The following is a 115343-nucleotide window of genomic DNA, read 5'->3' as shown; positions in this document are numbered from 1 at the left end:
CTATGCGGGTACGATTAACATAGAGCAACCGCTTAAGATAAAAGTTACCGCGCTTGGGCAAGATCAATTGGTTGCTGAAATCATTCGCCTGCAGGAACTAGCATCAAACACTAAGCCGGCAGTAGCCCTGCTAGCGGATAAACTTTCCCGTTATTTCTCCGGTACTATCCTTACCATCGCGCTGATAACGTATCTTGTTTGGCATCAAATCTCACCTGACGATGCCTTTTGGGTCACCCTCTCAGTCCTGGTAGCTACCTGCCCCTGCGCTTTGGCGTTAGCAACGCCAACCGCAGTAACCTGTGCAACCGCCATTTTTACTCGCTTAGGTATTATCACGCGTAAAGCGGGCGTGTTCGAAAAGCTACCGAAAATAAAGCATGTGGTGTTTGATAAGACAGGCACCCTCACCTGCGGTACGTTATCGGTTGGTGACATCACCTTATTGAGTGAATTGCCTAAAGAGCAGGTTCTGGCCATTGCTGCAGCACTTGAATCTAGCTCGCGTCACCCCATTGCTGCCGCCTTCGCGCCCTATGTTGATCATCAATTTAAAGTAGAAGATATCCACCATGAGGTAGGGTTTGGTATTCAAGCTGTCATCAACGGCTGTCAGTATCGTATTGGCAATGCCATTTTCACGGGAGCCGAGGAAAATAGTGCGAAACAGCAAATTTGGCTTTCGCGAGTCATTAAAGATCAAAACCAGCCAATTGCGGCGATTGAAATCAATGACAATGTCCGATGCGACAGTCTACTCACCGTATCTGAGCTTAAACAACGGGGCCTAAAGGTCAGTATCGCCAGCGGCGACAGTTCTGGGCATGTGAAGCAGTTAGCACAAACACTCGCAATTGAAGATGTGCATACAGGGTTAACACCCGAAGGCAAACTCAAACTTGTGAAACAATTGCAGCAAACACACCCTGTCGCCATGTTCGGCGATGGCATTAATGATGCGCCAGTCTTGGCGGGAGCCGATTTATCCGTCGCCATGGGGAGTGGCAGTGCGATTGCTAAAAACAGCGCCGATTTAATCCTCCTCGGTGACCATTTATCACGCTTCACTCAGGCAGTTTCGGTTGCTACACTGACCAATAATATTATTCGGCAAAATTTGCTGTGGGCCATTGGTTATAATGCCCTTATTTTACCGCTAGCGGTCACTGGCCATGTGGCGCCCTATATTGCCGCACTTGGCATGTCGGCAAGTTCCCTCATTGTCGTGGCGAACAGTTTGCGACTGCTGCGGTTTAAACAATAGGTATTTTAATTTAACTTATTGGATATTTGAGCTTTAAACATTAGCACTTTAAACCATAACAATAACAAATAGGATCGTGCCATGAGCATTATTTATGTCTTAATCCCTATCGCGATGATCTTCGTTATGATTGCCGTCGCCGTCTTCTTTTGGGCGGTTAAATCGGAGCAATTTGATGATTTAGACAGACAAAGCGTGTCGATACTATTTGATGAAGAACCCAAAAAACCTACGTCGAGTGACCACCCTTCAGCAAGTTCAACTGCACAGGATAAAGGCCTGCCACTGTGATTGAATATAATATCACTGGCGCCTTTCTTGTCGGTTTGATGGGGGCGGCCCACTGCTTTGGCATGTGCTCAGGTTTGGTTGGGGCCTTTTCAGCTCAATTACCTAATCCTAAACTCGGATCACATCATCAAAATCAACTCGCCCATCAACTTTCGTTCCTGCTAAGTTATAACCTAGGTCGGATTTTAAGTTACACCCTTGCAGGCACCTTGGTTGGCGGTTCTTCCGCAATGCTTGGCCATCTGTTTGAATTGGATTCTTACCTATTGGTGCTGCGGATTATCGCGGGGTTGATGATGATAGCCACCGGACTTTATATTGCCAAAATTTGGGCAGGCATCACCTACATAGAGCGCTTAGGTCAAGTATTATGGCAAAGCTTGAAACCCTTAGCTCAACACATTTTACCTATCAAAACGCCTTCACAGGCTATCATCGCTGGAATGATCTGGGGTTGGCTCCCCTGTGGACTGGTGTACAGCACGCTAACCTGGTCTGTGGCCTCAGGGGATGCGATTGAAGGGGGATTGATTATGCTGGCCTTTGGGCTTGGCACATTACCTGCGCTACTAAGTGCGGGGGTTGCCGCAAAGCAGCTGTCGCTTTGGGTACAGCATAAAACCTTTAGATTATTGAGCGGATTAGTATTAATTGGTTTTGGCGGGCAAACTTTATATATCGCGGTGTCCCAGCTTAACTAGCCCTACATTCTTAATTGGTTTACCATGACATTAGTGGATTAACTCGAGAACCGACATGACAATAGAACAGAATAAAAACCGTCGCCCCGCATCTGGTGGATGCACAATTCATTGTCACGATTGCAGCATGGGTACCCTCTGTATCCCATTTACGCTCAATACCAACGAACTCGATCAACTCGACGAAATCATCGAACGTAAAAAGCCGATTCAAAAAGGTGAGCAGATTTTCAAATCAGGTGACCCGCTAAAATCACTGTTTGCCATTCGTTCGGGTACCATCAAAAGTTACACTATTACAGAGCAAGGTGATGAACAAATCACCGGATTTCATCTCGCAGGCGATGTGATTGGTTTCGATGGCATTCACGCTCAGCAGCATCAAAGTTTTGCCCAAGCATTAGAAACATCTATGGTCTGTGAAATCCCCTTTAATGTCCTCGATGAACTGTCAGGCACTATGCCGAAATTACGCCAGCAAATCATGCGCCTCATGAGCAATGAAATCATGAGCGATCAGGAAATGATTTTACTACTTAGTAAAAAGAATGCTGAAGAACGTCTCGCAGCCTTTATCAGTAACTTGGCTAATCGCTTTGGCAATCGTGGCTTTTCCCACAAAGAATTTCGCCTGACCATGACCCGCGGCGATATTGGTAATTATCTAGGTTTAACCGTTGAAACTATCAGTCGTTTATTAGGCCGTTTTCAAAAATCGGGGCTTATCGAAGTTAAAGGTAAGTACATTACCATCGTCGAGCCCAACGAACTCAATTTATTAGCGGGTAACGCCCGCATCGCAAGGTAGTACTTCCAATATAAGAATGTCTTTTAAATGGATTTTTTGCGTTAGGTACTGGTTTTGATTAGAGATTTGATCTAGAACAATACAAAACACAACAAAAGGCTCATGATGAAGATGAGCCTATGAAAAAAGGAACATCCTATGAAGGACTATCATAAAATACTGGTGGTGGTTGATCCCACAACAGAACATCAAGTTGCCCTCGCCCGTGCAGTGGCATTAGCCAGTAAAAGTAATGCCCATGTGACGGTGTTTCTTTCTATCTTCGATTTTTCCTACGAAATGACCTCCATTTTGTCTAGCCAAGAGCGTGAGGCCATGCGTCAAGGTGTAATTGACCAGCGCCTAGCTTGGATAGCCGATCTCCTCACCGCCTATCAACACTTGAATTTACAGATTGATACCCAAGTGATTTGGCATAATCGCCCCTTTGAGAGCATCATTAATCATGCCATCAATGGCAAGTACGACTTAATCGTTAAAGGCACCCATGCCCACGACAAGTTAAAAGCGGTGATTTTTACCCCAACCGATTGGCATTTAATGCGCAAAGCACCGGTACCGGTATTGATGGTCAAAGACCATGATTGGCCGGAAGCCGGTAAAATTCTCTGCGCGGTAAACGTAGCTAGTGAAGATACCGATCATCAAATGCTCAATGGCAAGATTATCGAGCATGCCAAGGATTTAGCGACTAAGTTTGCGGCCGAAGTCCACTTGGTGAACGGTTATCCTGGTACCCCAGTGAACCTAGCAATTGAATTACCCGATTTTGACGCTCAAACCTATAACGATACCATTCGTATGCAGCACGAACAGCGTGTTCATTACCTTGCCAACGCCTACGGCATTGACCCTAATCGCTGCCATGTCAAAGAAGGTTTACCTGAGGATGTTATCCCAGAACTTGCAGAGCAACTTGATGCCGAGCTCGTTATCTTAGGAACGGTTGGCCGCACTGGATTTTCAGCCGCACTCATTGGTAACACAGCTGAACATGTCATCGATAGCATTAACTGCGATCTGCTAGCCATCAAACCCGATGGTTATAAATCGCCGCTCGAACAGGCATAAGCAGCACAGTGCTCTTTACCGCGACTTCGATAGCTGGAATAATACGCGCCCTGAAACTGAGTTACTGGGCGCGTTTTTTATGTTGGAAGCTATGTCTGAAGTTACATCTGAAGAATTATCAAAAAAGCAAACTACCCGTTTGAATAAATTGCAGAAACGTCTGCGCAGAGAAGTGGGTAGCGCCATTGCCGACTACAACATGATTGAAGATGGCGACCGCGTAATGTGCTGCTTAAGTGGTGGTAAAGACAGTTACGCTATGCTGGATATTTTGATTAATCTGCAGCAACGTGCACCGGTTCAGTTTGAAATTATTGCGGTTAACCTCGATCAAAAACAACCCGGTTTCCCTGAAGAGGTGTTGCCTGCGTACCTCGATACCTTAAATATTCCGTACCACATCCTCGAGAAAGACACTTACTCGATTGTGAAGGAAAAAATTCCAGAAGGTAAAACGACCTGCTCACTGTGCTCACGTTTACGTCGTGGCACCCTATATGGTTTTGCCCAGCGCATTGGTGCAACTAAGATTGCCCTAGGTCACCACAGGGACGATATCATCGAAACCTTGTTCCTCAATATGTTCTTCGGCGGCAAGATGAAAGCAATGCCACCTAAGCTATTGTCTGATGACGGTGCCAATGTGGTTATTCGCCCTCTGGCCTATTGCCGTGAAAAGGACTTAGAAGAATACGCCGAGCTTAAAAAATTCCCCATTATCCCTTGCAACCTCTGCGGTTCACAGGAAAACCTAAAGCGTCAAGCCGTTAAAGACATGCTAAAACAATGGGATAGACAATATCCAGGCCGTATTGAGACCATTTTCACGGCAATGCAAAACACCGCGCCGTCTCAAGGCGTTGACCGTGAGCAATTTGATTTTGTGTCATTAAAGCGTGACCCAAATGCGCCGATGAAGGGCGATGTAGCAGAAGCTGACCTACCCGCTTTTGACTTTTTGGATATATCAAATAGCGGCCATATTGATCTAGATGCCGCTAAACGTATTGATATCGTAAATGTCTACGAAGTGAACTAGTTATCAGCAAAGTGCCAATGCACTTAAGCTCGACCTATTGCAGGTCAAGATGCTAAAAAGTAGCCCACTGATGTGGGCTTTTTAACTTAATATTCCCTCAGTTGTAGTGAGTGAATATGAAGTGATTATTCTTTAGAAACACCTTATAAGATATATATTCCGCTCAAAACCTAGGTTGATACAATGGCGAAGGTGACATTTCGCTGTTAACACCCTCTCGCCAGCGTCTAAAATATTAAAGCCTTACCCGCCGTGGTGACCACCATTTCCCATTCCACATTGCATAACGGTTTGGCTTCCACCATGAGTCCCTGTTTTGATTGTCACAGTGCCCGCATCTGCAAACAAAGAAAATGAACCATTTTGCATGTCATCGGTATGCGGATTATCAAAATCTCCTAGGCAGCTATAGCCAACTCGATATGTGCCTGCAGGAAGATACCCCATCGCAAAATACCAGTTGCCTGCACTATCTTGTTTCAAAGGTGCGACGGTGATGGGAATCGCATGATCGCTATTCATCGAATCATGCATATCCCCCATTTGTGCAAGGCTTGTGACCCTATTGGAATACAGATAAACCAGATGAGTAAACACGCCTCCTGAGGGAAGCATTGCGGCATGATTCGCTTCACACTCGGCAATCCATTGGGGATCCATTTCTCCCAACAAATGCCCCATCACAGCATTATTAATTGACCAACTGCCATGATGACTTAAGGTATAGTTGTAGTTCTGATCGTGATTGAGCCCCATATACAGCCCAACTTCCATCGTAAAACGGGAGTGTTGATTGTCTGCAACGGAGAAGTTCATCAGCGGTAGCTGATCATCTTCAACCTGCATGGGATGAATGCCTTGGCCATCTTCTACATAGCAGCCGTTATTACCATCACCAGCGATCACCGACATGTACACATTGTGATAATCACCCACAGGAATAGACAAACCATCAACAATCGTCGCGCTTTGACTTCCTGGGTAATTAAGCAAATTTAAGCGCTTATGTTGTAATGAATAATGGTGCTCAATATTCGCAGCATCTGTCATCACTAATTCATCCAGTTGCAGCATCACTGCGACAACCCCCTTCATTGGGGAGTCTGATATTGCAATGCTCACTGTTCCTGTTGGCACTGCAGTTGCGGGAATAGTAGGAGAAACACTGCTCTTGTCGTCACTGCCTCCACAAGCAACCAAAAATAGACAGAAAAACACAGACATAGATTTATAAAACGACATTTTAACCTCCTCATGATTCTAACGATTCAGTAACATCGAAAATCATCATGGGAAAGGAGGTTAAAAAGTGTGATCTTAATCAAGTCAACCTGCAGTAAATTTACAAATTAATAGATTAATGCTCGATTTGTGAGCAGCCATTCAGAACCGACAATTCGCTATTCTCTTTGAGGTAGAAGTAAGGCAGTAAAAGGTCTTTCAATCTTCTCATGCTCCCTCATTCCAATGGCCTTACGTCTTTAGTGGTGGTTGGTGTGAAAACCACAATGCCATGAAACCCATACACAAAAGGATTGCTTGGATTATCCTAAACCTCTTCTGGAGTCCGCGAATCCTACAATGAAAAATCAATACTATGGCTATCACCACCACCCTATCAAGAACAAAAGTCACCTCAGGCATGACCTTAATGACTGTCGGCGCATTATGGATAATAGCCGGCGAAACATTAAGACAACTAGCGTTACACTGAACAGGTATTGTGTGTCTTCTGACTTTATGACAAAACAAGATGTGATTTAGGCTAGATTAATAGCGTTATTTAAGGGGAAAGAACATTAAAAATTGAGCAGCCCATCGACATTGTGTTTTACCGCAACAAAGAGTGATCAAAACGACTCAGCTCATTTGTTCAATTTTTAAAGTAGGAATTAAGACGGGACTAAACAGTTCGCTCAATACACACACTCGTAAAGTTAGGACGAACATTGCAATACTGACACTCGCTTAAGGATGGACAACGGTAACAACTGAGCGAGTGCATGTGTTAGTGGATAAGACTTGGTATAACAATTGGAACCTAGCTTTTTGATATCGCCAGCAAACGATAAAAATATGGAGTGAAAATAAATAAGAAGAAAAGTGTTATTTTTTAATAACACTCTTTACTTATCTTCAGCTAAGTTACTTGACCCATGGGCTGACTATTTGAGGTGGCTCACTAAATTCAAGAGTGCTCAACGTATGCAACGCCTCCAATGAAAGGTTGAAATTGTCGTTAATCACCTGCGATTTACCGTCAATAGTGACAGTCGCTTGCGGTTGCTGAGGCGGTACCCCATTGTTGACAGCGGTATTTTGTGTAGCAAGGACTGTGGTTTGACCGAACTTAAAATGCAGCCCTGCAATAGGGGCACTAAAATAGCGCATGGGAAATCCCTGAAGCTTAGCGAGCATGCTGTCCATCTCAGTGACTAATTGAGTTAAACGGGCCTTATCGTATCGCTGTGAGGGTTGTTTTGCGCGTACCTGCATTGCAATGCCGCACCCCTGAGCGCTGCCGGCAAAGTCTAAGTTGATTGAGGTGCGCTGCTCTTTTAAGCCATCATCTAAGGGAATAAAGAGCCGCTGATTATCGCCTATGGTTAATGGCAATGAAGATAATTCATTACTAATTGAGCCCTTTTCTATTTTACAATTAGCGAGCATTGGAACACTAAATGCCAATTCAACCAACTGAAAACTTCCCTTGTTAACTTGCTTTAAGCGTTCATAAAAGCCTTTATATTCAAGGGATATTGTTTCAGCATAGGCAGTGGTTGCACACAATAACATCCCTGCTAACAACCCAATTCTACGCATCAACTTTCTCCAAATATTTTGAATTATGACGTAACATATCGAGCAACTCATCGATATAGGCTTCTTGTCTTTCAGAATAATTCACAAGACCGTAGATGAGCTGATCCGCACTTGGTTCAAGTTCTTGGGCTCGTAAATCTGCTCGAATCGAACGGAAAAGATTATAGGCTGCATGCGAATTAAGATTGCGCATATAAGATGAAACCGAGGCATCAACCGATTCAAAAACTTTTACCTCATGGTTTTTTCCTGCGCCACGGGAGGATGGCACGAGACCACAACCGTCACTGAAGCACCATTCACCGAAGAAATTAAATCCCTCTTTGGCAAAACGTGAATTGCCCCAGCCAGATTCATTGGCTGCTTGGATCATCACCATCGATTCGGGAACAATATCAACTCGTTTAAGTAAACTACGCAGCGTTTTGGTGTCTACTGTACGCGCTGCATACTGGTATTTTGCAAATAGCTGTTCGAGTTGCAGCAACTGAGACTGGGGTATAGCTTCGTCATTTTCAACTAAGGCTAATATTTCAATGATAAAATCACGTTCAGTTGAAATAATGGCATTTTGTTGCGCGATGATTGGACGTAGGAAATCAAAAAAAGCGCGTTTCTTTTCAACAACGTCATTAATTGCCGAAAAGTCCGGAATGTGAGTCACTGGCTCAAAGGAGTTTTCCAGTTGACTTACAAAGGTTGTAGGCGTTTCTTTCGTGGGAAGGAGCCACACTCGTAATGAAAAAATCGCCATAATGACCGATGCCAAAGCCACAGTAAACGTACCAATTCTACCTGTTTTCAATAAATCACCTTCGAAAAAAATCATTTAGGGCAAAATAAGCGCCAGATTATACGGCAAAACTTAAAATTCACGAAATTTGTGTTAAAAACAGCCTGTCGTTAAGGTAATGTTTAGGGTATTACCACGCAATAATCGTCTACATTTTAGTCAGTTGCAGCAGGTGATAGATGAAGTAAAAGCACAGGCCTTATATACTAATCGTGCTTTTTTGCACATTGCTGTTAAATGACAATGAATGCCGATGATTGTTTTGGCATATTGCTCAAACGGGTCTTTTACACGGGACAAACGGAAACGTCTGGCACAACGGGTATTCAGGAAGGAAACCTTCACATGCAACATCAACATTTAAACCAGTTTTCAAATGTCGTGGCGATTGGCGGAGGCCATGGTTTAGGGCGCGTGCTTTCTGCACTTGATTTTCTAGGTAACCGTTTAACTGGCATTGTTGCAACAACAGACAACGGGGGTTCTACTGGGCGATTACGTGCTCAACAAGACTGTATTGCTTGGGGCGATTTACGTAACTGCCTTTCACAATTAGCTTTTAGACCCTCTGTAGGCTCTCAGCTTTTTGAATATCGTTTTAAAGGTCAGACAGAACTTAGCGGCCATACTTTAGGTAATTTAATGTTACTGGCCCTTGATGAACTTTGTGTGCGCCCGCTTGACGCTATCAATCTTATCCGCGGCATGTTAAAAATTGAGCCTCAAATTATCCCCATGTCGGAACAACCCACCCATTTAGTCGCTTTAGGGCATGACGGTGAAGTCGTCATTGGCGAAGTAAGCGTAGATGAAATGACAATCCCACCCGTTGGACTGGAGCTTGAACCTTTAGTCAGAGCGACAACGGAAGCCAGTAACGCGATTAAATGTGCAGATCTCATCTTACTAGGGCCTGGAAGTTTTCTTACGAGCATCATGCCACCGCTGTTGGTTCCTGAAATCGCTAATGCGTTAGCAGAGACAAAGGCACAAGTGATTTTTATCGATAACCTCATTCCAGAATCCTCCCCTGCGGGCAAGTGGCCGATTGAAGATCGCATGAATTGGTGCCACCGCGCCATTGGAAGAAATGTGATCAATAAGGTGATTTGTCACCATGAACAAGTGCGATTAAGCTCAATCATTAACTATTTCCCTCTAAAACATCAGCAGTTTCCAAGGCTTCATGATCCCGTACTATTAGTCGATGCCATCTCTGCAGTACTTCGAATTAACACCGATATTACCTCCATTGCCTCCTGACCACTTATCCAGTTTGTTGATGTGATGAATAAACAGCGAGAATGAAAAAGGACAGCCGAGGCTGTCCTTTTTCATTATACACCTGCTCTATTTACACAACTTGAGCAATGGCTTTACAAATAGCAGGCATGTTCGCTTTTGTCATACCAGCAACACTGATCCGGCCTGAACCTACGATATAAATACCAAATTCTTCTTTAAGACGAGTCACTTGGGCTTTATCCAGACCAGAGAAGCTAAACATCCCATTCTGGCGAGATATAAAACTAAAGTCTTGAGTTACACCTTCATCTTTCAAACTTTGCACAAAAAGGGTCCGCATTTCGGCAATACGCTCACGCATTTCAGTGAGTTCTTGTACCCACTGCGCCTTTAAGCCAGCATCACTTAAAATGGTGCTGACGATTAATGCGCCGTGCGCAGGCGGGTTTGAGTAGTTAGCACGAATAGTACGTTTGATTTGGCTAAATGCACGCACTGCTTGGTCAGCATCTTGGGCTACGACTGTCACTGCGCCAATACGCTCATTGTAGAGACCAAAGTTCTTGGAGAAGGAGTTTGCCACTAACAGTTCAGGTACCTTAGAAGCAACTAAACGTAAACCCGCCGCATCTTCTTCAATGCCAGCGCCAAAACCTTGGTAGGCAAAGTCAAATAGAGGTACCAGTTGTTTTGATGAGCAAAGTTCAGCAATAAGAGCCCACTGTTCTATCGTTAAATCAATACCCGTTGGGTTATGGCAGCAACCATGTAATAGGATAATATCGCCAGCTTGGGCATTAGCGAGGTCTGTCATCATGGCATCAAAATCAATATCATGGGCGCTTGCATTGTAATAACCGTATTCTTTAACGGTTAAGCCCGCAGTTTCAAAGATGTTTTGATGGTTAGCCCAGGTTGGGTTACTTACCCACACAGTTCGCGACGGGGTATTGCGCACAAGAAACTCGGCAGCTATGCGCAGCGCACCTGTACCGCCTGGCGCTTGAGCCGTAGCCGCACGGCCTGATACGACTAAGTCACTGCCTTCACCGAATAACAGCTCTTGTACCACACGGTTATAGGTTTGAACCCCCTCAATGCCGAGGTAGTTTTTGGTTTTCTCCTGATCAAGTAATAGCGCTTCAGCTTTTTTGACGGATAGCAAAACGGGAGTCAGCCCTGCCTCATCCTTATAGATCCCTACACCGAGGTTGACCTTATCATGACGAGGATCGGCTTTAAATGCATCGGTTAAACCAAGGATTGGATCGGCTGGAGCGAGTTCTACCTGTGAGAAAATCATGACTACTTATCCTAAATGTTCGCGTGTAGGGAAAAAACCGCATAGTTATACCACTCTCTTAGGGTGTGGAATAGCGCCTATAGCCACATCTTAAGGAAATAGTTTAAATATTATGGATTAGCTAATTTAATAGACAAGCTATTGCGGGATCAATGACTGCCAACGTGAAATTTTTGATAAATGTGATTCGTTTCTGATTTGAGAGCTCAACGAAGCATCAACCGCTCTTAGCTTAAATCCGCGCAATAAAAAAGCCTAACTTTCGTTAGGCTTTTTTTATGTTTGGTACCCGAGGCCAGACTTGAACTGGCACGCTGTTACCAGCGAGGGATTTTAAATCCCTTGTGTCTACCGATTCCACCACTCGGGCAAACTCTTTATATTAGTGACGGGAATCATGTCATTAATATTCGATACTATCGTATCTAAATCTATGGAGGCGCGACCCGGAGTCGAACCGAGATCGACGGATTTGCAATCCGCAGCATAGCCATTCTGCCATCGCGCCATAATTTCCAACGTTAAAAGTTGGAGCGACATATCGGGTTCGAACCGATGACCTATACCTTGGCAAGGTATCGCTCTACCAACTGAGCTAATGTCGCCTCGATGCCATACCTAATTTAATTAGGTTGTAGAGTTACGCTTCGCGCTTCCCTTGACTGCGGATTGGCATTCTACCGATTTGCTCCTCGGAGTCAATCCACAATTTTGAAATAATCCATTACTGTGTCGCGTTTGCCGATTATTCAGACAAACACCATTGAAAGTGCTGAAGTTGTAAGCAAACAGCAGCCCTGCCCTCTTAGCGAGGCTAAATATCATCAGAGGCTTAATAGCAGCTTGGTAAGAAATCTTCTTGGAAATAAAAAGAAAACGCCCATTTAGTGTTAACCAAATGGGCGTTTAGAGTCGAATTAACGAATTAAGCTGGCAGAGACAGTGTTGTCAGACCTAGCATGGTTTGCATTACGCCGACCACTTGGCAGCTGTAACCAAATTCGTTGTCGTACCATACGTAAAGAATCGCACGCTTACCTTCAGCGATGGTCGCCTGTGAATCAACCACACCTGCGTAACGTGAACCCACTAAATCGCTTGAAACGATTTCGGTTGAATCTGTGTAGTCGATTTGGTTTTGCAGCGGTGATTGCAGCGCGGTATCTTTCAGGTATTCGTTTAATTCGTCTTTATTGGTCTCAGCATTGAGGTTCATGCTGATAATCGCCATAGAAACGTTAGGCGTTGGCACACGAATCGCATTACCTGTCAATTTACCCGCTAATACTGGCAGCGCTTTTGCTACCGCTTTCGCGGCGCCAGTCTCAGTGATCACCATGTTTAACGGCGCACTGCGACCGCGGCGGTCAGCACTGTGGTAGTTATCAATCAGATTTTGATCATTCGTGTACGAGTGAATAGTCTCAACGTGACCATTTTCAATACCGTACTTATCGTTTACCGCTTTAAGAACTGGGGTAATCGCGTTAGTGGTACAGCTCGCCGCAGATACGATGATATCCTCAGCAGTAATATCACCTTCGTTCACACCGTAAACGATGTTTTTGATGGCGCCTTTAGCTGGAGCAGTTAACAACACTTTGCTCGCGCCAGGACACTTAAGATGTAAACCAAGACCCGCTTCATCTTTCCAAATACCTGTGTTATCAACAACTAATGCATCATTGATACCATATTTAGTGTAATCCACTTCATCTGGTGAGTTAGCATAAATAACTTGGATATAAGTGCCGTTTGCGATGATGGCATTGTTTTCTTCATCAACTTCAACAGAACCGTTGAAAGGACCGTGTACAGAGTCGCGGCGCAATAAGCTAGCACGCTTCTCTAAATCGCCCTTCTTACCGCCACGCAGAACAATAGCGCGAAGTCTTAATTTATTGCTGCGACCAGTACGTTCGATCAGCAGACGCGCTAATAAACGACCAATACGACCAAAACCGTAAAGCACAACATCACGTGGTGCAACATCGTCAGCATGGTCAATCGCTTCAGCTAACTCGCGCGTCATGTAGTTTTCGATTTCGCTCACATCAGTATGTTCAGCCCAGTATTTAACTGCCAGTTTACCGATATCCACTTTACATTGTTTAACCGCGAGTTTGCTTAAGGCTTGTACGAAGGGGAAACTCTCGCGTAAACGTAATTTTTCGCCGACATGACGACGAACTAAACGGTGCGCTTTAATAATCTCAATAGTAGAAGCATTAAGTAATGGCTTGCCGTATACCAACACTTCAACGCCTTGGTTACGGTACAACTTACCTAGCAAAGGCTGCATAGCCTCTGCCATTTCAAAACGTTCTTGCCAGCTTTGTAGGTGTTTATCAGCGCTCATTTGCAGATCCTTTATCTCACTTTTCAATAAAATACATTGAAAGGTTTGAGTAACATGACGAAAAGACCAATAATCTTTAGGCAGGTTTTAGGGAAAACCCTGTTTTGGTCGGGCGCCATTGTAATGAAAACTATCGCCTGTTACCAGCATGACCGTTTTTGTAAAACTGTAATTTTATTAGAAAAATTGACGATATGGAGCGTACTTTGAGATATAATCTAGTAATAATTACATCATTTTCCGTTGGGTTGTGTTTTTTCGCTCTTTTTGGTTGCGATAGGGCCCCAAATGCTGAAGTCATTTGTAAAAATAATCCTGAAATTTGTTCTGATTTAAATAAGGATGGATGGTGCCAAGGTGAAAAAAACAACTTAATTTTACATCGATTCGAGATTAAAGACCTAAAACACCCCACTGGTAAGCAGGTATATCAACAACTCACTTATCTTGAAGACTACAGTAAATGCATTGAGGTTGCCTCTGGCGTCCAGCAAATCGTGCATACCCATCGAACCGCTGATAGGGCTCGTGCTTATACCCTGAGCACAGAAAATTTGAATCAGCTACAGGCTGAGAGTAAGGAATATCAAGATCCCTTCATGTCCTACTACCAATGGACACGCTTCAATGACACCAGTGCGCTAAATCGTCTCCTTAAGCAGGAAGAAGCGGGTGAAGTCACTGATCCATTCCTCTTAGGACAAATTGCCACCTATTACAGCAGTCGTAATAGCCTTAAATCTCAACATTTGTATCTAAGAGTGTTGTCAGAAATCCAATATGATGATTTCGACCCTAGCTGGTTACTCGGTCTGGCGGCTTCCTTTAAACAAAATCAAGTATTCGACAAAACCTATATGCTCACAAAAGCCAATATTCTGCTCACACAGCAGAAGTATTCCCAAGATAAGATGCTAGCCTTGATCAGTGGTAATAAAACAATGGCGAAATCACTTGATGCTTATGCACAGGACTTAGTTGATACGCTTAGAAAAGGAAGCTATGCCAATAGTGAAGTTAGAGCTTGGTTGGAGCGTTCAGTCTCTGATTTGGTTGTATCCCCGATTAAGGAAGAAAACAGCACAAATACCCCAGATTGAGCGCAGGGCAAGATGTTTACCATCTTGTAATTTTTCATCCAAATTTCTTGCAATAATGGCAATTTTGCGGCCTATGTAAAAGAATTAAGGGTTTTGTTAACTAATACTGGGCAAAATCGCCGATTTAACTTGACGATATCTGTCAGTTTGGTAATTTTACTACCAATTGAATTCTATAATCACCCGAGGGATATGAGATGACTATCCGTGTAGCAATTAACGGCTATGGCCGTATCGGTAGAAACGTACTGCGTGCTCTGTATGAAAGTGAAAAAGCATACCCAATCAAAATTGTTGCAATCAACGATTTAGGCGATGCTTCCATCAACGCACACTTAACCAAGTACGATTCAGTGCATGGTCGCTTCAATGCGAAAGTAGACCATGACGGTGAAGCGATTTATGTTAATGGCGACAAGATTCTGACTTTCCAAGAACGTGATCCGGGTAAATTACCTTGGTCTGAACTGCAAGTGGATGTGGTTTTTGAATGTACCGGTATCTTCACATCAAAAGAATCCGTACAACCCCATATCAATGCAGGAGCAAAAAAAGTCATCATCTCTGCTCCAGGTAAAAACGTCGATGCAACTGTGGTTTACGGTGTGAACAACGATGTGTTAACTGCTGATATGACTGTGATTTCAAATGCTTCTTGTACCACTAACTGTTTAGCACCTTTCGCTAAACCGTTAAACGACGAGATTGGTATTGAATCGGGTCTGATGACCACTATCCACGCTTACACAAACGATCAACGTTTATCAGACGTTTACCACACTGATTTACGACGTGCCCGTGCCGCGGCGCTGTCGATGATCCCAACAAAGACAGGTGCTGCTGCAGCAGTAGGTCTTGTCGTCCCAGAACTACAAGGTAAATTTGACGGTTTAGCGGTACGTGTACCGACAGTAAACGTCTCTCTAGTTGACTTATCATTCATCGCTGCGCGCGACACCACAGTTGAAGAAATCAATGAAATCATCGAGCGCGCTGCGAGCCAATCACCGCTGAGTGAAGTGCTAGCCGTAAATAAAGAGCCATTAGTCTCTATCGATTTTAACCACAACGCCTACTCTTCTAACTTCGATGCGACGCAAACCCGTGTTAACGGTCGCTTAGTGAAAGTGATGGCATGGTACGATAACGAGTGGGGATTCAGTAACCGTATGTTAGATAACGCGGTTGCCCTGATGAATGCCAAGTAATCATTCCAATTAATTTAAAAGCCCCGCAATTGCGGGGCTTTTTTTACTGAGCCAATCATTAATTCGTTAACAGTAATATCGAAACCTAACATTCTGCACGGGCAGATGACCAAGGCTATATCAATTGATAATACCGCAGGCCACACGTGCACCGCCACCACCTAAAGGCGCAGGATGATCGGAATGGTTATCACCGCCCGCGTGGAACATAATTGCATGGCCTTTTAGGTCACTCATTTTCAACCTTGGAGCCAACACAGCCTGATTACCCGCGCCGTCAGCATCGATAAATAATGGTGGCAGATCGCCTAAGTGACCTTCTCCCCAAGGCGTACTGTGGGTTTTCGTCGCAGCGGGATCATAATGGCCCCCTGCAGCGCCTGCAGGTACAATTTTTCCGTCCTTTTCCTTAGGATCACAGCTTCCATTTTCATGTAGATGGAAACCATGTAATCCCGGGGTTAAGCCTTTTAATGATGGCGTAAACACCACACCATATTTTGATTCTGAGATAGTAACTTGGCCAACACTGTCCGCTACCCCTTTATCGTTAACAAGATTCATTTGTACGCTGACATCGGCAAAAGCACTTGTGGCCGACATAGATGCAAGCAATAACATCATTTTTTTCATACCCTTCTCCATGGCTTAGTTCTCTCTAGCCCAGCTCTATAGCCCAGCTCTATAGCTCAGCTCTATAGCTCAGCTCTCTATGAGATTGATTTAACACTGTACATTGCGATACTTCGTGCTTAGTTATAGCAAATTTAAGCTAACAGCACAGACTAGGTTAGTAAAAAGACAGTTATTTTTCATTATGCTTAATATTCAATATCCTCCTACTTGGCTGTAGTATGCCGAATATGGATACTTCGCCTCTACAATGGCAAAAAAATCCCCGCCATGTGGCAGGGATTTTAATGATGAAATGTAAGCTTTACCGAAGGCAGAAATTAAGCGTTGCCCTTCACTTTCATATTCAATGTTTTTGCAAAATCGAGCATGCGGGTTAGCGGAATTAACGCTTGTACTCGTAATGCTTCATCGACAAAAATTTCGTGGGTACTTTTATCGCTGTCGCTTAATGAAGCTTCGATGGCTTTTAGGCCATTCATCGCCATCCAAGGGCAATGAGCACAGCTCTTACATGTCGCGCCATTACCGCCAGTTGGGGCTTCAATCAAGATTTTACCCGGTGCGGCCTGCTGCATTTTGTAGAAAATACCGCGATCGGTTGCCACGATAAAGCGTTCATTGTCCATGGTTTGCGCCGCTTTAATCAGTTGGCTGGTCGAGCCCACCGCATCGGCCATGGCCACCACACTTGCGGGTGATTCAGGATGAACCAGAATTGCCGCATCTGGGTAAACGCGCTTTAAATCACGCAGCGCATTGGCTTTAAATTCGTCGTGAACAATACAATCACCCTGCCACATCAACATTTCGGCGCCCGTTTGTTTGGCGATATAACTGCCTAAATGACGGTCTGGCCCCCAAATGATTTTTTTACCTTCACTTTCTAAATGCTCCACGATTTCTAAAGCGATACTAGAGGTGACCACCCAATCGGCGCGTGCTTTTACTGCGGCAGAAGTGTTGGCATAGACCACAACGGTATGATCAGGGTGCGCGTCGCAGAACTCACTGAACTTATCAATCGGGCAACCTAAGTCGAGTGAACAGGTCGCTTCCAGTGTCGGCATGAGAATGGTTTTTTCTGGACTCAAAATTTTGGCTGTTTCGCCCATGAATTTAACGCCAGCAACAATTAACGTTTTAGCAGGATGATCGCGGCCAAAACGCGCCATTTCTAATGAGTCCGATACACAGCCACCAGTTTCTTCTGCGAGGGCTTGAATTTCAGGATCGGTATAGTAATGGGCAACTAATACCGCATCTTTTTCAATTAGCAGCTGTTTAATGCGTGCCTTGTAATCCGCCTTTTCGGCGTCAGACAGTGGAACAGGCTTAGGTGGAAACGGGTAATCCATCGTTTCGATTTTAGGGGCAAATTGAATTGGTGCTGACTGGCTCATAACACATCCATCGGGATAACAATGTCCGCGGATTATACGTAATTGAGCACAAAAGATTAACCCATTTATGCCTTGCAAATAAAAAAGGACGCTAAATTGCGTCCTTTTTTAACTGAGTGACTGTAAGCATCCGCTGACAGGCTGTTAGCGCATGGCTAACAGCATGTCCTGTGGCTGCTCAAGGTACTGTTTCCACAGGTTGCAGAAACGGGCAATAGTACCACCGTCAATCACGCGGTGATCCCCTGACCAGCTGACTTGCATGATCTGACGGGCTTCAACTTCGCCCTTCGCATTAAAACGCGGCAGGGTTTGCAATTTACCTAAGGCAACAATCGCAACTTCCGGCTTATTAATGATAGGTGTTGCAATCGTTCCACCTAAGGCTCCGATATTCGAAATTGAAATGGTGCCTTCTTTAAGATCCGCTGGCGCCACTCGGCCACTACGGGCAGCATTGGTTAAGCGGGTGATTTCCGCAGCCACCTCAAGAATGCTCTTATTCTGAACATCTTTCACGTTTGGCACTAACAATCCCACCTTCGAGTCCACTGCCATACCGATGTTGTGGCGAGACTTGTATGTCAATTCCGTGCAATCGCTGTTTACTTGGCTATTCATCACCGGGAACTGCGTGAGTGCCAATGACATTGCCTTCATAAAGAACGGCATCATGGTTAACTTAACTTCATCCGATGAATACTTGGCTTTCATGCTTTCACGCAGCGCAACCAAATCGGTTAAATCGAACTCTTCGCAGTAAGTAAAGTGTGGAATGGTCGATACCGATTCCACCATCATCTTTGCCATCACCGCTTTGACGCCGCGAATTGGCTCAACGATATCGCCAACTTGAGTTGCCACAGGGCTTGACGCAACAGCCACATTAGTATTGGTCGCATTCGTATTAACCGCGATATTTACTGCCGCTGCCACGGGCGTTGGCATCACATTTGGCTGCGCTGCAGCGCCATGGGATTGGAAGCGAGTGATATCTTCCTTATAAACCCGGCCATGTTTGCCACTACCTGGCACGAGGCTTAAATCGATATCTAATGAGCGCGCCATACGGCGAACCGCAGGGCTTGCTAATGCTTTACCCGAGCGTACTTGTACAGCTGCATCACTGTTAGCCGATTGCAGCGCACAAGTACTTGTTGATGCTTGCACAGCGGCAACACTTTCGGCAGAACCTTCGACTTCAATCGCAACTTCAATGGCAAACAGGGGCGCATGAACCTTGGCTAACTGGCCCTTACGGTAATGCAGCTTAACAATTTTTCCGCCCTTAATGGCCGGAATTTGCACTAACGCTTTATCCGTCATTACATCGGCAATGGGTTGATCTTCAACCACGACATCGCCTTCACTTACTAACCAATCGACCAGCTCACATTCAACAATACCTTCACCGATATCTGGCAGCAGGAATTCTTCAATTTGGCTGGCAGAGCTTGCTGCAACGACATTGGTAGGAGCTTGTGCGGTTTCAACAGCCGCCCCTTCTTCGGCTTCAATCTGAACAGCATAAAGTGGTGCGTGAACCTTAGCGATATCGCCCTTTGCGTAATAAAGCTTGGTCACCACACCACCAAAGGGTGCTGGAATTTGCACAAGTGCTTTATCCGTCATCACATCGGCAATCGGTTGGTCTTCAACGATAGTATCGCCTTCACTCACCAGCCATTCAACCAGTTCACACTCAACTACGCCTTCACCAATGTCCGGCAAAATAAAATCTTTAATCATTGCGGACTCCTAGAAGTTAACCGAGGCCTTGATGGCTTCAAAGGTCTTGAGTGCATCTGGCATGTATTCTTTTTCATGAACCAGCGGGTATGGGGTATCAAGACCACATACACGGCTAATGGGTGATTCCAGATACAGGAAACATTCCTGCTGAATCGTGGCGGCGATTTCACCGGCAAAACCACCAGTTAACGGTGCTTCGTGGTTAATCAGTAAGCGACCTGTTTTCTTCACCGAATCGGCAATGGTATCCGCATCCCAAGGTGCGAGGGTGCGAAGGTCAATAATTTCACAGGAAATGCCTTCTTTTGCCGCCATCTCTGCGGCCTTTTCGACGATTTCCATCTGTGCGCCCCAAGCCACTAAGGTAATGTCTTTACCTTCGCGAACCACTTCTGCTTTACCCAGCTCAATTTCATAATCGCCAGCAGGCACTTCGCCCACCGATGCGCGGTATAAGCGCTTAGGCTCGAAAAACACCACGGGGTTTTTATCGCGAATTGACGCTAATAACAGCCCTTTTGCCTGCTCTGGGTTACGTGGCACAACCACTTTTAACCCAGGGGTTTGAGTAAAGTAGGCTTCTGGCGATTGCGAATGATAATGACCACCTGCAATCCCGCCACCATAAGGGGTACGGAACACTAAGCTGCCCACGTTGAATTCATTACCGCTGCGGTAACGGAACTTGGCTGCTTCGTTCACGATTTGGTCAAACGCAGGGAAGATATAATCGGCAAACTGAATTTCGGCCACGGCGGTCATGCCGTTTGAGGCTAAACCGTTAGCAAACCCCGCAATACCTTGTTCGGTCAGCGGCGTGTTAAAACAGCGATCGCGGCCAAACTTTTCTTGAAGGCCCGAAGTTGCACGGAATACACCACCGAAGTGGCCTACGTCTTCACCGAACACTACCATACGATCATCCGATTGCATCGCGATGGATAAGGCCTCATTGACGGCCTGTAACATATTCATTTCTGGCACGGCTTATAGTCTCCCTGCACTTTTGGGATAAGATTGCGGATATTTGTTGATGTGTTCTTTAAGTTCCGCCAATTGCTTTTTCAGGATTGGGGTTGGTGTGTCATACACATCGGCGATAATCTCATCCAGCTTAGGAACGGGCAGCTTTTCAGCCACTTTCACTGCAGAGAGCACTTCTTCACGGTACTTCTCAAAGAGTTTGACGTCATCGGCGTCGCTTAACCAACCTTTGTTGATTAACCATAATTTGAAGCGTTTAACCGGATCGTGTTGTTGCCATTTGGCTTCTTCATCCTTAGAGCGGTAACCCGATGGGTCGTCTGAGGATGAGTGAGCACCAAGGCGATAGGTCATGGCTTCGATTAATACTGGCGCGTTATGCTCAATCGCATAAGCTCGGGCCTGTTGAGTTGCAGCCAGCACAGCTAACATGTCGTTACCGTCGACACGGATGGTGTGCATACCGTAACCGACACCGCGACTGGCGATACCGTTACCGGCAAACTGTTCATCGGTTGGCGTCGAGATGGCATAACCGTTGTTACGGCAGAAGAAAATCACTGGACATTTTAATACCGCAGCCATGTTCATGCCCGCATGGAAGTCTCCTTCCGATGCCGCGCCTTCACCGAAATAGCACATGGCAACATTACGTTTTCCCTGCAATTTCAGGCTGTAACCCACACCAGTCGCCTGTGGGATTTGGGTGGCCAGTGGCGATGAAATCGTTTGATAGTTAAGTGCCGCACAGCCGTAATGGATTGGCATTTGACGGCCTTTACCCAGATCCTTCTCGTTGCTGAACATCTGGTTCATAAACTGATCTGTCGTGAAACCGCGGTAACGTAAGGCGGCGTGTTCACGGTATTGAGCTAGGATAACATCTTCAGGATCGAGGGCGGCAACACTGCCCACCACTGCCGCTTCCTCACCGGTACAGGTCATGTAGAAGCTGATGCGTCCCTGGCGCTGGGCGCCTAACATACGTTCGTCTAGCACCCGTGTGAATACACAGGTATCGTAAATCTTTGTGGCTAAGGCTTCATCTATAACAGGCAAAACCGCGGTTTCGTAGGTAGTGCCATCTGCTTGTAGAATTCGAAGGATAGGAATATGAAGAGATGCCTTATCCAAGAAGCCGACACGGTGCACTGTTTCAGTGTTGAGTGTTGCTTTGCTCATATTGTGCTCTTGTTGTTTCGTTGGTCACCAAAGGGGCGGCCAAATTATACGAATATGCTGCGCAAACTTTACGTAAACGTAAACCTGCTATCAAGCTATTAACCTACCCCTAGGCACAACTAATCCCCTTAGCACTTGTATAAATTGCTTTACAAACCTATTGAATATCGAGGTTTTTGGGGGGAATTAAACAGATGACCGTTCGATTTCCAATGGGTACTTTGGCATTTGGGAACACAATTGCCTCAAATTCCTGCTCCACTTTGATGGCATTTCCGCCCTCGTGAGCGAGTACAAAACCTTTAGGGAAACTGCGAAAATTTTCAACATCAGTTGCAAAGGTAAATTCAAAATCATCGAAATGTTTATTGATCACCCGATACACCTGATAAAGATGAAGCTTAGTGGGATTGTAGGCTTCAAGATCTAATGGATAATCCGTAATTAACCGAGTAAACATATCCTTAGCCGCAATAAAGCGAGTCATATCGTTCTGCCCCATGGGATACACTTTACCAAGCTCGATGGTAAAGGCGTCGGCGCCAAATTCTGCAGAAGAGAAGTAACTAAAAGTCGTGGTGGGTTCATGGTGGAACAAAATCGTATCAACGCCGCTTGCGGCCAAAAACATCATTTGTTCACCGCTGTAAGCCCTGCCAGGCCGGTAAGGATAAATAGCAAACTTTTCATGTTTTGATGCCCGCATCGCCGTATGTAAATCGTAATGAATGCGCTGCTTAGATTGGACAGCCCTAGTAAAAAAGCGGCTGACATAGGCTTCGAGTTTTTGGGCACGAATACGTTCAGGGTTAACAAGACCTGGGGCATTGGAATGTTCGCCACTAAACAGGCGATTCATATTTTCATCGATAATGCGGGTGCCATTATTGATGGCTAGAGGATTGCCAATAATAAACAGGGTTCGGTGTTTAACCTCAATTTTCTCTTCGAGGATGGCCTTAATGAGGCCATTACATAACTCTATCGGCGCGGTTTCGTTGCCATGCACACCGCACGACAAAATGATGTCCTTACCTAATGGCAAATGGGGTTCAAATACGATGACGCCCGTATCCCACACTTCAACTTGGGTCTGATTTGAGAGTGCGTAACTAAAACCTTCACCCAAGGATTCTGGGTGGGCAAGGGTAAGCGCAAGAAAATCCTTTGAATCGATTAGAGCTTGTAACACTGATTTCTCCTTCATCCTATCGTGTTAAAAGCAGGAAAATGCGACAAACGGGTTACCACCGCGCCTTTATCTCCCGCCCTAAAGCGCCTTCATACTAGCATAAGTTTTAATGCCAGCATGCCCACAGTGGTCGAACTTCAAGCGATATCATCCCAAACTTCAATTCACTATTGAGAAAATTTGACCAAATCATGCCAGATTTCCCCTAAATCTTATCAGAGGACTTGCTTTTAATGCCAAGTTTGCACACAATCTTCAGCCATCTAGACATCTATTAGGATTTATCATGGCGTTAGCAACTTTTGGTGCCGGTTGTTTTTGGGGCGTAGAGTATTTCTTCAGACAAGTAAACGGTGTGCTAAACGCAACCTGCGGCTACATGGGTGGCAACAATGAAGCGACCACCTATGAAGAAGTGAAAAAGGGTAAGACGGGCCACGCCGAAGTGGTACAAGTGGAATTTGACCCTGCGGTTGTCTCCTATGATGAGCTGCTAGATGTTTTTTGGAAAAACCACAACCCAACGACATTAAATATGCAAGGTGGTGACATTGGTACTCAATACCGCAGCACCATTTTCTTCCATGACCGTGAACAAAAAGCCGCTGCCGAAGCCTCAAAATTGGCCTTCGCCCGTTCGGGTCGTTGGGGGCTTCGCCATATCGTGACTGAAATTGTACCCTTGCAACAATTCCACATCGCCGAAGAATACCACCAGAATTACATTGATAAGAACAACTTACCAAGCTGTCATATCGAGTATTAATCGGGATTACTTGGATTAAGTTTTTCAATTTAACGCCCAAATCACTCAAACAAAAAACGCACTCATTGAGTGCGTTTTTTGTAGCTAATGTGGGTTATTCGCTTTATTAAGCGCTGAGCGCCTTATCAATCAAGGTTTGTGCGTCGCTGATAATGTCTGCCAAGTGTTGCTCGCTGATAAAGCTTTCGCCATAAATCTTAAATAAGGCTTCAGTGCCCGATGGGCGTGCAGCAAACCAACCATTTGCCGTGGTTACCTTAATGCCACCAATCGCCGCATTGTTACCCGGAGCATGCGTCAGTACAGCATCAATCTGCTCACCCGCAAGCATGGAAGCACCTAAGGTCTCTGCGTTGAGTTTTGCAAATTTGGCTTTGTTTTCAAGGCTGATTGGACTGTCGATTCGCTTGTAGTAACTGCGGCCAAATTGCGCCACTAATTCTTGATAACGCTCACCCGGTGTTTTGCCAGTTACTGCAAGCATTTCAGCAGCTAACAACACCAAAATAAAGCCGTCTTTGTCCGTGCACCATGTAGTGCCATCACGGCGAAGGAAAGCCGCGCCCGCACTTTCTTCTCCACCGAAGGCAATGCTCGACTCAGCTAGACCGTCAACAAACCATTTAAAACCGACGGGTACTTCCAGCAGGGTTTTACCGTGGAAAGCGCAAATCTTGTCGATAAGCGCACTCGAGACCAGCGTCTTACCAATCGCTAGACTGTCTTTCCAATCCGGTCTGTGGGTTAACAGGTAATCAATGGCCACCGCCAGATAGTGGTTAGGATCCATCAAGCCTGTACCAGGACACACAATACCGTGTCTGTCGTAGTCGGGGTCGTTACCCACACACAAATCGAAGGCATCTTTATGGGCTAAAAGGCTAGCCATCGCGTAGGGAGAAGAGCAATCCATACGGATTTTGCCGTCCTTATCCAGCGACATAAAGCTAAAGCTTGGGTCGACTTTATCATTTACTAGGGTGATATCGATGCCATAGTGTGTCGCAATTGGTGCCCAGTAATGAATGCCAGAGCCGCCTAACGGATCCACTCCGAGCTTAAGCTTCGACGCTGCAATCAAGTGCATATCGACGACATTTGCTAAATCCTTTACATAGGGCGTGATAAGGTCGATTTCTTGTACATGGCCAGAGGCCATCGCTTCGCCAAAGCCAAGTTTATTGACGCCCTGTAACCCCTGACGCAGGTACTCGTTAGCACGCTGCTCAATCCACGCGGTAATATTACCTTCGGCAGGACCACCGTGGGGAGGATTGTACTTAATCCCGCCATCTTGGGGCGGATTGTGGGACGGCGTGATAATTAATCCATCACTTAATACATCACCCGTGATGTTGGCTTCACGGTTAGCGCAAATGATCGCGTGAGAAACTACCGGTGTTGGGGTAAAGCCATCGTTCTGTTGGATTTTGACTTTTACGCCATTGGCAGCAAGCACTTCGATGGCAGACACATAGGCCGCGTAGGAAAGCGCGTGGGTATCAATGCCTAAAAACAGCGGGCCGTCGATATTCGCCGATTGGCGATAATCCACTACGGCTTGGGCAATAGCCCAAATATGGTCTTGGTTAAAACTGCCGAGCAGCGCACTGCCACGGTGACCCGAAGTGCCAAAGGTCACGCGCTGTGAAGTATCATCCACATTGGGTTTAATACTGTAATATTGGCTCATCAGTTTTGGAATATTCACCAGATCCGTCTGATTCGCGGTTTGTCCTGCCCTTTGATGTATTGCCAACTGCATTACTCCTAAAGAAAAACGGTTTACTCAACTATAGCGATATAAAAACGCCACCGATTTTTAAACCATCAAATAATTAATGGCGGAAAAATTGATGGCGCTGATGATTAAATTCGCTCGGCAATCAAGCCTGCTAACTGACCATCACAACCCAGTTGCATTAACACTTCAGATAAAATCGCGCGTTTTTTGGCTGTGTTGTTATTAGTCGTTACCCAAAAACCAGTATTGCCGATTTCCTTTGGATTCGCCGAGGCACTGGCCTTGAGCAACTCTTCACGGGAACGGGCAAAGTACAGGCGGTCGCGACCTTGAATATGCAAAATTTGCGAAAAGTGGTCTTTGCTCTGCGCGGATAAACGTTCAAGTAAAAATAAGAAACGGCCCACTGCGCCCTTTTGCTGGGATAATTGATGCTCATCAACAAGCAAAGTGAAATCCGCAGGCTCGTTCACTTCAACAGCAACATCCACTACTTCAATAGGTGCGGTGGCAACCACCTCAACAGGAGCTGACTCTAAACTTGGCTCACTGATATCAATAGGCGCTAAAGGTTCGACGGCATCGACAGAAAGGCCGAGTAATCGACGAAGAATGTCTGAGGCGCTCTCACCAATACGTTCCGTTTTACTGGCAATATGACGATAGAGCTCTTCATCCACTTCGATGTATTTCATAACCTTATTATCCTTTGTTATTCGATAGGCTTAACCGAAAAAGTGTTACGACGATCAAAACTTGAGATCGACGCGATCGTTACCCAGTGTATCTGTCTCTATCAATCTGATAAAGCATCATTAATCTAAAATTGCGTGAAATAGCACACCAAAAACTCGCCAGTGAACCGATTGCTGAAAAAGTCAGCAATTTACATCTTAGCCCTGCGTAAAATGCCTTATTTGCTTGTCAAGGCAAAGTGTTCGGAGGCAAAATTCACCACTCACTTGCAGTAATCACAGGACAATCCATGAATTATGTCACCTCGGGTCAAGGACAAGCCGTACTCCTTATCCACGGGCTGTTTGGAAACTTAGATAACCTTAAGGGCCTAGGCCAAGTGCTCGAAGCCAATCATCAGGTGATCCGTGTCGATGTGCCTAACCATGGACTCAGTGAGCATTGGCAGGAAATGGATTACCCAAGCCTTGCCAAGGTAATGATGGATCTAGTGGATGACCTAGGCTTGGATAAGGTTCACCTTGTGGGTCACTCCATGGGCGGTAAAATCGCCATGGCAACGGCCCTCGCCTACCCCGAGCGCATTATTAGCCTCGTTGCCGCCGATATCGCACCTGTAACATATCAACCAAGGCACGATCTGGTGTTTGCCGCATTAGAAAGCTTACTCCTTGAGGGCTCAAGCGACCGCCGTATGGCACTTTCGCATTTAATTGCGGCTGGCATTGATGAACCAACGGCGCAGTTTTTGTTGAAAAACCTGCAACGCACAGAAACCGGATTTAGTTGGAAAATGAATCTTAAAGGGCTTAAGGCGTGTTACCCCAATATCATTGGCTGGCACAATCTAAGTAGCGAAACAGCGAAAGTGTATCACGGACCGAGTCTTTTTATCCGCGGAGGCGACTCAAACTATGTTACCACTGAACATCGAGGCGACATTATGCGTCAATTTCCCGCAGCACAGGCGAAAACACTCGAGGGTTGTGGACACTGGTTACATGCGCAAAAACCCGCCATATTTAACCGTATAGTGTCTGAATTTATTGACAAACACGCAGTGTAAATGACAATGATTCTCGACTTAATTGATATAGCCTGTCCTAAGGCGATGTGATATATTCGCGCCTCTTTTAGCCTTAGATGTTTCTAGAGGACTAAGAAAGCATGTTAAGTCAGTATATGGAACAAATCGAAACCATCGGCTTGAACCTGTTTTTTGCGGCGATATTTTTCTTTATCGGCATGGCCATCCACGATGTGCTCAAACAGGGTAATGTGCCTAAATTGGGTCGATTTATCGTTTGGTTAGTATTATTTCTCGGCTGCGCCGGGTTTATTGCAAAAGGCATTATCCAGATGACCTGGGAAGGTTCAGGCATCGGTTAAACAATAATAAGATGGCAAAAGAAGCGACAGATAGAACCACCATTGACCTTTTTGCCAATGAAAAGCGCCGGGGCCGCCCACGTAGCAATCCTTTGTCCCGTAGCCAACAGCTTAAGGTCAACAAGCGCAACCAGATCCAGCGGGATAAAGCCAAAGGATTAAAGCGAATAGAGTTAAAGGTGTCACAAGATTTGTATGACGCCTTGAATGAGCAGGCATTGGCCAGTAACATCAGCCGAAGCCAGTTAATCGAATTAATTCTTCAGCAAAAAATTGAATGTTAAGACGTTCGATTGCAGCAAGATTAACGTATAAGTGAACTAGACATAAAGGATAGACAATGGCAACTGTAGGTCTTTTTTTCGGTAGCGACACAGGCAACACCGAAGCTGTCGCCAAGATGATCCAGAAGAAACTGGGCAAACAAATGGTTGAGGTGAAAGATATCGCCAAGAGCACCAAAGAACAAATTGCAGAATACGATCTGCTGATGTTCGGGATCCCAACCTGGTACTACGGTGAAGCCCAATGCGATTGGGATGACTTCTTTCCTGAATTAGAACAAATCGATTTTACTGACAAATTAGTCGCTATTTTCGGTTGTGGCGACCAAGAAGACTACGCCGAATACTTCCTCGATGCGATGGGCATGGTGGGCGATATCGTTCAGGCTCGCGGTGGGATTATTATCGGTCACTGGCCAACTGCCGGATACAACTTCGAAGCATCAAAAGGCTTAGTCGACGATGACCACTTCATCGGTTTAGGTATCGATGAAGACCGTCAACCAGAACTGACCGAAGAACGAGTTGATGCTTGGGTTAAACAAATCTACGAAGAAATGTGTTTAGCCGAGTTTGAAGACTAATTCGAGTTATCGTTAATCCATTAACGATGAATAAAGCGGCCTAAACGCCGCTTTTTTTATGGGGGATTTTTATCCCTTAGCTTGGTCAAGAAGGAGTAAAGCCAGTTATGACCGATATTCGCTCGCCCCACTGGGATATCTTTTGCTGTGTTGTCGATAACTATGGCGATATTGGCGTTACTTGGCGCCTTGCCAAGCAATTGGTGAAAGAATATGAGTTACCAGTGCGTTTATGGGTCGATGATTTAAACGGCTTTTCCCACATTTTGCCAAGATTAGACCCAAGCCTTGATAGCCAGAGTTTTAATGGTGTGACCATTATTCATTGGACTAATCCCCTGCCCGTTGTCTTTGAGAGCGGAGAGGTGTTGATTGAAGCGTTTGCCTGCGAGCTACCCGATAGCGTCAAGCAGCAACTCGTAGAACTTCATCGTCAAACCCCCAATAAAGTGCCCGTGTGGTTAAACCTTGAGTATTTAAGCGCTGAAGATTGGGTGGAGGGTTGCCATGGCCTGCCGTCAATGCAATCAAGCGGCATTAAAAAGTTTTTTTACTTCCCAGGTTTTACACCAAAAACAGGCGGGCTGATTTGTGAACGCAGCCTCTTTGACGAGCGTGATGCTTGGCAGGCCGATGACAGTAATAAGCTTGGGCTGTTCAAATCACTTGGGCTTAATGGCATTAATGCCGAAGATAAGGTCATCAGCGTTTTTAGTTATGAGACCGACGCCCTGCCCGCCCTGTGTGAACTGTGGCAACAGCAAGCCAATATTAATCACAAAATCCATGCACTGATCCCAAAAGGACGCAGCCTAAATAGTCTTCAGCATCTACTGCCCTGCAGTATTGATGAGCTCACACCAGGCATGCATATCTCGCTTGGAGAATTGACACTGCATATTTTGCCGATGACAGATCAAGTGGGCTTCGATAAATTACTGTGGAGCTGCGATATGAATATTGTCCGTGGCGAGGACAGTTTTTTACGGGCGCAATGGGCTGCAAAACCGTTTATTTGGCACATTTATCCGCAAGAAGATGACTACCATCTCATAAAATTAGAAGCTTTTATGCAACTTTACTGCGATAATCTTGCCCCTGAAATTGCTTCCACTTGGAAAAAATTGAACCTCGCGTTCAACCAAGGAAAGCAATCTGCCGTGAGAACTCACTGGCAAAACCTAAATCCAGTCAGTTTGCCGCTGTTGCAACACGCTAAAAAGTGGCCAATCGACGCAATAAATGCTGCAGATCTTACAACTCGGCTAGTCCAGTTCGTGAAAAAAAGCTAAGATGCTGCGCTGAAATAGAAAATCGACATATAGGAAATTGTGTAATGAAAACTGCTCATGAAGTCCGTCCTGGTAACGTGATCATGTTTGAAGGCAGCCCATGGGTTGTTCAGAAAACAGAAACAACTCGCTCTGGCCGTAACGCTGCCATCGTTAAGTTAAAGCTGAAAAACTTACTGCTTAACTCTGGTACTGAAACCACTTTCAAAGGTGAAGATAAGATTGACGACATTATCCTAGATCGTCTGGATTGTACTTATTCTTACTTTGCTGATCCTATGTACGTATTCATGGACGCAGAATACAACCAATACGACGTAGAAGCTGAAAACTTAGGTGACGCAGCGGCTTACATCGTTGACGGCATGGAAGAAACCTGCCAAGTGACTTTCTACGAAGGCAAAGCCATTTCTGTTGAAATGCCAACCACTATCGTACGTGAAGTGATCTACACTGAGCCATCTGCTCGTGGCGATACTTCAGGTAAAGTGATGAAGCCAGCGACTATCACTGGCGGCGGTACAATCAGCGTGGCTGACTTCGTTAAAGTTGGCGACAAGATTGAGATCGACACTCGTACTGGCGAATTCAAGAAGCGCGTATAATCGCCCTCTTCCTGTTTGCTAAAGCCAGTGCATGCACTGGCTTTTTATTTTCAACAAGCTGTTATTTTTGTCACTGACTCATTATAAAGGTTAGCTAAGTCATATTTGACGGCGACTTCGTTTTATCTTCCAGCATCACTCCGGATAAAGGTATACGTCGGATCCTACGTCCAAGCAAATGTGACACGGCATTGACAATGGCTGGTGAAACCGCCGGCAATCCAGGCTCCCCTATTCCCCCCATTTTTTCACCGCTTTCGATGATGCTAACATGGACTTCTGGCATGTGCGTTGGACGGATCATAGGGTACTTGTTGTAATTACGTGCCAAAGGTAGGCCTTTTTCATAGATCACTTCTTCAAAAAGTACCTGTGAAACGCCCATCGCCGCGGCTGATTGAATTTGAGCTTTAATAATGGCGGGATTAACAATACTGCCGGGGTCAATGGCCTCCCAAATGTGGTGAACGCGAACCTTACCCTTCTCAATCGACACTTCTGCAATGGCTGCTGCATGGGAGCCAAATGGCGCTGCCATTGCAATACCACGGGCTCTTACTGAACCATCTTCGGCCGTAAATGGTCCTCGTTTCCAACCGCCGGATGACTCAACCACCACATTGAGTAAATGAGACAACCTTTTGTTCTCTTGAAGTAGTTGCTGGCGCATCTGCATGGGATCAACCCCTGCTTTATCCGCCATTTCGTCAAAGAAGCATTCATACACGAAATCATTCATCGAGTTTCCGACCGAGCGCCAGTAACCCTGCATCATTGGACTTTTGACAAAGTCATAACCCACTCTCACATGGGGAATGTCATAGGCTTTGCCCGCCAAGCCTTCGACAGCAGTTGGGTCTACCTTTTCAGGATTACGTCCCCAAATGGCATCCGTTGGACCTTCGGTCGACGAAACAATGTCGAGTGCCAAAGGCTTATTATTGCTAATGGCAGCCTTCAAACGAACCGCAGCCATGGGACGTACTGTGTCTCTTAGGAATTCTTCTTCACGGCTCCAAATTAATTTAATGGGCTTACCGACTTTCTTGGCAAGAATAATCGCTTGTGGATAAGGACTGGCTGCGTGATACAAGAAATGGCGTCCAAAGAAGCCACCTAAAATGGGGGAATGGAGATGTATTTTGTCTTCAGCCAATCCGGTTCTTTTTGCAATATCGGCTAAAAACATATCGGGCGCCTGATTAGGACACCACACATCCAAGCTTCCATCCGTATTAAATCTTGCCAATGCCGAAGGCGGCTCTAGTTGTGCGTGACGTAAGTGTTGAGTTCGGTATGTCGCCTCTATGACAGTGTCATCTTTCGCATCGGATAACACTTTAGATGCATTGCCTTTTACTTCTGCATCGAGCCCTCTCTCTTTTCGAGCGGCTAACATGTCATTGAAGCTCTGAGTTGAAAAGTCTGCAGGCATAAATCGCATTGAACCTTGCGCTTCACCCTTGGGTTCAATCCAATCGACTTGAGCCGCGTCGGCTGCACGTTTTGCGTCCCACCAATGGGGTGCAACCACGGCAACTGCGCCTTCCAAAATATGAACCGAATGTACACCACGCATCGCGTTAACTTGCTCAAGATTGGTAATGCTACTAACGGTCATTCCTAAGCGTGGCGCATGCTTAACGGCGGCATGAAGCATGTCATCGACTTTGATATCGATGCAATATTCAGCTTTACCCGTAGATTTCATATAGACATCTAACCGTTCCACAGGGGCGCCAATCCAGCGGAAATCTTTAGGATCGCGTAATTTAATGGACTCGGGATCGGGCACTGGTAAACCCATGGCTTGTTCAGCTAGCTGGCCATAATCTAATGAACGATTTGATTTAAGGTGAACAACTTTTCCTGGCGTTGTAGTGAGCTCCGACACATCGACATTTAATGCTTTTGCGCCAGCCTGAAGCAGCATTTGCCTTGCTAACGCGCCCAACTTCCTCATGGTGCTATAGCTTGTCTGCACGGACATGCTACCACCGGTAATACGACCAAAGCCCTTCACGACCTGATAATCGGGGCCAGTTGGTGCATTTTCGACGATAAATTTGATGGGTTCAGCATCAAGCTCTTCACCAATAATTTGTGCCATGGCGGTAAAGACACCCTGACCGCCCTCAACAAAAGGACTCTGAAAATAGATTTTATTATCAGCAGTGATCCTAAGGAATGCCGGAACCCTTGTGCCTGCCGCCATCCCGCCAGCCTGAGCGGCTCGGGTTTGACGTAGTGGAATGCCTACACTTAACACAAAAGCACCTGCCGCTAACCCAACGGAAGACAATAAAAAGTGTCTTCGAGACACATTCACTGGGGTATCTTGATTTAGCTGTAAAAACTCATTTTTGGCGTCTAAGTTTTTCATGTATTGCTCCCAGGAAGTGCCTTTGATAAATCCTCGACAGCCGCATTAATCGCGTTGTAAGTACCACATCGGCAGAGATTATTGACCGCAGCATTGATATCATCTTTAGTCGGCGATTTATTCGACTTGAATAAGGCGGTGACCGCCATGACTTGTCCCGATTGGCAGTAGCCGCATTGCGGAACTTGATGTTTAGTCCATGCTAAAACGACTTGTTTACCGACAGGATCTTCTTCGATGGCTTCTATCGTTGTAATGTGTTTTCCAATCGCACTCGATACCGGCATTACGCAAGAACGCACAACTGCACCGTCTATCAAGACTGAACATGCGCCACACTGCGCTAAACCACAGCCGTATTTTGTGCCTGTGAAACCTAAGTTATCTCGTATCACCCATAACAAGGGGGTATCTTCAGCGACATCAACATCAAAAGTATGGTTATTTAACTGTAATTTCATACGCTGTCTTAGCTCCATATGCTTTTATTCGAACATCACTTAATCGATATTGCGACTCGGCTCGAAGGGAAAAGTCGGTGTTCCACTTATCTTTAAATCTATCAGTGCATTCATTCTAGTTAATGAATGTCGTTATTAACAAAATCCATCCAATGACTTATCAAACGAATACATTAAATCACTATAGTGATGTGTAGTACCCACCCTTTGGCTCAATGGAGACTTAAAACTCATGCCAGCTTTATTTTTGTAAAATTTGGATATTTTTCTACAATCAACCAAACTGGTTGCTATAACAACCACTTGAAATTATGTGTTATTTGGACAAGGGAAAACCGAAGCCATTCGCAATAAAGATATGCTGAATCGTGACGAAAAACGCAATCAGGGGATAACGATGTCTGGGCTTTCTGCTTTATATAATGCAATTGTCAATAATGTCACAACAGATAATGAAGCAGTCCTGGCTACCGTCGTAAAAGTAGAAGGCTCTGCTTATCGTCGCCCTGGCGCAAGAATGCTTGTCTCACAATTTGAGACCGAAGGGGCAATAAGTGGTGGTTGTCTCGAACCCGAAGTGATTAAAACCGCATGGTGGCATACAGAATCAGGCGCGTGCGTGCGCCGTTATCATACGGCAGAAGATAACGAAGACACTGATATTGCATTAAATTTTGGCCTAGGCTGCAATGGGACCGTTCATGTGTTATTTGAACGCATCGATTTGAAGCACAATTGCCTCATGATTGAGATTATTTCCAATGTCGTGTTACAGAATAAATCCGCGGCGATAGCAACAGTGATTGCCTCTGATAAACATTCTGGTATTCGAATTGGCGAACGAATTGCGCTCTTTAGTGATGGTTCAACACTCGGAGGACTCGCCCATGGCGAACTGACAGCGCGGATTTTCACTGATTTGAAAAAAGCACTGCAGGAGCAAGGCTCTTGTCGATGTCAGTACACCATTGATGATGCGCAGCTAGAAGTCTTTGTTGAATATCTCCCCCCTATTCCGCGTCTTGTTATCTGCGGCGGAGGCGATGATGCGCAGCCACTTGCCACAATCGCGAAGATCCAAGGTTGGCATGTCACAGTTATCGATGGACGTTCCCATTTTGCCAGGGTTTCTCGCTTTCCTCAGGCCGATCAAGTCATCACAGGGCAAGTCATCACAGAAGAAATGAATGTTGAGAAATCGCGCCAGTACAATGAGTTGTTTCATGGCGCATCCGTGGTGATCATGACGCACAGTTTGAAGCAGGATGAATATTGGCTTAATGCCGCGTTGTCGAGTCAAGCCTGCTACATAGGGCAACTGGGGCCAAGGACGAGGAGTGAAAAACTGTTAGAAAACATCAGTACAAGAATGGGCCCTTTACATTCGTTGGACAGACTACATTATCCTGTCGGACTCGATTTAGGAGGAGACACCCCAGAAAGTGTCGCTCTCGCGATTTTGGGCGAAATAACGGCTTTTCGTCATAAGCGCACTGGCAATAGCCTTAGATATCGAAATGAAACCATTCACACGCCAGATCAGGTACGACAAGCGTTGGTTGCCTCACGTCAAAACCAAGATTAGCTATCAATTTATTGTTTCTATGTGTACCGGTATAACAGACAGATAGGAAGGCCATGCAATCACATTTAAGCGGTTCCAACGATACCTGCGTTGCATTGGTCTTAGCCGCTGGTTACGGAAAAAGATTTGGGCAGGATAAACGACGTACACCTATGGGAAATCATTCTACCTTGCTAGGCACTACACTTGCGTCTATCCAAGGTGTGTTTGCTGAGTGCTATGTGGTGATCCGTGATGATGACAAGCCTGAACAACTCGGAATAACACACCCAACCAAGGTCATTGTCTCAACACGCTCGCACGATGGATTGGGTTCAAGCTTAGCGGCAGGAATTGAATTTCTACAACAGAGCAGTTTCAGTGAAGCTGCGATTTTTCTCGGTGATATGCCGTGGATCCAAGCCACAACGCAAGCAAGATTAATAGCAGCTGCACGCCCTTCAAATATCGTGCTACCAACATTTCGTGGCAAACCAGGCCACCCCGTCATCTTCGGCCGTAAATTTTGGCCTGAACTTATGTTGTTGGATGGTGACAAAGGGGCTAAATCCATCGTATGCCGTCACCAAGCACACTGTGTATTTATCCCAGTTAAAGATCCAGGCATTCTACGTGATGTGGATATACCGGAAGATCTAGGTACACAACCTCAGAAGTCGTAAAGACTGCAAAGCGTGAGATGTAAAGTCTTATGCATTCTAATACTGCGATTGTACTTGGTATGTTACAAAAATTGGTCAACTGCTCAGTTGCAAACGACAACAAAAATACCACAGTCCTAATGAAGCAAAAAAAAACCAGCCGAAGCTGGTTTTTTAAATTCAAATTTTACTTTCAATTACGCAATTAAAATAAAGCCAACAAACGCAATTGAAGCGGCGATTAACGCATAGGGCAGCTGAGTCACCGCATGGCTAACCAAGTTACAACCCGAGCCCTGTGCAGCTAATACCGTTGAGTCAGAGTAGAAACAAGCTTGGCTACCAAAAGATGAGGCAGAAAGCAGTGCACCAATCACCAATGGAATATCTGCGCCAACAGATTGTGCTAAAGGCATGACGATGGGAATAGTGACCGCAAAAATACCCCAGCTAGAACCTGTTGCAAAAGCCAAAATTGACATCGATAAAAATACCACCGCTGGCAGTAACTTAGGCGTCATGTAAGGGCTTAATGATTCGATAACGTATTGGGGTAAAAGCAAAGCATCACAGACATCTTTAAACACGAATGCCGCAATTACAGTACCAATAGCCGGCAACATGCTCTTAAAGCCATCAATCATTTGATCCATCATCTCTGAAAGTGGCATCAAACGTTGTACCGCATAGTAAGGCAGCGTGATCACTAAAGTGGCTAACAAACCTTTCCATACATCGATATCGAAATACACAGTAAAGGCAACTAACAGCAAAATTGGCACTAAAAAGTTATGCAATTTACCTTGGTTGTCAGCGTGCTTAAACTCTTCTTCAATTGCCGCAATCGCGTATTCGTCTGAGGTTTGTACCTGATCTAAGTCTATTTGCGCTTGAGCAGGCTCGCCTTGAGCTGCACGTAATTGTGCTTTTTTCATTGGGCCAATGGCAGGCATAATACCGAGAGCCACTAACAGCACCATCGCCACGGCTAACCACGCATAAAGCATATATGGAATGGCTTGCATATATACCGCAATGCCTTGGCCTTCAGAAGCCACACCGTTATCCACTAACAGACCACCGAAAAAAACGGCCCAAGTCGATAACGGCACTAACACACACACTGGTGCCGCAGTTGAATCAACAACATAAGCTAACATTTCACGTGATACCTTAAATTTGTCGGTAACACGTTTCATGGTTTCACCCACGGTTAATGCATTGAGATAATCATCGATAAAAATCACAATCCCGAGAACAAAGGTCATTAACAGCGAGGATTTAGGACCTTTTGCAAATTTTAATGCATTCCGACCAAAAGCCAGTGCGCCACCGGTGCGAACTAACAATGCGATTAATGCACCAAAACAACCACATACTAAAATCAACCAACCGATCGTTTCATCGGCCATGACCTTAAGTGACGTCGAAGCAAAATTGTCGAGTACTTGCGAGGGATCGAGTAAAAAGAATCCGATTACTGCGCCAATAATGAGGGATAAAATTGGACGACGTAACCAAACGGCTAACACCAATACCACCAGAGGTGGAATAAGACTTAACGCTGTCGGTTCAGACATGCACTTAGGTCCTCTAAATAATCGCCAAAACGGCAAAAGTTTTTAGAAAAGCGCCTGATATCATCTCGATATTGGGCGCCAATATTGCTGCTTTATGATGACTAACTCCGCTGATAAAACCGGCTAAAAGCGTATTATCTTTGGTGCCTTACCAAAAACATCGGCGCAGAAAATAAAGCGCATCGAATACTGAGTCAACAAGAAATTTATGCGACAGTAAAATAAATTAACCACCTGACAAATGGCATTTGATATCTTATTGTTTTAATTATTCTTTATTTAATTTTCCGTAAATGAAATTCAGGGGCTAAATGCTTAATAAGCATTCAGTAAACTTGCGTTAAATTGCTTGATTATGCAGTCTTAAATAACAACGTATTTTAAGGCTTCAAATACTGTGGGTTAACTGGGTTGGGTTTTTTCCTGCTTTTACATCTCAAAACGGTTCGAAGTTAACGGCGTGATGGATATCTGCAAAGTTCAATAGTTGACAATCCGACAAAACCATTCAGCACTACCGCCTGAATTTTGGATAAAATACAGAATATTCACCCGCCACCATCTGATGTAAATCCGTACAAAAGAATATTCATCTAGCCACATTTTTAATAAAAACGGCTAATTTGCTATCTGTCCCCCTTCCTTAACGAATATCTTTTCGTTATGGTGCATAAACTTAAGCCTAATCTACAGCATGTTTTGAGGTGTAAATGCGCCCTATCATCAAATCCAACAAATTGGATACCGTTTGTTATGACATCCGCGGCCCAGTGCACAAAGAAGCTCGGCGCTTAGAAGATGAGGGACATCGGATCCTGAAACTTAATATTGGTAATCCTGCCCCCTTCGGCTTTGAAGCCCCTGAGGAAATTGTTCGTGATGTGATCCTCAATTTGCCAAGTGCACAGGGATACTGCGAATCCAAAGGATTATTCTCTGCCCGTAAAGCCATTGTGCAGCATTATCAAGCACAGGGCATTTTTGGCGTCGATATTGAAGATATTTATATCGGTAACGGCGTGTCAGAACTGATAATGATGGCGATGCAGGGCTTATTGAATAGTGATGATGAAATCCTTATCCCCTCACCCGATTATCCGCTGTGGACAGCTGCCGCCAATTTAGCCGGTGGCAAAGCAGTACATTATCGCTGTGATGAAGAATCCGATTGGTTCCCAGATTTAGATGACATTAAAAATAAGATCACACCACGCACCCGCGGCATTGTGATAATTAACCCCAATAACCCAACGGGGGCGGTTTATAGTAAGGCATTGCTGCTAGACGTAGTTGAGCTTTGTCGTCAACATGATCTGATTTTGTTTGCCGATGAAATTTACGACAAAATTTTATACGATGATGCCAAACATATTCCCGCTGCGGGTCTTTCGAATGACATTTTAACCGTTACCTTTAATGGGCTTTCCAAGGCTTACCGTGCGGCGGGGTTCAGGATCGGTTGGATGATGCTCTCGGGTAATTTAAAGGCCGCAAAGAGCTATATCGAAGGCTTAGAAATGCTCTCCTCTATGCGCCTTTGTGCCAACGTGCCCAACCAACATGCGGTACAAACGGCGCTCGGTGGCTATCAAAGCATTAACGAACTGATTTTGCCCAACGGCCGATTAACCATGCAGCGGGATGTGTGTTATGACCTGCTCAGCCAAATTCCGGGTGTCAGTCTCAAAAAGCCCAAGGGGGCGCTCTATGCCTTCCCAAAACTGGATATGAAAAAATTCAACCTGCGTGATGATGAACGACTGGTGCTTGATTTACTCCGGGATAAAAAAATCCTCTTAGTACATGGCAGTGCCTTTAACTGGCCTGAGCCCGATCACCTGCGAGTGGTGTTTTTGCCCTATAAAGAAGACCTTAGCAAAGCCCTGACCGAATTTGGTCATTTCCTTGAAAATTACCAACAATAAATCACTTAGATTAACGTGAATGATTTACTCCCCGATAAAGCGACCAATGGGTCGCTTTATTATTTAGGTTTTTCACCATTCAATAACATTGGCTCCATCACCAATAACGGTTATGTTAGATCATGCCTATCAGGCCGCGTAGACTCGTTTTCGATAGATTGACGCGGCAACATCGGATTCGTCATAGAAAGGAGTACTATGAGTCACCTCTTTGCCCACCTCGCGCGCATGAAGCTTATCCAGCGCTGGCCGTTAATGTATAACGTTCGCAGTGAAAACGTGCAGGAACATTCACTGCAAGTGGCCATGGTGGCCCACGCTTTAGTCATTATCAGTAATCGAAAATTCGGCACTACGCTGGATGCCAATCAGGCCGCAAGCTTAGCCATTTTCCACGATGCCAGCGAAATTCTTACCGGCGACTTACCCACACCGGTTAAATACTTTAATAAAGAGATTGAAGCTGAGTATAAAAAGATTGAAGCCATCGCCGAGCAGCGCATGCTAGATATGGTACCCGATGAATTTAAGGACGATTACCGCAGTCTGTTTTTAAGCGACTACAGTGATCCTACCTACAAGGCTATCGTTAAAGCCGCCGATACGCTTTGCGCTTACCTTAAATGCCTTGAAGAGAATCGCGCCGGCAACACCGAATTCAATACTGCACGTAAACGCTTAGAAACTATGCTGAAAGATAATCCGAATCCTGCAGTAAAGTACTTTATGGCATGCTTCGTCCCCAGCTTTACCTTGGATTTAGACGAAATTAATAAAATGCTTTAGGCTTAGCCGTTAAGGACATCCTATGAACGAAAGTGTTTGGCAACAACGCCTCCACGGTGAAGATAAACAGCGACGAAACGATCACCGCAGTCCCTATCAGCGCGACAGAGCGCGTATTTTGCATTCTGCGGCTTTTCGTCGCTTGCAAGCCAAAACCCAGGTGCTCGGTGTTGGCATGAACGATTTTTATCGCACCCGCTTAACCCACTCACTTGAAGTGTCCCAAATCGGCACTGGCATTGCCGCACAATTAAGTCGCAAATTCCCCGAGCATAAGGCTTTACTCGACTCAACCAGTCTACTTGAATCACTCTGCTTAGCCCATGATATCGGGCATCCGCCCTTCGGCCATGGTGGAGAGGTGGCACTTAATTATATGATGCGTCATCACGGTGGTTTTGAGGGCAACGGCCAAACCTTTAGGATCCTCTCCAAACTTGAGCCATATACCCAAGGCTTTGGGATGAATCTTTGCCGTAGAACCATGCTGGGCATTCTAAAATACCCAGCGCCGTACTCCCTTCTCTACCGCCATGGTGGTCAAAGTGAAATTAGCAGTCATCGGCAATTAAAACCCGCTGATTGGCCACCGGTTAAAGGCATCTTTGACGATGACCTAGATATCTACGATTGGCTCCTTGCGCCGCTAAGCGATAACGACCGACTGCGCTTTATCGAGCCAACGGCCAGTATCCACCCTAAATATCCGCACTTGAGAACCCAATTTAAATCCTTTGACTGCTCGATTATGGAGCTGGCCGATGATATCGCCTATGCGGTTCACGATTTAGAAGACGCGATTGTGATGGGGATTGTCACCGCATCTCAGTGGCAACAGGATGTTGCGCCACATCTTAAACACAGCGGTGATGCTTGGATTAAACAAGAACTTGCCAATATTGGCGATAAGCTCTTTTCCCATGAGCATCATTTACGCAAGGATGCCATTGGCACCCTAGTCAACGGCTTTGTGACTGCCATTACCATAGTTGAACATGACGCTTTTGAAGCCCCTCTATTGCGCTTCAATGCTTGCCTTGAGGAAGAGTTTGCCCTGACATTAAACGTGTTGAAGCAATTGGTTTACAAGTACGTTATTCGTAAGCCTGAAATCCAAATGCTGGAATACAAAGGCCAACAAATCGTGATGGGATTATTCGAGGCCTTCGCCTCGGATCCTGAGCGTCTGCTCCCTTTTAATACTCAAGAGCGTTGGCGTGAGAGTGAGCAGCAGGGATTAAACAGTTATAGAGTGTTAGCCGATTATATTTCAGGTATGACAGATGAATTTGCGGGCAGATTGTATCAACAGCTTTTTAGCCCCAAAGCCGGTTCAAATATTGAGTTAAGCCGCGAGCTGTAACTTCAAAAGGCAAGAGTTAACAATAAAAAACCACCCTAAGGTGGTTTTTTTTCATTCATTGATTAAAGCGCGCCAATCGCATCTTTACATAACTGGGTAATACGAGCCCAATCCCCCTGCTCCATGGCATCCGTTGGTGCAATCCAGCTACCGCCGATACAATCAACATTTTTCAATGCCAGATAGTCTTTGTAACTGCTTGGGGTAATACCACCCGTTGGGCAAAAACGAATGTCAGCAAGGGGTCCCGAAAATGCCTTAAGCGCATCCACACCGCCCGAAGCTTCGGCGGGGAAGAATTTAAAATGCGTGTATCCCAGCGCCATGCCCGTCATCACCTCAGAAATACTCGCAACACCCGGAATTAACGGCACAGGGCCTTGCATTCCGGCTTTGAGTAATTCAACAGTCGCACCTGGTGTAATAATAAACTGCGCGCCAGCTGCGATGGCTTGATCAAGTTGTGCTTCATTTAAAATGGTGCCCGCACCTACTAAGGCCTCTGGCACTTCCTTGGCAATCAAACTAATGGCATCTAATGCGCAGGCAGTACGCAGAGTAACTTCAAGCACGCTGATCCCGCCAGCGACTAAGGCTTTTGCTAGAGGCACAGCATGTTCAATCTTGTTAATTACCATGACAGGAACAATAGGGCTGCGTTTAAAAATATCTTGTGGTTGTAATGACCAGTTATTCTCAAGCATTGCGGTATTCTTCCTTCGTATTAGTAATGTTCATCGATGGCGCTAGTACTACGCGCACCGGTTTCAGGACTGCTCAGATTTGAGCGCAGCGCCCCAAATAGCTCACGACCCATTCCATAGCGCGAGCGACGTAAATTCACTTCTTCAGTAGTTCTGGCGTCAAGTTCGGCATCAGACACTAACAGGCTAAGCTCACCCGTCACTGCATCGACGCGAATTAAATCGCCATTGCGCACTTTGGCAATTAAGCCGCCATCTAATGCTTCAGGGGTTAAGTGAATTGCCGCAGGCACTTTACCCGAGGCGCCCGACATACGACCGTCGGTCATCAGTGCAACCTTAAAGCCTTTATCCTGAAGCGAACCGAGGATTGGGGTTAACTTATGTAATTCTGGCATGCCGTTAGCTTTAGGGCCTTGGCCTTTAACCACAACCACACAATCCCTATCGAGCTCACCAGCTTTAAACAGGGCATCAAGCTTGTTCTGATCGTCAATCACCACTGCAGGCGCTTCAACCACACGGTGCTGCGGCTGTACGGCTGACACTTTAATCACCGCACGGCCAAGGTTACCCTTAAGCAGCTTTAAGCCACCGTTACTTTGGAAAGGTGATGCCACAGAGGTTAACACTTCGGTATCTAAGCTGACACTTGGGCCATCGACCCAGCACAGTTCACCCTCAAGCAGTTTTGGCTCTTGGGTGTAACGGCGAAGACCAAAGCCTGCGACGGTGTTGACATCTTCATGCAGCAAACCAGCATCGAGTAATTCTTTAACGAGGAATGCCATACCACCTGCGGCGTGGAAATGGTTGATATCAGCGTGACCGTTTGGATAGACACGAGCCAGTAACGGCACCGCATCGGATAATTCTGAAAAATCATCCCAGTTGACGATAATGCCAGCTGCACGCGCCGCCGCCACTATATGCATGGTTAAGTTAGTCGAACCACCGGTTGCCAGCAGTGCAACAATGCCGTTAACGATTGATTTTTCGTTAACGATTTCACCTATTGGGCTGTACTGAGTGCCTAATTCGGTTAAACGGCATACCTGTTTGGCCGCCATAATGTTTAACGCTTCACGCAGTGGGTCGTCAGGATTCACAAAGGAGGAACCTGGTAACTGCAGACCCATCACTTCTAACATCAACTGGTTTGAGTTAGCCGTACCGTAGAAAGTACAAGTTCCAGCGCTGTGGTAAGAGCGCGCTTCAGCTTCAAGTAGCTGGGCACGATCCACTTTACCTTGGGCAAATTGCTGGCGTACGCGGGCTTTTTCTTTGTTTGGAATACCTGAGCGCATGGGGCCTGCAGGCACAAATAACATAGGTAAGTGGCCAAAAGACAAGGCACCAATTAACAGGCCTGGTACGATTTTGTCGCAAATACCCAGTAAAAGTGCCCCATCAAACATATTGTGGGAGAGTCCCACTGCGGTGGCCATGGCAATCACTTCGCGGCTCAGTAAGCTCAATTCCATACCGGGTTGACCTTGAGTCACACCATCACACATGGCAGGAACACCACCGGCAACCTGGGCAACACTGCCCACTTCCTGACACGCCTTTTTCAGCAAGTCAGGATAGGTTTCATAGGGTTGGTGAGCCGACAACATATCGTTGAAAGCCGTAATAATGCCGATATTGGCCTTAGTAAGTTGACGCAGCGAATTTTTGTCATCTGGGCTACAGGCGGCAAAACCGTGGGCCAAGTTACCACAGCTTAATGAACTGCGGTGAACACCATGGTTACGGGCCTCGTTTAGGGCGGCTAAGTAACCTTCACGTGACGCTTTGCTACGGGCAATAATTCTGTCGGTAACGGATTGAACTACTGAGTGCATTTTGACTCCTTAAGCGCTCCAGAACACATCAACGGGCGTTTTACGCTGCGCTAATACGGCTCGGATAGGCATAGCATTAACATCATCATTTTCTAAGGCTTGACGATAAACGGATAACTTCTGTTCCCCGACTAAGTGCAGATAAATCTGTCTGCTATTGAGGATCGCACTCTTAGTCAATGTGATCCTGCCATGGGGAGCGGTCGTTGGATTAGTAGCAACACATAACGCCGTTGATGACAGTGCATCATTCAGTTCGGCGCTGCAGGGGAACCAAGAACAGGTATGGCCGTCGTTACCCATGCCTAAAATCACCACATCAAATGGACGTGGGAAATGGGATAGGGATTCTGCCGTCATTTCAGCCCCCGCCTCTGCACTAGAGAACATATTCTTTAGACCACGGAATTTGGCATTTGCAGCACGGTTTTGCAGTAAATGTTCACGCACTAAACGTTCATTTGATGCACTATCTTCAACATCAACCCAGCGCTCATCGGCAAGCGTGATATACACATCACTCCAATCGATGGACATCATGCTAAGAAGTTCGAATAATTTCAGCGGCGTAGAACCTCCGGATACCACTAGGCTTGCTTTACCGCGGGAATCGACCGCCTCTTGCAATTGACTGGCAATTTTATTCGCCAGTTGCTGCTCCAGTGCCGATGGTGTATCAAAGGATTTAAATACGGTTTCTTTAATCATAAATCCCCCTTATTCATCCCACGAACGGCCATCTTTGGTGATCAGGGCTACTGAGGCCACAGGGCCCCAAGTTCCCGCAGGATAAGGTTTTGGTTTTTCGTTGCTTTGTTCCCAAGATTGGATGATACCATCGACCCAAGTCCACGCTTGTTCCACTTCATCACGACGGACGAACAGGGCTTGATTGCCTAACATGGCTTCAAGCAAAAGACGCTCGTAGGCATCAGCGATACGTTCATTCTTGAAGGTATCGGAGAAACTCAAGTCGAGTTTAGTGGTTTGTAAGCGTTGTTTTTGCTCCAAACCTGGTACTTTGTTCATCATCTGAATTTCAACACCTTCATGGGGTTGCAGACGAATAGTCAACTTGTTCGGTGGCAGATTGCGGTAACTTGAGCGATACAGGTTATGCGGTGGGTTTTTAAAATACACCACAATTTCTGAACTCTTGAACGGCATACGCTTACCGCTACGCAGGTAAAATGGTACACCCGCCCAGCGCCAGTTATCGATATCAACTCGCAGCGCGACAAAAGTCTCAGTGTGGGATTGTAGGTTTGCGCCCTCTTCCTCTAAGTAACCTGGAACTGGACTGCCCTTTAAAAAGCCTGCGCTGTACTGGCCACGTACGGTATTTTCATACACATTGTCGGCATTAATTGGCCGCAAGGACTTGAGCACTTTGACCTTTTCATCACGAATACTGTCGGCATCGAGGTTCACCGGAGGATCCATTGCCACTAAGGTTAATACCTGTAGCAAATGGTTTTGGATCATATCGCGCATTTGACCGGCTTTATCGAAGTAACCCCATCGGCCTTCGATACCCACTTCCTCAGCAACGGTGATTTGCACATGATCAATGGTGCGATTATCCCACTTAGAGGCAAACAGTGAGTTAGCAAAACGCAGGGCAATTAGATTCTGTACTGTTTCTTTACCGAGGTAATGGTCGATACGATAAACTTGGCTTTCGTTAAAATAGGCAGAAACTTGGTCGTTAATGACACGGGATGAGGCTAAATCAGAACCAATCGGTTTTTCGAGTACTACGCGAGAATCACTATGGATAAGGTTTTGTTCATGTAAACAGCGGCAAATATCGCCGAAAATCGCTGGTGGTGTTGCAAAATAACTGACCATGACACGCTCTTCTGGTTTGAGCAATTCATGGAAGGCACTATATCCCGCAGATTCAGTGAAATTGGTACCTATATAGTGACAACGAGACAAAAAGCGTTGGAGCGTAACCTCACTGAGGGTTTCTTTGACGAAGGTCTTCAATGCAAGGATGACTAACTCTCTAAACTCATCCTGACCAAACTCGTCTTTTGCAACACCGATGATTTTTGTTTCTTTATCGAGTAACTCAGCTTTATCCAACTGGTATAAAGAAGGTAACAACTTGCGACGCGCCAAGTCACCTTTTGTACCGAAGAGTACGAAGTCACAAGCTTTGGCGCCTGATGTTGTTTTGCCCATTGCGTTACGCTCTCCTTTGTATGTCGTGTCTCCCACCTCAGTGAGAAGATCTACACTTTTGTTGTAATATAACAACAGAAATAGTTAAATGCATCTACTTTTATCAATGTTAGCATTTTCGCTATCTAGGCACATAGCGCATAAATCTGGTATGCTTTTTGTGCTTAAATTACTGATGCGAGTAAATTCTTATTTCAATTTTGTATTTAAAAATTACTAAGCTGTGTCTTGGCTTGGAAACGTGACGTTGATCGAACAATCAAGACAAGCATAAATAAAATGACATTCTCAATTGAGCGGACATACGCGTATGAACACCCTAGAAAAGGTTCAAAAAAGCCTCACACATTTTAGTAAGTCAGAACGCAAGGTTGCAGAGGTAATCTTGGCCTCTCCGCAAACAGCCATTCACTCGAGCATTGCCACCTTAGCGAAGATGGCCGACGTAAGTGAACCGACTGTAAACCGCTTCTGTCGCCGCTTAGATACTAAAGGCTTCCCTGATTTTAAGTTACATCTGGCACAAAGTCTTGCCAACGGCACACCCTATGTAAGCCGCCACGTTGAAGAAGATGACTCGCCAGAGTCATATACGACTAAAATATTCGAATCATCAATGGCTTCTTTAGATACTGCCCGTCAAAGCTTAGATGTAACCGCCATAAATAAGGCCGTTGATATTCTGACTCAAGCTAAGACGATTTCCTTCTTTGGTTTGGGCGCTTCGGCCTCAGTTGCACACGATGCACAAAATAAATTTTTCCGTTTTAACGTGCCTGTCATTTGTTTTGATGATGTTCTTATGCAGCGCATGAGCTGTATCAACAGTAACGAAGGCGATGTGGTGGTATTGATCTCCCATACAGGTCGTACTAAATCATTGATTGAAATTGCGCGCTTAGCGAGGGAAAACGGTGCGGCTGTTATCGGCATTACTGCGCGTAATTCCCCCTTATCGATGGAATGTACTCTGCCGGTGACCATGGAGGTGCCAGAGGATACTGACATGTATTTGCCAATGGCCTCGCGTTTAGCGCAATTGGTGACTATAGATGTATTGGCGACCGGATTTACACTTCGCCGTGGACCGCGTTTCCGTGACAATTTAAAACGTGTGAAAGAGGTGCTGAAGGAGTCTCGTATCAATAAAGATCCGATACTGTAATTCTCTTCCTTTCCTAAAAATGGTTCGTCAGTACACACCGGATGGCCATTTTTAGGACAAATTTCAGTGATACCTCACATATTTTACACCTTAGCCCAGATCAATTTCGTTGTAACTTTACTACATAAATTGGAAATGCATGATAATATAGCCCTAAGCTTTTTTAACTTTAACGGAGTATCTTATGTTCCGCAGAACCAAAATCGTCACCACGCTGGGTCCAGCAACTGACCGTGACGATAACTTACGCCGTATCATCGCGGCTGGTGCAAACGTTGTTCGTCTAAACTTCTCCCACGGCTCCCCCGAAGATCATCTCAATCGCGCGACCCAAGCTCGCAAAATCGCAAAAGAATTAGGTGTTCATGTCGCTATTTTAGGTGACCTTCAAGGTCCTAAAATCCGCGTGTCTACATTCAAAGACAACAAAAAGGTTCAGTTGAGCTTAGGTCAAGCCTACATTTTGGATGCTGAGTTAGGTAAAGGCGAAGGTGATGAAACACAAGTCGGCATCGATTACAAGCAATTACCCGATGACGTGAAAGTGGGCGACATTTTGATGCTCGACGATGGCCGTGTTCAATTACGTGTTGAGCGTGTCGAAGGCCGTAAGGTTCATACCACAGTGACGGTTGCAGGTCCCTTATCTAATAATAAGGGCATCAACAAACAAGGCGGCGGCCTTTCTGCTGCGGCACTGACCGAAAAAGACAAAGCGGACATATTAACCGCAGCGATGATCCAAGTGGATTACCTCGCTGTCTCCTTCCCACGTAGCGGCGCCGATCTCGAATACGCACGTTCTCTTGCGCAGCAGGCGGGTAGCAATGCACTTATTGTGGCTAAGGTTGAACGTGCTGAAGCCGTTGCTGATGATGCAGCGATGGATGATGTGATTTTAGCGTCTGATGTTGTGATGGTTGCTCGCGGTGACTTAGGTGTTGAAATTGGAGATGCTGCGTTAGTTGCGGTGCAAAAGAAACTGATTGCCCGTTCACGCCAGTTAAACAAAGTAGTTATCACTGCGACTCAAATGATGGAGTCGATGATTTCAAGCCCAATGCCTACCCGCGCAGAAGTGATGGACGTAGCCAACGCCGTACTCGATGGTACCGACGCGGTCATGTTGTCAGCAGAAACCGCTGCCGGTGACTTCCCAGAAGAAACCGTTAAAGCTATGGCGAATGTGTGTATGGGCGCTGAATCTCACCCAAGTGTGAAAGTGTCTAAACATCGTTTAGATGCACGCTTCAGCTCAGTTGAAGAAACCATCGCCCTTTCAACCATGTATGCAGCAAACCACCTAGAAGGCGTGAAGGCAATTATTGCCCTGACTGAATCGGGCGCAACGCCAAAACTGATGTCTCGCATCAGTTCGTCATTACCTATCTTAGGGTTATCTCGCCACGAAACCACACTGGCTAAAATGGCGCTGTACCGCGGTGTATTGCCGATTTACTTTGATTCTACCGCATACCCAGCCGATGAACTGGCTCAAAAGGCATTGGAATCATTAACCACTGCGGGATATCTTAACAGTGGCGATATGGTATTAATGACCAAGGGCGATGCGATGGAAACCATCGGTGGCACTAACACCTGTAAAGTGTTGATCGTTGCCTAATCGCGTAGTCTGCTTAAGTAGCAATACTTAGCGCCTTGTTAAGTCGCAATAAAAAACCACCTCTATGAGGTGGTTTTTTTATAAGAGGATGAAAGTTGCATCCTCTCAGTTCGATTACGAAGTGTAGATTACAGGCTTTCGAAATCGTTTACGTTAATTGCGGCTAAACGCAGTTTATCGCTATCAAGGAGTTTTTGGTGCTCGTCACTGGTGATCACACCGGCTTCCAACGCTTTTTCAAACAGGATAAGTGATGGCACTTTACCTGGTAATTGACCCGCGCGCTGAGCTGTTTTTAGTTTCTTGAAAATGTCTTTACAAGCGTACTGTGCATGGAATGCCTGCTCAACTTCGGCGATACCGCTGGTATCACCTTCAAAATCTGGGCACAGGAAAGTAATACGGTCACGAGCTGGGCTTGGTTTTAACATACCAGATACCAAATTCAGTGCCAGCTTATCGCTAGGTGCATTGAAGTTGTTTCCGATTGGGAAAATCAAGGCACGCAGTAACCATGCGAATGGACGACTTGGGAAGTTACGGATAACTTCAGACAGCGCCTCAGCTGCAAGGTGTAAACGTTGTTGCATCACATAATGAACAGTCGGTAAATCATCATGTTGACGACCGTTATCTTCAAACAGTTTTAAGGTAGCAGAGCCTAAGTACAGTTGACTTAACACATCGCCCATACGCGCAGACAGCATTTCTTTACGCTTTAGATCGCCGCCCATCACCATCATCGAAATGTCAGTCATAATAGCCAGCGCAGAAGACAAACGTGTCATGTCCTTATAATACTGCTTAGTTTCACCACTGACAGGTGAGCTAGCGAAACGGCTACCCGTTAATGCGTTGAACAATGCACTTACCGCGTTACGGGTTGCATAACCAATATGGCCCATTAACAGAGCGTCAAATCGGTTAAGAGCTTCTTGTTCGTTTTCCATCGCTGCGGCTTCCATTTCAGCCAGCACGTATGGGTGACAACGCGTCGCACCTTGACCAAAGATCATCAGTGAGCGGGTCAGAATGTTTGCGCCTTCTACCGTAATAGAAATCGGATTAGACATGTAAGCGTGGCCTAAGTAGTTCTTAGGTCCCAACTGGATACCTTTACCTGATTGGATATCCATTGCATCGTTAACCACTGAGCGACCTAATTCGGTCATATGGAATTTCGCAATGGCCGTCACAACCGATGGTTTTACCTTCAGGTCAATACCCGTTGTGGTTAAACGGCGCGCTGCCTCTAACTGGTAAGTGTTACCGATGATACGTGCTAGGGCTTCTTGAACGCCTTCGAATTGGCCAATCGCCATACCGAATTGGTGACGAACGTAGCTGTAAGCCGTGGTGGTCTTAGTCGCCATGTGACCCGATGCGGTTGCCAGTGCTGGCAGAGAAATACCACGACCTGCAGACAGACATTCAACCAGCATACGCCAGCCTTTTCCCGCATAGTCTGGACCACCGATGATCCAATCTAACGGAATGAATACGTCTTTACCCTTAGTGGTACCGTTCATAAACGCCATGTTTAATGGGTTATGACGACGACCAATTTCAACGCCTTCGTGGCTAGTTGGGATAAGCGCACAGGTAATACCTAAGTTTTTCTTGTCGCCTAACAGGCCTTCAGGGTCGCGCATTTGAAATGCCAGACCTAATACAGTCGCAACAGGTGCTAGGGTGATATAACGCTTATCCCAAGTTAACTTAAGACCAATCACTTCTTCACCGTTGTGCATGCCTCGGCAAACAATACCCACGTCAGGGATTGCGCCCGCATCACTGCCCGCTTCTGGGCCGGTTAAGGCAAAGCATGGGATTTCGGTGCCGTTGGCTAACGAAGGTAACCAACGCTCTTTTTGCTCTTGCGTGCCGTAGTGCGTTAATAGCTCACCTGGGCCTAATGAGTTAGGTACCATGACGGTGACCGCGGCGCTGACGCTACGGCTCGCGATTTTACTCACGATGGTAGAGTTAGCGTAGGCAGAGAATGCACGGCCACCGAATTTTTTCGGGATGATCAGCGCGAAGAAACCTTCTTTTTTGAAGTAGTCCCATAGCTCTGGCGGTAAATCTTTACGGTTTTGAACGATGTCAAAATCGTCAATCATTTTCAGGGCTGTTTCAACTTGGTTTTCAAGGAAGTCTTTTTCTTCTGCCGTTAATGTTGGTTTGCCGTAGCTATGGAGCGTATTCCAATTTGGGTTACCGCGGAATAACTCACCTTCCCACCATACATCACCCGCTTCCATCGCTTCACGCTCGGTGACGGATAATGGCGGCAGTACCTTTTTAAAGAAACGGAAAACCGGTTGGGTGATGACTTGCATCCGAATCCCTTTAATTGCAAACACTGCAATCGCGGCGATCAGGACGATTATTAATACAGTTAACATATTCAAGACCTTATTTTAAGAAGCAATGGGCAATGCTACGCCCGCTGCCATGTAGGGGATCACTTTACGGATCACCGCTTCAATGTCATTTTGCTCACCATACTCCGCAGCAGCAATTTCGTTCAGGGCATCGGCGGATGCCATAGTGAACACGATAGTGCCTAGGGTAAAGTGTAAGCGCCAAAACATTTCAGCTGGAGGGATATGTGGAGCACTGGCTGCAACAGCTTTAACAAAAATGTTGAGCTGTTCACCATAATGTGTGGTGATAAACCAGCGCAAATGCCCTTGGCTCTCAATGTAACCCCGGCCAAGTAATTGCAGGAAAATCGTCGTTCCGTCGGTGCGCAGCTCATTTAAGTCGAGTAAGGGGCCAACCAAAGCAGAAAATATTTCTTCTAAGGACGCCTTTGCGGGTGCTGCATGCAAACGCTTAATTTGCGTTGCTGCAGATGGCATAAACTCATCTAAATAACGGGCTAATACCGCTCGGATCAACTCCTTTTTAGAGCCAAAGTGATAATTCACCGACGCTAAATTCACCTCCGCCTTACTGGTGATAAGACGTAACGACGTTTCAGAAAAGCCCCTTTCAGCGAATAACTTTTCAGCGGCGTCAAGAATTCTCGTTTTTGTATCAGATCGACTTGCCATTCCGTGACCCTGAGTTAATTTAAAACACTCGTTTAAATTAAACATTGGTTTCAAATAAGTCAAACGAAATATGCCCCAGATTGCCGCTATCCAAAGACTATTGATAACAGTTTGCTCACATTAGATGCAGTAAAGTGTTAAATCTCATGTCCATCTGTGCAAATTTCTCTTGGCTTAGGTAAAATGCGCAACACAAAAACAACAAAGGATTGCTCTTTTATGGCCAAAAAACTCAATCGCCCCACTTATATAGCGCTCACCGTCGCGCTTGCACTTGGTCTTAGTGCATGTAACGACGAAGCCTCACAAATACCACCTACTAAGGAACGTGTTCCCACTGCGGCAAAAGCACCGACATCAGAAGAAGCCATTGCTTTTATTAAGGATTCTGAAGCACAGATGGCTCAGCTTTCTATCGAATCTAATCGCGCCGAATGGATTTACAGCAATTTTATCACCGATGATACCGCCGCTCTTTCAGCCGCTGTCGGCGAAAAAGTCAGTGCGGCATCGGTACAATTTGCCACTCAAGCGGCACAATTTGCCAACGTAGACCTAGACCCTGTTAATGCACGTAAACTTAACATGTTACGCAGTGCTTTAGTGTTACCTGCACCATTAGATCCCGCCAAAAATGCTGAACTTGCTAAGATCAGCTCGGAATTAAATGGTCTATATGGCAAAGGGAAATACTGTTTTTCAAACGGTAAGTGTATGACGCAGCCAGAGCTTTCGAGCCTGATGGCCGAATCTCGCGATCCTGCCAAGCTTCTAGAAGCATGGAAAGGATGGCGTGAAATTGCTAAACCGATGCGCCCGCTGTTCCAACGTGAAGTGGAACTAGCCAACGAAGGCGCCAAAGATTTAGGTTATGCCAACCTATCTGAGTTATGGCGCAGCCAGTACGACATGAAGCCCGATGACTTTTCTCAAGAATTAGACCGTCTTTGGGGTCAAGTAAAACCCCTTTACGAATCACTGCACTGTTATGTTCGTGGTGAACTGAACAACGAATACGGTGATACCGTTGCCCCCACTAGTGGCCCAATTCCAGCGCATTTGCTCGGTAATATGTGGGCACAGCAATGGAGCAATATTTACGACTTAGTTGCACCGGATAATGCCGATCCTGGCTACGATGTGACCGAACTGCTCGAAGATAAAGGTTATGATGAGCACAAAATGGTTAAGCAAGCCGAAACCTTCTTCACTTCACTAGGTTTTGCGCCATTACCAGACAGCTTTTGGGATCGCTCGCTGTTTGTGCAACCAAAGGATCGTGATGTGGTCTGCCATGCATCCGCCTGGGATTTAGACAACTTGGATGATATTCGTATCAAGATGTGTATCCAGAAAACGGCGGAAGACTTTACGGTTATTCATCATGAATTGGGGCATAACTTCTATCAACGTGCCTATAAACAGCAGCCATTCCTATTTAAGAACAGTGCTAACGATGGTTTCCATGAAGCCATTGGCGATACTATCGCATTGTCAATCACCCCAAGCTACCTTAAGCAAATCGGTCTGTTAGAAGACGTACCCGATGCATCGAAGGATATCGGTTTGCTGCTGAAACAAGCATTAGACAAGATTGCCTTCCTCCCATTTGGGCTGATGATTGACCAGTGGCGCTGGAAAGTTTTCAGCGGAGAAATCACACCTGAGCAATATAACCAAGCTTGGTGGGATTTACGCGAGAAATACCAAGGCGTAAAAGCCCCAATCGATCGTAACGAAACCGACTTTGACCCTGGTGCAAAATACCACGTGCCGGGCAACGTGCCTTACACTCGCTACTTCTTAGCCCATATCCTGCAGTTCCAATTCCACAAGGCGCTGTGTGATAAGGCAGGCGAAACAGGCCCTGTCCATAGATGCAGTATTTACGGCAATAAGGCTGCCGGTGACAAACTCAATAAGATGTTGGAGCTGGGTTCAAGCCAGCCTTGGCAAGTTGCACTGAAGGAAGTGACAGGTTCCGATGCGATGGACGCTAAAGCAGTACTAGATTACTTTGCGCCGCTGCAAACTTGGCTAGATGAGCAAAACAAAGCCTCTAATCGCCAATGTGGCTGGTAATGATCCGTTGCGATTAGGGACTCACTTAATTCAGTGACTCATTTTTACTGGCTAAGTGGAGCTAGCAAATGCCCAACGCTGTGTTGGGCATTTTATTTTAAAACCAATATTTGGAAAACTAAGATCAGCGCAAGCCCATGCCTTTGCGATTTGCCTCTTTATTTTCAATTTTAAGTTGTTCAGATTTAGTGAGCATAAGATACAGCGCGCCAGTCCCACCCTGCTCTGTTTTCGCCGAATGATAGGCCAGTACCATGTCCAGTTGGGATAACCAATGACACACTGCCGACTTCATCACCCCAGTGAAGGGCTTACTTTGATGGCCTTTACCATGAATAAGCAAGACACAACGTTCCCCATGCTCTTGCGCCGCCAGTAAAAAATTCAGCAATGCATCACGGGCTTGGCTGAGCCTATATGCGTGAACATCGAGTTCCATATTGAGTTTGTATTCGCCGAGTCTTAAGCGCTTAAACACCGCACCTTGGACCCCTTCACGCTTAAAGCTGGCAATATCATCGGGCTTTAGCACTGGGATAAGACTTAAATCTAATGGCATTTGGGCAAGATAGGATTCACGCATTAACGCGATACGGCGTTGAACTTGTTCCGCCGTTAATGCTTTGGGCTGTAGGTTAACCGCTTTCACTTCGCCTTTTAGTGGCACAACCCCCGCCATTTCTTCAAAAAACAGTGCTGATTCATCATCCAGCATGGCAAGTTCCTCCCACTTTACGCCTGAGTGTGCACTTTTACGTCAGAAACACACTTTGTAAACATTCAATACTTTAGTTCAGTATGGGTCTACATTATAGTGACGCCATGACTGCTTGATTAGAATAATGTAATGAGATTTTTGCTGCTAGCCCTGATATGCCTTATATCGTTCCCAAGCCTTGCATCATCCAAAGGGAAATCGACAACCGATCAATTAATCAATGCTAACTATCCCCTCTTTATCAAAGCATTCAATGAGCTTTCTCCTGAAGTCACAGGCGAAATCTATTCTCAAGATGCCAGCTACCTCTCTGAGAGTCAAAACAAGGAAATATACTACGGACGCGAGAGTATCATTGCTATCTACCAAAAGTTCTTTGATAAAATCCGCGGTAAAAAGGCACGTATTGATGTCGACTTTCGTGTATTGAACCGCAAGATAAATGGCAATAGCGCCATTGATACAGGTTACTATTTGGTACGGTTTTATCCTGCAAAAGAGACAGGCGAACCTGTGAGTGAATTTGCAGGCAAGTTTGTTATTGGCACTCAAAAGGAAACTAACAACCGTTGGTCTGTGAGTTTAGATATGAATAATCGTGCCGAGCCAAGTTTTTATCTCAATGCTAAGCCAGTACCTAACTTGTACTATGGCCGCCAGTTTGAACCCTTACCAAACAGTAAGAAAACTAACAATTAATCGTTATAATTCATCGAAATGATAAAAGCACCCTTCTGTCCTTGCGGTAGTCAGCGCCAATATATTGAGTGTTGTAAACCCTTACATGATCACTTTGATTCAGGTACCCATGTTGCAGTTACACCTGAACAGCTCATGCGTTCTCGCTATTGCGCTTTTGTCTTGAAAAAATTTGATTACATTATCAAAACTCACCATGCGGATTTTATTGGCGATCTTACGCTCAAGATACTCGAACAGGGACCACACCCCGAATGGTTAGCCCTCGAGGTGCTCGAAGACGATTGCTTTACCGATAATCAAGGGGTACAGCGCGGCAAAGTTACCTTCAAGGCTTGGTATAAGCTTGACCAAGAAGTCGATGCGATTTTTGAGAAGTCTGATTTTGTGTTTGAAAATGGCCGTTGGTACTACACCATTGGTGAACAAATGCAGGCCAAATTACCAGGACGCAACGATCCTTGTATTTGTGGCAGCGGCAAAAAATTTAAGCAATGCTGCCTCAGGTAATTGGCAATTTTCAGGACATGTCATAAAGAACAAAAGGCAATCTGATGATTGCCTTTTGTTTGTCTAAAGTATGAATAGCAGATTAATGGACTGTCGCAGTGAGTCTATTGCCCACTGTGGCCGATTGTGCCGCCATATGGATAAATTGGGCAAAATCACTTTCCCTTAACGCGGGGCTGTATAAATACCCCTGCGCCTGATGACAAAGACTTTTCGCTAAAAATGCCTCCTGCTCTGGGGTTTCAACCCCTTCCGCTGTCAGTGAAATATTCAACGCATTAGCCATTGCAATAATCGCTGAAACAATTTCGCGGCTTTCACGACTCACCGTCAGATCGGAAATAAATGAGCGGTCAATTTTGAGTTTGGTAATAGGAAATTGCTTAAGGTAGCGCATCGAACTATAACCTGTACCGAAGTCATCGATCGCAAGACCAACCCCTAATTCTGCCAATTGCTGGCAAAGTAAAGTTGTTTGCTCAATATCGGCCATTAATTCGGTTTCGGTGATCTCCAAAATAAGCGATTTAGGTTTTAACTGATAACGGCTTAATAGTTGCCACACCTCTTCAAAGAGATTACCACTGAAAAATTGCCGAGCAGAAACATTCACATGCAGGCTTAAGTTCGCGTTTTGGTGTTGCCAAATGTTAAGTTGCCGACACGCCGCCTCTAATACCCAACTGCCAATGGCATTAATCATTCCCGATTGTTCGGCAATATCAATAAAGGCTCCTGGGTACAAGACCCCTTTCTGTGGATGATGCCAACGGATAAGTGCCTCTGCGCCAGTAAAAGATTGCTGCTCCAGATCCCGCAGAGGTTGATAATACAGCTCGAACTGTCTGCCACGAATCGCATTGTGTAAATCACGCTCGATTTGTGCATCCTCCTTAAAAGCACGCAGCAATGTGCTATTAAAGATTTGTATCGCCATGATTTTTTTCTTTTTGGCGTATTGCAGTGCGATATCGGCACAGGTAAGCGGCGCAAATACATTTGCCACCGCCGCGAGATCCACTACGGCAATCGCGGTCTTGGGTTCGATGCGCTCTCGCCCAATCAACACTGGCATAGCCAAGTGACGATATAACTGGGTTGTAAAGGTTTGCAAATCGGGGAAAGCGCTTGCATCAGACAGTAATATCGCAAACTCATCACTGCCAAGTCGAGCGATTTCCCATGCCTGATTGATTTGAGCAAAGTGCTTGAGACGCCTTGCAATTTCGACCAGTAAACTGTCACCATTTGTGTGACCATAGGTATCATTAAAGCGTTTAAAGCCAACGATATCAATAAGAAACAATAAGCCTTTAGTGCAGCCTTCCAGCGCTAAATTGAAATGACTGCGGTTGTTAAGTCCGGTCAAACTACAATGCCACGCTAAACGTTCCAAGTGGGCTTTATAGTGGTGCTCGCCACTGTTTTCCTGCGCGGTGACCAGCGCATATTGATTCCCCAAATTAGTCGTAAACTGACTTACGGTATATTTAAGCCAGTATTGTGTTCCATCAGCACGGCTTAACTGCGTCTCCCCCTTAACCTGTTGTCCTCGCTCGATATCGGTTAAGGTTAATTCTGCTAATGCATTCTGCTGACTGAAAAAGGCTAATTCACGCATAGGTACGCCAATACAATCAACGCGATTTCTACCCGTGATCTGTTCAAAGGCCTGATTCACATACTCTACCGTCTGGGTCTGTAAATTGATGAACATGCTTAATTGACGGGACTGCTCTGTGGCACAACGAAACAGACTTAATCGTTCCTCATCCTGATAATGGTTTTTGGTCGCAAGCGTTAACGCCAATTGTCCGGCCATTTCGGTGACGAGATACATTTCACTCTCGCCCCATTGCTCGGTCAATTCACTGCGTTCAATACAAATCACTCCCTCTAATTGACCATTAATGCGAATGGCCACATCTAAGCTTGAAAGCACTTTTGAAGGAGCGAAATAGTTGCCACTAAGCTCGAATAACCGCGGATCAATTTGACTATTACAGGCATCAATATGGCGGTGGGTTTTAAGTTCATTAAGATAATGAGGTAACGATTGCAATGAAGCGGGCCGTTGTAATACCCGAGATTGTAGCGGACCACAGCTGGCAACGGCGGTTTGGCTGTCGGTTTGATGGCAAAATAGCCAGACAGTTGCCGTTACGCCATCGAGTTGCTCTGTTAGCAGCTGCGTTACAAGCTCTGCTGTCTCGACAACATCACCCCGTTGTTTGGCACTCGAATTCACCACTAACGCTAAAATCTGTTGATATTGAAGTCGCTTCACTTAAATTCCTAAAAACGGCCTGCGGTGAACAGTACACCACCTAAATCCCAAGCTAAATTAATGGGATAAGAATTGTTATTATTATCCGATGTTAATGCAGAATACACTAGCCCAATTACGGGGTAATGTTGAAAATAAATTATGAAAATTAGCTAGTTAACAAAATGTTACAGTCCATTCTCGAGCTGAAAAATCATTTTCTCAACACTAACCTCAAAGGTCAGTTTAACCTGCACATTTTGGTTTACCGTTTCAGTTTGCGACTGGGTATTGGGAAACCGAGTCGTAGCCAGTTCAACTATCCGATTGGCATCTGTTGCAGCAGACTCACCGTAAAACTGTAATTCGAGCATGGTATCCTGCTCATCGATAACCGCACCAATATCGACGAAACTTCCACAATCGGTACAGGTATCGTTGACCAACAGTGACTGTTCTTTAATAACCCCATTCATATTCATGTCCTCTTCTTTCACATTTTTGCTCACCGTGCAGGAAAGCTTATCCGCGACTAGCTTTAACGCTTTGCCATTCAGTACAACTCATTATAGGTAATGCGTTAACCTGGGACTTAACTCAGGATCACGACTCTGGCTTAATTCTGCTTATTTATAGCTAACAAGCGGTTTGACTTAGGCTGTAGCAAGTACCGACACTAGATGACGCTGTATGGCAAGTTGCTCAGCAAAATGCATAGGTTGCATTGCTGGACTTTGCAACTGACCACGTTGACGCAGCCGAGTGGTTAAATCGCAATTACTGAGCGCTTCAGTCATGGCCATGGATTCATTACCGCGGATAACCAACGCTTCGGGGCGCAGTGCTTGTTGCAATTGAAATGCCGTTTTGCCCTGTTCACTAAAGACAGCGCTATTATCCACCACGATATCTTTAGCGGATAAATCGGCAATCAGACATTGTTTTGGGGGTAAATCGAATTGCTTTTGTAATTTTTCATCCGTACTGAGCTCCTTCTGAAACTGAAATTGCGCCATATCGCGCGCGTCTGCCGATAAAAGCGACAGCAACAACGCGAATTCCCCCCGCCTGTTATGCTCAATTGCAGCATTAAGGCGTGGGCCAATTTGCACTTCATTGATTAAAGGAACATCGATTTGCATAAAAAAACAACATAAAAACAATTCGTTGTTAGTTAATCGACCAGTTGAACCATAACTTTAGGAAAATTTTATTATTTAGACTTTACATGCTGGGGGAATCTGACTACTATGGCGTCCGCAATTGAGGAGGGGTTCCCGAGTGGCCAAAGGGATCAGACTGTAAATCTGACGGCTCCGCCTTCGAAGGTTCGAATCCTTCTCCCTCCACCATTTGCACTGCAAGAAAATTAAGTAATAAAAGATACTCGTGGAGGGGTTCCCGAGTGGCCAAAGGGATCAGACTGTAAATCTGACGGCTCCGCCTTCGAAGGTTCGAATCCTTCTCCCTCCACCACTTTTATCTTATGTTATTGAGTTGATTGCTACAGCGTTACACTTAAATCCGGCCAAGATTTAAGGGCATCTAATGCCGAGACAATATGTGGAGGGGTTCCCGAGTGGCCAAAGGGATCAGACTGTAAATCTGACGGCTCCGCCTTCGAAGGTTCGAATCCTTCTCCCTCCACCACTTTTCTCTTACTTTTTTGAATCCCACCTGTTAAGACCCTCTATTTAATAAGTTTTTATCTTATTTTAATCGATAAGCTAATTAACAATTCGATGTTGTTTACATTCTGTTAACCCATTGCGCCTAAACATAAAAAACGCCCCTTTCGGAGCGCTATTGCTGTATCAGATATTAAATCGTCCTGGGGCTCAATCAATTAATCGATATTAAGATATTTGTGGGTCTGAATCGATAAACGCCAGTTACGCTCAATACAGACTTTCATGGCAAGCTCGGTCGCCCTCGCCTTTTGACTAATCGGTTGCAGGCAAATGGTTTTTGCTGAAACATCGATGTCTTTTAATAACTCATCGAGCTCAGCGATATGATTCTCTGTTGCAATCGGATGCTTAATTTCATTCGCACGGTTAAGTGCTTGACTTAACACCCGATAACCGCCCTTCATATTCACTTTCGGTGAAACCGTTACCCAAGTTTCCTTGGCACATTTCACCTCAAAGGTACCACTGGTCTCGATTTGAGTTTGATAACCCTCACGGTGGAAAGTGTCGGTTAACTCGCTCAAATCGTACATGCAGGGTTCACCGCCGGTAATAACGATATGTTTTGCGTTAAAGCCCTTCGCGTTAAATGCGGCGATCAAACTCAATGGAGTATGGTTGGCCCAACGTCCAATTGAACCGTCTAGCGCAATCACATCCTCCGGCGCTACGTTATTTTCGGCAAGCAACTCCCAAGTCTGTTTAGTATCACACCAGGCACAACCCACTGGACATCCCTGCAGGCGCAGGAAAATGGCGGGGACTCCGGTAAAGACACCTTCACCTTGAATCGTTTCAAAGACTTCGTTGACTGGGTAATTCATGCTGACGTTCCAATTCGATGGGGCGGCATTTATAGAGGATTTTAGTGCCTGCTGCAAGTATTTACACCCCAATGCCGATGTCGCACTCGTGCTAAGAGTTTTCAAGCTTAGGTGCCTGAGTTAAACTTAGTACTTATTTTTATGTAAAAATTTAAGCGAAATACTATGTCTCAATCGTCAGTTTCAAAAGCCGCGGTAACAAAAGCCGTCGTGGTATTCAGTGGTGGACAGGATTCAACCACCTGCCTGATTCAAGCGCTCACCCAATTCGATGAAGTCCATGGGATAACCTTTGATTATGGCCAGCGGCACCGAGAAGAAATTGACGTTGCAAAAGCCCTCGCTAAGCGCCTCAAAATCACCAGTCATAAAGTGATGGACGTGAGTTTACTCAATGAGCTGGCTATTTCTGCATTGACCCGTGATGCTATTCCAGTCTCCCACGAGCTAATGGAGAACGGTCTGCCCAATACCTTCGTTCCTGGACGTAACATTCTATTTTTAACCTTGGCTGGTATTTATGCCTATCAATTAGGTGCAGATGCGGTGATTACAGGCGTATGTGAAACCGACTTTTCGGGTTATCCTGATTGCCGCAATGATTTTGTCAAAGCGATGCAATCTGCGTTAGTGCAAGGCATGGACAGAAAGCTTGACATTATCACCCCGCTGATGTGGCTAAACAAAGCCCAAACCTGGGCGCTGGCGGATAAATATCAACAGCTCGATTTAGTCCGTAATCACACCCTCACCTGTTATAACGGGATTGTTGGCGATGGCTGTGGCGACTGCCCAGCCTGTCATCTACGTCAACGAGGACTCGATGATTATCTGCAAAATAAAGCCGAGGTTATGGCCTCATTAAATAACGCCCAATTCGATAACGTTGAGCCAAAAGCATGAAAAACGGCCCCTATTGGGTCGCATTTGCGGTCACAGTAATTTGTACCAGTTTCTATCTCGCTGGATTGATGTTGCCCGAGGTTGACCATCTCTTGAGTTTTCGCCGCAGTGGCATTGAGCAATTCGAATGGTGGCGCTTAATTACTGGTAATTTGCTGCACACCAATCATTGGCATTTGATAATGAATTTAGGCGGTTTGTGGGCAGTGGTGTTTTTGCACCACTTTCACTATAACGTTCGCGGCTTAACGGCATTATTCATGTTACTTTGTTTACTTGAGGGCATAGGACTTTATCTTGGTTTCCCTAAACTGTTAGGTTACGTAGGATTAAGTGGGATGCTCCATGGGCTCTTTACCTTTGGTGCAGTGCAGGATATACGTTGCAAAATGCGATCAGGTTATTTGCTGCTGCTAAGCGTTATCATCAAAGTTGGGCACGAGCAATGGTTTGGTGCCAGCGATGATGTTACTGCCATGATTGGTGCGCGGGTCGCGACGGAGTCACACCTCATCGGCTTAATCTGCGGCCTAATCTGCGCCTTCGCGTTTATGCTGCGAAAGCCAGCAACGAGTGTCACTTCCTCGTGACTATCAAACATAACAAAACCGCCCTAGGGCGGTTTTTTAATTATGTGGCTCATGTAAGGCTTAGGCTTTAATTAACAACTCTCGTAGCCGTTTTACCTCATCACGCAATGCGGCGGCCTGTTCGAACTCAAGATTGCGGGCATGTTCATGCATTTGTTTCTCAAGTTTATCGATATCATGACTAAGCTGCGCGGCATCGGCTTGATAACGCCTAGGTTTATTATCGGCAACCTGACTGTATGAGGACTGCGATTCTCTACCATCATCCACATCCATCACGTCGGTGATCCGCTTAACCACGCCCTTAGGCACAATGCCGTTGGCGAGGTTATATGCGTGTTGTTTCTCACGGCGACGTTCGGTCTCTCCCATGGCCTTAGCCATGGATTGAGTGATGCGGTCGGCATAAAGGATAACTTTACCATTCACGTTACGGGCAGCGCGGCCAATGGTCTGGATCAGTGAGCGCTCTGAGCGCAAAAAGCCTTCCTTATCTGCATCGAGAATACACACCAAAGAAACCTCGGGCATGTCTAAGCCTTCACGTAATAAGTTGATACCTACTAAGACATCAAACTTACCGAGGCGCAGATCGCGAATGATCTCCACCCGCTCAACCGTGTCAATATCCGAGTGCAGATAACGCACCTTCACACCGTGCTCATCTAAGTATTCAGTTAAATCCTCAGACATGCGCTTAGTTAATGTGGTAACCAGTACCCTTTCGTTAACAGCAACGCGTTTTGCCACTTCAGAGAGCAAATCATCAACCTGAATACTGACAGGCCGCACCTCAAGCACGGGATCGAGCAAGCCCGTTGGCCTCACAACCTGCTCAACGATTTCGCCACCACTCTTATCCAGTTCATAGGGATTGGGCGTCGCCGACACGTAAATGGTCTGCGGCATGAGCTGCTCAAACTCTTCAAATTTAAGCGGTCTATTATCTAACGCCGAAGGTAACCGGAATCCGTACTCAACCAAGGTTGTTTTACGGGAACGGTCCCCTTTATACATGGCGCCAATTTGCGGCACAGTCACGTGGGATTCGTCGATGATCAGCAAACCATCAGCGGGTAAGTAATCAAGCAGCGTTGGTGGGCCTTCACCTGGCGCTCGTCCCGACAAATAACGGGAGTAGTTTTCAATCCCCGAGCAATAACCAAGTTCCACCATCATTTCGACATCATATTGCACCCGCTCGTGGATACGTTGGGCTTCAATCAACTTATTATTGTCGAGTAGATATTGTTTACGCTCGCGCAGCTCCTGCTTAATTAACTCCGTTGCTTCGAGGATTTTCTCACGGGGTGTCACATAGTGGGTCTTTGGATACACTGTCGTGCGCGCCACGCGGCGAATAATCTTGCCCGTTAAAGGGTCAAACTCACTTAAATTATCAATTTCATCGTCGAAAAGCTCAACCCGAATGCCGTAGCGATCGGAGTCGGCGGGGAAAATATCAATCACTTCACCACGAACCCTAAATGTCCCCCGCTGTAACTCAACATCATTACGGGTGTACTGCAACTCGCTTAAGCGTCGCAAAATATCGCGCTGCCCCATGGTATCGCCATGGCGCAGATGTAGGAGCATCTTCATATAAGAGTCGGGATCGCCGAGACCATAAATCGCCGAAACGGATGCAATTAACACAACATCCTTACGTTCAAGCAAAGCCTTGGTCGCAGAAAGTCGCATCTGTTCGATATGGGCGTTTACTGAGGCATCCTTTTCGATAAAGGTATTGGAAGCAGGGACATAGGCTTCAGGCTGATAGTAGTCGTAATAGGAAACAAAATATTCCACTGCATTATTGGGGAAAAACTCCTTCATCTCGCCATAGAGCTGGGCCGCTAATGTTTTATTCGGCGCCATAATAATAGTGGGTCTACCCAGTTTGGCGATCACATTGGCAATGGTGAAGGTTTTACCTGAGCCTGTTACCCCAAGTAAAGTTTGACAGGCTAGACCCGATTCAAGGCCATCGACTAACTTGGCAATCGCCGTGGGTTGATCGCCTGCAGGGGCAAATTGAGATTCAAGTTGGAATACGGTTTCTGACACTTAGGCATATCCTTTTGGTTAAGTTAACCATTCTAATCAACTCATAGCTTAAGCTCCAGCAGATATGGGCCACTCAATCACAGGACTGTATTGAGGCCTAGATTGCCAGCGAGCTGAGTACTTAAATTATTAATGAAACTTTTTGACTTGGACTTTCAATAGCCTAAATGTCGATAAATTGCCCTAAAATGGGGGCCGTTCTCCAATTTAATGCACAAGAATTGACTTTCATTTCATTACAAAATTGCAACCTTTTTGACGTGACCCCAAAAAAGTAGTTGCAAATATTATCTTGTTGAATATTAAGGGTTAAATTTTACCAAGCCAAAATAGTGCAATTTAAGCCCAGCCCCCAGATGCCAAGGCTTTGACGCCTATTTTTAGACACAACTCACAGGGTTATCCACAGTTTTTGTTGATAAGTCGAAATAACCGAGAATCCACGCGGTATTGAGGGGTAATTACTGGTCTAACGAGTGAGTGATTAAATTTGGTAATTTAATTACATTTGATAAATGCAACTACTTATTTATTTCGAGATAAAATTTAACATTGTTAACTATGACAATAAGTTAGCTTTGTTTTGTGAATTGCATACAGACAATGACAGCGCTTACCGAATCTTGCACCATTTAGGTTGTGATCTGCTTCACGTTGGTGCAATAAATTCGCCATAGCACACGCTAAACTCGAATGTTAATGCTAGGTGAAAAACAAAGGTTTTTAGGTTAGCCAAATCAGTCGTTGTAAGGTATTGATTAGTTTGAGCAAGATTTTTAAACAGACAAATGAGAGTTTTTCCACTGTTAGCTACTTGCATTAATTAACTACTGCTAGCCGCTTCGATTATCACCCTTAATGACAGTTAACGTTCAGCGCAATAGTAAACCTTCATTAGCTACCCGACCGTTATGACAATGGCCTCTAATGATGTTATAACGTGAGCCTTATTCACCTCTTCTTTATTACTGACATATGATTAGACATCGCATTAGCGAAGCCTCTGTCATGGCATCTTTAATAGAGGCCTTGCTTTCGCTTAATTAAATGAGATTGGCTATTAATACAAAAGGACACGCAGGCAATATATTGAACAGGAAATTGGAAAGCCAACGAGTAAATTGGGCCAAATCATGTTGTTGAGATTGCGGTGTTGAGCTCATCTGACTAATACCTATCAAACTCACTCGATAGGTATTTCAAAAGCGCTGATTGAGCTTCATCAAAAACTTCTAGGTCATTCGGAGCCGCCCCGTCCTTTTAAACGACTTCTGTTTTTCACCACTAGAAACTCAGAAAAGTGAGTACTGCAATAGTGATATAAATCAATATGCTTTAGATGTTACTAAAAAATTCACGACAAGCATTCAAATGTGACTCTACAAGCCGAATTACCAACATTAACTCAGCCTCAACTGGTTAGAAATCAAAGAACCAAGTTCACGCTATCCTACGAATAGATAAGTTATTTCTTCATCAAAACGATGATTTCTACATCACGATGCACATTAGATGAGCACTTAACAGCATAATTACACTTTTTTTAGTAACTCGAGTTGACTCATCCCAGATAGCGTTTTACTATGCGCTCCGTTCTCAGCGAGTCTACAAGACTTAGTGAAACGATTCCCCTGTAGTTCAGTCGGTAGAACGGCGGACTGTTAATCCGTATGTCACTGGTTCAAGTCCAGTCAGGGGAGCCACTTTCACCTTGCAGTCGTTTAGAGCAGAATAAGTTAAGTAACGTTTCCCCTGTAGTTCAGTCGGTAGAACGGCGGACTGTTAATCCGTATGTCACTGGTTCAAGTCCAGTCAGGGGAGCCACTTAAATTATTCAATGTTGTTAAGTAACGTTTCCCCTGTAGTTCAGTCGGTAGAACGGCGGACTGTTAATCCGTATGTCACTGGTTCAAGTCCAGTCAGGGGAGCCACTTAAACAACTTAAATTAAGTCGATATAATATCGCATTACGATTCCCCTGTAGTTCAGTCGGTAGAACGGCGGACTGTTAATCCGTATGTCACTGGTTCAAGTCCAGTCAGGGGAGCCACTTATGTATAATGTTGATATTATTTTGCACCCTCTACTCCCCTGTAGTTCAGTCGGTAGAACGGCGGACTGTTAATCCGTATGTCACTGGTTCAAGTCCAGTCAGGGGAGCCATTTTAAAGTTTAATGTCAAATCTAAGTCGATATACTCTTAGTATCATCGCAACCTCTACTCCCCTGTAGTTCAGTCGGTAGAACGGCGGACTGTTAATCCGTATGTCACTGGTTCAAGTCCAGTCAGGGGAGCCATTTTCTTAGCTTCACCTCATTGTTATCCCCCGTTATTTTCTAATATTTTTATTCATCAATTTCTGTTTTAAACCAAATACAGTTAAACTCTGTTAACTTTGATCAACAAAATTCTGAGTATCTTCACAAAGATAGCCACAAACCGCAAAGTGCTAATATGGACTCAGAACAACAGAAAATGGATGTACTATGACGATGTCAAAATCTTACCCCATCTTACTACTGGTGGTATTTTTGGGTTTGTTTGGCTGGGTTTATCAAAACGAAAATCACCGCTTACAGTCAGAGCAACAGCAAGAGCTTGAACATTTTAAAACCTATTTGGATAAATATACTCAGTGGTCAGGGAACGGTGCTGAGTTATATCAAAGCATGACGGCCGACTATGGATTTTTATTTTTTCAGTTCGTTGATGACACTGACGGATTACGTAATTTCACCGAAGGGAGTTTAACCTTTAAGGATCCAAATGCGTTCGCAGGTCTTTTTTCCCTCGATTTAAATCACACACAAAAAGTGGGTACCGGTCGACTGCAAGTCAAGCTAAGTGCAAGTGATGCCATAGAGGATGCCATCGAAACCACCCAAGAATGGGCTATGATGCTCGCGATAACTTACCTTATTCTTATCATCCTCTTTACGTTATTGTTTGCCAGATTCAAAGCGGGCATTCGCTATACCGCCGAGTACATTAAGCATATTCCCGATTTTAGTTTTTCAGCCATTCAATCTTCAAAATTGAGCGGGGACATGTCCCCCATAGTCGATGCGCTAGAGGACTGCCGTTTCAACCTAAAGACACAGCTCGACAAACTCAATCTAGAAAATGAAACGCTGCAAAAAGCAGCATTCCAAGATCCAATTACCGGTTTTGGCAGCCGCCCACCCTTCTCCCATAAGTTAGAGAGCATCAGTAATAAGGCAATCCCCCAATTTGGTTTGTTAGCGACAATTAAGGCGACCGAACTTGCCCACGTAAATCAACTTCAAGGACGGAGCGCCGGCGACGATTACCTGCTGAATGTTTCAACCTGCATCCGCAAGGCCTGTACTAAATACGCCGATGCCGAGTGCTTCCGATTATCCAGTGCCGATTTTGCCGTGTTCATCCCCGATGTATTGCTAAGGGATGCCACCGATTTCCTTGAGCAGTTAAAACAAAATCTAGACGAGTATCAAAAGTTGACTCAACTCGAGTCTATCGCCCATATCGGACTTACGCCCTATCGTCAGGGAATGGAACCTGCAAGTTTATTAATGGTGGGTGACACCGCAGTGAGTATCGCGCAAACCCTAGGCCCGAATAATTACCATATATTGGAAGAAGTGGATGGGAATGAGCACTTTGGTGATGACAATTGGAAGGTGGCAATCCACGATATAGTCGATCGTAATGCCCTTAAGTTTTATCAACAGCCCATTCAACCTTGTCGCCATGACGTCGAAGCCTACCGCGAGCTACTCGCACGTTTCTATAATAGCGATGGTAAATTCCTGCCAACCACGACGGTCATTGCCATGGCTGAACGCCATGGATTAAGTACCGAACTTGATAAATTAGTGGTACTGAGTGCCATCAGGTTGATTAAAGATAATCCATCCATTAAAGGTAACTTTGGTATTAATATCAGCGCCTTCTCCGCCCATCAAGAACCATTCGTGGCCTGGTTAGGTGATATTCTCGACAGACAAAAATACATTGCATCGCGTTTGGTGTTTGAGATTAACGAATCGGGTATGCAGGCAAACTTGGGTGCCAGCTATAAATTCGTGAGAGAAATCCATTCGGTGGGCTCTAGAGTTTCCATTGAGCGCTTTGGGATGAGTTTTACTTCATTTAAATTCTTCAGTGAAGTTCGCCCCGACTACATCAAACTCGACGGCAGTTACACCTCGGCCATCGATGAGGACAGCAACAATAAATTCTTCGTGCGTATGATGGTGGATGTTGCAAGACGCTTAAATATTCGCGTTATTGCAACCAGTGTTGAACGCCAAGAGGAAAAACTTACCCTCGAGAAATTACTCATTGATGGTTTACAGGGATTTTATATCGCTCAGCCACAACCCATCACAAACACAGATCAGATTTAGTCAACTCAGGGTTAACTTAAGCGGTAAATTTACCGTAAAGATAGTTAACCCTGCATTCTATATGTTGTTTATAGAAACGGAAAAGTCGATAATACGGCCAAGATCCGTTTAAACAAGTATTGAGATGAGTGAATATCTCCTGTTGTTGATCAGTACTGTGTTGGTCAACAATTTCGTTTTAGTGAAATTCTTAGGTTTATGTCCTTTCATGGGGGTCTCCAGTAAATTGGAGTCCGCTATCGGCATGTCTATGGCTACCACCTTCGTGTTGACCTTAGCTTCAATTCTCAGTTACCTAGTGAATCAATATCTATTATTACCCTTTGACCTCAGCTATTTACGTACCATGAGTTTTATCTTGGTGATCGCTGTTGTGGTGCAATTTACCGAGATGGTCGTGCAAAAAACCAGTGCAGCACTGCACCGCGCCTTAGGTATCTATCTGCCGCTAATCACCACAAACTGCGCGGTATTAGGGGTCGCACTGTTAAACGTCAACGAAAAACACGATTTCATTCAATCGGCTATCTACGGCTTTGGCGCCGCGGTCGGCTTCTCCCTCGTGTTGATTCTTTTCTCCGCCATGCGTGAACGTTTGGCCGCCGCCGATGTGCCGACGCCGTTTAAGGGCGGCGCGATTGCGATGATCACCGCAGGCCTAATGTCACTGGCCTTTATGGGCTTTACAGGATTGGTTAAGTAAGATGTCCACCATGTTAATTGCAGTCATACTGCTGACCCTACTTGCACTATTTTTTGGGGTCCTATTAGGCTTTGCCGCGCTTAAGTTCAAGGTTGAAGGCAACCCTATTGTTGATGAATTAGAAGCCATTTTACCCCAGACCCAATGCGGTCAGTGTGGTTATCCCGGTTGCCGGCCCTATGCAGAAGCCATCGCCAATGGCGATAAAATCAATAAATGCCCTCCCGGTGGCACCCCTACGATGGAAAAACTTGCTGGCTTAATGGGGGTCGAGCCTGAGCCGCTCAATGCTGAAGCCCAATCCCAAGTGAAAAAAGTCGCTTATATCCGTGAGGATGAATGTATTGGTTGTACTAAGTGTATTCAGGCCTGCCCTGTGGATGCGATCATCGGCGCCGGAAAACTCATGCATACCGTGCTCACCGCCGATTGTACGGGCTGCGATCTTTGCGTTGAACCCTGCCCCGTCGACTGTATCGACATGATCCCTGTGGGTCAAAATCTTAAAAATTGGAATTGGCGTTTGAATGCTATCCCAGTGACGCAAATTCACGATACCAATAACACAAGCGATGCAGTGGGGAGACAGTAAGCGGTGCTAACTTTATTAGATCAATTAGATAAAGGAACCCTTTGGCGCTCTCTCGGTGGCATTCATCCACCCGAAGTCAAATTCCTCTCCAATACGACACCGATTGGCCAATTACCTTTAGCACAGGAATATTTTGTCCCTGTGCCTCAGGTCGGTGAAAACTGCACCCTTGCCGTAAAGGTCGGCGAGAAGGTATTAAAAGGCACACCACTTACCCAAGGCACCTCGATTTGGCATCTTCCCGTGCATGCGCCAACCTCGGGCACAGTGGTTGCAATTGAACCTAGAGCCAGTAACCACGCCTCAGCACTGCCAGTTAACACCTGCGTCATTGCCGCTGACGGTGAAGATCAATGGTGTGAGCTAACCGCGAATCAGATTGATGACCTTACCAATGCGCAAATGGTGGCTAAAATCCATCAGGCGGGTATCGCGGGCATGGGCGGCGCTGCCTTCCCAAGCCATATCAAGTTAAATCCTGTCAGTGAAATTGAACTCGTTATCATCAACGGCGTGGAATGCGAGCCCTACATCAGCGCCGACGACCGCTTAATGCGGGAATACAGCCAAGATATCCTCTCTGGGATTGGTATTATCCACCGCCTACTGTCACCAAAGCGTATTGTCATTGCGATTGAAGATAACAAACCTGAAGCCATTAAGGCCATGCAGCAAGCCGTTAAGGAGTCAGAACTCCCTACATCAACGGTTCGGGTCACTGTTATCCCAACTAAATACCCATCGGGCGGTGAAAAACAGCTTATTCAAATCATCACCGGACAAGAAGTCCCATCGGGTGCCATCCCTGCCAAACTTGGCATTGTGGTGCACAACGTCGGTACCGCCTTTGCGATTCACCAAGCGGTAACTCTGGGCAAACCTTTAGTCGAACGCGTCGTCACAGTCACAGGCCAAAGTGTTGCTAAACCTGGCAACTATTGGCTACCAATCGGAACGCCCGTTGAGCATGTGCTTGCACAAACTGACTTCACCGCAGAAGCCGACCAAAAAGTCATTATCGGCGGCCCAATGATGGGACACGCCCTGCCGACGGTGAAGGTGCCCGTCTTAAAGGGCACTAACTGTATTCTGGTGCCAAGCCTTGCTGAAATCGGCGAAACGCCAGAAGAAAAGGCCTGTATCCGCTGCGGCGAATGTGCTGCAGTCTGCCCCGCACTGCTACTACCCCAACAACTGTTTTGGCACGCTAAAGCTGAAGAATACGATAAGGCCGCAAGCTTTAATCTTAAGGATTGCATTGAGTGTGGTTGCTGCAGTTATGTGTGCCCGAGTGATATTCCACTGGTTGAATATTACCGCATTGCCAAATCTGCATTGAAACAAGCCGCCGAAGAAAAACAACGGGCGGAGCGTGCTAAACACAGATTCGAGGCGCGTATCGAGCGTCTTGAAGCTGAAAAGCTGGCCCGCGAAGCCAAGGCAAAAGAGGCTGCAGAACGTCGTCAGGCGAGCATGACATCAACCGATAAGAATGCAGTAGCTGAAGCCATGGCGCGCATTGCCGCGAAAAAAGCGGCGGCAGAGGCGCAATCAGACACCACTGTGGTTGATACAACCAGCGCAGCTGAATCCAACACTCCTAAGGGTAAAGCGGCCGTCGCGGCTGCCATTGCTCGGGCTAAGGCCAAAAAAGCTACATTGCAGAGTGGTGGTGCTGACACGCCATCAAATTCCGGGACGAGTGACTCGCAAGAGACCGACACTGCTGAACAAGTCGACGCACCAAGCGAAGCTTTGAGTCAAAAGGATAAGGTCGCGGCAGCCATCGCCCGCGCTAAAGCTAAAAAAGCCGCGCAGCAAAGGCAATCGACTCATGGTGTTGAAGAGTCAGTATCTGAGGATACAAAAATAGCTAACACCCTCGCACCAGACGAAGCTCTGTCCTCTTCAAGCGAAGCTGATAAAAAAGCCAAAGTTGCGGCAGCCGTAGCTCGGGCGAAAGCCAAGAAAGCGGCCCAATTGGTGCAGACTCAAGGGGATGAAACGCCGACTATTTCAGTCACGTCACCCGCAGGAAGTACAGTCGATGACACAGCGTTAAGTCCTGAGGATGCCAAAAAAGCCAAGGTTGCTGCGGCCGTTGCCCGTGCCAAGGCCAAGAAAGCTGCCCAACAGGCAGAAACTGAAGGTGCAGCAACAGATCTAGCCTCGCCTCAAACGCCGGAACACACAGATTCGAATACACAAGGTGCTTCAGAAGCACTCATTTCAGAAGAGCTCAGCCCTGAAGATCTCAAAAAGGCCAAAGTTGCCGCTGCAGTCGCCCGTGCTAAGGCGAAGAAAGCAGCGCAGCAAGCGACTGCAGAAGAGCATGCTGAAGCATCGATAACCGTGCCCGAAGCGTCATCGCAGGTTGCCGAAACAGTCGCCGAAGTACTGGTTGAAAACGAGGAAGCAACACTTCAAACAAAAGTTGAGCCTGAAGCTGAACAAAGCGCACCTATAGAGCTGAGTGCAGAAGAAGCGAAAAAGGCAAAAGTTGCCCTCGCCGTTGCCCGAGCTAAAGCAAAAAAAGCCGAGCGCGATGCCAAGACGGCTCAAAATGAAGATCAACAGTAAAGAACATGACTAAGCAACTAAATAGCTTAACGTTCAAAGCATTTAAAAAGGAAACAGGATGGCGTTTAAGATAGCCTCATCACCCCATGTGACACGCAATTTGCAGACCTCAACGGTGATGCAAAGGGTGATTTTATGTTTGCTACCCGGTCTTGTGGTGCAATGTGCCTTCTTTGGTTGGGGCACGCTTATCCAAGTACTACTTGCAATTGCGGTTGCTTTAGCTTGTGAAGCCGCGGTGATGAAACTGCGCAATCGCAGTATCAAGTCAGCCCTTAGCGATAACAGCGCTATGTTAACGGCCATGCTGATTGGGGTTGCGATTCCGCAGCTGGCACCTTGGTGGATGATAGTACTGGGTACCGTATTTGCTATTGTGATTGTCAAACACCTTTACGGTGGTCTGGGCCATAACCTGTTTAACCCAGCGATGGCCGCTTATGTGCTATTGCTAGTGTCATTCCCAGTGCAAATGACCAGTTGGATTGCCCCATCGACCATCGCCCAACACACCCCAGGTTTTATCGATAGCTTGCAGATGATTTTCCAAATCAATGCCAATTTGACCATGGAACAATTCAAGCTTGGCATCGATGGTGTCACGATGGCAACGCCGCTCGATACCCTAAAAACCGATCTCTCCATGGGACTCACCAGCACTGAAAGCCTGTCTAAGGCCATATTTGATGGCAGCACTGGCGTGGGTTGGTTCTGGGTGAATTTAGCGTATCTTGCCGGCGGTTTGGTGCTGTTAAAGCTTAAAGCCATTCGCTGGCATATCAGCACTGGTGTTTTAGCTGGGCTTTTTGTCGCCTCAAGCGCAGGTTTTTTACTCTCACCCGATACCCAAGCGAGTCCATTATTTCACCTGTTCTCGGGTGCAACCATGTTAGCGGCCTTCTTTATCGCAACCGATCCTGTGACCGCGGCAACCAGCCCACGTGGCCGAATCATTTTCGGTGTCCTGATTGGTGTCGTGGTTTATATCATTCGCATCGAGGGTGGCTACCCCGATGCCTTCGCCTTTGCCGTCTTATTGGCCAACCTGTGCGCGCCTTTTATCGACTACTACGTCCGTCCGCGCACCTATGGTCATTCAGCACTCTAAGCCAGATGCGGAATTGAGGAACAAATATTGAATAACCCAATGATTAAAAATGGTTTGTTATTGGCTCTTTTTGCCCTGCTATGTACTGGGCTCGTGGCTTTTGTGAATCAACAAACCCAAGATCAGATTAAGCATCAAGAGCAGCAGGAATTAATGCGCGTGCTGCACCAACTGATCCCCGATGACATTCACGATAACGATCTTACCGCCCAGTGCACCCTGCTGCAGGATAAAGAGGTGTTTGGCAGCGAAGATGCCCAGCCCGCCTATATTGCCACCAAAGCCGATAAGCCTGTGGCCATCGCTATTGAAACCATCGCACCCGACGGCTATAACGGTAACATCAAACTCATTATTGGCATAAATACCCAAGGCGAAGTCCTCGGTGTACGCACCCTCGCCCATCAAGAAACGCCAGGACTAGGTGATAAAATCGATTTACGCAAATCCGATTGGGTACAGCAGTTTGTTGGCAAATTTGTGCGCAGTGAAGAAGATAAACAATGGTTAGTGAAAAAGGACGGCGGTGATTTCGACCAATTCACTGGCGCCACCATCACCCCACGAGCCTACGTGAAAGCGGTTAAACGTGCGGTTTGGTACTTTAATAACAATCAGAAGCAGATTTTCAACCAGCCACTTAATTGTGAGGCCAACCATGACTAATTTCCGTGATATCGCCTGGCAAGGCCTCTGGAAAAACAACCCAGGCCTAGTGCAATTATTAGGGCTGTGCCCGCTGCTTGCGGTAACCGCCACCCTGACTAACGCCCTCGGTTTAGGCCTTGCCACTATGCTAGTGTTAATTGGCTCTAACGTGCTGGTTTCCCTGGTGCGCGACTTTGTCCCCAAGGAAATTCGTATCCCTGTGTTTGTGATGATCATCGCCGCACTGGTGACGGCGGTTCAGCTACTGATTAACGCTTACGCCTACGGCCTGTATTTGTCTCTCGGGATTTTCTTACCGCTGATTGTGACTAACTGCATTATTATCGGCCGAGCCGAAGCCTTTGCTTCACGCAACAATCCGCTGAGTGCTGCTTTTGACGGTTTAATGATGGGCTTAGGTTTTACCTTAGTGCTTGCCGTACTGGGAGCAAGCCGTGAACTATTAAGCCAAGGCACGCTGTTTGATGGCGCAGAGCAGTTACTCGGCCCATGGGCAACCGCATTAAAGGTGCATATTTGGCATGTGGATACCCATTTTCTGCTAGCGATGTTGCCACCGGGCGCCTTTATCGTGATGGGGCTATTAATCGCCCTTAAAAACGTGATTGATAAAAAACTTAAAGAACGTGAAGCAGCACCTGTGCAAGAGCCTAGCGTTACCCGAGCACGTATTACCAAGGTGGGATAAACACCATTTACGCTACAAATCACTGTGAGGTGGGTTTTAACCCACCCTCTTACAGGAATTTCCATGAATAAAGATAAACGCATTCAAATCCTTACCCGCCTTCGCGACAACAATCCCAAACCCGAAACCGAGCTGAACTTCTCAAGCCCCTTCGAATTATTGGTCGCGGTAACCCTGTCGGCACAGGCAACGGATGTGAGCGTTAATAAGGCCACCGATAAGCTGTTCCCTGTCGCCAATACTGCCCACAGTATCTACGCATTAGGCGTTGACGGATTAAAGGAATATATCAAAACCATTGGCCTTTATAACAACAAAGCAATTAACGTTATCAAAGCCTGTGAAATCCTGATTGAGAAATACAATGGTGAAGTGCCAGAGGACAGAGAAGCCTTAGAGGCACTGCCGGGTGTGGGCCGTAAAACCGCTAACGTGGTATTAAACACCGCCTTTGGCTGGCCGACCATCGCCGTTGATACCCATATCTTTCGCATGGCAAACCGCACTAATTTTGCGCCCGGCAAAAACGTGGTTGAAGTCGAAGATAAAATGCTAAAAGTGGTTCCCGCCGAGTTTAAGGTCGATGTGCACCACTGGTTTATTCTCCACGGCCGCTACACCTGCATCGCCCGTAAACCCCGCTGCGGCTCATGCATCATTGAAGATTTGTGTGAGTATAAAGATAAAGTGTACCCTGAAGAGTAAGCCACTTTTAACGCTTCAACTGCATTTTGATTGCAATAAAAATCCCCCTGTAACTCACATTATCAGGGGGATTTTGTGTCTTTAAGCAGTTAAAGATGTTTAGGGATTACATCACTAATGCGCTTTCGGGAATCGCCCATTGGCTGATCTGCCATTCACCCTGCCAGTTTTGTAAAGACACCCAAAGTTTGTCGCTGGCGGCAATCTTTGCATTAGAAATCGCATGAACATGCTGTCCGTGTCGGCTACCGTGTAAAATACCATTCTCGCCATCTTGCATGGCTTCTACGGGCAAAGCTTCTGGGCCAATATTCACAAAGCCCTGTCGGATATTAGCCACATCTCCGGCTTCAAATATCAACATAAAGTCTTTCACATAGGCTTCGTGGTGAAAATACGGCGCCTTTAAATCCAGCGGCATGGGCGCGATTTTAAATTCGCCCATTTGCTGACTCTGCCATGCGGGTGGGAAGGTGGGATTCAAAGACTGATATAAAAATATCGCTGGAAGGATCAGAATTAAACCACTCAGTTTGTATTTATTTTTAAGCCAAAAAACGGAGTTAAACATCGACATGATTAGGCCTCCCCGACCATTTCAGCTACAACATCGCGATCTTCCGCCTGTTTAAAGGCGCGCACATGGCGCAGTCCCCACATCATAAAACCTGTAATCGACATACCCGATAGGATCAAACCAAAGAAAAACCACAGAAGTTTTGTCCAAATACCGCCCAAGGTGCCGTAGTGCAGCGGATCGGCAATATGGGTTAAGGTTTGCAGGGTATTCATGGTCTCAGGGGATGATTCCATCGCAATCTCCCCCGTCCAAGGATTCACACTCACACTGTAGGAATAGCGATCGTAGAAGATATGATCGCCGCTGCCCATTAGATGATACATATCACGCTGATGCTCGGGCAGCATCACATAGCTTGCTTCAAAATCAGGGTAACGCGCCTTAGCCGTGTTAAGGGCTTCGGCCAAACTCACTGGCGCGCTAGGCACGACATCACTAGCAGTTTGATTTGACAGTGGCAGTTGCTCTATCGCCACTAATGGGGCATGGGGCTCAATATCGATATCGGCATGCCAAAAGATGGCTTGGGTTAAATACCACAAGCCCGTCACGCTCATCAGCGCGATAAACCAAATTGACCACACACCGGATAATTTGTGTAGATCCGACAGCAAGGTTTTTTTGCCCTGGGTTAACCGTAATTTAGGCGCGAGGAAGCTTCGCCAAAAACGCTTATAGACAACCAAACCGGTAATGAGTGAGGCCAGCATCATAATTGCCATTGAAGAGACGAGGTAATAGCCGATGCTGTAACTGCTTTGCCAAGGGAATAATAACCAGCCGTGTAATGAACGCATAAAATCGATAAAGGTAAGGCCTTCGTTCACCTGCTGCACTTCACCCGTGTATTGATTCACATAGGCAATCGCATAGGGCTTATCTACATCGGTAAAGGTAATAGAGTTAACGAGGTATGGCTCATAATTCATGGCGCTCAATACCTGAGCCGTGGGATAAGCCTCTTCTACCGCACGCATCAATTCATCGATGGACTTAGCAGGACGATTGTCGGGATTCTCAGCACGGGCCGCAGGATTGGTTAACCAAGTAATTTCATGACTGAGCACGGCCACAGTACCGCTTAGGCACACAAAGCTAAACACTAACCAGATGGGGAGCGATACCCAGCCGTGCAACATAAACCAGAACCGATTACTCATTTTTGCCATTTATTGGCTTCCTACCGCTGTTCGAATGAGGCGATTTTAAAGCTAATGCGAATTGTTATCAATACGAAATGTCGTTTAATCTGATTATCTGCAATCTAATCCACAAAAATAATTGCCCATCATCACCAACACCTGCATTAGTGAATGCTGAAGAAGCGCAGGGTTCAGTAGGTCAATCTTTCTGTTGAGGGGCTAATTTTTAGCCGCGTCAGTATCTCCCCCTAAAGGCCACCAGCCGCCTCGGCACTTTTATTTGGATAACGCCAACCCTAAAGGCTCAAAATAGGCAATCAGCGCCTGCCAAATTCGCGCTCGGTGGGAGATATCGGGATAAGCGCCCTCCTTCGCAAGCGATGATTGCAACGTGCCTGAGACGAGATAGGGATTGGTTATCCCTTGGTAGGACTCGATACAGGCCTCAAAAGCCCGCGCCATGATTTCGGTAGGTTTGGCAAAATAGCGCGAACCATGTTGTTTATCCAGCACAATTGCGCAGCGAACATAGTCACTTGGCTGCTGATTATCTTCACTCAGCAGCGTTACCCTAAAGATCTCCGACAAACGTTCATTGAGTGGATGGGCAACTAATCGCGCATCCCCCAGCCACAGATCGCTTGCGCATTGAAAGCGCCCTATCTTGCCATCAAAGGCCTTGGCCGCAATATAGTGGTCAAACGCGTGCCAAAACTCGTGGGCAAGTGCGCCAGCACCGGCATTTTTAGCCAGTGCCAATTCTCGAGCTGCTGGGGCATAATGCGCCTGAACCCCCTTTTGCCCTCCATGGCCAAAGGCAAGACTCAAACTCTGGCGTAACCCTAAGGTCAATGGCGGCAGTTTCAACATAAAGGCGAGATCGGCGAGGGAATCAAATACTAAGTTGGCCGCTTTGAGGGATTCTTCCCGTGTAACCCAGCTGCCCACCCGCACATGACTAAAACCAAAGGTTTGCTTTACCTCCAAAAAAGTCATTTGCTCGCCCATGCGATAATCTGGGCCGTTGCGATGGTAATGCTGATGGATTAACACGACATCCCTGAAGATGAAAATAAAATGGAGGGATATTTTAGGCGAAAATCAACCTCTGGGATACGACTTAAACACCGAAACAATGCTTACGCCCCTTCTACTTGCCATTTCCTTGCCATTTATACTCACAAACGAAGCTTAAGAGCATAACAGTAGCAACTTAATCAGTGGACCACACTGTGAGATAAGGTCTGAGCTTGTACAATTGAACACATTACAGGATCTCGTAACCTACGGTTTATACCTTATCACCCTTTCACCTATTAAATTGAATAACCATTCAACAAATTGCATGCAAAAAAGTATAAACCCCGAGTTTTTCCTCACCCTTATGCAAATAAATGAATAGTTAGTTATGATCGCAAATATTTTAGGCTAACCAATACCTAAAATAGGTTGGCAATTGCCCCGTCCAACGCTTAAAGGAGCGCCGAAAGTTACTGGCATCGCTAAAGCAAAGCATGGTTGCGATACTATTGGCATCCTGCTCGGGACGGGCTAAACAATAAAGCGCCTTTATCAAACGGGTTTCATCCACCAGCTGGCCATAACTTACCCCCATTTCTCCCAATCGGCGTTTAAGGGTTGCGCCACTCATACCCAAACGCTTCGCCGCTTCGGGTAAAGACAGATTGGCATACATCAGTTGACGCCTGATCGCGGCCATTAACCCTAATTGGTATGGCTGAGCCATCAGTAAACGCCGGGCAGTGTTAGCAATATGATGATTTGGTGCCACACTTTGGCGGGCAAATAACAAAGGTTGTTGCATAACATCCTTTGCCATAGATACCCGACACAGCGGCGCATCGAAGCTGAGATCCGTGCCAAAATATTTATAATAAGGGGCAAGATTATCGGGAGCGCGATAGGGAAAACTGATACTCCCTTGCCAAACTTGTCCCGAGAGCTGCTTACAACAAGCCGTAAGTGTAGAGAGCGTCAGCTCGATAAAAAATCGTTGATGGCGCTGCATGCCTAAATCGAGGCTCAATAGGTAATGCCATTCCTCTTTACCCTGCCAGCGCCACGTCTGTAACCAAGGCTGTGTTAGCCAATGATATTTATGCCAAAACTGCCCTAGAAGATATAAATTCTGGGCGCAAAATATTCCCGAGATCAGTACGCCAGATTGGGAAGGTAACCACTGCTGCCCGAGCAAAAAACTCAAATCTCCGCTCGGCCAAAGGGATAAGGCATTATCCAATAGTCTTGATAATTGTTTAGGGCTGATTTGATGACTGGGTTTGCGAATGTCCGCAATAAAAATGCCCGTTCCCGTTAAAAGTTTGTCGAGACTCAATTGACGCTGTTTAAACAGACTCACGATACTCGCTACTAGTAATTGACTATCGATACATTTATCCTGCCAACTGGCATAGACGCGCATTTACGCCGGCTCACTCTGATTGACATGACTCGCACGTTGCCACTGCTTAGACGGACGAGAGGCCTTTTGCTGTGACATTTTTTGATTCAAAGATTGCAGTAGCATCAATACCTCATCCCTAGAGGTTAATTCAGTGTCGTTATTTGTCATCATTTTTGGTGAAGGCAGCATCCATACTAGGGTTGCACTACAATCAACGCCGCTAGAGCGAGTCACACCATGCTCAAGTTGCTCGGCCATCACACCGACAAACGAAGGGATCACATCCCTCAGTAAAATCACGAATCTATCGCCCGAATAGCGACAAACAATATCCTGATTACGCAGTACCGAACTTAACCAGTTAGCCAATTGGGTGAGTAATTTATCCCCTTCATCCATGCCAAGCTTTTGGTTGATACGATGAAAATGATCAATATCCAACATGATAAGACCGAAAGACTGATGTTGACTCAGCGCCTTGGTTAAGTGATGTTCAAAGGCCTTAGCATCGTTTAGCAAAGTTAAACTGTCGGTTAAATGATGCTCACGGTGATACTGCTCCCGCGTCTGTAACTGGCGGTTCACCACGGCCTGTTCATCCCGCCAGCGCCACAGGCCGTAGGTTAATACCAGTAACCCAAGCGGAGTCGGCATCTTCTCAAACCAGTGATAAATACCAAGGGTTTTGACGATAAATATCTCGTCCAAGAGATCCAAATAACAACCGAGACAATAGCTCGATAGCCCTGCAATCAAAAGATTAGTGACACTCCCCGACGGGCGCACAGACACAATCACCATCAACCAGCACATACTTAAGATAAATAACGCGCCTTCGGTGGCTATATCGAGCCAATCCACCTGCAGCGCGTTTTTAGCCAAAGTCGTTTGCCAAAGTAATATCGGCACAATAAATACGATGAATAAACTCAAACTGTAGGTAAAAGCTAAACGTAATGATTTGACCGAGTTTTCCACCATGCATACCTTTTGTTTTTCTTTTTACTTATTCGTTTGGGCAAATCAACAAACAAAAAAGACTAAAGTTAGGCCCATTAATGGCCATGCAAGTTAACTTGGCTTTATGACAATATGGTGACGATTTCAAATGTGCCAATGGCGGGAAAGCGGGATGAGAACCTCGCCCAAATGCATCAAGGCTTGAGCACAATGGTAAAGCGGCAAATTAGCTCAGCCAATTTGCATGCTTTGCTAAATTTCATCGATTTATCGCTAAACCTGATCCTTGTAGATAGCAAACCTAAAGCCCCCCCACCTTTCACGTCGACCTAGTCATGCTGAACTGACTGCTCGCGATACCGCGAAGATTTAACCGCCTTACGCTTTAGGAGCAGCAGGCCAATACGCACAGATTAAAGCATTCAGTTAAGAACAGGCTTACTTATGACCAAAGAGTCATTTTGGCTCACACCCCAACAAAAACGCTTAAATATCCCCTTTTCAACCCCAAACACCAGCTCACTATCACTTACCGTCACAAATCTGACATTAAGCTCCCCTAACTTGGCCGCCATCCATGGAGCTCATTACAAACCGACTCCAGAAAACTAGCCGTAGAAAATAGGAACTTAACATGATCATTCGTCCCCACCTTGGCGTTCCCTTATCCGTAATAAGTCTTGCGTTAATGGCTGCAGGATTTAGTAGCAGCTCATTAGCCGTCGGTAAGTTGGAAGGTCAAATTCGCGATAACATGAGTCAACCGCTTGCGGGGGCTACAGTCACTTTAAAGGAGCTTAACCTTAGCCAACAGGCTGGCCGCGATGGCCGCTTCTTCTTTGTCGGCGTTAAGGATGGCGATTACACCTTAGTGGTCAACTATTTAGGGGCTGCAACAGTTGAAACAAACGTAACCATTCAAGACAGACAAACCACCCAGCGCATCGTGAGCATAAATAGCCAAGAAATTGAGCACATGCGCGTGATGGGCCAACAAGGCGCCTTAAGCAAATCGATGAACCGCCAGCGCGGCGCCGACAATGTGCTGAACGTGGTTAACGCCGATGTGCTGGGCAACTTCCCCGACAGCAATATCAGTGAATCACTGCAACGGGTGCCGGGCTTATCCATCGAGCGCGATCAAGGCGAAGGCCGCTTTGTCCGCGTACGCGGTATGGCGCCGGACTATAACTCAGTCTCCATGAATGGCACCCGTTTACCCTCACCCGAGAGTGATAGACGTGCAGTAGCACTCGATGTGGTGCCATCGGATTTATTGCAATCGGTGGAGGTTAGCAAAACGCTCACCCCAGATATGGACGCCGATGCCTTAGGCGGCGCCATTGAAGTGAAAAGCCTATCAGCTTTCGATAGGGATGATACTTACTTAAGCCTGAGCGCCGAGGTGAGCCAAGATAGTCTCACCGATAACACTAATCCGAAATTAGCCGCGAGTTACAGCGACATCTTCGCCGACCAACTTGGCCTAGCTATTGCTGCCAGTTGGTATAACCGTGATTTTGGGTCGGATAACGTTGAAACGGGGGGGAAGTGGGCCTATGCAGGCGATGGGGGATATGAGGATGCGGCTTTAGAATCCATCGATGCGCGGGATTATGAGATTAACCGCGAGCGTTTAGGCATTGGTATCAACTTAGATTATCGTCCAAGCGATGATACGGATTGGTATCTTCGCAGCCTTTACAGCGAATTTGACGATACAGAGAGCCGCAGCAGCGCCAAAACCAAGTGGAAATCGGCGCAGCAGGAAGATGAGTTAAGCCAAGGTAAAACGACCCGCTCGTTCAAATCGCGCACCGAGAATCAAAATATCACCTCCTTCGTTTTAGGCGGTCAAACCCGTTTCGACCGCTGGACTTTCGATTATCAGGCAAGTCACAGCACTGCCACCGCCGATAAACCCCGAGATATCGCAGGTGCTAACTTTGTCGCTAAGATTGATGACACAGGCTTTAGCAATACCAAGCAACCGCAGATCATTGCACCGAATGATTACTACCTAAGTGAAAACTTTGAGCTCGATGAAATCGAAATTGCCACATCAAAGGCCGACGATACCATCAACAGCCTGCAACTGGATTTAAGCCGTCAACTCACCCTCGGGGGTTATAGTACTGAGCTCAAAACGGGAATTAAGGCGAGTCGACGCGATAAGACAAATCGCGAGGAGGTGTGGATTTACAGTGACCTAAGCGATCAAGGTGTTGCAGACGATGCGCTGCTGATGAACCAATACGCAACAGGCGAGCTTGACTACAGTCTTGGTCGATTCGGTGAAGGCATCAATGCCTCGCCTCTTTGGAGTCTGATAGACAGCTTGGATGCTGAAAACAATCGTGATGATATCGAGTCGACCATTAACGACTTTGATATCAGCGAAGACATTAATGCCGCCTATTTGATGGGGCATATGGATATTGGCAAACTACGCGTCCTCACCGGACTTCGTTTCGAACAAACTCAATGGGATGCTAAAGGTTATGGCTTCGATGGCGCGCAAAATGCGTTTATCGACATCACACATGACCGCAATGAAGATCACTGGCTGCCCGCTTTGCACCTCACCTACCGTCAATCTGAGAACACGGTACTGCGCGCCGCATGGACTAACACCCTAGTGCGCCCAACCTTCGGCCAACTAGCCCCAGGTTATCTACTCGAGGAGGAGGATGGCGATATCGATCTCACCTTTGGTAATCCTGCGCTTAAATCCCTCGAGGCGATGAACCTTGATATCAGTCTCGAGCATTACTTTGGCAATATCGGCTTAGTATCGGCGGGGATGTTCTATAAGGACATCAGCCATTTTATTTATCAGGCCGACGTCGCTGGCCGCGGTGAATATGTCGATGCCCACAGCGCCGTAACCTTTGTGAACGGCGATAATGCCGATATCTATGGCGTAGAGCTTAACTATGTACAGGAGTTTAGCTTTCTGCCCGAACCCTTTAATGCATTGGTACTTAACTCGAATCTGACCTACACCGATTCCAGCGCCCGCATCAGCTGGATTGATGATGGTGAGCTTGATAGCCGTGATATTCCGATGCCAAGTCAATCGGACCTCACTGCTAATTTGTCGCTTGGCTATGAAAACACCTACGCCAGTTTGTGGTTATCGGCGGCCTATAAGTCCGAGTACCTGCAGGAAGTGACTGAGTTAAATGATGAAAGATACGATCTCTATGAAGACAATCACCTGCAATGGGACTTTGTCGCCAAGGCGCACTTGACCAGCAGCTTAACCTTGTATTTCAAAGGCGTGAACCTAACCGACGAGCCCTACTACAGCTACACGGGAAATAACGCCTATAACGCACAGTACGAAGCCTATGGCCGCACCTTCCAGCTTGGTGTGCAATACAGCAATTACTAGGCGTGCGCTAATACAAGCTATACACGAGACGTTAATCATTGAATAAGATGAAGACCATAAAAACCATGATAAACCAACATATAAACAGTCTGCCGCAAACGCCGAAAGTAAAGTTTGGCGTGCAGGCGAATAAAAATAAACGCCGCAGTTTAAACCCGCGCAGACTTGCGCTGCTCTGTGCAATCTCCATCTCTATGCCCTTGTCCTTGAGTGCATTTGCACAGGCCGAAAGCGTCTTAACACATAGGGTTGTTGCCCATAAGGGCAGCCAAGCACAACCTTTACTGTTTAAAGAGGCTGTGCCCGCTAACACCATTTCCAGCTCAACACCCGATTGGCTGTGGGTAAGCGAAAAACAAGGGCTAATGCTCCAAAGTATCAAGCATAATGACACCGAGCTGCCGAGCGCCAAAAATTTAGTCAAAGGTGAGTTTGAACTCCTCGCCTATAGCGATCCTTATGCGTTAACGCTGGATCGCCGCGCCGATCGCATTCGCCCTATCATGCTTAAACATATCGAAGGGAAAGTTGCCACCAATGTGCTGCCGCTACTGCCTATGGGCAGTTTTGAAATCAACTGGATTTGCATTCAGCCTCGGTCGCAGGACGGCAATATCTATGCTTGGTTTGGCGGCGAAGATGGCCACAGCGAGCAATGGCTCCTTGGTGATGCTGAACATTTTGTGCCAAAGAAAATGCGCAGCCAGCCGATCCCGGTTAACAGCACCGGCTGCGCCATCGATGGCGACAAGCTGCTCGTGAGTGAGCCTGAATCGGGCGTCTGGCAATTTGATGCCAGTCCCTTTGCCGATAATAGTGGCAAGTTGATTTTGGCCTCTCTTAACAATGATATCGCGGGCATGCAGGTCATAAATGGTGAGCTATTGCTTAGCAGTAAGAAGGGGGAGATCAGCCTCAATCACCAACAAATAGCCGATTATAACTTAGCTAAAGTGCAGGGATTTAGTAGCTATCTTCATGGCGCAGCGTTAAACACAGCATTAGGCGCAGAGCCCTCGCTTGAACTGGCTGTGTATGATGATAAAAGCGATCAATATCTCTTTAGTGAGCTCGCTTTGCCTACGTCCTTCACCTCATCCCAAAGTGAGGCTCAGGAAAGTATTGTTGAAATTCCGGCTTGGGTTGAAAGTGCCCCATCGGACAGACCCGGTGATACCATGGATGACCCCGCCATTTGGGTTCACCCAACACACCCTGAGCAGAGTCTCGTGCTTGGCACCAATAAGCGTTGGGGACTCTTAAGCTTTAATATGCGTGGCGAGCAGGTACAAGCCCTGCCGTCGGGGCGAATTAATAACGTCGATTTACGCCAGCAAGTGATGCTAGGTGGCAAAAAGCGCGATATTGCAGTCGCAACCCTAAGGGATAATGACAGCCTCGCTCTCTATGAAATCGATACTAATGGCAAGATTAGGGAATACCCAAATCAGCCCACCAATATGGTGGATATTTACGGCATGTGCCTGTTTCAGGATGCCAATAAACTTTATGTGTTTGCCAATGAAAAGTCTGGCCGCATCGCTCAGTACCGTATCGATTGGCAAGATAACGCGCCAACTATCAAGCTCGTTCGCGATATTCACACACCCAGCCAAGTTGAGGGCTGTGTCGTCGATGAAAGCCAGCATGCACTCTTTATCGGTGAAGAGGATAAGGGTATTTGGCGATTCGATGCCAAGGCCGATGGCAGTACAAAGGGCGAACTTATCATTAAGGCAGGCGGCGACTTAGTGCCCGATGTCGAAGGGATTTCACTCTACCAAGGCGCACAAATCAACGGTAAACAGCAGGATTTGCTGGTGGTATCTAGCCAAGGCAACCACAGTTATCTGCTTTATCAAGCTGCGCCGCCCTATAAGCAAATGGGCCGATTTAGAATTGGCGTCAATTTGCAGGGGATGGAGAATGGCCATGGGGGCAGTATCGATGGCAGTAGCGAAACCGACGGTCTTGCGGTGACTCACCTCAGTGTGGGCAACGGCCCATGGCAACAAGGCATGCTAGTGGTGCAGGACGGCCATAATCATCTGCCGGATAACAACCAGTCCTTTAAATGGTTACCCTGGAGCAGCGTGATGCAAGCTTTGTCGTTATCCGAAATCTGATAACAGATAACGGATAACGGATAACGGCAAAGCATGAACTCCAACGAGTAAACACAATCAACCGAGCCTGAAAGCGTCCTAGGAATGCAAGGCTCGGTTGTTATATGCTCCTCTATTTACTTTTCTACCTAAGTGTAATTTGTTTGTAACTCGCATCTTAAGCACAAAATCGCTATACTCCGCGGCCAAATCATCTTGGTCAACCGCACACTTATCTACTGCGCTGTTTTTCAACACGCTCCTTAAGTCATTGCGGCGAATTAAGCCCTTTATTACCGACTCTATCCCTAGGACATCGCTTTGATTTCTACCGCTAATATCACCATGCAATTCGGCCCCGAGCCATTATTTGAAAATATCTCGGCAAAATTTGGCAACGGCAACCGTTATGGTTTGATTGGCGCTAACGGCTGCGGCAAATCCACCTTTATGAAAATCCTAAGTGGTGCCCTCGCCCCAACCTCTGGCAACGTGTCTATCACCCCAGGGTTAAAGGTCGGTACCCTGAGTCAGGATCAATTCGCCTTTGAGCAATACACGGTAATCGATGCGGTGATCATGGGTGACACTCAGCTGTGGAAAATCAAAAAGGAACGCGATGCCATCTACGCCAAACCCGACATGACCGAAGAAGACGGCATGCGCGTGGGCGATTTGGAAAGTGAGTTTGCCGAGATGGATGGCTACAGCGCCGAGAGCCGCGCCGGTGAAATTCTGATTGAGGCCGGTATTGAAGAGTCTTTTCACTACGGCCCAATGTCACAGGTCGCGCCCGGCTGGAAACTGCGGGTACTGTTAGCACAGGCACTGTTTGCCAACCCCGATATTTTGCTGCTTGATGAGCCCACCAACAACTTGGATATTCACACTATCAGTTGGCTTGAGACTGAGCTCAATAAACGCAAATGCACCATGATCATCATCTCCCACGACAGGCACTTCCTGAACGCAGTCTGTACCCATATGGCGGATATAGATTACGGTGAACTGCGTATTTACCCCGGTAACTACGAGTACTTCCTCGAGCAATCGGCGCTGCAACGTGAACAGCTGCTGTCGAGCAATGCTAAGAAGAGCGCCGAGATTGAAGAGCTGCAGGACTTCGTTAACCGATTTGGGGCTAACGCCTCAAAGGCAAAACTCGCCAGCTCGCGCGCTAAGCGCATGGACAAAATCAAGCTGGATGAAGTGAAGTCCTCGAGCCGTATCGCGCCATCTATTCGCTTTGCGCCAGGTAAGAAGATGCACCGTCAGGCGCTTATCCTTGAAAACTTAGCCCACGGTTTTGACGGTGAATTACTGTTCGAAGGCGGCGATCTCATCCTTGAAGCGGGCGCAAAGCTTGCCATCATCGGTGAAAACGGTGTCGGTAAAACCACCCTATTACGCTGTTTAGTCAATGAGTTAATTCATAATCAGGGCGTGATCAAGTGGTCGGAAAATGCCTCTATTGGTTACTGCCCGCAGGACAGCAGCAGCGATTTCGATAATGATTTGACTATTATTGAATGGATGGACCAATGGCGTCAGCCAAAACACAACGATTTGATGGTACGCGCCATGTTGGGTCGTTTGCTCTTCACCGAAGATGATGCCAATAAAAAAGCCAGAAACTGCTCGGGCGGTGAGAAAAACCGGTTAATTTTCGGTAAGTTAATGATGCAAGATATTAACGTCATCATTATGGACGAACCGACAAACCACATGGATATGGAAGCGATTGAATCGTTAAATAATGCCCTCAAAGATTTTGAAGGCACATTGATTTTCGTCAGCCACGACCGTGAGTTTGTATCATCCCTCGCGACCCGCATTATCGATATCCGCGATAAAAAACTCATTAACTTCCAAGGCACCTTCGATGAGTATCTGGCAAACCTTGCCAGTGCTTAACAAGGCTTAGCGATTTGAGTGAAAGCCATGATCGCTATTTTGGTCGCTTTACCAAAGTCGCCAGCTTTGCTTGCATTAAATGCTTATAAGTTAAATTTTGCAACAATCATCCCATAAACAATGACCTTGCCGGGCAGGCAAGGTCATTGGCGATATTCATTATGGTTAATTGTTAAAAGGCAACTGGCCTATCGTTAAGAATCCATCACTGCCGACGGGGCCAATCAACGTCGCATCGGGTGGAATTGTATTGATATTGCAGCCATCGCCATAACATGCAAAGTGACAAGTAAAATCACTCGTTGGTGATGTGGGGGTGTAGTTTCTGCATTGCGGATTATCTTTATCGCCAGTCACAATAAATAAGTTGTAGGCGGTAGAAGCATCAGCGCAGCGACGATATTCATAAAAATTAGATAGGTTAGAAGAACCGGATGACTGTTCATGCGTCTTCACGACCACACTCAGTGCATAAGGCTGATAGTCTTCACACTCTTGGGTCATGCCTAACACCAAATCCAAATCCGTACACGGTGTTTGCGTATTGATGTCGCCACACACCATAGCCTGAGTACCTTTACGCCGGGCCTCGACTAACACGACAAGTGTTTCTGTTGTAGACTCGGCGACCTGCTGTTGTGCATCGGTTACCCGCAGTTTAATGGCGAGTCGATAGCTTGCCACATCTAAACGACGTAACCCTAGGTTATCAGGAGTAATACTGGGGTTTTGTCCAACCTCGTTGATAGTCGATAAACTTAAAGCCGCTTTACCCGCTATCATTTGTACTTCAGGCTCGATTTGCCATTCATAACTGTAGGGTGGCGTGCCGCCTGTTACATCCCCCTGCAGACGCAGTGACGTCCCGAGAGCAATGCTGCTTGGCACTGATATATTCGGGACCATTGGTGTCCCTATCGGCGCCTTCACGATAATGTCTTGAGTCACCTTTACTTGATTATCAACACGGTCATAGCTGGTAAATTCAAACTGCAACACCACATCAGCAGCACCTGGCGGCAGTGTGGGAGCCGTAAAACGCCAGTTTCTGGCTTGATTAGCTATTGCATCACCAACGGGGGTTAAAATGACATCGGGTAAGCCGCTAATCTGTGATATCGAATAACGATATCGCTCCGATGTCGCAAAGAGTACGCCTCCTGTGGGTTGTGGTGCATTTAAGATAACTTGGTCGCCACTTGTTACTGTCATTGGCGTCATCGCCCCAACCACAAAACTGTCGGCCACATCATTGATCTGAACTAACACATCTCGGCTAACCGTTTGAGCGCCATCGGTCACATCAACATGAAAACGCAGTAACCATGGCCTATCGACGGCGGGAATAGTCAAGGTTAACTTCGCAGTATTTTCACCAATATAGTCAATATCTGGATCGCCCTCTTGTTTCAAATAAGACCATTGATATTGATAGCTCGCCCGTCCCTTACCTCCTTGCACCACCACACCTAACGCTCTACTGTCTCCCTCTTTAGCAATCACTCCTGATGTCCCCGCCACAATAACAAGCGGATCGTCTTGTTTGGGGATTTCCTGAGGGGGAAGTACCTGAGGTGGAACCTCATTTGCGGGTAACTGCGACGGTGGGCGTATTATCAAAATAGGGACAATGTAATGTTCTGGCTGTCCTTTTGTATTTTTACCGGTCACCGCCACAGTCGCATAGGCCGAATGCTCCTTGAGCAACGGAGCCGTAACCATCACTTGTCCCCCTGAAATATCGGGTTGTTCAGTGAGTTGTAACTTAGGTCCAGCCAATTGGACGACATTCATATCGGTTAATTGGGGATTAATAATGGGGACAGTCTCATTCACAATGACTAGACGAGGTTCGACGGGCGTTATTGGCGTTGGAATCTCGCCCGAAGACGCGCTTGGAACCAAGGTTGCCTGAATTTCTGCTTGAGCTGTACGTGTTGCCCCATCAGCATCTGTTACGGTGGCCATAAAAGTCAGCGTTTGTATCGATTCCACTGCAGGCAGGGTAACCATGGCCACGGCTTCTGTCATATCAGTAAGTGTTGCCGTTGGACCACTTGTCTGAACCCATTGCCATTGATATGGCTCCCGCCCGCCAGTCGCTGTTGCGCTGAGTTGGACGTCTGTTCCACCCGTTGCCACTTCTGGCGGTTGTGCGCTAAGCACTAATGCCTGGGGCGGAATTTTTGGAGGTACTAAAATGGGATTTGCAACAGGAACCAACTGCTGCGCAGACGGTAACTGAAGTGGCTGCGCAATCTGCAGAGGACTCAGTAACGGTGCAGCCAAGGGGATTGGGGTTGGCACCTGTTGAGGGGTCTGTGATGGTTCAAGTACTGGCATTGGCGAAGGTACTGCATATTGTACCGCTACTGATGTACGGGCACTGGCATTGCGCCCTGTCACCGGATCGCTCGCTATGACTTCAAAATGTAACACACCGCCCTGTGGCATTTCTGGTACCGTAAAGCGTGGATTCGCGGTGTCAGCATCTATCAACGTGACCGCAGGAGACTCCGGCGAGATTTGCCTCCATTCATAAATCAGTTTGTCATCACTGCCACGCGCGTGTAAAGAAACCTCATCACCTGAACAGGCAATACGAGATGGTGCGCCAGCTTTAACGCTGACATTATTCGCGGGAACAACGGTAACGGCCACCTTCGCGGGTCGACCTATCCCATTGGCGTCTGATGTTCTGAGTTCAAAGGAGAGCAACGTATTTTCAGACACATTCGGCGGCGTAAATGTCAGCTCTGGGGTATCGGCATTCAACAGTGATACCTTTGGCCCACCTTCCTGTGTCCAACGCCATTGCACATCCCCTTCCGCATTAGTGCTAAAAGCGTGTAACGTCGTCGTTAAACCTGAAATGACTTGCCGTCCTTCATCCCCAATACGGCTTGTCATTTGAGGTAATGCAGCAGGTGCCGCCTGCGCGGCAGCGATAGAAGCAATAACATCTCCACATTGTGTAGCTGCTACATCTACACATGCTCTTAGGTGATAGACATAAGCTTGAGGAGCGGTTCGAGGCGGTACATCGGTATAATTGGGGGTTGTTGAGACAGCAATCGGTTCCCCACAATCCTCAAACGCAATCGCGTTTGTTAGGTCCTGTGTGACACCGTCAGGCACTTCACAGCGATAAATTTGATAACTTTGCGCGACGGATATGGAAGACCAAGTTAAGGTAATCCCGTTTGTGGCGTCTGGGTTCTTACTTATTGTCACGGGAATGGACAGTGCGGGAGGCAAATAATCAACCGTATAATGGGATTTATGATGTCTTTCGCAGCCTGTAAAACACAATACGGCCAATAGTAATAGATATCGCATACATCCGTTCAAACACATCGCGCTTCCCCTTCGCCATCACGGTTATTTTTAAAGCTTATCTCATCACGATGAAAAAACTACCTCATTAAAAATGATGATATTTTGCTAAAGTGTCATACATTAAGCGTTTAGCGGTGTAGCTATTCAGTATTTATACGGTAAAAACCATCAATCCAGACACTTTTCAATTTAACTGGGTTAAACATATATAAGTTGTTCAACCTAATTAGCATTACTCTGTCTTAGCCTCCACCAATGCGGCTAATTGCTGCAACGATTCTTGCCAACCGAGGTAACACATCTCTACAGGGATAATTGCGGGGATCCCCTCCTGCGTAATATGTAAATCAGTGCCGCAGGAGACTTCAACCAGTTCAACCGTTACCTGCATCACGCCGGGCAGATTTGCATCGTCAAATTGGTCGGTATGACGGATAAGCTTATTCGGAATGAGTTCGGTATAGGTCACCTTGAAGGAATGGCTGTGACCCGTCGCAAACTGGGTAAAACTCATGGCATAACCGGCCCCAACGGCGACTTTAAATTCCTGTATAGACTCATCAATAGTGCCGATAAAACCCGAGGGTGGGATCCATCGCTCCAGCGCCCCCTTATCGGTAAAAGCCCTATAAACTCGCTCAACTGGCGCTTTAAAAACGCGGTGCAAAGTGACTTTGCCTGTTTTTTCCACATTATCTGACATTTAAAATTCCTCTTAAAAACATATTAAATATGCATCTGGAAATTATTGCCTAATCCGCAAGTTTAGAAATTGAGGGTTCGAATCGTCTGTGATTTAGCAGCGCTAAATGTAACGCCTTTGCCTCCTGATGAGAAAATGACTGAGCAATCTCAAACTCAGAAGATAAACGTTCGAATTCCAAGTCATCAAAAAACCTATTTTGCACAAGATTGAATGATTTAATATACGCGACCAACTCTGATTCATGGATAACATTAGCAGGCATATGAGTTTTAAAAGTGGCTTTATCGCAAAACACAACGATGGAAAAATAAGCTTCTTGTCTTTCTAGTTTGAGATAAACTGGCACTGCCAAACTGATTTGCTACTTTTTACTTACCTCATCCCAATTTAACGCCAATTACACCGCAAAAATTAAAAATTAGCTTACACTTAATTCAACTAATATAAGTGATTAATATCAGTGACGTATACTTGCCTTTAAAGTAGCGCTAGAAAAGATATTCACTTATCAATTTCACACTCTAGATACGTGTGTTTCGTGTCTAATTGCCTCTTACGTAGCCTTAATGGTGATAAACGATGAACTTTGAAGAGTCATTAGAACTGCTAAAATGTCAGTATTTACAGTCACTACCTGATAAAAATAAAAAAATTACAAACCTATGGGTGTCCTTACGTAAGAATTGGCAGGAGCCTTTACTCTCGGCGCTTCACCGTGAAGTCCATACCCTAAAGAGTCCCTGCGATACCTTTGGCTTAACCGACACAAAGCATTTGGTCGACCAACTCGATGGCGATTTAACTCGTTTACTCAACCTCGCTCCGCCCGAACTTAACACCATTAAACTGCTCGATAATCTCTTCCACCAGCTACTGCAGAGTCTGACTCGCCAATGTACACGGGCTCAGGAAGATGCCTATTTGCATCAAAGCGCTAAAGCAAAGCATCAATACCGCATCGCCGTCATTGAAGATGATGCTAATGTCGGCACCATCATCACCAAGCAATTGCATGAGTTCGGCTTCAACGTAAAACTGTTTTTAAACTTTACGAGTTTTAAAACCGAACAAGATAAACATCCTTTCGATCTGATTTTGCTGGATTTGATTTTGCCCGATTACAGTGAGCCTCAGCTTTTTGCCGCTGCCACCGAATTTGAAAAGGCCAATACGCGGGTATTTGTGCTCTCCTCCCGCAGTGATTTCGATATGCGATTACTGGCCATTCGCGCCAACGTCAGTGAATATTTTGTCAAACCCGCGGAGACAACCTTGTTGGTGCGCAAAATTCACCAGTGGCTCAAAATGTCAGAAAAACAGCCGCTTAAAATTTTGCTGGTGGACGATCAGCAATCTATGGTCGACTATTTTAGTAAATTGATGCAAAGCCAAGGCCTGATGGTGAAAGGAATGACGGATCCTGAGGAGGTCCTGCCAACCCTTGAGTTATTTGAGCCGGATCTGTTTATCTTTGACCTCTATATGCCAGAGGTAAATGGGTTAGAACTGGCGAGGATGATCCGTCAACTCGATAAATACAGTTCCAGCCCCATTCTGATTTTAAGTGCCGACGACACCATGCAGAACAAAGTGAATATCATTCAGGCAGGCTCAGACGATCTTATTTCTAAACAAACCGAACCTGGGTTATTAGTCACTCAAATTATCAGTCGGGCCCAGCGCGGCCAAGATATTCGCAGCTCCGCCTGCCGCGATAGCCTCACAGGGCTGTTGAATCACACCCAAATTTTAGTCGCAGCAAGACGATGCTTCTATCTGGCAAAAAAAATGAAAACCAACGTCTGTATCGCCATGTTCGATTTAGACCATTTCAAAAAAGTGAATGACACCTATGGCCATGCTGGTGGAGATAAGGTGCTTTTAGCTTTTTCCCATTTACTGCAACAATCACTTAAGCAAACAGACTTTGTTGGCCGTTATGGCGGTGAAGAATTCATGTTGGTGCTGCCCGATATCACCGAGGAGCAGGCAATTAAGAAGCTCAATGCCATTCGAGAGAGTTTTAGTCACGTGGTGTTTTTAGAGGATGGGATTAACTTTAGCGTCACCTTTAGTGGTGGGCTCGCGTTTGCGTCCTATTGCAATGAGTTCCAAGACTGCCTGCTACTCTCGGATAAAAACCTTTATGAGGCAAAGCGTGGCGGCCGAAATCGTCTTGTGAGTCACGCCTCGCACGCTGAAGATCCCCATCAAAAATAGCCTGCACCACTTAATCATAAAGAAAGGTGTTCAATTAACCGCTTATTGGAATGTGGATATCTTAAATTTTGGCAAAATGACTCAATAGCTTATCCGCCATATCCTCAAGTTCCACGACATAATCAATTGCTTCACGTTTGATTGCTTCTCGCGGCATACCAAATACCACACAGCTCTGCTCACCTTGGGCAAAGGTGGTACAGCCCAAGTCATGGAGCAGCTCTATACCATCGGCCCCATCCTTACCCATGCCCGTTAATATCACGGCTGTGGTATTTTTCTTTGCGGACATGGCTAGGGAATTAAACAGTACGTCCACCGATGGCCGATGCCCACTCACCTTCTCACCATCTGTCAATCGGACCTTAAAGTTTGAGCCCATTTTCACAATTTCGAGGTGTTGATCACCAGGTGCCACATATACAGTGCCCGGCATCAGACGCTCACCATCCTCAGCCTGTTTAGCGTGCAGTGCAGTGAGTTTATCAAGTCGTGCGGCAAAGGTACGGGTAAAGCCTGGGGGCATATGCTGGGCAATCACAATCGGTGGCATCAGTGCTGGAAGTTCTTTAAGCAAATACAATATCGCCTCGGTGCCCCCCGTCGATGAGCCAATCGCAAGCAAGTGTTTGTTTAAGACCGAAGGGGATAATTGACGTTGACTGGTACTTCGCAGAGTCGGCACCATTTTTTGGGTTTTGAACAGCTTTGCATTCGCGGCCGACTTGATTTTATCAAGGATCAAATACTGATATTCGTTAAAACCTTGGGGAGAGTCGAGTTTGGGTTTAGGGATAAAATCCACTGCGCCAAGCGCTAGGGCATTAAAGGTCGCATCGGCCCCCTCTTCGGTTAATGAAGAAATCATCACCACCGCGGTGGGCCTTGCCTTCATTAATCTGTCGAGAAACGTGAGGCCATCCACCTTTGGCATTTCAATGTCCAAGGTGATCACATCGGGACGATGAAGATTCACTAACTCTTTGGCTTTAAACGCATCGGACGCCATGCCTACTAAAGTCAATTCGGGATCGGACTCGATCATTTTTCCGAGCAGAGAGCGAATAAGCGCCGAATCATCCACAACAAGTACTTTTATGGTCATGATTAATCACCAAACAATTCAATGTCACCGCCAGTTGGCAGATCGCGCACACGAAGACGGTATTCGCTTTCCCTATCAATAATGGTGCTATTGTGCATGGCTTTAATTTTGCGAACTTGCACTTTGCCACTATCAGGAAAAAAATAAACCTTGCGCGGATAAATATCCAGCAGATCGGCGGCCACCACAGGGATCTGCTCCATCTGTAAGTATTCAAGAACAAACTCCGCATTACGCTCGCCAATGTTTTGCACGGTAAATCCCTTTAACACATTGCCCCCTCCAAACACCTTTGCTTCCAACGCATTCCTACGTGCTCCTAGCTTTAACACGTGGTTTATCAACAGCTCCATTGCATATACCCCATAACGACCTGAGTCCGTCATCAAGGTTGCGGTAGGATTACTGTCGTTTGGTAGTAAAAAATGATTCATACCACCGATTTTTAAAACTGGATCATAGAGGCAGACAGCGACACATGAACCTAATACAGTGACAATCATGCTATTTTCACGGGTAGCAAAGTACTCCCCTGGTAGGATTTTTACCGCTTCTCGATCAAAGTAGCGATCGTAATATCGATTCGGCTCTGTTATGCCAAATTCCTTATTGTTTACCACTCAAACTCCTTTTACTGGGCTTATAGGTGGTATTGCCACTCGGCGTCACTATCTCGGGGAACATATTAAAATTTTCAGAATGTCCCGCGATATATAACCCCGTTCCCGAGAGTGTCGACATCATGTGTTTTAAAATCACTTCCTGAGTTGGCTTGTCGAAATAAATCATTACGTTACGACAAAAAATTACATCCACGGGACTTTTAATGGGCCACTTTTGGTCCAGCAAATTGATTCTCACAAACTTAAGCATCTGCCTCAGTTCCGGCACTACCCGTACATAGCCACTACGCGATCCCACTCCACGGTGAAAGAAATATCGTTTGCGGCTATCGCTGATGGCACTGACCCTATCGATAGGATATATGCCTGTTTCCGCCTTACCTAACACAACGGAGTCGATATCCGAAGCGATGATTTCAACGGGTGTATCAAAAGTGCCAAAGTGTTCAGCCACCGTCATGGCAATAGAATAGGGTTCTTCCCCCGTGCTACTGGCCGCGCACCAAATACGCCGTGTTTGCGGATTTGCCTGCAAGTATTGCTTTAATATGTCGAAATGATGGGGCTCCCTAAAAAAGGCGGTTTGATTGGTGGTCAGGGCGTTAATAAACTCCTGATGCTCACTCTCATGATCATTAAGATAATTAAAATATTCGTTAAAGCCGGCAAGTTTTAGAGAACGTATTCGTCTCACTAACCGGCTATACACTAACGCATCCTTGCTATCGGCGAGCTTTATTCCAGCGATTTGATACAGCGTTTGCCGTGCCGTATTAAAATGCGCGTTGGTGAAGGTAAATTCCCTGTCCATAGGCACGACATCGCTCTATTAAAACTCTTCCCACTCATCTTCTTCCGGTTTTGGCGGTTTAAAACTCATGGGTTTGGCCTTAGCTGCTGCAGGTTTTGCCTTAGTGGCGGCCACTTTTGCCTTAACACCATTGGTTTTTGGAGCCGTAATTCTTGGCGCATTGGCACGCGGTGCATCGTCTCCATCGACCCTAAAGCTTGCGACGCTGTCGGATAGCTGTTGCGCTTGGGATTGCATGCTTTCGGCCGCAGCGGCAGCCTGTTCCACTAAGGCCGCGTTTTGCTGTGTCATTTCGTCCATTTGCACCACGGCTTTACTGATTTCATCGATACCAACAGCTTGCTCATTCGATGCCGCCGCAATCTCGGCCATAATGTCGTTCACCCGTTTAATGGCGACCACAATTTCTTCCATGGTATCACCGGATTTTCCGACTAAAGTGTTACCGCTTTCGATTTTACTGACCGAATCTGAAATCAGCGCTTTAATGTCCTTCGCGGCATTTGCCGAGCGCTGCGCAAGGCTTCGTACTTCCGATGCCACCACCGCAAAACCCCGACCTTGTTCACCCGCACGGGCAGCTTCTACCGCTGCATTAAGCGCTAAAATGTTAGTCTGGAAGGCAATTCCATCAATAACCCCAATAATATCGGCAATCTTACGTGCCGATTCATTAATAGAAGCCATGGTTTGCACTACCTGTTGGATGAGCTCGCCACCATCAACGGCAACACCCGCAGCCTTCGATGCCAGCGCATTCGCCTGGCTCGCATTATCGGCGTTCAGTTTAACCGTACCTGTAAGCTCCTCCATACTCGCTGAGGTTTCTTCAAGGCTTGAAGCCTGCTCTTCGGTGCGGCTAGACAGATCCGCATTACCTTGAGCAATTTCAGAAGACGCCGTATTAATGGTATCCGCAGCGCCTTGAATTTCCTTGATCATATAGGAAAGCTTTTCCGCGGTTTGATTTGAATAGTTTTTCAAATCATCAAAAGTGCCTTCGTAATCGTTATAGATACGCGCGGTTAAATCCCCATCCGCCATCGCCATCAACACCCTTGCCACATCTTGAAGACCACGATCTGCCGTTTCGATCAACGCATTCAAGCTGTTGGCCAGCATCAGGAAGAAGCCCTGTTTTCCCTCAGTCGCTGCGCGTTGTGAAAAATCACCCGCCGCCGCGCCATCAACAATCCTTGATATTTCCTGCTCAATTTGCACTTCAATGGTACGGTCAAGCCACTCGACCACTGAACCTAATCGCTCACCGGATTTGGAGACAATCGGGCTTGCGGTTAAACGAAAGTGGCAGCTGGCCACTTTGATGTGGGATTCGTATTTACGGTCGAGTTTATCAAGCAGACTAGCCTGATGAGCAGGGTTTTTATGGAAGATGTCCATGCAACTACCGAGGATTTTATCCACCGAAAATTGCGGCAATACCGCGCGTAATTCTCCCTCGTATTGACGCAGCATCATTTCAACCGAACGGTTCATGTAGATGATATTGCGGTTAGCATCGGCGATCATCACGTTGGTACTGGTGTTATTAAGCGCCTCTAATATCCGCTGAGTCGCCCGTTCAGACTCAATACTTTCAGTGCGGTCAATCCATTCAACACCTGTACCTAAGTGTTTATTATCCTTAGATATAATGGGTGTTAAAATCAGCTTAAAGGTGCGTTTGCTGATGGTGATCTGCGCAGTATGTGTCTGATTGAGGCGTTCAAGCATATTACGCTGGTGAGCGGGATTTTTATGGAAGATATCGATATTACTGCCAACCACCCTCGCCACCGAAAATTGTGGCAGTTCTTTACGGATATCCGCCTCAGCCTCAGTCAACATTTTTATCACCGCCTTGTTAGCGTAGATAATGTTGCGATCGCTGTCGGCGATCATAAAGCTGTTCCCGCTGTTGTCTAAGAGTTGGAAATACAGCTGCAGCTCTTCTTCCTTTTGCTGCAGGGCTACGTCCTGTTGCTGACGCGCCTCAACATTATTGTTGTTATTTCCAAACACATTGAAAATACCCATGATGATTACTCCTGATCAGAGTGATTACTTGCATCAATTAACCCGAGCTCATCACTGCTGATCAGAGCCTGTATATTTACCAAAATGATCATTTTATCTTCCACCGTCGCGAGCCCCTTGAGGTAACGGCTATCAAAAGCCACCCCAAATTCGGGCGGTGGAAGGATCTCTTCTGTCGTCAGTTTGATCACATCGGATACCGCATCGACCACGATACCGACGATTCGCTCGTACACATTGAGCATAATGACAATAGTAAATTCGTTGTAAGTGGCGCTGCCGACACCAAATTTCATCCTAAGGTCGACGATAGGCACTATGTCACCACGCAGGTTGAGTACCCCTTTTATAAAACTCGGCGCGTTGGCAATTTTAGTGACCGGCTCGTAGCCACGAATTTCCTTCACCGACATAATGTCCAGCGCGTAATGCTCCTCCCCGAGCACGAAACTTAAGAACTCAACCTCATCGTGGACACTGTATTCCTGTTTGCTCGCCGTATTCGTGCGACTATCCATAACAACTTCCTCGGTTAATTGTTCACATGCAGGGCGAGTGATTCGACATCCAGAATCAAGGCCACGCTGCCATCACCCATAATGGTGGCGCCCGATACCCCAGGGATCCTGCGATAATGCTTCTCCAAGCTCTTAATCACCACTTGCTGCTGGCCGACTAAACCGTCGACACACAGCCCAAAGCGTTTATTGTTACTCTCGAGCAGGACCACTATGCCCTCTTCAGGAGTTTGGGCATGGGAATCAATTTCCATTAATTCGTGAAGGTTTAATAGGGGTAAATATTCTTCCCTTACCTTTATAAGCTGCTCATTAGCAAGGAATTTAAGTTGATCTCTTTGTGGCTGAATTGATTCAATAATATGCACAAGGGGAAGAATGTAAATTTGATTACCGGTGCTAACACTCATGCCATCAACAATAGCTAAGGTGAGTGGTAACTGAATTTCGAATGTCGCGCCTTGGCCTGTCACCGAATCGATATCGATACGCCCACCTAGCGCTTCGATATTTTTACGCACCACATCCATACCGACGCCACGACCTGATACATCGGTGACTTCTGCCGCCGTTGAAAAACCTGCGGCAAAAATTAATTGCCACACCTGCTTGTCGGGCAAGTTATCCGAAATAGCCATGCCATTTTCACGGGCCTTTTGCAGGATGCGATCGCGGTTTAGGCCACCGCCGTCATCGTGGACAGCAATCACAATACTGCCGCCCCGTTGACTAGCTTTAAGGGATAACGTCCCCATTTCAGGTTTACCCGCGGCGATTCGTTTCTCCGGTTTTTCGATGCCATGGTCGAGACTGTTACGCACTAGATGAGTGAGCGGGTCGACCAGCTTTTCAATCATACCCTTGTCGATTTCGGTGTTACCGCCCTCAATTACAAGGTTAACGTTTTTACCCAGTTGATCGGATAAATCCCTCACCAAACGATGGAAACGGTTAAACACAAAAGACACTGGCAACATACGTACCGACATCACCGCTTCCTGCATTTCGCGGGTGTTACGTTCAAGCTCATTGAGTGCCGTTTTAAGGCGCTCACCCACTTCGCCCCCTAGCTCATTACCAATAAGGGTTAACATCGATTGAGTAATGACCAACTCGCCAGCAAGGTTAACCAAACTATCAATTTTTGAGGTTTCGACCCTTAAGGTCGAATCCGAGCTTGGCGGAGCAGCCTTTTTCGCCGCTGCGGGTGTTTTAACGGGCACATCGGTCTTAGTGGTTGTTGCAGTGACAACTTTCACCCCATCGGTTTTATTGGCTTCGACTTCTGCCGTCTGTGTTTTCGGAGCGGTCGTCCTTGTCGTGCTAGTTGTATTAGTTGTCGCAGTTGGCTGATCATCATTGCCGTTAGCCTTAACACTTGCCTCTGCGGCCGATTGGGAGATGTCATCTACTAATGGCGTATCCTCTGCCTCTGGGGTTAAGGATTCAAAAAAGCCAAAGCCTAATTCATCGTCACTGAGTTCTGCATCAGCCTTTGTCACAGCACTTTCACTGCCCTTTGGATGCAAATCGTCTACCGTAATCTCCTTGGCAATATAGGCCTCATCGAAAAACCCATACCCATCAGATTCTGTCGCAAGCGCAAGTTCAACATCATCCTTAAAAAATCCAAAACCTTCATCGGTGTTAGATTCAGGTGGTGTTTCCACTGCCGTTTTTGAAGTAACGGCTGATTCTACGTCTCCTTGGGACGCTACTACAGCAGCCCCTGAACTTGCACTGGCCGTTGAAAAGGATTCACCATTTAAAGCGGCAACCAATTGATTTTTAGAAAATTCGACTTCCTGCCAATCGATAGGCTCTTCTTCTCGATAGAGATTCAAAATATGCGATAAGGTATCAACGGTTCTAAGTAGGAGATCAATCACCGATGAGTTTAATTCGAAGTTGCCCTTACGGGTCTTATCGAGAAGATTCTCCATCACGTGGGTTACACTAGTGAGCGCAGTAAAGCCAAAAATACCACTTCCACCTTTGATGGAATGTGCGGCACGGAAGATTGTATTTAACTCTTCGGGATCAGGGGAATCTAAATCTAACGCGAGCAGGAGCTGCTCCATACTCTCAAGGTGTTCATGGCTTTCCTCGAAGAAGACTTGATGGAACTCTGCCATATTGATGGACATAGCGCACCCCGACCTAAATTAACCCAGTACTTTAGCTGTAATTGCTAATAACTTTTGCGGGTCAAAGGGTTTCACCATCCACCCAGTGGCGCCTGCGGCCTTACCTTGATTTTTCATATCGTCACCCGCTTCAGTGGTTAACACTATGATGGGGGTACGCATAAAAGCCGACATGGTTCTTAACGACTTAATCAGGGTGATGCCATCCATTCGCGGCATATTTTGATCCGTCAAAACAAAATCGAATCCTTGCCCTTTACAAATGTCGAGAGCCTCTTGGCCATCTTTTGCTAAGACAACCTGATAATTAGCGGATTTAAGAGTTGCCTCAACCATCTGCCGTATTGCAGCGGAGTCATCAACAATTAATATTTTTTTACTCATTTATAGTTCCATTATGACTTTTGTAATATTTCCCGGTGCTATCCACTCGTAGCGCTTGCAAAGGGATCGAACTAAATTTAGCCCCCTACCAGATAGTTGTAGCACATCTGTTAACTCTGACGTTGGTTTCGGACAATAACCCTCACCACTATCCGATACTGTGATATGTAATTCACTGGCCAGACAATACCATTGCAATTCGACTTCAACCCAATCTTTCATGGTAATTTGCGAGGCACTTCTCTCTCGTAAATTATGGAACACATCAAAGCCTTCAATATCATTTTTCAATTCAGGATTAAGTTTAAGTACCCCATAATCGACGGCATTGGTAAATAACTCAGACACAACTGTAAATACTTTTTGACTAAACGTAGTTGGGAAACCGAAAATTTTCAAAAAATGGTTTAAAGAGTTTAAATATTCGGCACCAATTAACATGGGGCCTGACATATTGATATGCCATGTGAACTCGCCTTTATTACATCCGATACAAAATTCTGCAGGGCGATGCTGATACCATTGATGTAATAAATCAAAATCGAGCACACAAATTGCCACATCATCTTTAATATCATCGAAGAACTGACGATTCAGCGTTTCCCTCATGTAATCCGTCAAGTCTTTACCGTAAAGACTCAATAATGAAATTACGCCTTCCATACCTAAAAATGCTCCATCCTTGGTTTTATGCTCAATCAATCCGTCGCTCATCAAACACAAGCAACCCGCCATTGGAAGATCAATCACCTCCACATTGGCACTGAAGGCATCGGGTGACATGATACCCAGCGCTAAATTCTTCGACTTGTAATGCACTAAGTCGTTTGTGGTATGGCTCGACACAGTCCGTGATTCGTTATTTTCAAGTTGCAATAACGCATCTGGCATACCCGCATTCCAAATAAAAACTTGATTTCTATTGAAATTAACTTCGACAACTACAGCGGCGACGAAGCGATCGCCTGGGATCTCATGGTAAATATTGGTATTTATCTCACTGACAAGGGTGATAAGGTCAAATCCCTTAGCCACCATGGCGCGAAAGGTATTCACCACCCTGAGGATTGGCATTGCGGCACTGAGTCCATGGCCGGTGGAATCGGCAATCATCAGAAAAAAATTGCCATTAGGGGCGATAGCATTCACTACAACATCGCCACTAAAACTTGTGCTAGATTGAGTAAAACTCTTAACAAACTCATAGCCCACGCTATTAATTTCAATAAAATGATCGAATAAACGACGGGCTATTTGCTCTTCATGACTTTTTTCGAGCAACAATTTCTCTAGAATATTATGTTGTTTCTTGACCTTTTTTTCTAATGAGAAGCGAGCTAATAGACCTTCTACTTTGTGCCAAAACAACTCCAAGTTCACCGGTTTAATAATATAATCCAATGCGCCAGACTTAAAACAAGACAGAATAGTTTGAGGTTCGTTATCGCCACTGATCACAATAACGGGTACTGATGGCCTATATTTTTTTAATGTGTCTAGCATTGATAACGCTGTACCATCAGGCAAATAATAATCCAGCAAGATTAACTCTATACCAACTTGATGAATTTCCTGTTGTGCATCGGCTAAATTACAACAGGTAATAACATTCCATCCCTTTTGATGAATAAAGGCCGTCATAATCTGATTAATAACTAAATCGTCCTCGACGATTAAAATATACCTTGGCCCCATGGAAAGTTATTTTTCCCTTTCTATTCGATATAAACGCTCCATATTCGCGATTTTAATAATGTCTTCCGCTTGGCCATGTAAACCACGAATACTGGTACTAATTTTCTTTTCTAATGCCTTTCGATGCAGCAAGACCATCATTCCTAACGCAGAACTGTCTATATAAAGCACCCTGCTAAAATCTAGGACTAACTGATTAACCCCCACATCAGTGAATGCCCGTTGATAATCACTGGTAAATTTTTTGTGGTAATAAAAATCGAATCGTTCTGGCAAAGAAATTACTATCACATTCGCCATTGCCATCATTCCCTCTTTAAAATAGTTCAATTTCACCGCAGCTAATTTGATTGGCTGAGACTGGATTATGACTGCTTTGACGTCTCACATTCATTTCACTCACCAACCCTTCACAGTTTTTACCAAATTCCTCTTGAGACATCTCAGCCGCTTGGGTTAGGAACGCCATAAGCTGCTGCAATGTTTGGTTGGTATACATGAGGCTTTGGGAGGTGATATCACTGAACTGTAGACCACGAATAGCACCTGCAATGGCCGCCTCAAGCTCTTGTGCAGACGCATCAATTCTGTCGATAACAGCGGCATCCTTTTCAGCTTTAACGATAATTTGCTCGAGTGCCTTATCCAGATCCTTTTTAGCATCAATAATGTATGACATGTCCTGAGCCGCCACCTTGCTCACCTGTTCAGTTAGCTGCTCAATCTGAGTTTGGATCGACCTCAATTGCTTTTGAATACTGTCACTAAAGCCTGCACTGCGATTCGACAACGCACGTACTTCGTCAGCCACAACGGCAAAGCCCCTGCCTGCGTCACCCGCACGGGCAGCCTCAATTGCCGCATTAAGCGCCAGCAGATTAGTTTGTGAGGAGATCTGGTCAATGTCCTTAAGCGCTTTCATTGCCTGGGGCATGGCCTCATAGATAAGGTTGACTTTTTCGAGTAATTCCATGTTCGATGCCGACATTTCAATGGTCGACTGGATAAACCGCTCAAGAGTTACAGAGGTATTGTGGGCAAACAGCTTCATCTGTGCTGAGTGAAATATCTCTTCATCATCCGCGCTATGAACCAGATCAGATATAAAACTGCTTTGTTCACTCATTAAACGGTTAAGTCCATCGAATGATTCCCCTAATAAATTCACTGCATCGGATTGCACAGACAAAACATCACCAATGCTTTGTTCACAGCCGTTAAGTGAAACTGAAAGTTCTTGATAAAAATTTCGCTGCTCTTCCCAGTGAGAGAAAGAGACGGTTGGGTCGTGACGAGGCGCAGATGAATTCAGGGCCGTTTCATCGCCAGCAATATGTCGGTAATTCTGCCAAATAAGCATTGTCACTACTGCAACCAGCGAGCTCAGTGTAAAACTGAACCAGGTTCCGAACGCATATCCGATAGCCACAGCCAACACTGCAACCATTCCATCCTTGTATGTCATAGCGACTTCACAAAAATTGTTATGTGATTAAAAAGTAGTTTCATATTCAGGGGTTTTCAAACGGGCACTGGATAATATTTACCCAAAACGGTGCGTTGTTCTCAATTTTTGAATGCTACCTTTAGCATTTAGTCGTAAACACGATGGCAAGTGTTTTCTTCATCATCAATTGCTGATTTACTCTGCATATTGTCTAGCAGATACAGAAAGTTAGCTGTGCAGCTTTACATTCCTAAGTTACACTGGCTATGACTTCGACTTAATTGGGTTCGCTTATGAGTCAACGTACGTTAAATTCGCTTTTCAAACCAACATCCGTTGCCATTATTGGTGCCTCCAACGGGGAAAAACGTGCAGGCAATGTGTTAATGAAGAATCTACTATCGAGTGGATTTTCTGGCCCTATCATGCCCGTTACCCCAAAATACCGCGCTGTGATGGGGGTACTTGCTTATCCTAATATCGAGTCTTTGCCGATTAAACCCGATTTGGCGATCATTTGTACTCGCGCCAGCCGCGTTCCCGCGTTGGTAGAAACGCTCGCTCAATTTGGTTGCAAGGTTGCGATTATTATGGCGTCGGGTATGGCACAGGAATGCAATGACGATGGCGTCAGTCTGCTCGACCTTGCCATGCAACACGCCAAGCGTTATGGCATGCGTATCCTCGGCCCGAACAGCCTTGGCATGTTACTGCCGCCCTTGGGGTTAAACGCCAGTCTTGCCCATGCCAGCGCCCTGCCCGGGAAAATTGCCTTTGTTTCGCAGTCGGCCGCCATTTGCACTACGGTCTTAGATTGGGCCAACAATAAGGGGATTGGCTTTTCATCTTTTATCTCACTGGGCGATGCAACCGACATTAACTTTGACGAACTCCTCGATTATTTAGGCCGTGATAGCCGCACCAGCGCCATCATGCTGTATATCGACTCAGTGAATGAAAAACGCCATTTCCTGTCCGCTGCCCGCGCAGCCTCTCGTAATAAACCCATTTTAGTGATCAAGTCTGGCCGCAGCGCCGAGGGCTCCCGTGCAGCCCGCCTTCACACGGGTGGTATAGGTGGTAACGATGCGGTATACGAAGCCGCTTTTAGGCGTGCGGGTATGCTCAGGGTAAATGATTTGATTGAACTCTTTGCAGCAGTTGAAAGTCTTGCCCACTCCAATCCCCTGCAGGGTGAACGCCTTGGGATCATTAGTAATGGCGGCGGCCCCGCGGTACTTGCCGTCGATGAACTTATCCTTCGTGGTGGCAAACTGGCTGAGCTTTCCGAGAACACTGTCAGTAAACTCGATGCACAGCTCCCCAATACTTGGTCACGGCAAAATCCCATCGATATTATTGGCGATGCGAATGCCGACCGTTATGCCGCAGCCTTAAACATTTTGATGGACAGCGGTGACTTAGATGCGATTTTGGTGCTGCATTCGCCATCGGCATTAGGCGAAAGTGTGGAGATTGCCGATGCACTAGTCAAAGTCATCCATGCCCATCCAAAGAAGAATCGTTTAAATATTCTCACGAACTGGAGTGGTGAGGACTCAGCCTATCAAGCCCGAAAACGCTTCACTAAGGGCGGCATTTCGACCTATCGCACCCCAGAAGGCGCCGTGGGTGCCTTTATGCATATGGTGGAATATCGCCGTAACCAAAAACTGCTGCAGGAAGTGCCGCAGTCTATCCCAGACAATATCCCGACCGACAGCCAAACAGCTCGCCAATTGTTGCAGGCCGCACAAGCGAAGGGCAAATTTGTACTCGAAACCCACGAAGCCAGTCCGATTCTGCGCGCCTATGGCTTAAACACGATCGATACTTGGTTTGCCAAGGATGCTGATGAAGCGGTCGATATTGCCAATCAAGCAAGATTCCCTGTTGCCCTAAAAGTACAATCACCGCACATTTTGCATAAGAGTGATGTCCATGGGGTGATGCTGAACTTAACCTCCGATGAAGATATTCGCCACGCCGCCAAAGCAATCACCCAAAGGGTACATCAGGCAGATCCCGATGCGGTTATCGAAGGCATGATAGTGCAGAAGATGGCATTGACGGCGGGAGCACAGGAAATCCGGGTTGCTGTCATTAGCGATCCCGTATTTGGCCCAGCTATTTGTTTAGGTGAAGGAGGTTCAGAGTGGGATCCAACCCGCGATGCCGCTGTTGCCCTGCCGCCGCTAAATATGGCGCTGGCCCGTTACATGGTGATCCAAGCTCTCAAAACCCATAAACTCAAAGACAGGCATTTACCGCTTGGGCTGGATATGAACGCCCTGTGTGTGATGCTCACTCAAATCTCCCACATCATTATCGATTGCCCAGAGATTGCCTCGCTAGATTTCAATCCAGTGCTGGCGGCGGGGGAAAATATCACCCTGCTCGATGTCAATATTCGCCTGCACGACGGTCAGACAGATAACGCCAGCCGCCTTGCCATCATGCCTTATCCTAAAGAGCTTGAGGAATACGCAGTCCTTAAAAATGGCCTTAAGGTCATGCTGCGGCCAATTCTGCCCGAGGATGAACCTAAGCATTTGGCCTTCGATAATTCCCTTTCCGATGAGGACAGATATAAACGCTATTTTGGGGTTCGTTCTAAAATGACCCACGAGGAAATGGCAGTGTTAACGCAAATCGATTACGCCCGTGAAATGGCCTTTATTGCAACGGCAAAAGGTGCCGATGGTGACGATATCACCCTTGGCGCAGTGAGGGCCTCCATTGACCCCGACAATACCGAGGCTGAATTTGCAATGGCAGTGCGTGGCGATCACCAAGGCATTGGCTTAGGGAAGTTACTGCTCGAGAAGCTCATTAAGTATTACCGTAACAATGACACGCCAGTATTAACCGGATTTACCATGTTTGAGAATCGCAATATGGCAAGCCTTGCTAAAAACCTCGGCTTTAAGGTGACCTTCGATATGGAGGAGCATCTTATCAAAATGCATATGGATTTAAAGCAAAGTCAATAAGCACAATGTCACATCGGCCCATACATCAGGACGCTTACGTCCTCAATGTATGGGCTTTCGCAATCAACTGTTGCAATATTTTGTCTCGTTTAGGTTATCAATGACTAAATCATTCAATCAACATCATGACCTAGTAAGGACAAGCGAATAGAAAAAGAGATAAATAGATAGTGAAAGAATAAATCAGGGTTAAATAGATAATGGCGCCCTCATTTTTGAGTGAGTTATATGGCACATCTAAGATCTTAGTAGCACTGTGCTAAATGCTACGTTAAGCAAAATGCCCGCCCAATTTAAACTAAGAGAAAAGTCCTTTCGAATTGGATTATCGTGTATTTAGCCTTTTGGCTAAAAATTAACCCCTTACACAGTTTCGACCGTCTGATTTGGCTTCATAAAGGGCCTTATCTGCACGATTAAAAAGGGTTTCAGCATCATCTCCTTCCTGCAGGGATGCTAGGCCAATCGACACTGTGATTGCCCCTAAGGATTGTTTCCGGTCTTTGCCAACCGTTAACCGACGTTCCGACACCCGCTCGCGTAAATTCTCAGCGACTTGCAGTGCATGGTGAAAATGCGTATTAGGTAAGAGCACCACAAATTCTTCACCGCCATAACGGGCAACAAAGTCATCGCCTCTAACACTTTGCCTTAGAGCTAATGCCACATAGGCCAACACTTTGTCCCCTACCTGATGACCATAGGTATCGTTGAATTGTTTGAACCTGTCGATATCGATTAACAATAAACTACAGCGACTCTGCTGCTCCTGAGCGCGATGGATATGATCTTGAATCGCCATCTCATAGGCACGGCGGTTGTGCAAGGAGGTAAGCTGATCGGTCAGTGCCGCCATACTGAGATTCTCAAGTTCTGACTTAAGGTTTCGTACCTCTTGCCCCATGGCATTGAGACTGTCTTCCATGGTCTGGTTATTACTGAGCAGATTTTGCATTTCATCCACTACCCCATCGACTAACAGGGTTAGTGTCGTCACATCGGAAGCGCCCTGCAATTGGTGGCCAAAATCAACCAAACTCGCCGAGAAAGACGCCGTCCCATGATTAATTTGGGCAATCTTGCTGATCAGGGAGTTAATTAAGATTTGCGTTTCTAAGTGAACATTCTCAATGATTTCAGGGGTTTTCTCTTGGATAAAATTTTTATACAGACTGGTATTCACTTCCTTAGTAAAGGCAACATTGTTAGTCAGAAAACCATCGATAGCTCGGTTAAGATCAAGGTTGCTCTTGGCAAAATATTCATACCACACGGTGTAATTTTCCGGCGTCACCGGAATACCAAGGGCAGACATTTGTGGCACCGCCAAGCGCAAAATCTGCGCCGCAAAATCCAGCTCTTTATTTTCTGTAGCAGCAATCATAAATCGCGCACCCGTGAGTTGTTATTATTTTGTATCAATAAATTACCCTAAGTGGATTCATTTGGGTATGGGGCAAAATCATTATTCTTTAGGTGCTAGATCACAAAAGGGATGCCAGCATCCCTTTTGTTCACCCAGAGTGAAACTCTATCGACGGCAGCGGGCAAAGATATCTAGCGGCTGCTGATAATCCTGGGTTTGCACATTCATTAAGCCCAGTAGACTATCGAACAGATTATCGTGGGAGAATCCACCTTTGCTGGCCTCATCTGCTAGACAGGCCATATCCAAGTGATTATCGTGGCTAAAATCCTCTGACACCCAAGCTAACATTGGCACACTGATCTGCTCGATTGGCGCGATACTGTAAGGCGCACCGTGCAGGTACATCCCCTTTTCACCCAAGGATTCGCCGTGATCCGACAGGTACAGCATGGCGGTATCGAATTTATCCTGTTGGTTTTTAAGCTTATTGACCACCTCACTCAGAATATAGTCCGTGTAAAGAATGGTATTATCATAGGTATTCATTAACTCTTCGGCGCTGCAGTTTTGAATATCGCTACGGGGACAATCGGGAACGAAGTGCCTATGCTCTAGCGGATATCGCAAATAGTAGGTCGGACCGTGACTGCCAATAATGTGCAGCACTATCACAGTGTTTTTGGATTGAGCATTAGCAAGTTCATTGTCGAGTTGATTTAGCAGGACTTGGTCGTAACAGTATTCACCCGTACACAATTTAGGATCACTGTGTAAATCAATGGTGATGTTATCAACTTGATCGCAAACGCCTTTACAGCCAGAGTCATTGTCTAACCATTTCACCTTAATCCCCGCATGATTAAGAACGTCGATAGCCGTGTCTTGGGCATAGGCTCGGCGGGCATCATAATCTTCACGCCCCATGCGGGAAAACATACAAGGTAAGGACACTGCCGTCGCACTGCCACAGGAACGGGTATCCATGAACGCAATCAGCCCCATGCCCTTGGTATGGGCGTTAGTCGGTCTATCGTAGCCATAATATTCAACGTTCATCGAACGAGCGGTTTCGCCAACCACTAACACCAATAGATTGGGTTTACTATTTGCATTTGGACTCACATCCTTGGCGTCGAGCCCAAGATTCTGATACTCAAGCGGCTTTTGCAGGTACTGGTTATTAATGTACTTAGCCGCCGCTCCCACAAAATAGGTGGGCACGATATAACGCTTAATTTGCGTATTGTTGCGACCAAAGGCGGCGTAGTCTTGAAAATAAACGAAGGCTATCAACCCTAGACCTGCCAACATCGCTAACATAAACACTATCTTGTGCAGCAGTTCCTTAAGAAAAGGTTGATATTGAATATCTGCCTTATAAATCAAGTAGGCAGGCAGTAAACCCGTCAACAGCATATTCAGTATCGATGCCCAATTCACATACATCATGGCTTCGGCTGCATTAGTCTGGAAAGTATTCTCAATCATGCCGTAGTCAAAGACGACGTTATATTTCAGCGCGGCAAAGAACACACTCGATGACAACAGCGTCAGTAAAATAAAGAAAGGTTTAACCAAGTATTTCACCGTAAACAATGAAAATACAAAGCTCAAAGCCAAGGTTAAAAACAATGGCATTGAGGCAATAAACAGAGGATCCACATCGGGCTGCTTATCAATACCGTGCTTGATGACATTAAAAAGTGGGACATTGAAAACGCAGGCATAGAATAAGGCGATGATGAAACTGAAGCGATTAAGGGTAAGCGTTTTAAATCTCTTTAACACGGGTTACTGTCTCTCAAATCAAAAGTAAATCGAAGTTAGCGTATTTTTCTTAAGATAATCTTATGCTTGAATCCACCAACTTTAACAGTATGCAGCACCAAACTAAACAATTTATTAACAATAACACTTTGGTTGAGCAATAAAAAAACGGCCGAATCACTATGAATTCGACCGTTTTGCTCCCCAACCTATAGGGATTTGCTCGTTATTGGCGTTAACAGTTCCCCGTTATCGCCATTGTTTGATCATTTTTTTAGCTGCTGTAATAAGTAGGCAAACGTCATCGAATTTAGTTCCGCAGCCTGTTGATTATCTGCAGCGCCGGCGTGTCCGCCCTCGATATTTTCGTAATACAGCACATCGGTCCCCATCTCCTTCATCTTAGCCACCATCTTACGGGCGTGCCCTGGATGCACCCTGTCATCACGGGTCGAGGTGGTAAAAAACACCTTAGGATATTTCACATCTTTGTGCAGATTATGGTAAGGCGAATAGGTTTTAATGTAATCCCATTCAGCAGGAATATCTGGATTACCGTATTCACCCATCCAGCTCGCACCAGCCAATAATTTGTTATAACGATACATATCTAATAATGGCACTTGGCACACCACGGCATGGTAGAGATCCGGTCTACGGGTAAAGGCTGCGCCCATTAGCAGACCACCGTTACTGCCACCTTGAATGCCTAAATGTTGACTGGAGGTAATTTTACGGGCGATCAAATCCTCTGCAATGGCTTCGAAATCCTCGAAGGCCTTGTGACGATTTTCCTTAATCGCCGCCTGATGCCACGCAGGGCCATATTCCCCACCACCACGAATATTAGCCAGCACATATACACCGCCCTGCTCTAACCAGTTTTTACCAATGATGGCAGAATACGATGGCGTTCTTGACACCTCAAAGCCACCGTAAGCGGAGAGTAACGTAGGATTGCTACCATTTAACTTCAGGTCTTTTGCCTTCACCACAAAGTAAGGCACTTTAGTACCATCCTTAGAGGTCGCAAAATACTGCTCTGTGGTGAACTTATCCGCCGCAAAGCGCTGTGGCATGCCCTTAATTTTGCTCGGTGTTAAGCGTTGACTGTTGACCGAGTAGAGGCTTGGCGGCTCAAGGAAACTGGTGTAATTCACAAACAGATCATCGCTATCCTGACCGCTATCTACCACCGACAAGGCGCCATTAGCGTCAAACGGCACAGGAGTGTGTTGCCATTCACCCTTAGCATCCTGCTGATAACGCACTAATTTACCTTTAACGTTATCGAGCCAATTTACAAACACCGCGCTCTTAGTAAAGCTTACCTGGCTGATTGAGGCGCTGGGTGTCGGGCTAACGAACACCTTGAAATCCACTTTTTGGGCGATTAAATCATCTACCGGTGCATAAACAATCGCCCCTTGATTAAAATTACCAGCCTCAGATGTTAATGCACTTTTCAGTTCAACAAACAAATTACCCTTAAAATACCCTTTAATTTCAGCATCTTCTGGTATGGGTAATTTAGTCAGTTTGTCATTCAGATAAACATAATGGCTCGAGGTGAAAAAGGTGTGGGCCTCGGTCACTAAGCTGAGCGGGGTTTTATCATCAAAAAGCACCCAGCCCTGAACCGCTACTGAGGTTTTATCACCACTGTAAATGGTTTTAGCCTCATTGAGTGGCGTGCCACGTTGCCATAATTTCACCACTCGGGGATAGCCCGAGTCTGTCATGCTGTTCCCATCACCAAAATCGGTTCCCACAAATAGCTGGTCTTTATCAATCCAACTTAAGCTTGATTTGGCTTCTTTCAGGAAAAATGCCTGTTGTTTTGTAGGTACAAAGTCATTTGTCGTTAAATCAAACTCACGCACTTCAACGGCATCGGCGCCGCCACGGGACAGTGACACTAGACAGCGCTCATTCTGTGGATATTGGCAATCCATGCCCTTAAATACCCAATTTACCGACTCTTTTTTGCCGAGCGCGTCAATATCCAGCACGGTTTCCCAGTTAGGTTCAGCCTTGGTATATTCCTCCATGGTCGTGCGGCGGTATATACCGCGGGTATGGGTTTCGTCCTTCCAGAAGTTATAGAGTTTATTGCCGATGTGGGTCGCGTAGGGAATACGTTCTTTATCGTTGAGCACGGCAAGACTATTGCTGACGAGGGAATCGAAGCCCTTGTAGGATTTAATTTCCGCCTTAGAGACAGCATTTTGTTCCTTGACCCAGGCCATAGGCACTTCGCCCTCAACATCCTCAAGATATAGGTATTTATCTTCTTGGGCCTGTAGCGGGCCTGCCATAGAGAGTGCTCCAGCGATACACAATGGAAGAAAAGTGCGCTTCATGGGATTCCTTTTTGAGCTTTCCTTGGTAATTGAACAACATTACCCTAATTTCGAGCCAGTTCAATCCCTTGGGTAAAGTTTCTGCCAAAGTCTAATCCTAAGTAATTAAACAAATGTGAAGAAAAAACCTAGTGCGTAATGAATGACTTCGGCCGACTTGGTAGAATTTACCAATAAAAAAGCGCCCCCTCAGGGCGCTTTTATCTATCTTCGCAGTGACATTTTTTGTGTGTTGCTCGGTCGCAGCTAGGGCTAAAAAGCCTTATTCATTCTGGTAAACAGATCGAGTAGCATTTTGCGATCCTCGCTTGTCATCTGCGCGGTTAAGTCCATGGTCAGTTGCAAATGCAGTGCGTCATGTTCAAGGTACAATGCCTGGCCTTTCTCCGTTAATGCCACCAGAATCGAGCGTCGATCAGATTCATGTGGTAAACGATACACCCACTGTGCATCGACCATCTTATCGATTTGTACCGTTAAGGTGCCGGTAGTGACACCAATTTTATCCGCGAGTTCCTTCATCCGCATGGGGCCATGTACACCTAAAAGCTCGATAGTATGCACCTGTGACAAACTAAAACCCTGATCGCGTACTATCGCATGCTCCCAGGAAGTCAGCTTTTCATAGAACTCGATAATCACATGATTTATGGCATGATCAAGTGATTGATTCTTTGCTTGGTCTTCTGCATGAATGTGCGACATGTCTGCCCCGCCCTCATTTAATGGTTCAGGCTGACGTAGGACTTCCGCGGCATTACCACGATTGGCCGCACTCATTGTGCACCCTTAACAACATGTGCGTCCTTGGTTAAACACTCGCTCTGGCGGCAGGTATGCAGCTCCACCGTAATATGGGAAAGCTCAGGGAATTTGGCCAGTAACTGGTTAAAGTAGCTCGCCTCTTTGGGTTGGTGAGACACAATCGAAACCATCATCGCATGGTGATCGGCACTCACGCGCCAAATATGTAAATCGGCCACTTGATGATCCGGCACAGCTTCAATCGCTTTTTTGACTTTGCGTTGCAGTGACGGGTTAACACCGCCATCGAGCAGAATCGGCCCCGTCTGCTTCATCAATCCCCAGGCCCAACGACTGATAATAATGGCACCGACAATCCCCATAATCGGATCGAGCCAAGTTAAGCCCATGTACTTCCCGAACAGTAGCGCGGCGATGGCAAGCACAGAGGTTAAAGCATCGGCCATCACGTGAAAATAGGCCGCACGGAGGTTATGGTCATGTCCATGGGAATGGCCATGTGAGTGGCTGTGGTCATGGTCATGGTCATGGTCATGGTCATGGTCATGGTCATGGTCATGGTCATGGTCATGGTCATGGTCATGGTCAGCAGCATAATGGGAGTGGCTATGGTCGCAATGCTGATGATCGTGTTCATCATGATCATGTGAATGACTGTGGCCGAAGCCGTGCGAATGGCCATGGTCATGTGAATGGTGATCTTTCAAAAGGAACACGCTGACCACGTTAACGGTTAGACCAATCAGCGCCACAAAAATGGCTTCGTTGAAGTGGATTTCCTGCTGGCTAATTAACCGCATTCCCGATTCCACTAACATCACCAACGCAACTAAACCTAAGGCAATCGCACTGGTGTAACCGCCAAGCACACTTACTTTTCCCGTACCAAAGGCAAAGGCGGGATCGTTAGCATGCTT

At 46.1% G+C, this 115343-nt stretch carries 93 protein-coding genes and 12 tRNA genes (2 of these 105 cut by a window edge); 51 read left to right on the top strand and 54 right to left on the bottom strand.

Annotation, left to right across the window (positions count from 1 at the left end; genetic code table 11):
• The 6 genes from K0H61_RS08875 to ttcA form a co-directional block, all read left to right on the top strand.
• Positions 1 to 1264 carry the 3' portion of a heavy metal translocating P-type ATPase gene (locus K0H61_RS08875; protein WP_220052308.1) on the top strand. The gene continues 1130 nt to the left of window position 1, outside the view, so 1264 of the gene's 2394 nt are visible here — the last part of the coding sequence; its start codon lies off the left edge, out of view; it ends in the stop codon at positions 1262 to 1264.
• An 81-nt stretch (positions 1265 to 1345) separates the two neighbouring features.
• Positions 1346 to 1555, top strand: a complete 210-nt coding sequence (gene ccoS / locus K0H61_RS08870; protein ID WP_220052306.1) for a cbb3-type cytochrome oxidase assembly protein CcoS — start codon at positions 1346 to 1348, stop codon at positions 1553 to 1555.
• On the top strand, positions 1552 to 2256 hold the full coding sequence (locus tag K0H61_RS08865) for a sulfite exporter TauE/SafE family protein (protein ID WP_220052304.1): 705 nt from the start codon (positions 1552 to 1554) through the stop codon (positions 2254 to 2256). The genes ccoS and K0H61_RS08865 overlap by 4 nt, the downstream gene beginning before the upstream one ends.
• A gap of 55 nt (positions 2257 to 2311) precedes the next feature.
• A complete protein-coding gene (etrA, locus tag K0H61_RS08860) occupies positions 2312 to 3064 on the top strand; it encodes an electron transport transcriptional regulator EtrA (protein WP_220052302.1) in 753 nt (250 codons plus the stop codon).
• 138 nt (positions 3065 to 3202) lie between these two features.
• Positions 3203 to 4135 carry a universal stress protein UspE gene (uspE, locus tag K0H61_RS08855; RefSeq protein WP_220052300.1) on the top strand — a complete coding sequence of 311 codons (933 nt, stop codon included), beginning with the start codon at positions 3203 to 3205 and terminating at the stop codon, positions 4133 to 4135.
• A 79-nt stretch (positions 4136 to 4214) separates the two neighbouring features.
• Positions 4215 to 5174, top strand: a complete 960-nt coding sequence (ttcA, locus tag K0H61_RS08850; protein WP_220052598.1) for a tRNA 2-thiocytidine(32) synthetase TtcA — start codon at positions 4215 to 4217, stop codon at positions 5172 to 5174.
• Positions 5175 to 5417: 243 nt separating this feature from the next.
• Here ttcA and K0H61_RS08845 read toward each other — a convergent pair whose 3' ends face one another.
• A complete protein-coding gene (locus K0H61_RS08845; protein WP_220052298.1) occupies positions 5418 to 6416 on the bottom strand; it encodes a DUF4382 domain-containing protein in 999 nt (332 codons plus the stop codon).
• A gap of 355 nt (positions 6417 to 6771) precedes the next feature.
• On the opposite strand from K0H61_RS08845, the gene K0H61_RS08840 reads away from it, so the two are divergent.
• Positions 6772 to 6888 carry a hypothetical protein gene (locus K0H61_RS08840; protein ID WP_220052297.1) on the top strand — a complete coding sequence of 39 codons (117 nt, stop codon included), beginning with the start codon at positions 6772 to 6774 and terminating at the stop codon, positions 6886 to 6888.
• 431 nt (positions 6889 to 7319) lie between these two features.
• On the opposite strand, the gene K0H61_RS08835 is transcribed toward K0H61_RS08840, so the two are convergent.
• Entirely contained in the window at positions 7320 to 7997 is a 678-nt protein-coding gene (locus K0H61_RS08835) for a DUF2987 domain-containing protein (protein WP_220052296.1), read from the bottom strand.
• Positions 7990 to 8802 (bottom strand): glucosaminidase domain-containing protein, encoded by an 813-nt coding sequence (locus K0H61_RS08830; protein WP_220052295.1) that lies wholly within the window; start codon positions 8800 to 8802, stop codon positions 7990 to 7992. Before K0H61_RS08830 ends, K0H61_RS08835 begins: the two co-directional genes overlap by 8 nt.
• A 333-nt stretch (positions 8803 to 9135) precedes the next feature.
• On the opposite strand from K0H61_RS08830, the gene yvcK reads away from it, so the two are divergent.
• Entirely contained in the window at positions 9136 to 10053 is a 918-nt protein-coding gene (gene yvcK / locus K0H61_RS08825) for a uridine diphosphate-N-acetylglucosamine-binding protein YvcK (protein WP_220052294.1), read from the top strand.
• A 91-nt stretch (positions 10054 to 10144) separates the two neighbouring features.
• Here the strand turns inward: yvcK and K0H61_RS08820 are convergent, their stop codons facing one another.
• From K0H61_RS08820 to K0H61_RS08800, 5 genes are all read right to left on the bottom strand, one after another.
• Positions 10145 to 11338: an amino acid aminotransferase gene (locus K0H61_RS08820; protein ID WP_220052293.1), complete on the bottom strand. Its 1194-nt coding sequence runs from the start codon at positions 11336 to 11338 to the stop codon at positions 10145 to 10147.
• 283 nt (positions 11339 to 11621) lie between these two features.
• Positions 11622 to 11708: transfer RNA gene (locus tag K0H61_RS08815), tRNA-Leu, on the bottom strand.
• Positions 11709 to 11772: 64 nt separating this feature from the next.
• Positions 11773 to 11846, bottom strand: a tRNA-Cys gene (locus K0H61_RS08810).
• A 21-nt stretch (positions 11847 to 11867) separates the two neighbouring features.
• Positions 11868 to 11943, bottom strand: a tRNA-Gly gene (locus K0H61_RS08805).
• Positions 11944 to 12263: 320 nt separating this feature from the next.
• Positions 12264 to 13697 carry a glyceraldehyde-3-phosphate dehydrogenase gene (locus tag K0H61_RS08800; protein WP_220052292.1) on the bottom strand — a complete coding sequence of 478 codons (1434 nt, stop codon included), beginning with the start codon at positions 13695 to 13697 and terminating at the stop codon, positions 12264 to 12266.
• 206 nt (positions 13698 to 13903) lie between these two features.
• Between K0H61_RS08800 and K0H61_RS08795 the strand changes: the two genes are divergently transcribed.
• Positions 13904 to 14797 (top strand): DUF2989 domain-containing protein, encoded by an 894-nt coding sequence (locus K0H61_RS08795; RefSeq protein ID WP_220052597.1) that lies wholly within the window; start codon positions 13904 to 13906, stop codon positions 14795 to 14797.
• 197 nt (positions 14798 to 14994) lie between these two features.
• Complete coding sequence (gap, locus tag K0H61_RS08790; protein WP_220052291.1) at positions 14995 to 16005, top strand: type I glyceraldehyde-3-phosphate dehydrogenase; 1011 nt, start codon at positions 14995 to 14997, stop codon at positions 16003 to 16005.
• Positions 16006 to 16125: 120 nt separating this feature from the next.
• On the opposite strand, the gene sodC is transcribed toward gap, so the two are convergent.
• The 6 genes from sodC to astE all read right to left on the bottom strand — a co-directional run bounded on the left by sodC (position 16126) and on the right by astE (position 23151).
• Positions 16126 to 16638, bottom strand: a complete 513-nt coding sequence (gene sodC, locus K0H61_RS08785) for a superoxide dismutase family protein (RefSeq protein ID WP_220052290.1) — start codon at positions 16636 to 16638, stop codon at positions 16126 to 16128.
• Positions 16639 to 16958: 320 nt separating this feature from the next.
• A complete protein-coding gene (gene nadA, locus K0H61_RS08780; protein ID WP_220052289.1) occupies positions 16959 to 18041 on the bottom strand; it encodes a quinolinate synthase NadA in 1083 nt (360 codons plus the stop codon).
• 144 nt (positions 18042 to 18185) lie between these two features.
• Positions 18186 to 19790 (bottom strand): dihydrolipoyllysine-residue acetyltransferase, encoded by a 1605-nt coding sequence (locus tag K0H61_RS08775; RefSeq protein ID WP_220052288.1) that lies wholly within the window; start codon positions 19788 to 19790, stop codon positions 18186 to 18188.
• 9 nt (positions 19791 to 19799) lie between these two features.
• Positions 19800 to 20777: an alpha-ketoacid dehydrogenase subunit beta gene (locus K0H61_RS08770; protein ID WP_220052287.1), complete on the bottom strand. Its 978-nt coding sequence runs from the start codon at positions 20775 to 20777 to the stop codon at positions 19800 to 19802.
• Between the two features lie 3 nt (positions 20778 to 20780).
• A complete protein-coding gene (locus K0H61_RS08765; RefSeq protein WP_220052286.1) occupies positions 20781 to 21959 on the bottom strand; it encodes a thiamine pyrophosphate-dependent dehydrogenase E1 component subunit alpha in 1179 nt (392 codons plus the stop codon).
• Between the two features lie 157 nt (positions 21960 to 22116).
• On the bottom strand, positions 22117 to 23151 hold the full coding sequence (gene astE / locus K0H61_RS08760; protein WP_220052285.1) for a succinylglutamate desuccinylase: 1035 nt from the start codon (positions 23149 to 23151) through the stop codon (positions 22117 to 22119).
• Between the two features lie 286 nt (positions 23152 to 23437).
• Here astE and msrA point away from each other — a divergent pair, with 286 nt between their 5' ends.
• Positions 23438 to 23917: a peptide-methionine (S)-S-oxide reductase MsrA gene (gene msrA, locus K0H61_RS08755; RefSeq protein ID WP_220052284.1), complete on the top strand. Its 480-nt coding sequence runs from the start codon at positions 23438 to 23440 to the stop codon at positions 23915 to 23917.
• Between the two features lie 106 nt (positions 23918 to 24023).
• Here msrA and pgm read toward each other — a convergent pair whose 3' ends face one another.
• Together pgm and seqA are read right to left on the bottom strand one after the other, a co-directional pair.
• Positions 24024 to 25676: a phosphoglucomutase (alpha-D-glucose-1,6-bisphosphate-dependent) gene (pgm, locus tag K0H61_RS08750; RefSeq protein WP_220052283.1), complete on the bottom strand. Its 1653-nt coding sequence runs from the start codon at positions 25674 to 25676 to the stop codon at positions 24024 to 24026.
• 110 nt (positions 25677 to 25786) lie between these two features.
• Complete coding sequence (gene seqA, locus K0H61_RS08745; RefSeq protein ID WP_220052282.1) at positions 25787 to 26356, bottom strand: replication initiation negative regulator SeqA; 570 nt, start codon at positions 26354 to 26356, stop codon at positions 25787 to 25789.
• Positions 26357 to 26646: 290 nt separating this feature from the next.
• On the opposite strand from seqA, the gene K0H61_RS08740 reads away from it, so the two are divergent.
• From K0H61_RS08740 to efp, 6 genes are all read left to right on the top strand, one after another.
• The gene (locus K0H61_RS08740; RefSeq protein WP_220052281.1) at positions 26647 to 27423 is read left to right on the top strand and encodes an alpha/beta fold hydrolase; all 777 of its coding nucleotides are present in this window, start codon (positions 26647 to 26649) and stop codon (positions 27421 to 27423) included.
• A 101-nt stretch (positions 27424 to 27524) separates the two neighbouring features.
• Positions 27525 to 27746 (top strand): DUF2788 domain-containing protein, encoded by a 222-nt coding sequence (locus K0H61_RS08735; RefSeq protein WP_220052280.1) that lies wholly within the window; start codon positions 27525 to 27527, stop codon positions 27744 to 27746.
• 11 nt (positions 27747 to 27757) lie between these two features.
• Entirely contained in the window at positions 27758 to 28030 is a 273-nt protein-coding gene (ybfE, locus tag K0H61_RS08730) for a LexA regulated protein (RefSeq protein WP_011622798.1), read from the top strand.
• A gap of 56 nt (positions 28031 to 28086) precedes the next feature.
• Positions 28087 to 28614: a flavodoxin FldA gene (gene fldA / locus K0H61_RS08725; protein WP_220052279.1), complete on the top strand. Its 528-nt coding sequence runs from the start codon at positions 28087 to 28089 to the stop codon at positions 28612 to 28614.
• A gap of 107 nt (positions 28615 to 28721) precedes the next feature.
• Entirely contained in the window at positions 28722 to 29906 is a 1185-nt protein-coding gene (gene earP, locus K0H61_RS08720; protein ID WP_220052278.1) for an elongation factor P maturation arginine rhamnosyltransferase EarP, read from the top strand.
• 44 nt (positions 29907 to 29950) lie between these two features.
• On the top strand, positions 29951 to 30511 hold the full coding sequence (efp, locus tag K0H61_RS08715; protein ID WP_011622801.1) for an elongation factor P: 561 nt from the start codon (positions 29951 to 29953) through the stop codon (positions 30509 to 30511).
• 94 nt (positions 30512 to 30605) lie between these two features.
• On the opposite strand, the gene K0H61_RS08710 is transcribed toward efp, so the two are convergent.
• Together K0H61_RS08710 and K0H61_RS08705 are read right to left on the bottom strand one after the other, a co-directional pair.
• Entirely contained in the window at positions 30606 to 32894 is a 2289-nt protein-coding gene (locus K0H61_RS08710; protein ID WP_220052277.1) for a xanthine dehydrogenase family protein molybdopterin-binding subunit, read from the bottom strand.
• Positions 32891 to 33355 (bottom strand): (2Fe-2S)-binding protein, encoded by a 465-nt coding sequence (locus K0H61_RS08705; RefSeq protein ID WP_220052276.1) that lies wholly within the window; start codon positions 33353 to 33355, stop codon positions 32891 to 32893. The genes K0H61_RS08710 and K0H61_RS08705 overlap by 4 nt, the downstream gene beginning before the upstream one ends.
• A 313-nt stretch (positions 33356 to 33668) precedes the next feature.
• Here K0H61_RS08705 and K0H61_RS08700 point away from each other — a divergent pair, with 313 nt between their 5' ends.
• Positions 33669 to 34940: an XdhC family protein gene (locus K0H61_RS08700; protein WP_220052275.1), complete on the top strand. Its 1272-nt coding sequence runs from the start codon at positions 33669 to 33671 to the stop codon at positions 34938 to 34940.
• A 53-nt stretch (positions 34941 to 34993) separates the two neighbouring features.
• The gene (locus K0H61_RS08695) at positions 34994 to 35602 is read left to right on the top strand and encodes a nucleotidyltransferase family protein (RefSeq protein ID WP_220052274.1); all 609 of its coding nucleotides are present in this window, start codon (positions 34994 to 34996) and stop codon (positions 35600 to 35602) included.
• A gap of 176 nt (positions 35603 to 35778) precedes the next feature.
• Here the strand turns inward: K0H61_RS08695 and K0H61_RS08690 are convergent, their stop codons facing one another.
• A complete protein-coding gene (locus K0H61_RS08690) occupies positions 35779 to 37161 on the bottom strand; it encodes a Na+/H+ antiporter NhaC family protein (protein WP_220052273.1) in 1383 nt (460 codons plus the stop codon).
• Positions 37162 to 37871: 710 nt separating this feature from the next.
• Here K0H61_RS08690 and K0H61_RS08685 point away from each other — a divergent pair.
• The 3 genes from K0H61_RS08685 to K0H61_RS08675 all read left to right on the top strand — a co-directional run bounded on the left by K0H61_RS08685 (position 37872) and on the right by K0H61_RS08675 (position 41235).
• The gene (locus tag K0H61_RS08685) at positions 37872 to 39086 is read left to right on the top strand and encodes a pyridoxal phosphate-dependent aminotransferase (protein ID WP_220052272.1); all 1215 of its coding nucleotides are present in this window, start codon (positions 37872 to 37874) and stop codon (positions 39084 to 39086) included.
• Between the two features lie 198 nt (positions 39087 to 39284).
• Positions 39285 to 39872 (top strand): 5'-deoxynucleotidase, encoded by a 588-nt coding sequence (gene yfbR / locus K0H61_RS08680; RefSeq protein ID WP_220052271.1) that lies wholly within the window; start codon positions 39285 to 39287, stop codon positions 39870 to 39872.
• Positions 39873 to 39894: 22 nt separating this feature from the next.
• Positions 39895 to 41235, top strand: a complete 1341-nt coding sequence (locus K0H61_RS08675) for an anti-phage deoxyguanosine triphosphatase (RefSeq protein WP_220052270.1) — start codon at positions 39895 to 39897, stop codon at positions 41233 to 41235.
• Between the two features lie 62 nt (positions 41236 to 41297).
• Here the strand turns inward: K0H61_RS08675 and K0H61_RS08670 are convergent, their stop codons facing one another.
• The 4 genes from K0H61_RS08670 to zwf are packed head-to-tail and all read right to left on the bottom strand — an operon-like array spanning position 41298 to position 45976.
• A complete protein-coding gene (locus K0H61_RS08670) occupies positions 41298 to 41939 on the bottom strand; it encodes a bifunctional 4-hydroxy-2-oxoglutarate aldolase/2-dehydro-3-deoxy-phosphogluconate aldolase (protein WP_220052269.1) in 642 nt (213 codons plus the stop codon).
• 20 nt (positions 41940 to 41959) lie between these two features.
• Positions 41960 to 43786, bottom strand: a complete 1827-nt coding sequence (gene edd, locus K0H61_RS08665) for a phosphogluconate dehydratase (RefSeq protein WP_220052268.1) — start codon at positions 43784 to 43786, stop codon at positions 41960 to 41962.
• Between the two features lie 9 nt (positions 43787 to 43795).
• Entirely contained in the window at positions 43796 to 44494 is a 699-nt protein-coding gene (pgl, locus tag K0H61_RS08660; RefSeq protein WP_220052267.1) for a 6-phosphogluconolactonase, read from the bottom strand.
• Positions 44495 to 44503: 9 nt separating this feature from the next.
• A complete protein-coding gene (gene zwf, locus K0H61_RS08655; RefSeq protein ID WP_220052266.1) occupies positions 44504 to 45976 on the bottom strand; it encodes a glucose-6-phosphate dehydrogenase in 1473 nt (490 codons plus the stop codon).
• A 310-nt stretch (positions 45977 to 46286) separates the two neighbouring features.
• Between zwf and K0H61_RS08650 the strand changes: the two genes are divergently transcribed.
• Together K0H61_RS08650 and pyk are read left to right on the top strand one after the other, a co-directional pair.
• Positions 46287 to 47141, top strand: coding sequence for a MurR/RpiR family transcriptional regulator (locus K0H61_RS08650; RefSeq protein WP_011622810.1), 855 nt, complete (start codon positions 46287 to 46289; stop codon positions 47139 to 47141).
• 184 nt (positions 47142 to 47325) lie between these two features.
• Positions 47326 to 48765 (top strand): pyruvate kinase, encoded by a 1440-nt coding sequence (gene pyk / locus K0H61_RS08645; protein ID WP_220052265.1) that lies wholly within the window; start codon positions 47326 to 47328, stop codon positions 48763 to 48765.
• A gap of 128 nt (positions 48766 to 48893) precedes the next feature.
• Here the strand turns inward: pyk and K0H61_RS08640 are convergent, their stop codons facing one another.
• Both K0H61_RS08640 and psrA read right to left on the bottom strand, forming a co-directional pair.
• On the bottom strand, positions 48894 to 51173 hold the full coding sequence (locus tag K0H61_RS08640) for an acyl-CoA dehydrogenase (protein WP_220052264.1): 2280 nt from the start codon (positions 51171 to 51173) through the stop codon (positions 48894 to 48896).
• 15 nt (positions 51174 to 51188) lie between these two features.
• Positions 51189 to 51827 carry a TetR family transcriptional repressor PsrA gene (psrA, locus tag K0H61_RS08635; RefSeq protein ID WP_220052263.1) on the bottom strand — a complete coding sequence of 213 codons (639 nt, stop codon included), beginning with the start codon at positions 51825 to 51827 and terminating at the stop codon, positions 51189 to 51191.
• A 219-nt stretch (positions 51828 to 52046) separates the two neighbouring features.
• Between psrA and K0H61_RS08630 the strand changes: the two genes are divergently transcribed.
• Complete coding sequence (locus K0H61_RS08630) at positions 52047 to 53909, top strand: M2 family metallopeptidase (protein WP_220052262.1); 1863 nt, start codon at positions 52047 to 52049, stop codon at positions 53907 to 53909.
• Positions 53910 to 54033: 124 nt separating this feature from the next.
• Here the strand turns inward: K0H61_RS08630 and smrA are convergent, their stop codons facing one another.
• Entirely contained in the window at positions 54034 to 54624 is a 591-nt protein-coding gene (gene smrA, locus K0H61_RS08625; protein WP_220052261.1) for a DNA endonuclease SmrA, read from the bottom strand.
• A gap of 132 nt (positions 54625 to 54756) precedes the next feature.
• Here smrA and K0H61_RS08620 point away from each other — a divergent pair, with 132 nt between their 5' ends.
• Together K0H61_RS08620 and K0H61_RS08615 are read left to right on the top strand one after the other, a co-directional pair.
• On the top strand, positions 54757 to 55326 hold the full coding sequence (locus K0H61_RS08620; RefSeq protein WP_220052260.1) for a DUF4440 domain-containing protein: 570 nt from the start codon (positions 54757 to 54759) through the stop codon (positions 55324 to 55326).
• Positions 55327 to 55344: 18 nt separating this feature from the next.
• On the top strand, positions 55345 to 55836 hold the full coding sequence (locus K0H61_RS08615) for a YchJ family protein (protein WP_220052259.1): 492 nt from the start codon (positions 55345 to 55347) through the stop codon (positions 55834 to 55836).
• An 82-nt stretch (positions 55837 to 55918) separates the two neighbouring features.
• Here the strand turns inward: K0H61_RS08615 and K0H61_RS08610 are convergent, their stop codons facing one another.
• The 3 genes from K0H61_RS08610 to K0H61_RS08600 all read right to left on the bottom strand — a co-directional run bounded on the left by K0H61_RS08610 (position 55919) and on the right by K0H61_RS08600 (position 59244).
• Positions 55919 to 58123: a sensor domain-containing phosphodiesterase gene (locus tag K0H61_RS08610; protein ID WP_220052258.1), complete on the bottom strand. Its 2205-nt coding sequence runs from the start codon at positions 58121 to 58123 to the stop codon at positions 55919 to 55921.
• Between the two features lie 167 nt (positions 58124 to 58290).
• Positions 58291 to 58578, bottom strand: coding sequence for a DUF406 family protein (locus tag K0H61_RS08605; protein WP_220052596.1), 288 nt, complete (start codon positions 58576 to 58578; stop codon positions 58291 to 58293).
• Positions 58579 to 58755: 177 nt separating this feature from the next.
• On the bottom strand, positions 58756 to 59244 hold the full coding sequence (locus K0H61_RS08600; protein ID WP_220052257.1) for a VC2046/SO_2500 family protein: 489 nt from the start codon (positions 59242 to 59244) through the stop codon (positions 58756 to 58758).
• 125 nt (positions 59245 to 59369) lie between these two features.
• Between K0H61_RS08600 and K0H61_RS08595 the strand changes: the two genes are divergently transcribed.
• The 3 genes from K0H61_RS08595 (at position 59370) to K0H61_RS08585 (ending at position 59752) form a co-directional block, all read left to right on the top strand.
• Positions 59370 to 59454: transfer RNA gene (locus K0H61_RS08595), tRNA-Tyr, on the top strand.
• Positions 59455 to 59493: 39 nt separating this feature from the next.
• Positions 59494 to 59578, top strand: a tRNA-Tyr gene (locus tag K0H61_RS08590).
• Positions 59579 to 59667: 89 nt separating this feature from the next.
• A tRNA-Tyr gene (locus K0H61_RS08585) sits at positions 59668 to 59752 on the top strand.
• 196 nt (positions 59753 to 59948) lie between these two features.
• On the opposite strand, the gene queE is transcribed toward K0H61_RS08585, so the two are convergent.
• Positions 59949 to 60617 (bottom strand): 7-carboxy-7-deazaguanine synthase QueE, encoded by a 669-nt coding sequence (queE, locus tag K0H61_RS08580; protein WP_220052256.1) that lies wholly within the window; start codon positions 60615 to 60617, stop codon positions 59949 to 59951.
• Positions 60618 to 60782: 165 nt separating this feature from the next.
• Here queE and queC point away from each other — a divergent pair, with 165 nt between their 5' ends.
• Entirely contained in the window at positions 60783 to 61520 is a 738-nt protein-coding gene (queC, locus tag K0H61_RS08575) for a 7-cyano-7-deazaguanine synthase QueC (protein WP_220052255.1), read from the top strand.
• Positions 61517 to 62110, top strand: coding sequence for a rhombosortase (gene rrtA, locus K0H61_RS08570; protein ID WP_220052254.1), 594 nt, complete (start codon positions 61517 to 61519; stop codon positions 62108 to 62110). Before queC ends, rrtA begins: the two co-directional genes overlap by 4 nt.
• Before the next feature lie 60 nt (positions 62111 to 62170).
• Here rrtA and uvrB read toward each other — a convergent pair whose 3' ends face one another.
• Positions 62171 to 64177: an excinuclease ABC subunit UvrB gene (gene uvrB, locus K0H61_RS08565; protein WP_220052253.1), complete on the bottom strand. Its 2007-nt coding sequence runs from the start codon at positions 64175 to 64177 to the stop codon at positions 62171 to 62173.
• 1627 nt (positions 64178 to 65804) lie between these two features.
• Here uvrB and K0H61_RS08560 point away from each other — a divergent pair.
• The 14 genes from K0H61_RS08560 to nth all read left to right on the top strand — a co-directional run bounded on the left by K0H61_RS08560 (position 65805) and on the right by nth (position 75614).
• Positions 65805 to 65880, top strand: a tRNA-Asn gene (locus tag K0H61_RS08560).
• 45 nt (positions 65881 to 65925) lie between these two features.
• Positions 65926 to 66001 (top strand) — tRNA-Asn (locus tag K0H61_RS08555).
• A 31-nt stretch (positions 66002 to 66032) separates the two neighbouring features.
• Positions 66033 to 66108 (top strand) — tRNA-Asn (locus K0H61_RS08550).
• A gap of 43 nt (positions 66109 to 66151) precedes the next feature.
• Positions 66152 to 66227: transfer RNA gene (locus K0H61_RS08545), tRNA-Asn, on the top strand.
• 37 nt (positions 66228 to 66264) lie between these two features.
• Positions 66265 to 66340: transfer RNA gene (locus tag K0H61_RS08540), tRNA-Asn, on the top strand.
• 59 nt (positions 66341 to 66399) lie between these two features.
• Positions 66400 to 66475: transfer RNA gene (locus K0H61_RS08535), tRNA-Asn, on the top strand.
• A 189-nt stretch (positions 66476 to 66664) separates the two neighbouring features.
• Positions 66665 to 68569 carry a bifunctional diguanylate cyclase/phosphodiesterase gene (locus K0H61_RS08530; protein WP_220052252.1) on the top strand — a complete coding sequence of 635 codons (1905 nt, stop codon included), beginning with the start codon at positions 66665 to 66667 and terminating at the stop codon, positions 68567 to 68569.
• Between the two features lie 124 nt (positions 68570 to 68693).
• Entirely contained in the window at positions 68694 to 69272 is a 579-nt protein-coding gene (gene rsxA / locus K0H61_RS08525) for an electron transport complex subunit RsxA (RefSeq protein WP_220052251.1), read from the top strand.
• Position 69273: 1 nt separating this feature from the next.
• A complete protein-coding gene (rsxB, locus tag K0H61_RS08520; RefSeq protein ID WP_220052250.1) occupies positions 69274 to 69864 on the top strand; it encodes an electron transport complex subunit RsxB in 591 nt (196 codons plus the stop codon).
• A gap of 3 nt (positions 69865 to 69867) precedes the next feature.
• Positions 69868 to 72444, top strand: a complete 2577-nt coding sequence (rsxC, locus tag K0H61_RS08515; RefSeq protein ID WP_220052249.1) for an electron transport complex subunit RsxC — start codon at positions 69868 to 69870, stop codon at positions 72442 to 72444.
• A 58-nt stretch (positions 72445 to 72502) separates the two neighbouring features.
• Entirely contained in the window at positions 72503 to 73552 is a 1050-nt protein-coding gene (gene rsxD, locus K0H61_RS08510; protein WP_220052248.1) for an electron transport complex subunit RsxD, read from the top strand.
• A gap of 27 nt (positions 73553 to 73579) precedes the next feature.
• On the top strand, positions 73580 to 74218 hold the full coding sequence (rsxG, locus tag K0H61_RS08505; protein ID WP_220052247.1) for an electron transport complex subunit RsxG: 639 nt from the start codon (positions 73580 to 73582) through the stop codon (positions 74216 to 74218).
• On the top strand, positions 74211 to 74909 hold the full coding sequence (locus K0H61_RS08500) for an electron transport complex subunit E (RefSeq protein ID WP_220052246.1): 699 nt from the start codon (positions 74211 to 74213) through the stop codon (positions 74907 to 74909). The genes rsxG and K0H61_RS08500 overlap by 8 nt, the downstream gene beginning before the upstream one ends.
• Before the next feature lie 63 nt (positions 74910 to 74972).
• Positions 74973 to 75614: an endonuclease III gene (nth, locus tag K0H61_RS08495; RefSeq protein ID WP_220052245.1), complete on the top strand. Its 642-nt coding sequence runs from the start codon at positions 74973 to 74975 to the stop codon at positions 75612 to 75614.
• A 106-nt stretch (positions 75615 to 75720) separates the two neighbouring features.
• Here nth and K0H61_RS08490 read toward each other — a convergent pair whose 3' ends face one another.
• The 5 genes from K0H61_RS08490 to K0H61_RS08470 form a co-directional block, all read right to left on the bottom strand.
• Positions 75721 to 76185, bottom strand: a complete 465-nt coding sequence (locus K0H61_RS08490) for a PA2404 family protein (RefSeq protein WP_434086616.1) — start codon at positions 76183 to 76185, stop codon at positions 75721 to 75723.
• An 8-nt stretch (positions 76186 to 76193) separates the two neighbouring features.
• Positions 76194 to 77363 carry a PepSY-associated TM helix domain-containing protein gene (locus tag K0H61_RS08485; RefSeq protein WP_220052243.1) on the bottom strand — a complete coding sequence of 390 codons (1170 nt, stop codon included), beginning with the start codon at positions 77361 to 77363 and terminating at the stop codon, positions 76194 to 76196.
• Between the two features lie 249 nt (positions 77364 to 77612).
• Entirely contained in the window at positions 77613 to 78389 is a 777-nt protein-coding gene (locus K0H61_RS08480) for a CLCA_X family protein (protein WP_220052242.1), read from the bottom strand.
• Between the two features lie 370 nt (positions 78390 to 78759).
• Positions 78760 to 79779: an AraC family transcriptional regulator gene (locus tag K0H61_RS08475; protein WP_220052241.1), complete on the bottom strand. Its 1020-nt coding sequence runs from the start codon at positions 79777 to 79779 to the stop codon at positions 78760 to 78762.
• Positions 79780 to 80742, bottom strand: coding sequence for a GGDEF domain-containing protein (locus K0H61_RS08470; RefSeq protein ID WP_258406034.1), 963 nt, complete (start codon positions 80740 to 80742; stop codon positions 79780 to 79782).
• Between the two features lie 613 nt (positions 80743 to 81355).
• Here K0H61_RS08470 and K0H61_RS08465 point away from each other — a divergent pair.
• The 3 genes from K0H61_RS08465 (at position 81356) to K0H61_RS08455 (ending at position 88137) form a co-directional block, all read left to right on the top strand.
• Positions 81356 to 84118, top strand: coding sequence for a TonB-dependent receptor (locus K0H61_RS08465; protein WP_220052240.1), 2763 nt, complete (start codon positions 81356 to 81358; stop codon positions 84116 to 84118).
• Positions 84119 to 84165: 47 nt separating this feature from the next.
• Complete coding sequence (locus K0H61_RS08460; RefSeq protein WP_258406033.1) at positions 84166 to 86244, top strand: phytase; 2079 nt, start codon at positions 84166 to 84168, stop codon at positions 86242 to 86244.
• 300 nt (positions 86245 to 86544) lie between these two features.
• Positions 86545 to 88137 (top strand): ABC-F family ATPase, encoded by a 1593-nt coding sequence (locus K0H61_RS08455; protein ID WP_220052239.1) that lies wholly within the window; start codon positions 86545 to 86547, stop codon positions 88135 to 88137.
• Positions 88138 to 88302: 165 nt separating this feature from the next.
• On the opposite strand, the gene K0H61_RS08450 is transcribed toward K0H61_RS08455, so the two are convergent.
• From K0H61_RS08450 to K0H61_RS08440, 3 genes are all read right to left on the bottom strand, one after another.
• On the bottom strand, positions 88303 to 91476 hold the full coding sequence (locus K0H61_RS08450) for a PKD domain-containing protein (protein WP_220052238.1): 3174 nt from the start codon (positions 91474 to 91476) through the stop codon (positions 88303 to 88305).
• Positions 91477 to 91708: 232 nt separating this feature from the next.
• The gene (locus K0H61_RS08445; protein WP_220052237.1) at positions 91709 to 92179 is read right to left on the bottom strand and encodes an SRPBCC family protein; all 471 of its coding nucleotides are present in this window, start codon (positions 92177 to 92179) and stop codon (positions 91709 to 91711) included.
• 49 nt (positions 92180 to 92228) lie between these two features.
• On the bottom strand, positions 92229 to 92534 hold the full coding sequence (locus K0H61_RS08440; RefSeq protein WP_220052236.1) for a hypothetical protein: 306 nt from the start codon (positions 92532 to 92534) through the stop codon (positions 92229 to 92231).
• 227 nt (positions 92535 to 92761) lie between these two features.
• Between K0H61_RS08440 and K0H61_RS08435 the strand changes: the two genes are divergently transcribed.
• Entirely contained in the window at positions 92762 to 94402 is a 1641-nt protein-coding gene (locus tag K0H61_RS08435) for a diguanylate cyclase (RefSeq protein WP_220052235.1), read from the top strand.
• Between the two features lie 61 nt (positions 94403 to 94463).
• On the opposite strand, the gene K0H61_RS08430 is transcribed toward K0H61_RS08435, so the two are convergent.
• From K0H61_RS08430 to K0H61_RS17890, 10 genes are read right to left on the bottom strand one after another with little or no spacing between them, the layout of a single operon-like run.
• Positions 94464 to 95507 carry a protein-glutamate methylesterase/protein-glutamine glutaminase gene (locus tag K0H61_RS08430; RefSeq protein ID WP_220052234.1) on the bottom strand — a complete coding sequence of 348 codons (1044 nt, stop codon included), beginning with the start codon at positions 95505 to 95507 and terminating at the stop codon, positions 94464 to 94466.
• A gap of 2 nt (positions 95508 to 95509) precedes the next feature.
• The gene (cheD, locus tag K0H61_RS08425; protein ID WP_220052233.1) at positions 95510 to 96127 is read right to left on the bottom strand and encodes a chemoreceptor glutamine deamidase CheD; all 618 of its coding nucleotides are present in this window, start codon (positions 96125 to 96127) and stop codon (positions 95510 to 95512) included.
• On the bottom strand, positions 96114 to 96941 hold the full coding sequence (locus K0H61_RS08420; RefSeq protein ID WP_220052232.1) for a CheR family methyltransferase: 828 nt from the start codon (positions 96939 to 96941) through the stop codon (positions 96114 to 96116). Before K0H61_RS08420 ends, cheD begins: the two co-directional genes overlap by 14 nt.
• An 18-nt stretch (positions 96942 to 96959) precedes the next feature.
• Positions 96960 to 98978 carry a methyl-accepting chemotaxis protein gene (locus K0H61_RS08415; RefSeq protein ID WP_220052231.1) on the bottom strand — a complete coding sequence of 673 codons (2019 nt, stop codon included), beginning with the start codon at positions 98976 to 98978 and terminating at the stop codon, positions 96960 to 96962.
• 5 nt (positions 98979 to 98983) lie between these two features.
• Positions 98984 to 99496 carry a chemotaxis protein CheW gene (locus K0H61_RS08410; RefSeq protein ID WP_220052230.1) on the bottom strand — a complete coding sequence of 171 codons (513 nt, stop codon included), beginning with the start codon at positions 99494 to 99496 and terminating at the stop codon, positions 98984 to 98986.
• Between the two features lie 14 nt (positions 99497 to 99510).
• Positions 99511 to 101643, bottom strand: a complete 2133-nt coding sequence (locus K0H61_RS08405; RefSeq protein ID WP_220052229.1) for a chemotaxis protein CheA — start codon at positions 101641 to 101643, stop codon at positions 99511 to 99513.
• Between the two features lie 18 nt (positions 101644 to 101661).
• Positions 101662 to 102027: a response regulator gene (locus K0H61_RS08400; protein ID WP_220052228.1), complete on the bottom strand. Its 366-nt coding sequence runs from the start codon at positions 102025 to 102027 to the stop codon at positions 101662 to 101664.
• A complete protein-coding gene (locus tag K0H61_RS08395) occupies positions 102028 to 103722 on the bottom strand; it encodes a fused response regulator/phosphatase (RefSeq protein WP_220052227.1) in 1695 nt (564 codons plus the stop codon).
• Positions 103723 to 103728: 6 nt separating this feature from the next.
• Complete coding sequence (locus K0H61_RS08390) at positions 103729 to 104022, bottom strand: STAS domain-containing protein (protein ID WP_220052226.1); 294 nt, start codon at positions 104020 to 104022, stop codon at positions 103729 to 103731.
• Between the two features lie 16 nt (positions 104023 to 104038).
• Positions 104039 to 105187 carry a methyl-accepting chemotaxis protein gene (locus tag K0H61_RS17890; RefSeq protein ID WP_220052225.1) on the bottom strand — a complete coding sequence of 383 codons (1149 nt, stop codon included), beginning with the start codon at positions 105185 to 105187 and terminating at the stop codon, positions 104039 to 104041.
• A 275-nt stretch (positions 105188 to 105462) separates the two neighbouring features.
• On the opposite strand from K0H61_RS17890, the gene K0H61_RS08380 reads away from it, so the two are divergent.
• The gene (locus tag K0H61_RS08380) at positions 105463 to 108162 is read left to right on the top strand and encodes a bifunctional acetate--CoA ligase family protein/GNAT family N-acetyltransferase (RefSeq protein ID WP_220052224.1); all 2700 of its coding nucleotides are present in this window, start codon (positions 105463 to 105465) and stop codon (positions 108160 to 108162) included.
• Between the two features lie 355 nt (positions 108163 to 108517).
• On the opposite strand, the gene K0H61_RS08375 is transcribed toward K0H61_RS08380, so the two are convergent.
• From K0H61_RS08375 to K0H61_RS08355, 5 genes are all read right to left on the bottom strand, one after another.
• Positions 108518 to 109546 (bottom strand): GGDEF domain-containing protein, encoded by a 1029-nt coding sequence (locus K0H61_RS08375; protein WP_220052223.1) that lies wholly within the window; start codon positions 109544 to 109546, stop codon positions 108518 to 108520.
• A gap of 147 nt (positions 109547 to 109693) precedes the next feature.
• Positions 109694 to 111319, bottom strand: coding sequence for a phosphoethanolamine transferase (locus K0H61_RS08370; protein WP_220052222.1), 1626 nt, complete (start codon positions 111317 to 111319; stop codon positions 109694 to 109696).
• Between the two features lie 245 nt (positions 111320 to 111564).
• Positions 111565 to 113661 (bottom strand): prolyl oligopeptidase family serine peptidase, encoded by a 2097-nt coding sequence (locus tag K0H61_RS08365; protein WP_220052221.1) that lies wholly within the window; start codon positions 113659 to 113661, stop codon positions 111565 to 111567.
• A gap of 252 nt (positions 113662 to 113913) precedes the next feature.
• On the bottom strand, positions 113914 to 114366 hold the full coding sequence (locus K0H61_RS08360) for a MarR family winged helix-turn-helix transcriptional regulator (RefSeq protein ID WP_220052587.1): 453 nt from the start codon (positions 114364 to 114366) through the stop codon (positions 113914 to 113916).
• A gap of 71 nt (positions 114367 to 114437) precedes the next feature.
• Positions 114438 to 115343, bottom strand: partial view of a cation diffusion facilitator family transporter gene (locus tag K0H61_RS08355; protein WP_220052220.1) — the 3' portion only. The gene runs 273 nt beyond the window's last position; 906 of the gene's 1179 nt are visible here — the last part of the coding sequence; the start codon falls outside the window, past its right edge; the stop codon is at positions 114438 to 114440.

The sequence above is a fragment of the Shewanella acanthi genome, assembly GCF_019457475.1.
Lineage (GTDB): Bacteria > Pseudomonadota > Gammaproteobacteria > Enterobacterales > Shewanellaceae > Shewanella > Shewanella acanthi.
Note: the sequence above shows the minus strand (reverse complement) of the source record. Positions and strands in the feature narration are given on the sequence as shown.

Bases quoted from the DNA above. Each gene is read 5' to 3' on its own strand.
- ccoS (WP_220052306.1), top strand. From the start codon at position 1,346: ATGAGCATTATTTATGTCTTAATCCCTATCGCGATGATCTTCGTTATG.
- etrA (WP_220052302.1), top strand. From the start codon at position 2,312: ATGACAATAGAACAGAATAAAAACCGTCGCCCCGCATCTGGTGGATGC.
- uspE (WP_220052300.1), top strand. From the start codon at position 3,203: ATGAAGGACTATCATAAAATACTGGTGGTGGTTGATCCCACAACAGAA.
- ttcA (WP_220052598.1), top strand. From the start codon at position 4,215: ATGTTGGAAGCTATGTCTGAAGTTACATCTGAAGAATTATCAAAAAAG.
- K0H61_RS08845 (WP_220052298.1), bottom strand. From the start codon at position 6,416: ATGTCGTTTTATAAATCTATGTCTGTGTTTTTCTGTCTATTTTTGGTT.
- K0H61_RS08840 (WP_220052297.1), top strand. From the start codon at position 6,772: ATGGCTATCACCACCACCCTATCAAGAACAAAAGTCACCTCAGGCATG.
- K0H61_RS08835 (WP_220052296.1), bottom strand. From the start codon at position 7,997: ATGCGTAGAATTGGGTTGTTAGCAGGGATGTTATTGTGTGCAACCACT.
- yvcK (WP_220052294.1), top strand. From the start codon at position 9,136: ATGCAACATCAACATTTAAACCAGTTTTCAAATGTCGTGGCGATTGGC.
- K0H61_RS08820 (WP_220052293.1), bottom strand. From the start codon at position 11,338: ATGATTTTCTCACAGGTAGAACTCGCTCCAGCCGATCCAATCCTTGGT.
- K0H61_RS08800 (WP_220052292.1), bottom strand. From the start codon at position 13,697: ATGAGCGCTGATAAACACCTACAAAGCTGGCAAGAACGTTTTGAAATG.
- gap (WP_220052291.1), top strand. From the start codon at position 14,995: ATGACTATCCGTGTAGCAATTAACGGCTATGGCCGTATCGGTAGAAAC.
- sodC (WP_220052290.1), bottom strand. From the start codon at position 16,638: ATGAAAAAAATGATGTTATTGCTTGCATCTATGTCGGCCACAAGTGCT.
- nadA (WP_220052289.1), bottom strand. From the start codon at position 18,041: ATGAGCCAGTCAGCACCAATTCAATTTGCCCCTAAAATCGAAACGATG.
- K0H61_RS08775 (WP_220052288.1), bottom strand. From the start codon at position 19,790: ATGATTAAAGATTTTATTTTGCCGGACATTGGTGAAGGCGTAGTTGAG.
- K0H61_RS08765 (WP_220052286.1), bottom strand. From the start codon at position 21,959: ATGAGCAAAGCAACACTCAACACTGAAACAGTGCACCGTGTCGGCTTC.
- msrA (WP_220052284.1), top strand. From the start codon at position 23,438: ATGGCGTTAGCAACTTTTGGTGCCGGTTGTTTTTGGGGCGTAGAGTAT.
- seqA (WP_220052282.1), bottom strand. From the start codon at position 26,356: ATGAAATACATCGAAGTGGATGAAGAGCTCTATCGTCATATTGCCAGT.
- K0H61_RS08740 (WP_220052281.1), top strand. From the start codon at position 26,647: ATGAATTATGTCACCTCGGGTCAAGGACAAGCCGTACTCCTTATCCAC.
- K0H61_RS08735 (WP_220052280.1), top strand. From the start codon at position 27,525: ATGTTAAGTCAGTATATGGAACAAATCGAAACCATCGGCTTGAACCTG.
- ybfE (WP_011622798.1), top strand. From the start codon at position 27,758: ATGGCAAAAGAAGCGACAGATAGAACCACCATTGACCTTTTTGCCAAT.
- fldA (WP_220052279.1), top strand. From the start codon at position 28,087: ATGGCAACTGTAGGTCTTTTTTTCGGTAGCGACACAGGCAACACCGAA.
- earP (WP_220052278.1), top strand. From the start codon at position 28,722: ATGACCGATATTCGCTCGCCCCACTGGGATATCTTTTGCTGTGTTGTC.
- efp (WP_011622801.1), top strand. From the start codon at position 29,951: ATGAAAACTGCTCATGAAGTCCGTCCTGGTAACGTGATCATGTTTGAA.
- K0H61_RS08710 (WP_220052277.1), bottom strand. From the start codon at position 32,894: ATGAAAAACTTAGACGCCAAAAATGAGTTTTTACAGCTAAATCAAGAT.
- K0H61_RS08705 (WP_220052276.1), bottom strand. From the start codon at position 33,355: ATGAAATTACAGTTAAATAACCATACTTTTGATGTTGATGTCGCTGAA.
- K0H61_RS08695 (WP_220052274.1), top strand. From the start codon at position 34,994: ATGCAATCACATTTAAGCGGTTCCAACGATACCTGCGTTGCATTGGTC.
- K0H61_RS08690 (WP_220052273.1), bottom strand. From the start codon at position 37,161: ATGTCTGAACCGACAGCGTTAAGTCTTATTCCACCTCTGGTGGTATTG.
- K0H61_RS08685 (WP_220052272.1), top strand. From the start codon at position 37,872: ATGCGCCCTATCATCAAATCCAACAAATTGGATACCGTTTGTTATGAC.
- yfbR (WP_220052271.1), top strand. From the start codon at position 39,285: ATGAGTCACCTCTTTGCCCACCTCGCGCGCATGAAGCTTATCCAGCGC.
- K0H61_RS08675 (WP_220052270.1), top strand. From the start codon at position 39,895: ATGAACGAAAGTGTTTGGCAACAACGCCTCCACGGTGAAGATAAACAG.
- K0H61_RS08670 (WP_220052269.1), bottom strand. From the start codon at position 41,939: ATGCTTGAGAATAACTGGTCATTACAACCACAAGATATTTTTAAACGC.
- edd (WP_220052268.1), bottom strand. From the start codon at position 43,786: ATGCACTCAGTAGTTCAATCCGTTACCGACAGAATTATTGCCCGTAGC.
- pgl (WP_220052267.1), bottom strand. From the start codon at position 44,494: ATGATTAAAGAAACCGTATTTAAATCCTTTGATACACCATCGGCACTG.
- zwf (WP_220052266.1), bottom strand. From the start codon at position 45,976: ATGGGCAAAACAACATCAGGCGCCAAAGCTTGTGACTTCGTACTCTTC.
- K0H61_RS08650 (WP_011622810.1), top strand. From the start codon at position 46,287: ATGAACACCCTAGAAAAGGTTCAAAAAAGCCTCACACATTTTAGTAAG.
- pyk (WP_220052265.1), top strand. From the start codon at position 47,326: ATGTTCCGCAGAACCAAAATCGTCACCACGCTGGGTCCAGCAACTGAC.
- K0H61_RS08640 (WP_220052264.1), bottom strand. From the start codon at position 51,173: ATGTTAACTGTATTAATAATCGTCCTGATCGCCGCGATTGCAGTGTTT.
- psrA (WP_220052263.1), bottom strand. From the start codon at position 51,827: ATGGCAAGTCGATCTGATACAAAAACGAGAATTCTTGACGCCGCTGAA.
- K0H61_RS08630 (WP_220052262.1), top strand. From the start codon at position 52,047: ATGGCCAAAAAACTCAATCGCCCCACTTATATAGCGCTCACCGTCGCG.
- smrA (WP_220052261.1), bottom strand. From the start codon at position 54,624: ATGCTGGATGATGAATCAGCACTGTTTTTTGAAGAAATGGCGGGGGTT.
- K0H61_RS08620 (WP_220052260.1), top strand. From the start codon at position 54,757: ATGAGATTTTTGCTGCTAGCCCTGATATGCCTTATATCGTTCCCAAGC.
- K0H61_RS08615 (WP_220052259.1), top strand. From the start codon at position 55,345: ATGATAAAAGCACCCTTCTGTCCTTGCGGTAGTCAGCGCCAATATATT.
- K0H61_RS08605 (WP_220052596.1), bottom strand. From the start codon at position 58,578: ATGAATGGGGTTATTAAAGAACAGTCACTGTTGGTCAACGATACCTGT.
- K0H61_RS08600 (WP_220052257.1), bottom strand. From the start codon at position 59,244: ATGCAAATCGATGTTCCTTTAATCAATGAAGTGCAAATTGGCCCACGC.
- queE (WP_220052256.1), bottom strand. From the start codon at position 60,617: ATGAATTACCCAGTCAACGAAGTCTTTGAAACGATTCAAGGTGAAGGT.
- queC (WP_220052255.1), top strand. From the start codon at position 60,783: ATGTCTCAATCGTCAGTTTCAAAAGCCGCGGTAACAAAAGCCGTCGTG.
- rrtA (WP_220052254.1), top strand. From the start codon at position 61,517: ATGAAAAACGGCCCCTATTGGGTCGCATTTGCGGTCACAGTAATTTGT.
- K0H61_RS08530 (WP_220052252.1), top strand. From the start codon at position 66,665: ATGACGATGTCAAAATCTTACCCCATCTTACTACTGGTGGTATTTTTG.
- rsxA (WP_220052251.1), top strand. From the start codon at position 68,694: ATGAGTGAATATCTCCTGTTGTTGATCAGTACTGTGTTGGTCAACAAT.
- rsxB (WP_220052250.1), top strand. From the start codon at position 69,274: ATGTCCACCATGTTAATTGCAGTCATACTGCTGACCCTACTTGCACTA.
- rsxD (WP_220052248.1), top strand. From the start codon at position 72,503: ATGGCGTTTAAGATAGCCTCATCACCCCATGTGACACGCAATTTGCAG.
- K0H61_RS08500 (WP_220052246.1), top strand. From the start codon at position 74,211: ATGACTAATTTCCGTGATATCGCCTGGCAAGGCCTCTGGAAAAACAAC.
- nth (WP_220052245.1), top strand. From the start codon at position 74,973: ATGAATAAAGATAAACGCATTCAAATCCTTACCCGCCTTCGCGACAAC.
- K0H61_RS08490 (WP_434086616.1), bottom strand. From the start codon at position 76,185: ATGTTTAACTCCGTTTTTTGGCTTAAAAATAAATACAAACTGAGTGGT.
- K0H61_RS08485 (WP_220052243.1), bottom strand. From the start codon at position 77,363: ATGGCAAAAATGAGTAATCGGTTCTGGTTTATGTTGCACGGCTGGGTA.
- K0H61_RS08475 (WP_220052241.1), bottom strand. From the start codon at position 79,779: ATGCGCGTCTATGCCAGTTGGCAGGATAAATGTATCGATAGTCAATTA.
- K0H61_RS08470 (WP_258406034.1), bottom strand. From the start codon at position 80,742: ATGGTGGAAAACTCGGTCAAATCATTACGTTTAGCTTTTACCTACAGT.
- K0H61_RS08465 (WP_220052240.1), top strand. From the start codon at position 81,356: ATGATCATTCGTCCCCACCTTGGCGTTCCCTTATCCGTAATAAGTCTT.
- K0H61_RS08460 (WP_258406033.1), top strand. From the start codon at position 84,166: ATGAAGACCATAAAAACCATGATAAACCAACATATAAACAGTCTGCCG.
- K0H61_RS08450 (WP_220052238.1), bottom strand. From the start codon at position 91,476: ATGCGATATCTATTACTATTGGCCGTATTGTGTTTTACAGGCTGCGAA.
- K0H61_RS08445 (WP_220052237.1), bottom strand. From the start codon at position 92,179: ATGTCAGATAATGTGGAAAAAACAGGCAAAGTCACTTTGCACCGCGTT.
- K0H61_RS08435 (WP_220052235.1), top strand. From the start codon at position 92,762: ATGAACTTTGAAGAGTCATTAGAACTGCTAAAATGTCAGTATTTACAG.
- K0H61_RS08430 (WP_220052234.1), bottom strand. From the start codon at position 95,507: ATGACCATAAAAGTACTTGTTGTGGATGATTCGGCGCTTATTCGCTCT.
- K0H61_RS08420 (WP_220052232.1), bottom strand. From the start codon at position 96,941: ATGGACAGGGAATTTACCTTCACCAACGCGCATTTTAATACGGCACGG.
- K0H61_RS08415 (WP_220052231.1), bottom strand. From the start codon at position 98,978: ATGGGTATTTTCAATGTGTTTGGAAATAACAACAATAATGTTGAGGCG.
- K0H61_RS08410 (WP_220052230.1), bottom strand. From the start codon at position 99,496: ATGGATAGTCGCACGAATACGGCGAGCAAACAGGAATACAGTGTCCAC.
- K0H61_RS08405 (WP_220052229.1), bottom strand. From the start codon at position 101,643: ATGTCCATCAATATGGCAGAGTTCCATCAAGTCTTCTTCGAGGAAAGC.
- K0H61_RS08400 (WP_220052228.1), bottom strand. From the start codon at position 102,027: ATGAGTAAAAAAATATTAATTGTTGATGACTCCGCTGCAATACGGCAG.
- K0H61_RS08395 (WP_220052227.1), bottom strand. From the start codon at position 103,722: ATGGGGCCAAGGTATATTTTAATCGTCGAGGACGATTTAGTTATTAAT.
- K0H61_RS08390 (WP_220052226.1), bottom strand. From the start codon at position 104,022: ATGGCGAATGTGATAGTAATTTCTTTGCCAGAACGATTCGATTTTTAT.
- K0H61_RS17890 (WP_220052225.1), bottom strand. From the start codon at position 105,187: ATGACATACAAGGATGGAATGGTTGCAGTGTTGGCTGTGGCTATCGGA.
- K0H61_RS08380 (WP_220052224.1), top strand. From the start codon at position 105,463: ATGAGTCAACGTACGTTAAATTCGCTTTTCAAACCAACATCCGTTGCC.
- K0H61_RS08375 (WP_220052223.1), bottom strand. From the start codon at position 109,546: ATGATTGCTGCTACAGAAAATAAAGAGCTGGATTTTGCGGCGCAGATT.
- K0H61_RS08365 (WP_220052221.1), bottom strand. From the start codon at position 113,661: ATGAAGCGCACTTTTCTTCCATTGTGTATCGCTGGAGCACTCTCTATG.
- K0H61_RS08360 (WP_220052587.1), bottom strand. From the start codon at position 114,366: ATGTCGCACATTCATGCAGAAGACCAAGCAAAGAATCAATCACTTGAT.